The 110,333-nt window shown below is 63.3% G+C and carries 121 protein-coding genes (2 of these 121 running past the window's edge); 56 read left to right on the top strand and 65 right to left on the bottom strand.

Going from position 1 to position 110,333, the window contains the following annotated elements; all coding sequences use genetic code 11:
* The 8 genes from JQ600_RS05850 to JQ600_RS05815 all read right to left on the bottom strand — a co-directional run.
* Positions 1-342 carry the 5' end (the start) of a succinylglutamate desuccinylase/aspartoacylase family protein gene (locus JQ600_RS05850; protein WP_212388727.1) on the bottom strand. It extends 687 nt beyond the left edge of the window, so the window shows 342 of its 1,029 coding nt (coding positions 1-342); its start codon is at positions 340-342; its stop codon lies off the left edge, out of view.
* 66 nt (positions 343-408) lie between these two features.
* On the bottom strand, positions 409-753 hold the full coding sequence (locus JQ600_RS05845; RefSeq protein WP_212388725.1) for a RidA family protein: 345 nt from the start codon (positions 751-753) through the stop codon (positions 409-411).
* A gap of 38 nt (positions 754-791) precedes the next feature.
* Complete coding sequence (locus tag JQ600_RS05840) at positions 792-1,589, bottom strand: transporter substrate-binding domain-containing protein (RefSeq protein ID WP_212264903.1); 798 nt, start codon at positions 1,587-1,589, stop codon at positions 792-794.
* Between the two features lie 47 nt (positions 1,590-1,636).
* Positions 1,637-2,365: an amino acid ABC transporter ATP-binding protein gene (locus tag JQ600_RS05835; protein ID WP_212264902.1), complete on the bottom strand. Its 729-nt coding sequence runs from the start codon at positions 2,363-2,365 to the stop codon at positions 1,637-1,639.
* Complete coding sequence (locus JQ600_RS05830) at positions 2,352-3,002, bottom strand: amino acid ABC transporter permease (protein WP_212264901.1); 651 nt, start codon at positions 3,000-3,002, stop codon at positions 2,352-2,354. Before JQ600_RS05830 ends, JQ600_RS05835 begins: the two co-directional genes overlap by 14 nt.
* 13 nt (positions 3,003-3,015) lie before the next feature.
* Positions 3,016-3,675, bottom strand: coding sequence for an amino acid ABC transporter permease (locus JQ600_RS05825; protein ID WP_212388724.1), 660 nt, complete (start codon positions 3,673-3,675; stop codon positions 3,016-3,018).
* Positions 3,676-4,032: 357 nt separating this feature from the next.
* A complete protein-coding gene (locus tag JQ600_RS05820) occupies positions 4,033-4,872 on the bottom strand; it encodes a metallophosphoesterase (protein WP_212388722.1) in 840 nt (279 codons plus the stop codon).
* 185 nt (positions 4,873-5,057) lie between these two features.
* Positions 5,058-5,765 carry an acriflavin resistance protein gene (locus JQ600_RS05815; protein WP_312010968.1) on the bottom strand — a complete coding sequence of 236 codons (708 nt, stop codon included), beginning with the start codon at positions 5,763-5,765 and terminating at the stop codon, positions 5,058-5,060.
* Between the two features lie 189 nt (positions 5,766-5,954).
* Between JQ600_RS05815 and JQ600_RS05810 the strand changes: the two genes are divergently transcribed.
* Both JQ600_RS05810 and JQ600_RS05805 read left to right on the top strand, forming a co-directional pair.
* Positions 5,955-6,377: an MAPEG family protein gene (locus JQ600_RS05810; RefSeq protein ID WP_192739738.1), complete on the top strand. Its 423-nt coding sequence runs from the start codon at positions 5,955-5,957 to the stop codon at positions 6,375-6,377.
* 91 nt (positions 6,378-6,468) lie between these two features.
* Positions 6,469-7,767: an RsmB/NOP family class I SAM-dependent RNA methyltransferase gene (locus tag JQ600_RS05805; protein WP_212388720.1), complete on the top strand. Its 1,299-nt coding sequence runs from the start codon at positions 6,469-6,471 to the stop codon at positions 7,765-7,767.
* A gap of 97 nt (positions 7,768-7,864) precedes the next feature.
* Here JQ600_RS05805 and JQ600_RS05800 read toward each other — a convergent pair whose 3' ends face one another.
* Positions 7,865-8,197, bottom strand: coding sequence for a DHCW motif cupin fold protein (locus JQ600_RS05800; RefSeq protein ID WP_212264897.1), 333 nt, complete (start codon positions 8,195-8,197; stop codon positions 7,865-7,867).
* A 217-nt stretch (positions 8,198-8,414) separates the two neighbouring features.
* Positions 8,415-8,789 (bottom strand): nuclear transport factor 2 family protein, encoded by a 375-nt coding sequence (locus tag JQ600_RS05795; protein WP_212388719.1) that lies wholly within the window; start codon positions 8,787-8,789, stop codon positions 8,415-8,417.
* A gap of 127 nt (positions 8,790-8,916) precedes the next feature.
* On the opposite strand from JQ600_RS05795, the gene guaA reads away from it, so the two are divergent.
* The 5 genes from guaA to JQ600_RS05770 all read left to right on the top strand — a co-directional run bounded on the left by guaA (position 8,917) and on the right by JQ600_RS05770 (position 15,150).
* The gene (guaA, locus tag JQ600_RS05790) at positions 8,917-10,512 is read left to right on the top strand and encodes a glutamine-hydrolyzing GMP synthase (protein ID WP_212489740.1); all 1,596 of its coding nucleotides are present in this window, start codon (positions 8,917-8,919) and stop codon (positions 10,510-10,512) included.
* Between the two features lie 166 nt (positions 10,513-10,678).
* Positions 10,679-11,500: a hypothetical protein gene (locus JQ600_RS05785; protein WP_212489739.1), complete on the top strand. Its 822-nt coding sequence runs from the start codon at positions 10,679-10,681 to the stop codon at positions 11,498-11,500.
* 402 nt (positions 11,501-11,902) lie between these two features.
* On the top strand, positions 11,903-12,547 hold the full coding sequence (locus JQ600_RS05780) for a class I SAM-dependent methyltransferase (RefSeq protein WP_212388713.1): 645 nt from the start codon (positions 11,903-11,905) through the stop codon (positions 12,545-12,547).
* A gap of 749 nt (positions 12,548-13,296) precedes the next feature.
* The gene (locus JQ600_RS05775; RefSeq protein WP_212388711.1) at positions 13,297-13,740 is read left to right on the top strand and encodes an SRPBCC family protein; all 444 of its coding nucleotides are present in this window, start codon (positions 13,297-13,299) and stop codon (positions 13,738-13,740) included.
* 156 nt (positions 13,741-13,896) lie between these two features.
* Positions 13,897-15,150, top strand: coding sequence for a serine hydrolase (locus JQ600_RS05770; protein WP_212388710.1), 1,254 nt, complete (start codon positions 13,897-13,899; stop codon positions 15,148-15,150).
* A gap of 316 nt (positions 15,151-15,466) precedes the next feature.
* Here the strand turns inward: JQ600_RS05770 and JQ600_RS05765 are convergent, their stop codons facing one another.
* Positions 15,467-16,201, bottom strand: coding sequence for an SDR family oxidoreductase (locus JQ600_RS05765; protein WP_212388708.1), 735 nt, complete (start codon positions 16,199-16,201; stop codon positions 15,467-15,469).
* A gap of 24 nt (positions 16,202-16,225) precedes the next feature.
* Between JQ600_RS05765 and JQ600_RS05760 the strand changes: the two genes are divergently transcribed.
* Positions 16,226-17,188 (top strand): AraC family transcriptional regulator, encoded by a 963-nt coding sequence (locus JQ600_RS05760; protein WP_312017242.1) that lies wholly within the window; start codon positions 16,226-16,228, stop codon positions 17,186-17,188.
* 89 nt (positions 17,189-17,277) lie between these two features.
* Here the strand turns inward: JQ600_RS05760 and JQ600_RS05755 are convergent, their stop codons facing one another.
* From JQ600_RS05755 to JQ600_RS05740, 4 genes are all read right to left on the bottom strand, one after another.
* Positions 17,278-17,430 (bottom strand): hypothetical protein, encoded by a 153-nt coding sequence (locus tag JQ600_RS05755; protein WP_212388704.1) that lies wholly within the window; start codon positions 17,428-17,430, stop codon positions 17,278-17,280.
* A gap of 153 nt (positions 17,431-17,583) precedes the next feature.
* Positions 17,584-18,231 carry a glutathione S-transferase family protein gene (locus tag JQ600_RS05750; protein WP_212388828.1) on the bottom strand — a complete coding sequence of 216 codons (648 nt, stop codon included), beginning with the start codon at positions 18,229-18,231 and terminating at the stop codon, positions 17,584-17,586.
* Positions 18,228-18,680, bottom strand: coding sequence for an SRPBCC domain-containing protein (locus JQ600_RS05745; protein WP_212388703.1), 453 nt, complete (start codon positions 18,678-18,680; stop codon positions 18,228-18,230). Before JQ600_RS05745 ends, JQ600_RS05750 begins: the two co-directional genes overlap by 4 nt.
* Positions 18,677-18,991, bottom strand: a complete 315-nt coding sequence (locus JQ600_RS05740) for an ArsR/SmtB family transcription factor (RefSeq protein ID WP_249119179.1) — start codon at positions 18,989-18,991, stop codon at positions 18,677-18,679. The genes JQ600_RS05745 and JQ600_RS05740 overlap by 4 nt, the downstream gene beginning before the upstream one ends.
* A gap of 118 nt (positions 18,992-19,109) precedes the next feature.
* Between JQ600_RS05740 and JQ600_RS05735 the strand changes: the two genes are divergently transcribed.
* On the top strand, positions 19,110-19,589 hold the full coding sequence (locus JQ600_RS05735; protein ID WP_212388698.1) for a GNAT family N-acetyltransferase: 480 nt from the start codon (positions 19,110-19,112) through the stop codon (positions 19,587-19,589).
* Positions 19,590-19,611: 22 nt separating this feature from the next.
* Here the strand turns inward: JQ600_RS05735 and JQ600_RS05730 are convergent, their stop codons facing one another.
* Positions 19,612-20,208 carry a TetR/AcrR family transcriptional regulator gene (locus JQ600_RS05730; protein WP_249135721.1) on the bottom strand — a complete coding sequence of 199 codons (597 nt, stop codon included), beginning with the start codon at positions 20,206-20,208 and terminating at the stop codon, positions 19,612-19,614.
* 149 nt (positions 20,209-20,357) lie between these two features.
* Between JQ600_RS05730 and JQ600_RS05725 the strand changes: the two genes are divergently transcribed.
* A complete protein-coding gene (locus JQ600_RS05725) occupies positions 20,358-20,756 on the top strand; it encodes a RidA family protein (RefSeq protein WP_212264885.1) in 399 nt (132 codons plus the stop codon).
* Between the two features lie 91 nt (positions 20,757-20,847).
* Here JQ600_RS05725 and JQ600_RS05720 read toward each other — a convergent pair whose 3' ends face one another.
* Positions 20,848-21,504: an NAD(P)-dependent oxidoreductase gene (locus JQ600_RS05720; protein ID WP_249135743.1), complete on the bottom strand. Its 657-nt coding sequence runs from the start codon at positions 21,502-21,504 to the stop codon at positions 20,848-20,850.
* 115 nt (positions 21,505-21,619) lie between these two features.
* On the bottom strand, positions 21,620-22,117 hold the full coding sequence (locus JQ600_RS05715) for a peptide deformylase (RefSeq protein ID WP_212264883.1): 498 nt from the start codon (positions 22,115-22,117) through the stop codon (positions 21,620-21,622).
* A 937-nt stretch (positions 22,118-23,054) separates the two neighbouring features.
* On the opposite strand from JQ600_RS05715, the gene JQ600_RS05710 reads away from it, so the two are divergent.
* A complete protein-coding gene (locus JQ600_RS05710) occupies positions 23,055-23,606 on the top strand; it encodes a carboxymuconolactone decarboxylase family protein (protein WP_212388696.1) in 552 nt (183 codons plus the stop codon).
* Between the two features lie 8 nt (positions 23,607-23,614).
* Entirely contained in the window at positions 23,615-25,027 is a 1,413-nt protein-coding gene (locus JQ600_RS05705) for an amidase (protein WP_212264881.1), read from the top strand.
* Here JQ600_RS05705 and JQ600_RS05700 read toward each other — a convergent pair.
* The 4 genes from JQ600_RS05700 to JQ600_RS05685 form a co-directional block, all read right to left on the bottom strand.
* Entirely contained in the window at positions 25,006-25,986 is a 981-nt protein-coding gene (locus tag JQ600_RS05700) for a thioredoxin family protein (RefSeq protein ID WP_249135720.1), read from the bottom strand. The two genes, JQ600_RS05705 and JQ600_RS05700, sit on opposite strands and share 22 nt — an antisense overlap.
* Before the next feature lie 2 nt (positions 25,987-25,988).
* The gene (locus JQ600_RS05695) at positions 25,989-26,690 is read right to left on the bottom strand and encodes a cytochrome c biogenesis CcdA family protein (RefSeq protein WP_212264879.1); all 702 of its coding nucleotides are present in this window, start codon (positions 26,688-26,690) and stop codon (positions 25,989-25,991) included.
* Positions 26,691-26,720: 30 nt separating this feature from the next.
* Positions 26,721-27,122 carry a cupin domain-containing protein gene (locus JQ600_RS05690; protein WP_212264970.1) on the bottom strand — a complete coding sequence of 134 codons (402 nt, stop codon included), beginning with the start codon at positions 27,120-27,122 and terminating at the stop codon, positions 26,721-26,723.
* Positions 27,123-27,221: 99 nt separating this feature from the next.
* Complete coding sequence (locus tag JQ600_RS05685; RefSeq protein ID WP_212388694.1) at positions 27,222-27,881, bottom strand: VOC family protein; 660 nt, start codon at positions 27,879-27,881, stop codon at positions 27,222-27,224.
* A 380-nt stretch (positions 27,882-28,261) separates the two neighbouring features.
* Between JQ600_RS05685 and JQ600_RS05680 the strand changes: the two genes are divergently transcribed.
* Entirely contained in the window at positions 28,262-28,858 is a 597-nt protein-coding gene (locus JQ600_RS05680) for a YdeI family protein (protein WP_212264877.1), read from the top strand.
* A 24-nt stretch (positions 28,859-28,882) separates the two neighbouring features.
* On the opposite strand, the gene JQ600_RS05675 is transcribed toward JQ600_RS05680, so the two are convergent.
* Genes JQ600_RS05675 through JQ600_RS05665 form a run of 3 tightly spaced genes read right to left on the bottom strand, consistent with a single transcriptional unit; the run spans position 28,883 to position 31,857 of the window.
* Positions 28,883-30,382, bottom strand: coding sequence for a tripartite tricarboxylate transporter permease (locus tag JQ600_RS05675; protein ID WP_212264876.1), 1,500 nt, complete (start codon positions 30,380-30,382; stop codon positions 28,883-28,885).
* Between the two features lies 1 nt (position 30,383).
* Complete coding sequence (locus tag JQ600_RS05670) at positions 30,384-30,842, bottom strand: tripartite tricarboxylate transporter TctB family protein (protein ID WP_211994526.1); 459 nt, start codon at positions 30,840-30,842, stop codon at positions 30,384-30,386.
* Between the two features lie 31 nt (positions 30,843-30,873).
* Positions 30,874-31,857: a tripartite tricarboxylate transporter substrate binding protein gene (locus JQ600_RS05665; RefSeq protein ID WP_212388693.1), complete on the bottom strand. Its 984-nt coding sequence runs from the start codon at positions 31,855-31,857 to the stop codon at positions 30,874-30,876.
* Positions 31,858-32,061: 204 nt separating this feature from the next.
* Between JQ600_RS05665 and JQ600_RS05660 the strand changes: the two genes are divergently transcribed.
* The 3 genes from JQ600_RS05660 (at position 32,062) to JQ600_RS05650 (ending at position 35,238) form a co-directional block, all read left to right on the top strand.
* On the top strand, positions 32,062-32,952 hold the full coding sequence (locus JQ600_RS05660; protein WP_212388692.1) for a LysR substrate-binding domain-containing protein: 891 nt from the start codon (positions 32,062-32,064) through the stop codon (positions 32,950-32,952).
* Between the two features lie 95 nt (positions 32,953-33,047).
* Entirely contained in the window at positions 33,048-33,998 is a 951-nt protein-coding gene (gene kdgD / locus JQ600_RS05655; RefSeq protein ID WP_212489738.1) for a 5-dehydro-4-deoxyglucarate dehydratase, read from the top strand.
* Positions 33,999-34,074: 76 nt separating this feature from the next.
* Complete coding sequence (locus JQ600_RS05650; protein WP_212489737.1) at positions 34,075-35,238, top strand: substrate-binding protein; 1,164 nt, start codon at positions 34,075-34,077, stop codon at positions 35,236-35,238.
* Positions 35,239-35,283: 45 nt separating this feature from the next.
* Here JQ600_RS05650 and JQ600_RS05645 read toward each other — a convergent pair whose 3' ends face one another.
* From JQ600_RS05645 to JQ600_RS05630, 4 genes are all read right to left on the bottom strand, one after another.
* Positions 35,284-36,576, bottom strand: a complete 1,293-nt coding sequence (locus JQ600_RS05645; RefSeq protein ID WP_212388687.1) for a TRAP transporter large permease — start codon at positions 36,574-36,576, stop codon at positions 35,284-35,286.
* Position 36,577: 1 nt separating this feature from the next.
* Complete coding sequence (locus tag JQ600_RS05640) at positions 36,578-37,078, bottom strand: TRAP transporter small permease (protein ID WP_212388685.1); 501 nt, start codon at positions 37,076-37,078, stop codon at positions 36,578-36,580.
* A 105-nt stretch (positions 37,079-37,183) separates the two neighbouring features.
* Positions 37,184-38,179 (bottom strand): TRAP transporter substrate-binding protein, encoded by a 996-nt coding sequence (locus tag JQ600_RS05635; protein WP_212388683.1) that lies wholly within the window; start codon positions 38,177-38,179, stop codon positions 37,184-37,186.
* A gap of 86 nt (positions 38,180-38,265) precedes the next feature.
* A complete protein-coding gene (locus tag JQ600_RS05630; RefSeq protein ID WP_212388682.1) occupies positions 38,266-39,624 on the bottom strand; it encodes an NAD(P)H-dependent oxidoreductase in 1,359 nt (452 codons plus the stop codon).
* A 287-nt stretch (positions 39,625-39,911) separates the two neighbouring features.
* Here JQ600_RS05630 and JQ600_RS05625 point away from each other — a divergent pair, with 287 nt between their 5' ends.
* The gene (locus tag JQ600_RS05625) at positions 39,912-40,817 is read left to right on the top strand and encodes a LysR substrate-binding domain-containing protein (protein ID WP_212388681.1); all 906 of its coding nucleotides are present in this window, start codon (positions 39,912-39,914) and stop codon (positions 40,815-40,817) included.
* 99 nt (positions 40,818-40,916) lie between these two features.
* Here JQ600_RS05625 and JQ600_RS05620 read toward each other — a convergent pair whose 3' ends face one another.
* Complete coding sequence (locus JQ600_RS05620) at positions 40,917-41,375, bottom strand: SRPBCC family protein (protein WP_212388680.1); 459 nt, start codon at positions 41,373-41,375, stop codon at positions 40,917-40,919.
* 118 nt (positions 41,376-41,493) lie between these two features.
* On the opposite strand from JQ600_RS05620, the gene JQ600_RS05615 reads away from it, so the two are divergent.
* The 7 genes from JQ600_RS05615 (at position 41,494) to JQ600_RS05590 (ending at position 46,600) form a co-directional block, all read left to right on the top strand.
* Positions 41,494-42,579: an adenylate/guanylate cyclase domain-containing protein gene (locus tag JQ600_RS05615; protein WP_212388679.1), complete on the top strand. Its 1,086-nt coding sequence runs from the start codon at positions 41,494-41,496 to the stop codon at positions 42,577-42,579.
* A gap of 150 nt (positions 42,580-42,729) precedes the next feature.
* A complete protein-coding gene (locus JQ600_RS05610; RefSeq protein ID WP_212264863.1) occupies positions 42,730-43,083 on the top strand; it encodes a helix-turn-helix transcriptional regulator in 354 nt (117 codons plus the stop codon).
* 12 nt (positions 43,084-43,095) lie between these two features.
* Entirely contained in the window at positions 43,096-43,626 is a 531-nt protein-coding gene (locus JQ600_RS05605; RefSeq protein ID WP_212388678.1) for an SRPBCC family protein, read from the top strand.
* Between the two features lie 54 nt (positions 43,627-43,680).
* Positions 43,681-44,427, top strand: a complete 747-nt coding sequence (locus JQ600_RS05600) for a DUF899 domain-containing protein (RefSeq protein ID WP_212388677.1) — start codon at positions 43,681-43,683, stop codon at positions 44,425-44,427.
* 79 nt (positions 44,428-44,506) lie between these two features.
* Positions 44,507-44,794 (top strand): hypothetical protein, encoded by a 288-nt coding sequence (locus tag JQ600_RS36735; RefSeq protein WP_212388676.1) that lies wholly within the window; start codon positions 44,507-44,509, stop codon positions 44,792-44,794.
* A 53-nt stretch (positions 44,795-44,847) separates the two neighbouring features.
* Positions 44,848-45,273, top strand: a complete 426-nt coding sequence (locus JQ600_RS05595; protein ID WP_212388826.1) for a GFA family protein — start codon at positions 44,848-44,850, stop codon at positions 45,271-45,273.
* A gap of 94 nt (positions 45,274-45,367) precedes the next feature.
* Positions 45,368-46,600 carry an MFS transporter gene (locus JQ600_RS05590; RefSeq protein ID WP_212388674.1) on the top strand — a complete coding sequence of 411 codons (1,233 nt, stop codon included), beginning with the start codon at positions 45,368-45,370 and terminating at the stop codon, positions 46,598-46,600.
* A 44-nt stretch (positions 46,601-46,644) separates the two neighbouring features.
* On the opposite strand, the gene JQ600_RS05585 is transcribed toward JQ600_RS05590, so the two are convergent.
* The 5 genes from JQ600_RS05585 to JQ600_RS05565 all read right to left on the bottom strand — a co-directional run bounded on the left by JQ600_RS05585 (position 46,645) and on the right by JQ600_RS05565 (position 50,528).
* Positions 46,645-47,838 (bottom strand): amino acid ABC transporter substrate-binding protein, encoded by a 1,194-nt coding sequence (locus JQ600_RS05585; RefSeq protein WP_249135718.1) that lies wholly within the window; start codon positions 47,836-47,838, stop codon positions 46,645-46,647.
* Positions 47,839-47,849: 11 nt separating this feature from the next.
* Positions 47,850-48,500 (bottom strand): hydrolase, encoded by a 651-nt coding sequence (locus tag JQ600_RS05580; RefSeq protein ID WP_212264858.1) that lies wholly within the window; start codon positions 48,498-48,500, stop codon positions 47,850-47,852.
* Positions 48,501-48,526: 26 nt separating this feature from the next.
* Positions 48,527-48,907 (bottom strand): nuclear transport factor 2 family protein, encoded by a 381-nt coding sequence (locus JQ600_RS05575; protein ID WP_212388672.1) that lies wholly within the window; start codon positions 48,905-48,907, stop codon positions 48,527-48,529.
* 154 nt (positions 48,908-49,061) lie between these two features.
* A complete protein-coding gene (locus tag JQ600_RS05570; RefSeq protein WP_312010966.1) occupies positions 49,062-49,901 on the bottom strand; it encodes a helix-turn-helix domain-containing protein in 840 nt (279 codons plus the stop codon).
* A 189-nt stretch (positions 49,902-50,090) separates the two neighbouring features.
* Positions 50,091-50,528 carry a VOC family protein gene (locus JQ600_RS05565; protein WP_212388671.1) on the bottom strand — a complete coding sequence of 146 codons (438 nt, stop codon included), beginning with the start codon at positions 50,526-50,528 and terminating at the stop codon, positions 50,091-50,093.
* A gap of 191 nt (positions 50,529-50,719) precedes the next feature.
* Here JQ600_RS05565 and JQ600_RS05560 point away from each other — a divergent pair, with 191 nt between their 5' ends.
* From JQ600_RS05560 to JQ600_RS05540, 5 genes are all read left to right on the top strand, one after another.
* Complete coding sequence (locus JQ600_RS05560) at positions 50,720-51,904, top strand: aminotransferase class V-fold PLP-dependent enzyme (RefSeq protein WP_212388669.1); 1,185 nt, start codon at positions 50,720-50,722, stop codon at positions 51,902-51,904.
* A 140-nt stretch (positions 51,905-52,044) separates the two neighbouring features.
* Positions 52,045-52,395 (top strand): Lin0512 family protein, encoded by a 351-nt coding sequence (locus JQ600_RS05555; protein ID WP_192739734.1) that lies wholly within the window; start codon positions 52,045-52,047, stop codon positions 52,393-52,395.
* Positions 52,396-52,464: 69 nt separating this feature from the next.
* A complete protein-coding gene (locus tag JQ600_RS05550; RefSeq protein WP_212388667.1) occupies positions 52,465-53,799 on the top strand; it encodes an amidohydrolase in 1,335 nt (444 codons plus the stop codon).
* Between the two features lie 6 nt (positions 53,800-53,805).
* Entirely contained in the window at positions 53,806-55,521 is a 1,716-nt protein-coding gene (locus JQ600_RS05545) for a dihydroxy-acid dehydratase (RefSeq protein WP_212264852.1), read from the top strand.
* Between the two features lie 22 nt (positions 55,522-55,543).
* Positions 55,544-56,224: a GNAT family N-acetyltransferase gene (locus JQ600_RS05540; RefSeq protein WP_212388665.1), complete on the top strand. Its 681-nt coding sequence runs from the start codon at positions 55,544-55,546 to the stop codon at positions 56,222-56,224.
* Positions 56,225-56,232: 8 nt separating this feature from the next.
* Here the strand turns inward: JQ600_RS05540 and JQ600_RS05535 are convergent, their stop codons facing one another.
* Together JQ600_RS05535 and JQ600_RS05530 are read right to left on the bottom strand one after the other, a co-directional pair.
* Positions 56,233-56,865, bottom strand: a complete 633-nt coding sequence (locus JQ600_RS05535) for an HAD hydrolase-like protein (protein WP_212388663.1) — start codon at positions 56,863-56,865, stop codon at positions 56,233-56,235.
* Positions 56,866-56,883: 18 nt separating this feature from the next.
* On the bottom strand, positions 56,884-57,720 hold the full coding sequence (locus tag JQ600_RS05530) for an SDR family oxidoreductase (RefSeq protein WP_249135717.1): 837 nt from the start codon (positions 57,718-57,720) through the stop codon (positions 56,884-56,886).
* Positions 57,721-57,833: 113 nt separating this feature from the next.
* On the opposite strand from JQ600_RS05530, the gene JQ600_RS05525 reads away from it, so the two are divergent.
* Positions 57,834-58,538, top strand: a complete 705-nt coding sequence (locus tag JQ600_RS05525) for a glutathione S-transferase family protein (protein ID WP_212388661.1) — start codon at positions 57,834-57,836, stop codon at positions 58,536-58,538.
* On the opposite strand, the gene JQ600_RS05520 is transcribed toward JQ600_RS05525, so the two are convergent.
* Together JQ600_RS05520 and JQ600_RS05515 are read right to left on the bottom strand one after the other, a co-directional pair.
* Positions 58,535-59,092, bottom strand: a complete 558-nt coding sequence (locus JQ600_RS05520; protein ID WP_212388659.1) for a disulfide bond formation protein B — start codon at positions 59,090-59,092, stop codon at positions 58,535-58,537. The two genes, JQ600_RS05525 and JQ600_RS05520, sit on opposite strands and share 4 nt — an antisense overlap.
* A gap of 7 nt (positions 59,093-59,099) precedes the next feature.
* Positions 59,100-59,258, bottom strand: a complete 159-nt coding sequence (locus JQ600_RS05515; RefSeq protein ID WP_212207941.1) for a DUF5993 family protein — start codon at positions 59,256-59,258, stop codon at positions 59,100-59,102.
* 113 nt (positions 59,259-59,371) lie between these two features.
* Between JQ600_RS05515 and JQ600_RS05510 the strand changes: the two genes are divergently transcribed.
* The gene (locus JQ600_RS05510) at positions 59,372-59,740 is read left to right on the top strand and encodes an ArsC family reductase (protein WP_212388657.1); all 369 of its coding nucleotides are present in this window, start codon (positions 59,372-59,374) and stop codon (positions 59,738-59,740) included.
* A 13-nt stretch (positions 59,741-59,753) separates the two neighbouring features.
* Here JQ600_RS05510 and JQ600_RS05505 read toward each other — a convergent pair whose 3' ends face one another.
* Both JQ600_RS05505 and JQ600_RS05500 read right to left on the bottom strand, forming a co-directional pair.
* A complete protein-coding gene (locus JQ600_RS05505) occupies positions 59,754-60,377 on the bottom strand; it encodes a hypothetical protein (RefSeq protein WP_212388654.1) in 624 nt (207 codons plus the stop codon).
* A gap of 4 nt (positions 60,378-60,381) precedes the next feature.
* Positions 60,382-60,984, bottom strand: coding sequence for a PAS domain-containing protein (locus JQ600_RS05500; RefSeq protein WP_212388652.1), 603 nt, complete (start codon positions 60,982-60,984; stop codon positions 60,382-60,384).
* Between the two features lie 371 nt (positions 60,985-61,355).
* On the opposite strand from JQ600_RS05500, the gene JQ600_RS05495 reads away from it, so the two are divergent.
* The 7 genes from JQ600_RS05495 to JQ600_RS05465 all read left to right on the top strand — a co-directional run bounded on the left by JQ600_RS05495 (position 61,356) and on the right by JQ600_RS05465 (position 67,859).
* A complete protein-coding gene (locus JQ600_RS05495; protein ID WP_192739607.1) occupies positions 61,356-62,111 on the top strand; it encodes an ABC transporter ATP-binding protein in 756 nt (251 codons plus the stop codon).
* Positions 62,104-62,847 (top strand): ABC transporter ATP-binding protein, encoded by a 744-nt coding sequence (locus JQ600_RS05490; RefSeq protein WP_212264842.1) that lies wholly within the window; start codon positions 62,104-62,106, stop codon positions 62,845-62,847. The genes JQ600_RS05495 and JQ600_RS05490 overlap by 8 nt, the downstream gene beginning before the upstream one ends.
* A gap of 37 nt (positions 62,848-62,884) precedes the next feature.
* Positions 62,885-64,102, top strand: coding sequence for an ABC transporter substrate-binding protein (locus JQ600_RS05485; protein WP_212388650.1), 1,218 nt, complete (start codon positions 62,885-62,887; stop codon positions 64,100-64,102).
* 108 nt (positions 64,103-64,210) lie between these two features.
* Positions 64,211-65,074 (top strand): branched-chain amino acid ABC transporter permease, encoded by an 864-nt coding sequence (locus JQ600_RS05480; RefSeq protein ID WP_192739604.1) that lies wholly within the window; start codon positions 64,211-64,213, stop codon positions 65,072-65,074.
* Between the two features lies 1 nt (position 65,075).
* Positions 65,076-66,044 (top strand): branched-chain amino acid ABC transporter permease, encoded by a 969-nt coding sequence (locus JQ600_RS05475; RefSeq protein WP_212264839.1) that lies wholly within the window; start codon positions 65,076-65,078, stop codon positions 66,042-66,044.
* Positions 66,045-66,195: 151 nt separating this feature from the next.
* Positions 66,196-66,840 carry a DUF47 domain-containing protein gene (locus JQ600_RS05470; RefSeq protein ID WP_212264838.1) on the top strand — a complete coding sequence of 215 codons (645 nt, stop codon included), beginning with the start codon at positions 66,196-66,198 and terminating at the stop codon, positions 66,838-66,840.
* A gap of 14 nt (positions 66,841-66,854) precedes the next feature.
* Complete coding sequence (locus JQ600_RS05465) at positions 66,855-67,859, top strand: inorganic phosphate transporter (RefSeq protein WP_212264837.1); 1,005 nt, start codon at positions 66,855-66,857, stop codon at positions 67,857-67,859.
* On the opposite strand, the gene sugE is transcribed toward JQ600_RS05465, so the two are convergent.
* Entirely contained in the window at positions 67,860-68,174 is a 315-nt protein-coding gene (gene sugE, locus JQ600_RS05460; protein WP_212034055.1) for a quaternary ammonium compound efflux SMR transporter SugE, read from the bottom strand.
* 151 nt (positions 68,175-68,325) lie between these two features.
* Between sugE and JQ600_RS05455 the strand changes: the two genes are divergently transcribed.
* From JQ600_RS05455 to JQ600_RS05430, 6 genes are all read left to right on the top strand, one after another.
* Complete coding sequence (locus JQ600_RS05455; protein ID WP_212264836.1) at positions 68,326-69,945, top strand: peptide chain release factor 3; 1,620 nt, start codon at positions 68,326-68,328, stop codon at positions 69,943-69,945.
* Positions 69,946-70,382: 437 nt separating this feature from the next.
* Complete coding sequence (locus JQ600_RS05450) at positions 70,383-71,108, top strand: crotonase/enoyl-CoA hydratase family protein (protein ID WP_212489736.1); 726 nt, start codon at positions 70,383-70,385, stop codon at positions 71,106-71,108.
* Between the two features lie 60 nt (positions 71,109-71,168).
* On the top strand, positions 71,169-71,726 hold the full coding sequence (locus tag JQ600_RS05445; RefSeq protein ID WP_212388646.1) for a TetR/AcrR family transcriptional regulator: 558 nt from the start codon (positions 71,169-71,171) through the stop codon (positions 71,724-71,726).
* Between the two features lie 87 nt (positions 71,727-71,813).
* Complete coding sequence (locus JQ600_RS05440) at positions 71,814-72,416, top strand: hypothetical protein (protein ID WP_212388644.1); 603 nt, start codon at positions 71,814-71,816, stop codon at positions 72,414-72,416.
* Positions 72,417-72,502: 86 nt separating this feature from the next.
* Positions 72,503-73,087: an NnrU family protein gene (locus JQ600_RS05435; RefSeq protein ID WP_212388642.1), complete on the top strand. Its 585-nt coding sequence runs from the start codon at positions 72,503-72,505 to the stop codon at positions 73,085-73,087.
* A gap of 18 nt (positions 73,088-73,105) precedes the next feature.
* A complete protein-coding gene (locus JQ600_RS05430; protein ID WP_212388641.1) occupies positions 73,106-74,701 on the top strand; it encodes a class I adenylate-forming enzyme family protein in 1,596 nt (531 codons plus the stop codon).
* A 3-nt stretch (positions 74,702-74,704) separates the two neighbouring features.
* On the opposite strand, the gene JQ600_RS05425 is transcribed toward JQ600_RS05430, so the two are convergent.
* Positions 74,705-75,568: a hypothetical protein gene (locus JQ600_RS05425; protein WP_212388639.1), complete on the bottom strand. Its 864-nt coding sequence runs from the start codon at positions 75,566-75,568 to the stop codon at positions 74,705-74,707.
* A gap of 260 nt (positions 75,569-75,828) precedes the next feature.
* Here JQ600_RS05425 and JQ600_RS05420 point away from each other — a divergent pair, with 260 nt between their 5' ends.
* From JQ600_RS05420 to poxB, 5 genes are all read left to right on the top strand, one after another.
* Entirely contained in the window at positions 75,829-76,482 is a 654-nt protein-coding gene (locus tag JQ600_RS05420) for a tetratricopeptide repeat protein (RefSeq protein WP_212388637.1), read from the top strand.
* A gap of 29 nt (positions 76,483-76,511) precedes the next feature.
* Positions 76,512-77,066 (top strand): hypothetical protein, encoded by a 555-nt coding sequence (locus tag JQ600_RS05415; RefSeq protein WP_212264828.1) that lies wholly within the window; start codon positions 76,512-76,514, stop codon positions 77,064-77,066.
* A gap of 145 nt (positions 77,067-77,211) precedes the next feature.
* Positions 77,212-78,597 carry a ribosome biogenesis GTPase Der gene (gene der / locus JQ600_RS05410; RefSeq protein ID WP_212388635.1) on the top strand — a complete coding sequence of 462 codons (1,386 nt, stop codon included), beginning with the start codon at positions 77,212-77,214 and terminating at the stop codon, positions 78,595-78,597.
* Positions 78,598-78,626: 29 nt separating this feature from the next.
* On the top strand, positions 78,627-79,844 hold the full coding sequence (locus tag JQ600_RS05405) for a TCR/Tet family MFS transporter (protein ID WP_212388820.1): 1,218 nt from the start codon (positions 78,627-78,629) through the stop codon (positions 79,842-79,844).
* Between the two features lie 110 nt (positions 79,845-79,954).
* A complete protein-coding gene (poxB, locus tag JQ600_RS05400) occupies positions 79,955-81,691 on the top strand; it encodes a ubiquinone-dependent pyruvate dehydrogenase (protein WP_212388633.1) in 1,737 nt (578 codons plus the stop codon).
* 157 nt (positions 81,692-81,848) lie between these two features.
* On the opposite strand, the gene JQ600_RS05395 is transcribed toward poxB, so the two are convergent.
* The 13 genes from JQ600_RS05395 to JQ600_RS05335 all read right to left on the bottom strand — a co-directional run bounded on the left by JQ600_RS05395 (position 81,849) and on the right by JQ600_RS05335 (position 95,597).
* Entirely contained in the window at positions 81,849-83,075 is a 1,227-nt protein-coding gene (locus JQ600_RS05395; protein WP_212264825.1) for an ABC transporter substrate-binding protein, read from the bottom strand.
* A gap of 103 nt (positions 83,076-83,178) precedes the next feature.
* Positions 83,179-84,255 (bottom strand): hypothetical protein, encoded by a 1,077-nt coding sequence (locus tag JQ600_RS05390; RefSeq protein ID WP_249132903.1) that lies wholly within the window; start codon positions 84,253-84,255, stop codon positions 83,179-83,181.
* Positions 84,256-84,550: 295 nt separating this feature from the next.
* Complete coding sequence (locus JQ600_RS05385; protein WP_212264824.1) at positions 84,551-85,291, bottom strand: SDR family NAD(P)-dependent oxidoreductase; 741 nt, start codon at positions 85,289-85,291, stop codon at positions 84,551-84,553.
* Between the two features lie 167 nt (positions 85,292-85,458).
* The gene (gene purF / locus JQ600_RS05380) at positions 85,459-86,967 is read right to left on the bottom strand and encodes an amidophosphoribosyltransferase (protein ID WP_212388817.1); all 1,509 of its coding nucleotides are present in this window, start codon (positions 86,965-86,967) and stop codon (positions 85,459-85,461) included.
* A gap of 30 nt (positions 86,968-86,997) precedes the next feature.
* Complete coding sequence (locus JQ600_RS05375) at positions 86,998-87,627, bottom strand: CvpA family protein (protein WP_192740670.1); 630 nt, start codon at positions 87,625-87,627, stop codon at positions 86,998-87,000.
* 167 nt (positions 87,628-87,794) lie between these two features.
* On the bottom strand, positions 87,795-89,270 hold the full coding sequence (gene radA / locus JQ600_RS05370; protein ID WP_212388632.1) for a DNA repair protein RadA: 1,476 nt from the start codon (positions 89,268-89,270) through the stop codon (positions 87,795-87,797).
* A gap of 82 nt (positions 89,271-89,352) precedes the next feature.
* A complete protein-coding gene (locus JQ600_RS05365; RefSeq protein ID WP_212388629.1) occupies positions 89,353-90,498 on the bottom strand; it encodes a threonine synthase in 1,146 nt (381 codons plus the stop codon).
* A gap of 6 nt (positions 90,499-90,504) precedes the next feature.
* Positions 90,505-90,969: a hypothetical protein gene (locus JQ600_RS05360; protein WP_212489735.1), complete on the bottom strand. Its 465-nt coding sequence runs from the start codon at positions 90,967-90,969 to the stop codon at positions 90,505-90,507.
* 67 nt (positions 90,970-91,036) lie between these two features.
* Positions 91,037-92,440: an adenylate/guanylate cyclase domain-containing protein gene (locus JQ600_RS05355; RefSeq protein ID WP_212489734.1), complete on the bottom strand. Its 1,404-nt coding sequence runs from the start codon at positions 92,438-92,440 to the stop codon at positions 91,037-91,039.
* Positions 92,441-92,563: 123 nt separating this feature from the next.
* On the bottom strand, positions 92,564-93,229 hold the full coding sequence (locus tag JQ600_RS05350) for an HAD family phosphatase (RefSeq protein ID WP_212388624.1): 666 nt from the start codon (positions 93,227-93,229) through the stop codon (positions 92,564-92,566).
* A gap of 138 nt (positions 93,230-93,367) precedes the next feature.
* Positions 93,368-93,778, bottom strand: coding sequence for a hypothetical protein (locus tag JQ600_RS05345; RefSeq protein WP_212388622.1), 411 nt, complete (start codon positions 93,776-93,778; stop codon positions 93,368-93,370).
* A 74-nt stretch (positions 93,779-93,852) separates the two neighbouring features.
* The gene (locus JQ600_RS05340) at positions 93,853-94,737 is read right to left on the bottom strand and encodes a prohibitin family protein (RefSeq protein ID WP_212388620.1); all 885 of its coding nucleotides are present in this window, start codon (positions 94,735-94,737) and stop codon (positions 93,853-93,855) included.
* 134 nt (positions 94,738-94,871) lie between these two features.
* Positions 94,872-95,597 carry a sulfite exporter TauE/SafE family protein gene (locus tag JQ600_RS05335; protein WP_212388618.1) on the bottom strand — a complete coding sequence of 242 codons (726 nt, stop codon included), beginning with the start codon at positions 95,595-95,597 and terminating at the stop codon, positions 94,872-94,874.
* 212 nt (positions 95,598-95,809) lie between these two features.
* Between JQ600_RS05335 and JQ600_RS05330 the strand changes: the two genes are divergently transcribed.
* A complete protein-coding gene (locus JQ600_RS05330; RefSeq protein ID WP_212264817.1) occupies positions 95,810-96,178 on the top strand; it encodes a GFA family protein in 369 nt (122 codons plus the stop codon).
* A 28-nt stretch (positions 96,179-96,206) separates the two neighbouring features.
* On the opposite strand, the gene JQ600_RS05325 is transcribed toward JQ600_RS05330, so the two are convergent.
* Positions 96,207-96,935, bottom strand: coding sequence for an adenylate/guanylate cyclase domain-containing protein (locus JQ600_RS05325; protein ID WP_212388815.1), 729 nt, complete (start codon positions 96,933-96,935; stop codon positions 96,207-96,209).
* A gap of 167 nt (positions 96,936-97,102) precedes the next feature.
* Here JQ600_RS05325 and JQ600_RS05320 point away from each other — a divergent pair, with 167 nt between their 5' ends.
* Positions 97,103-97,552 (top strand): cupin domain-containing protein, encoded by a 450-nt coding sequence (locus JQ600_RS05320; protein WP_212388616.1) that lies wholly within the window; start codon positions 97,103-97,105, stop codon positions 97,550-97,552.
* Between the two features lie 222 nt (positions 97,553-97,774).
* Positions 97,775-100,039, top strand: a complete 2,265-nt coding sequence (locus tag JQ600_RS05315) for a fused MFS/spermidine synthase (protein ID WP_212489733.1) — start codon at positions 97,775-97,777, stop codon at positions 100,037-100,039.
* Between the two features lie 15 nt (positions 100,040-100,054).
* On the opposite strand, the gene JQ600_RS37370 is transcribed toward JQ600_RS05315, so the two are convergent.
* The 6 genes from JQ600_RS37370 to JQ600_RS37205 form a co-directional block, all read right to left on the bottom strand.
* The gene (locus JQ600_RS37370; protein WP_212388610.1) at positions 100,055-101,350 is read right to left on the bottom strand and encodes an isoprenylcysteine carboxylmethyltransferase family protein; all 1,296 of its coding nucleotides are present in this window, start codon (positions 101,348-101,350) and stop codon (positions 100,055-100,057) included.
* Positions 101,343-101,723, bottom strand: a complete 381-nt coding sequence (locus tag JQ600_RS05305) for a hypothetical protein (protein WP_212388607.1) — start codon at positions 101,721-101,723, stop codon at positions 101,343-101,345. Before JQ600_RS05305 ends, JQ600_RS37370 begins: the two co-directional genes overlap by 8 nt.
* Before the next feature lie 92 nt (positions 101,724-101,815).
* The gene (locus JQ600_RS05300) at positions 101,816-102,586 is read right to left on the bottom strand and encodes an exodeoxyribonuclease III (RefSeq protein WP_212388604.1); all 771 of its coding nucleotides are present in this window, start codon (positions 102,584-102,586) and stop codon (positions 101,816-101,818) included.
* Positions 102,587-102,601: 15 nt separating this feature from the next.
* A complete protein-coding gene (alr, locus tag JQ600_RS05295) occupies positions 102,602-103,894 on the bottom strand; it encodes an alanine racemase (RefSeq protein ID WP_212388601.1) in 1,293 nt (430 codons plus the stop codon).
* A gap of 175 nt (positions 103,895-104,069) precedes the next feature.
* Positions 104,070-105,572 carry a replicative DNA helicase gene (locus tag JQ600_RS05290; RefSeq protein ID WP_212264810.1) on the bottom strand — a complete coding sequence of 501 codons (1,503 nt, stop codon included), beginning with the start codon at positions 105,570-105,572 and terminating at the stop codon, positions 104,070-104,072.
* A 313-nt stretch (positions 105,573-105,885) separates the two neighbouring features.
* Positions 105,886-106,008: a hypothetical protein gene (locus JQ600_RS37205; protein WP_283813416.1), complete on the bottom strand. Its 123-nt coding sequence runs from the start codon at positions 106,006-106,008 to the stop codon at positions 105,886-105,888.
* Positions 106,009-106,152: 144 nt separating this feature from the next.
* Here JQ600_RS37205 and JQ600_RS05285 point away from each other — a divergent pair, with 144 nt between their 5' ends.
* The gene (locus JQ600_RS05285; RefSeq protein ID WP_212388598.1) at positions 106,153-106,359 is read left to right on the top strand and encodes a transcriptional regulator; all 207 of its coding nucleotides are present in this window, start codon (positions 106,153-106,155) and stop codon (positions 106,357-106,359) included.
* A 21-nt stretch (positions 106,360-106,380) separates the two neighbouring features.
* On the opposite strand, the gene JQ600_RS05280 is transcribed toward JQ600_RS05285, so the two are convergent.
* Entirely contained in the window at positions 106,381-107,631 is a 1,251-nt protein-coding gene (locus JQ600_RS05280) for a cyclopropane-fatty-acyl-phospholipid synthase family protein (protein WP_212388595.1), read from the bottom strand.
* 257 nt (positions 107,632-107,888) lie between these two features.
* Between JQ600_RS05280 and JQ600_RS05275 the strand changes: the two genes are divergently transcribed.
* The 3 genes from JQ600_RS05275 (at position 107,889) to JQ600_RS05265 (ending at position 110,110) form a co-directional block, all read left to right on the top strand.
* Entirely contained in the window at positions 107,889-108,923 is a 1,035-nt protein-coding gene (locus JQ600_RS05275) for a hypothetical protein (protein WP_212489732.1), read from the top strand.
* A gap of 120 nt (positions 108,924-109,043) precedes the next feature.
* Positions 109,044-109,649, top strand: a complete 606-nt coding sequence (locus tag JQ600_RS05270; protein WP_212388589.1) for a TetR/AcrR family transcriptional regulator — start codon at positions 109,044-109,046, stop codon at positions 109,647-109,649.
* A complete protein-coding gene (locus JQ600_RS05265; RefSeq protein ID WP_212388586.1) occupies positions 109,646-110,110 on the top strand; it encodes a PaaI family thioesterase in 465 nt (154 codons plus the stop codon). The genes JQ600_RS05270 and JQ600_RS05265 overlap by 4 nt, the downstream gene beginning before the upstream one ends.
* A gap of 53 nt (positions 110,111-110,163) precedes the next feature.
* Here the strand turns inward: JQ600_RS05265 and rplI are convergent, their stop codons facing one another.
* Positions 110,164-110,333, bottom strand: partial view of a 50S ribosomal protein L9 gene (gene rplI / locus JQ600_RS05260; RefSeq protein ID WP_212388584.1) — the 3' end only. Its footprint extends 430 nt past the window's final position; only the last 170 of its 600 coding nucleotides appear in the window; its start codon lies beyond the right edge, outside the window; the stop codon is at positions 110,164-110,166.

The following is a 110,333-nucleotide window of genomic DNA, read 5'->3' as shown; positions in this document are numbered from 1 at the left end:
GCCCGGGAAGGCGCGGTTGAGATTGCCCTCGTCAAGCGGTGAGCGTCGGCGGGCTGCCATCACCGCCGGGAGATTGGCGAAGGGCAGGATCGTCACCTCGCCCTTGATGATGGCAGGATCGAGCCGGCGAAACAGCCGCGCGAGCGTGATCTCACCCTCGTATTCGTCGCCGTGGTTACCTGCCATCAGCAGAACCCGCGGGCCCGCGCCGTTGCGGATCCGGAAGATCGGAATCTTGACCTGGAAATAGGGCGATCGATCGATCGAGAACGGGATGCTGAGGTGGCCGGACCATTTGTGGTCGGCGTCGAAGTCGATCTCGTGGAAAAGTCCGGTATGCATTGGATGCCTCGGGGCCGCGTCGTCACCGACGCCGGCCGAAGGTTGAAGGAGAGCACGAAGCGCGTCTCAGACGGCGGCGACGGCCGTCATCTCGACGCGCAAATCGGGGTCGGCGAGCCGCGCTTCGACGCAGGCGCGTGCAGGCGGATTGGTGGGATCGATCCAGGCGTCCCACACCGAGTTCATCGCCTCGAAGTCGGTGATGTGCGGCAGGAAGACGTTGACCGCGACCAGCCTGGAGCGATCGGATCCAGCCTGCTTCAGCAGCGCCTCGATCTTGCCGAGCACCTGGGTCGTCTGGGAAACGATCCCCGCCTTGCGGTCGTCGGCCACCTGGCCGGCGATATGCACCATGCCGGCGCAGACAACGGCCTGGCTCATGCGCGGGCCGACCAAATAACGTTCAATCATGTTTGCAGCTCCTCGAGAAAAAAGAAGTTCGCCTGAACTCACAAGGTCGGCAGTGACTGCTCTTCCTTGAACCACTTCAGCTGCAGTGCGCCGAGCTTGCCGTTCAGCTTGTTGGTGAAGAGGTCGGTGTTGATCCAGTTGAGCAGATTCTGCTCGCCCTGCCGCAAGCCGATATGCGCCGGCGACTGACGGATGAGGAACTTCAGCTCGACCTCCTTGGTTGGATTCTGCTCTTTCACCTTGAGCGCGATCGCGCTGTTCTCGGCGAAGGTATCGGCCTGGCCGGCGAGATAGGCGGCGATCGCCGCGGGAGTGTCCTCGAAGCGCACCAGCTTCACCTTTGGCGCGTTGTCGGTGAGCCAGACGTCGAGCGTCGTTCCCTTGGCCACAGCGACGGTGTGGCGTTCGAGGTTTTCGGCCTTCTTGCCGGTCGCTGTGGCAATCGACTTCGGACCATAAACGCCGAGATTCACCACCGCGTAGGGCTGGGAGAACATGACCTGCTGGGCGCGTTCCGGCGTTGCACCGAGACCTGCGATCAGGACATCGATCTTGTCGGACAGCAGGCTCGGGATGCGCGCCGCGCCCGTCACCGGGACGAGTTCGAGCTTCACGCCCATATCGGCCGCAATCAGCTTGGCGAGATCGGCGTCGAGGCCGGCGATTTCGCCCTTGTCGTCCTTGAAGCCCCAGGGTGCAGCGTCGGTGAGGATGCCGACGCGCAGACGTCCGGCACCGAGCACATCCTGCAGCTTGTCGGCCCTGGCAAGACCCGGCGCAGCGAGGACGGCGAGCGCCGTGGTGGCGATAGCGAAGAGGGATTTCAATCTTCTCATAACTCTCTCCTGGTGGCGGCACGATGGCCGGTTTGCTTGGAAGGTGCTCATTTCACCGAGGCGATGAAACTTGCGAGTTCGGGGGTCTCGGGTCGGACGAACAGTTTCGACGGCGGTCCCTGCTCCCAGACGCGGCCCTGATGCATGAAGACGATGCGGTCGGCGACGTTGCGGGCAAATCCCATCTCGTGCGTGACAAGGATCATCGTCATGCCCTGGCGCGCCATCGCCTCCATCACCTTCAAGACCTCGCCGACCAGTTCGGGGTCGAGCGCCGACGTCACCTCGTCGAACAGCATGAGGTGCGGGGCCATGGCGAGGCAGCGGGCAATCGCCACCCGCTGTTGTTGACCGCCGGAGAGCTGCTCCGGCCAGGCGTCGATCTTGTCGGCGAGGCCGACGCGGGCGAGGACATCCAGGGCAAGCGGGCGCGCTTCGGACTTGCCGATGCGGCCGGTGAGCAATGGGGCCAGCGTGATGTTGCGTTCGACCTTGAGGTGGGAAAACAGGTTGAAGGCCTGGAAGACGATGCCGACGCGCTGGCGAAACTGCCGCAAGTCCGGCATCCTGGCGTGGACCCTTTGTCCCTCGACGTGAATCTCGCCGGCATCGACCGTCTCGAGCGCGTTGATGCAACGGAGCAGCGTCGATTTTCCCGAGCCGGAGCGGCCGATGATCGTGACGATCTCGCCCTCTTCGACGTCGAGCGAAACGCCGTTGAGCACGTCGGTCCGGCCGAACTTCTTGTGGACGTCGCGGATTTCAACGAGAGCCATCGAGGCGAGCCTCCAGGGAACGGGACCACAGCGTGAGCGGCAGGCAGGTTGCGAAGTAGATCGCCGCGACCACGGCGTAGGTGAGGAGCGGCTGGAAGGTCGCGGCGCTCACCACCTGGCCGGCGCGCGCCAGCTCGACGAAGCCGATGATCGAAGCGAGCGAGGTGCCCTTCACGAGTTGGACGAGGAAGCCGACCGTCGGCGGCAGCGACAGGCGCAGCGCCTGCGGCCCCACGATGTGGCGGAATTGCTGCCAGCGCGACAGGCCGAGGCAGGCACCGGCTTCCCATTGCGCCTGTTTCACGGCCTCGAGCCCGCCGCGCCAGATCTCGCCCAGGAAGGCCGCGGTGTAGAGCGTGTAGGCCACCGTAACCGCGACGAGCGCCGGCACCTGGATGCCAAGGAACACCGGCATGCCGAAATAAAAGAAGAAGAGCAGGCCGAGCAGTGGCACGCCCTGGATCACCTGGATCGCTGCGGCCGAGATCCAGCGCAATGGGGCGAGGCGGCTGATCCGGCCCGTCGCCAGCCCAAGTCCGAGCGGCGCGCCGAAGCCTAGCGCGAGGACGACAAGCACCACCGTCCAGCGCAGCGCCGAGAGCAGCGAGACGAAATCGATGAAGGAGAAGGATCGCATGCGGCGGCCTGCCTCAACGCCGCCGGGGCCAGCGGAAGGCGAGGGCGCCTACCACCGCGAACAGGATCTTGAACGACATCGCCATCGCGAAATAGACCGCGCAGATGATCGCGTAGACTTCGAAGCTGCGATAGGTGCGGCTCTCGATGAAGCCTGCGACGTGGAACAGCTCGTCGGCGGCGACCTGCGAGGCGAGCGAAGTCCCGAGCAGCAGCAGCACGAATTGGCTGGTCACCGCCGGATAGGCGTTGCGCAGCGCCGGCGGCAGCAGGATATGGAAGAACACCTGCCAGCCGCTGAGACCGAGGCATTGGCCGGCCTCGATCTGGCTTCTCGGCACGGAGTCGAGGCCCGAGCGGATGATCTCAACCGAATAGGCGCCGAAGTAGAGCGACAGCGCCACCGCCGCCGCCTCAAACGCCGGCAGCTTCAAGCCGAAATTCGGCAGCACGAAGAACACGATGAAGAGCTGGATCAACGATGGCGTATTGCGGAACAGCTCGATGTAGCTGCGCACCAGCCAGCGCGTGGGCTTCACGCGCCCCTTGAGTGCGACGGCGCCGGCGGTGCCGATCAACAGGCCGAAGCAAGCGGCTATGACGGTCAGTTCGAGCGTGACGATCGTCCCATCGATCAACTGGTCGCGATAGCGCCACAGCGGCAGGAAGTTCATCGCCGTTCCCTCAGCCGAAACGGGTGTGCAGGACCGGCCTCAGGGTCCTGTCCGCATCGGGACCGAAGATCACGCGCCACCGATCCAGCTGGGTGCAGGAATGGGAGAGGCCGAGGGGGATGTGTCGCTCCATCTGTGGCGATCCAAGGTGCCGGATCACCGTATGATAGAATGACAACGTTGTCATTACCAGTTTTTAGCCAGATTTGGCCCAAGAAGGAGGCAAAGGCATATCCAGGGAGAGGGTGACAGCGAACGCGGGAGCCGGCCGGCGCCGAGGACCAGCCGGCCGAGCGAAACGGAACGGCGGCCAAAGCGGACGGCCGTCGACCATTCTGAATTCACGGGTTCACGGGGCTAACTGGCCGGCGCTTTTTGGAGCAACTCGTCCAGGTCGATATTGACCTGGCCGGGCGCTCTGATGTGGCGGACTTCAAAACTGTCGGGCGTGAACCGGTATTCGACCAGCCCGGTTTCCTTGATCGCGATCACTTCCTGGATGCGACCCGGAATGATGAAGCCCACAGAAGGCGCCCAGACATGGCGGACGCGGCCATAGGTGAAATCGCGGCGCTGGTGGACGTGGCCGGAGGCCACTAAACGCAGATCGACCGTGCCGAACATCTCGATCAGCCGCGCCCGCGCCGGCTGCGGCACGTAGCGGATCGCAGAAGACTCAAGCTCGGGATCGTCGGGCGCGTCGAGATAGAGCGGCTTGTGCAGGAACAGCGCGACCGGCTTGCCGTTCGTGCGCGCCAGCTCCGACGCCAGCCAGTCGAACTGCTCGGCCTCGCTGGCAAGCCCGGTGTTCATGATCAGCGAGTTCAATCCGACAAAACACCAGCCGGCTTCGTCGAACCGCCAGCGGTCTTCGCCGATCACAGCGCGAAAGTTTTGCAGGTGCTGTTCGCTCGCCGGATGCGACGGCACCGGTCCGACTGCGGTCGGGTTGTCGCCGATGTCGTGATTGCCGGGCAGATAGCGGCAGGCGACCGGAAGCTCGGCGTGCAGCGATTTGGCGAAGGTGAGATCGTCCGGGCTGGTCGGGGCACTGAATGCGAGATCGCCGCTGTTGATCACGAGATCAGGCCGCGTCGCGTCGATATGCGCAGCTACGCGATGAAAATTGTCGGTGAGCTTTGCGAGGCGGCGGGCGAGGTGGGTATCGGAAATCTGGGTCAGGCGGAATGAGCTCATGCGAAAATCCTTTCGTCGCCGATTATAGATTTGTCGGCGACGGAATGATGAAATTCCAATGGTAACCGCCCCGTCCGACGACAGGCAACCGAAGGTTGTTTGAAGGATTGTTTGAAAAGATGTTCGAATTGAGAACGCCGCGTCTTCCTCCCCTCTCACAAGGGGAGAAGGGAAAAGAGATCGGCTCACAGCACGCGGTAGCGGATCGCAAAAGCGTTGTGCGTCTCGGGTGTCACGGTGTCGCCCTTCGCAAGCGTGATGCCGTCGGCCAGATGCCACGGCCCGAACTTGTCGGAATGCGTCGGGCTGGCCGGCAGCCGCAGCTTGAACTGGGTTTGCGCTCTCCCGGGCAGATTGAGCACCACCATGCGTTCGGTGGTGCGGTAGTCGAGGGTGACGGTTCCCGTGAGCACGCTGCGGCCGTCCGATGTCGAGGCCAGCGCATCCAGCACTTTGGCCAGCTTCTGGTTCCGGTCGGTGAGCAGTTCCACCTGGGTATCGGCAATTGCGGTCAGCGCCGCCTTCGGCAGCCGGATTTCGAATTCCACGGCGGGTTTTGCCGGATTGATGCCGAGATAGGCCAGCGCGGCATGCCTGACGTCGTAGACCACGAAGGCGACGAGGGCGATCACGACAACAGTGGCGAGGCCGCGCTTGAAAAGGTCGCGCGGGCTGCGGTAGCCGCTGCGGAAATAGACCGACAGCACGATGGCCACCGCCAGCGCGGCGGCGACACCCGCCAGCGTCGACATCACAATGCCAAGCCCGCCATCGACGCTGTCGTCGAACCAGCCGGTTCCGGCGCCAACCATCCGGAGCAGGGAGGTCACGGAATCGCCGGGCACTTCGGCCACGCGGGCCGCGCCGGTCCAGAGCGGTGAGGTGATGTTCATGGCGCCATCTCGAAGGTCGCGTCGGAGCCGTCCGAAGCCGGAATGACCTGAACCCTCCAGCTTTTGGTCACGGCGGTGCCGATTGCGGTTCAAGCGGACGCGACTGCTGATTTGTCACAGGGCGGCACCCCCGCTATTGGTTGGCCGGGCGGCGAACGCCCTGCGGGGGAGATTCCCATGGGCGTCCTGATGTCGATTCAACTGGTCTTGCTGCCTGTCTTTGCCCAGGTCGGGCTCACCTTTGCGCTGCTGCTGTGGATGGCCACGGCGCGGACCGGTGCCCTGAAAGCGCGGGAAACCAGCCTGAAGGACATCGCGCTGCGGCAGCCGAACTGGCCGGAAAAGGCCACCAAGATCGGCAATTGCTACAGCAACCAGTTCGAAATCCCTGTTCTCTTCTACATCCTGATCGCGCTGGCGCTGCCGCTGCGCAAGGCCGATTTCTTCATCCTGCTGATGTCCTGGGTGTTCGTCGTGACGCGCTTTGCCCATGCCGGGATTTTCGTGACCTCCAACGATGTCCGGACCCGCTCGCTGGCCTGGTTCGCCGGCGTCCTTGTGCTGCTGGCGATGTGGATCTACTTCGCGCTGAAGATGCTGTTGCTGATTTGAGAGCATGATCCGGAAAAGTGGGAACCGGTTTTCCGAAGAAGATCATGCTCAAAGAGTAAGGCTTGCGCCCTTCTCGAACCGAAAGCTTTGAATGACCCCCGCCGCCCGGCTGTCCGCAGCCATCGAACTGATCGACACTATCGACGCCCAGCGTGTTCCCGCCGCCAAGGCGCTGAAGGAGTGGGGCACCGCGCACCGCTATGCCGGCTCCGGCGATCGTGCCGCGATCTCGGGCCTGATCTGGGACGTGCTGCGCCGCCGCGCCTCGAGCGCCTGGCTGATGGAGGCCGACACGTCGCGGGCCCGCGTGCTCGGCATGTTGAAGCTGGAGCGCAAGCTCGATGCCGACGCCATTTCGGCCCTCTGCGACGGCGGCCGCTTTGCCCCGGAACCGCTCAGCGACGGCGAACGCTCGGCGCTCACCTCGCGTTCCCTCGACGGCGCGCCGCCGCACATCGCCGGCGATTATCCGGAATGGCTGGATGCGCATCTGGCTGATGTGTTCGGCGACGACCGCGTGGCGGAAGCCACCGCGATGGCCAGCCGGGCGCCGCTCGACCTTCGCATTAACACCCTAAAAGCCAACCGCGAGAAGATGTTGCCGCGGCTTTCTCATCTCGGCGCACAGCCGACGCCATGGTCGGCGATCGGCCTGCGCATCGAACTCGGCGCCGATGCCCGCAACCCCGGCATCCATGCCGAGGAAGACTTTATCAAGGGCGCAGTTGAAGTGCAGGATGAAGGCTCGCAGCTTGCGGCATTGCTGTCGGCGGCAAAACCCGGCGAGCAGGTGATCGACCTCTGCGCCGGCGCCGGCGGCAAGACGCTTGCGCTGGCGGCAATGATGCAGGGCAAGGGCCGCCTGATCGCAACCGACCACGACAAGCGCCAGCTCGCGCCGATCCACGAGCGGCTGTCGCGCGCCGGCATCCACAACGCCGATGTCCGTACGCCGAAGGGCGACGCCGACCCGCTGGCCGACATCCACGCCTCAGCCGATCTGGTCGTGATCGACGCGCCGTGCACCGGCACCGGCACCTGGCGCCGCAACCCCGACGCCAAATGGCGGATGCGCCCCGGCGCGCTCGAGGTGCGCTTGAAGGACCAGGCTGAAGTGCTTGATCGCGCGGCGGCTCTGGTAAAGCCGGGCGGCCGGATCGCTTACATCACGTGCTCCGTGCTGCCACCGGAAAACGGCGCGCAGGTTCGCAGTTTTGTCGCGCGCCATCCGGGGTTTGCGGTCGTACCGCCGGAACAGACGGCGAGCGTGCTGTGGGACAAGGCGGAGGACTTTGCCAAGGCCGCGCTGGAAACGCCGGAGGGTTGGCTGATGACCCCGCGGCGCACGGGAACGGACGGGTTTTTCGTGTCGGTGTTGAAGAAGGGGTGAGGCTCTCTGGCCGTCATTCCGGGCGATGCGAAGCATCGAACCCGGAATCTCGAGATTCCGGGTCTGCGCTTCGCGCATCCCGGAATGACGGAGAACATCAATCCACAATAAACAGCTTCACTCCCGTCGTCGTCGACGACCGGTGTGCCGCATCACCAAAATCCGACACCTGGTAACTCATCCCCGGCGTGAGCTTGAACTTCCGCCCATCCCGCAGCTCGCTATCGAGCTCACCCTCCAGCACATAAAGCACATGCCCGCGGTCGCACCAGTGATCGGCGAGGTAGCCCGGCGTGTACTCGACCATCCGCACCCGCAAGTCGCCGATGTTCAACGTCCGCCACGTCGCCTGACCGGTCTCACCCGTGTGCGTCGTTGGCTCGACCTTGCTCCAGTCGGTGACGGTGAAGGGGAGTGTCGGGATTTTCATGGGGTGAGCGTCCTCAACGATGAATTCACAACTGCCGGCGTCTTGGTCACCTCGCCCCGCTTGCGGGGAGAGGTCGGATTGCGAAGCAATCCGGGTGAGGGGGTACAGGTCTATCGTTAGACCACCATGGCGGAGGGAGCCCCTCACCCCAACCCTCTAAGAGCGAGCTTCGCTCGTCTCGACCCCGCGAAGTGCGGGGCGAGGGAGAAGTCACCCTCTAATGCACCAGATGATTGGCCGAACCCTGCCTGATCCTGCCCTCATCGTTCAGCCGCAGATACTCGCAAATTCTCGCGCCGCGATCGTTCTGATACAACACGATCACGCTGTCCGGGCTCACAAAGGTATCGATCAGCTCAAAACGCAAACCGGGCAGCCGCTGCAGAGCCAAGCCCCAATAGGCGCGAAGGGAATCCTTGCCGCGCAGCGTGCCCGAAGCTTCAAAGCCGAGCGCCGGAATCCGGTCGGACGTCATCTCGCTGTCCTCGGCATACATCGCCAGCACGCGTTCCAGATCGTGCGAATTCCAGGCGGAAATCCATTCCCGCCCCAGCGCGGTGAGATCAGCGGCATCGTGGGGCAGGCTTGCCATGGCTTCCTCCGTTTCCCAAATTAGGTCAATAATACTGACATAATGGCGCCTGTCCATCCCCGCAGAAGAATGTGAGTCCCCCGTTTGTGCGGTTGCGAGCGCGGCCCCCGTCGCGTAATTCCTGTCCATGACAGCAGCACAGCCCGCAGCAGAGTCGACGCCTTCGGTGGCCTCGGCGCACGACAAGATTCTGATCGTCGATTTCGGCAGTCAGGTGACGCAACTGATCGCCCGCCGCGTGCGCGAGGAGGGCGTTTATTCCGAGATCGTGCCGTTCCAGAAGGCGGAGCAAGCCTTCAAGGAGATGAAGCCGAAAGCGGTGATCCTCTCCGGCGGCCCGGAATCGGTGCATGAGGCCGGCTCGCCCCGCGCGCCGCAGCTGATCTTCGATTCCGGCGTTCCCGTGCTCGGCATCTGCTACGGCCAGATGACCATGGCCGCCCAGCTCGGCGGCGAGGTCGAGGGCGGCCATCACCGCGAATTCGGCCGCGCCGATGTCGAGGTCAAGGCGGCGAGCCAGCTGTTCGAATCCACCTGGGGCATGGGCGAAAAGCACCAGGTCTGGATGAGCCATGGCGACCGCATCACCAAGATGCCGCCGGGCTTTTCGGTCGCGGGCGTCAGCGCCAATGCGCCGTTCGCGGTCATCCAGGACGAGAAGCGCAAATATTACGGCCTGATGTTCCACCCCGAAGTGGTGCACACGCCCGACGGCGCCAAACTGATCCGCAATTTCGTCAGGAAAGTTTCCGGCCTCACCGGCGACTGGACCATGCGCGCCTTCCGCGAGGAGGCGATCGAAAAGATCCGCGCTCAGGTCGGCAAGGGCAGGGTGATCTGCGGCCTCTCCGGCGGCGTCGATTCCGCCGTCGCCGCGGTGCTGATCCACGAGGCGGTCGGCGACCAGCTCACCTGCGTGTTCGTCGATCACGGCATGCTGCGGCTCGATGAAGCCAAGACCGTCGTCGACCTGTTCCGGCACCACTACAACATTCCGCTGGTGCACGTGGATGCGTCAAAACAGTTCCTCGGCGAACTCGCTGGCGTCACCGATCCCGAAGTAAAACGCAAAACCATCGGCCGCCTGTTCATCGACGTGTTCGATGCCGAGGCGAAAAAAATCGGCGGCGCGGATTTCCTGGCGCAGGGCACGCTCTACCCCGACGTGATCGAGAGCGTCTCCTTCACCGGCGGCCCGTCCGTGACGATCAAGAGCCACCACAATGTCGGCGGCCTTCCAGCGCGCATGAACATGAAGCTGGTCGAACCCTTGCGCGAATTGTTCAAGGACGAAGTCCGCGTGCTCGGGCGCGAACTGGGCCTCCCCGAAATCTTCGTCGGCCGCCATCCATTCCCCGGGCCGGGCCTCGCCATCCGCTGCCCCGGCGACATCACAAAAGAAAAGCTCGACATCCTCCGCAACGCCGACGCCGTCTATATCGATCAAATCAGAAAACACGGCCTCTACGATGCGATCTGGCAGGCTTTTGCGGTGCTGCTGCCGGTGAAAACCGTCGGCGTGATGGGCGACGGCCGCACCTACGAATACGTCGTCGGCCTCCGCGCCGTCACCTCCACCGACGGCATGACCGCCGACTTCTATCCCTTCGAGATGAAATTCCTCGGCGAGACCGCGACGCGGATCATCAACGAGGTGAAGGGCGTGAACCGGGTGGTGTATGACGTGACGTCTAAGCCGCCGGGGACGATTGAGTGGGAGTAGGGGGACGTTTGTCACCCCACAAGGCTTCGCGACTCCATGTCCTATCTGTCTCCAGGTGCCGAGTTGTCACCCGACTTTTTGTTGAATGCTGCTACAATTTCAGATTTATCTAGGCAAGAATACAACTAAACAGGTTAGCTTTTGCTGTTGAGGATGAGAACGCCCGATGAAAATTCAGGATGAGAGGAAAGTACGGGGTCACCTGAGCAGTACAAACGCCGCTCTATTTGCGCGCTTTAAGACTTTCGAGCTGCAGGCCGAAAAGCTTTTGGAGTGGGCGCAGGCCGGTGCTCATCTTTCATACACGACGCACGGATTATCGCACGTGCAGAGAGTTGAGCGGAACTATGACTGGCTACTGGGAGAAGATGACATAAGCGATTTTTCGCCAAGTGAAGCCTTTTGCTTGCTTTGCGCTACATACTGTCACGACATTTGTATGATCCCCAAGTTCGTTGGAGATGAACCTCGAGCCCGAGCAGAGCATGCAACTCGTGCTGCATCGGAGCTACGTAAATTACAAGGTCAATTGGGCCTGACAGCATCCGAAGCAACTTATATCGGCGAAGTAATTCGAGGTCATCACGTTGAGAGTGTCTCCGAATTGCAGGCAGATGCTGTTCTGGGCAGTGATTCGATTCGAATTCAGATGCTCGGGGCGTGCCTATCGATGGCCGATGTTTGTCACGCAGACGAAAGCCGAGCGCCGCAGATAGTCTTCAGCTATCTCTCTTTAGAGGAGGAGAGCGCCAGCCATTGGAAGCGGCACATGCAGATTTCGGGCATCAATCGAACGTCCAACAAGATTCTCCTCTCTGCCATTACCTTTTCGGACGAGGGGAGGCTCGCAGTCGAAAAGTACGCGGCCGAAATTGAGACGCAGCTTCAGCGAGTTTCGCCTTTTTTTCACTCGAAGTTGTTGCCGCTATCCGAGCATCGATCAGACGACGGTTCATCTTCGAGAGCGTTACCGTCAACCTCATGGTGATGACCTAGCGTAATCCACCGTATTGTTGTGTCGCGACGAAGCTCGTGGGGTGGATTCGTAATCCACCGCAGTGTTTTGTCGCAACGCACTAGCGGGGCGGCGGGTTACGGTTCGCTAACGCGCCCTACGGACTTCTTGATAGCGGCTTCCTTTAGCTCGTAGGGTGGATTAGCCGAAGGCGTAATCCACCGCATTGTCTAGACGTACAAATGGAGCGGCGGGTTACGCTTCCGCTAACCCGCCCTGCAGGCTGCACTGCCACCCAGCGTGGCGATCGCGGAGCTCGACAACGGGGGAGCAGGCAGGGATCTTGTTGCGCTTCGCTAATCCCCGCCCTGCGGGCTGCCAACCGCAGTTTCCAATTCCTCCGTATATGCTAGAAGCCTCCGCACAGGGGGCGCCATGTTTCGTACCGCAAATGATGCGCAGTTCTGGGACCGCATCGCGCGCAAATATGCCGCCGATCCGATCGCCGATATGCCGGGCTATGAGCGCACGCTGGAGCGAACGCGACATTATCTCAACGGCAATGAGGCGGCTTTCGAGTTCGGATGCGGGACGGGAACGACGGCGCTTAGACTTGCGCCATCGGTCGGGCGCATCATGGCGACCGACCTGTCCGGCGAAATGATCGCGATCGCGCGTGAGAAGGCTCACGCCGAAGGCTGCGCCAATATCACGTTCGAGGTGGCGCGGCCCGAGGTGGCGCAGTGGCCCGACGGAAGTTTTGACGTCGCGTTCGGCTTCAATGTCCTGCATCTGGTGGCCGACCGCGCCGCGGTCTTGCGAGGCATCCATCGGCTGCTGCGGCCTGGCGGGCTGTTCCTTTCGAAGACGCCATGCCTGAAGGAAATGAATCCGCTGCTGCGGATCGCAGTGCCCTTGGCGCAGTTCATCGGCAAGGCACCCCATGTGACGTTCCTGTCCGCGGAGGATCTGGAGCGCGAGATCGCGTCGGCGGGATTTGAAATCATCGAACTTGCGCGCCACGCCTCGCGCGGTAAGGACGCGCGGCCGTTCGTTGTGGCGCGAAAGGCGATGATTTGAGCACCCGATGAACTCGTTGATGTCGGGGTTACGCTTTCGCTAACCCGCCCCACGAACTGCGTCGCTTCGCACGCAACAACGAAGTTGAGTTGCGTCTTCCCCTGCGACAAAACAACCCGACGGGCAAATCAGTTCGGATTAGCGGAATTCATGTCGAGTACAAAAGTTCTGTAAATCAAAAATATTCTTCTTTCCACGTACCCCAAATCACCGGCACATATCTGCCCATCCCGTCCTGCCATGAGGGGCGTCGGCCATCGTCACGAACGTTGGGCGGGTTGCGATGGACGCCGATGTTGCGCTTGACGGGCGCGGCAGAGGCGTACGGCAAAAGCGTGTGGTCCTGGCGCCCGTAACGGCGTCAAGCTTTTGGGAGGCTAACGCTGACCAGAGGCGACGGTGGCAATAGAGGCCGTCTCACCGGGGAGAGCGCGTCATAAGCCGTAAAGCCATTGCGCAGGGAAGGCTGGGTGTTCCCCGCTGCCCTGTATGCTCGTGTGCAGCATTCTTATGCACAATCGCACACGAGACCGCGGGTGCAGCGCGCACCCGGCCTTCCCTGCGCCCTCTGTCATCAGAGGGCGAAACCAAAGCAATAGCTTGGGCATGTCGTGCCGCGAGAATGCGGACCCACGCCACCGTATTGTTTCAATGCGACGGTTCTTTAAATAATCCCAGGCCCCATGTCGGCTCGATCAAGTCTCGTTCGTCCTCGGGGCACCAACCTGCAATCCAAGAGGTCCATCAGCATGCCCAGCACCATCCGTTTGCACCGTGTCCTGACAACCAGCCCGCAAAAAGTCTATCGCGCGTTCCTCGAAGCGGATGCGCTTGCGAAATGGCTTCCGCCGAACGGCTTTGCCTGCACCGTGCACCATCAAGAGCCGAAGGTCGGCGGTACGTTCAAGATGTCCTTCCGGAACTTCACGACGGAAAAAAGCCACTCGTTCGGCGGCAAATATGACGAGCTCGTTCCGGGCGAACGTCTGCGCTACACCAATACATTCGACGATCCGGGCCTGCCCGGCGAGATGCAGGTGACCGTGACGCTGAAGAAGGTGTTGGTCGGCACCGAGGTGAATATCGAGCAGGCCGGTGTGCCGGACGTCATTCCAGTCGAGGCTTGCTATCTCGGTTGGCAGGAGTCGCTGCGAAACCTGGCGAAGTTGGTCGAGCCCGAGATCAACGAGTAGCCTCCGCCATTCCCCGATGTGCAACTGCGCATCGGGGGAACGACGGAGAGGGGTGCCGCGAGCATGCGAACGCATGACCCTCAGCCTCAAACGCAGGCTGCCTCCCGTGCGGCCCCATGCTACGAATCCTCTATCGCCCCTCCGGAGCCAGCCTTCATGTCCGTCGCAGCCGCCCAACCAACTCCAACAGCCGCCGAAACCGACCCCCAATCCCTCGGCTGGATGCAGGGCTTCCCGCCGCCGCCGGACAAAACCATCGCCTTCCACAACGGCTCCTTCCGCAGCTTCCCCGAACTGCGTTGGGCCTGGAGCAATATCCGCCAACTGGTGCCGACCGTAAACGTCTGGCGCGGGGCTGGGCCCGCGTCCGTGCTGCCGCGTGCGGACCACGATATCGGCGCGTCCAAGTCGGTCACGATGGATGGCCGGCCGATGACCTTTGAGCGCATGCTCGAGGAGACCTATGCCGATGGCATCGCCGTCCTGCATCGGGGCAAGCTGATCTACGAGCGCTATTTCGGCGCGCTGAAGCCGCACAAGCCGCATATCGCGATGTCGGTCACAAAATCGTTCACCGGCACGCTCGCCGGCATTTTGATCGCGGAGGGCAAGATCGATCCGCAAGCGCCGGTCACGGAGTACGTGCCGGAGCTGAAGGCCAGCGCGTTTGGCGACGCGCGGGTGCGCGAGGCGATGGATATGACCACGGGACTCGAATACACCGAAGTTTATACCGACAAGAATTCCGGCGTGTTCGCCCTGCGGCGCGCCAACGGTATGGCGCCGATCGAGCCGGGCCATGAGGGCGCCACCAGTATTTTCGATTTCCTGTGCACGCAGCGGAAGCAGGGTGAGCACGGCAAGGCTTTTGCCTACAAGACCGTCAATTCCGACGTGCTCGCCTGGATTGTCAGGCGCGCGAGCGGGATGACGCTGTCCGATCTGCTCTCCGAGCGCATCTGGGCGCCGATGGGTGCGGAGGAGGACGCGCATTATCACGTCGACCGCATCGGCACCGAAAGCGGCGGTGGCGGACTTTCGACCACGCTGCGCGATCTTGCCCGCTTCGGCGAAACCATCCGCAATCACGGCCGCTTCAACGGCCGCCAGATCGTGCCGTCAGAAGTGGTCGAGGACATCGCGCACGGCGGCGATCCCGAAAAATTCAAGCCGGCCGGCTACACCACGCTGCCGGGCGCGTCCTACCGGAACCAGTGGTGGGTGACGCACAACGCCCACGGCGCCTACATGGCGCGCGGCGTTCACGGCCAGGGCATCTATATCGATCCGAAAGCCGAAATGGTGATCGCGCGCTACGCCTCGCACCCCGCCGCCGGCAACGCCGCCAACGACCCCGTCACGCTGCCGGCCTACATGGCGCTGGCGAAGGATTTGATGGCGGGAGGGTGAGGGGCGGTGAGGGCTGGCGCGTGCATTGACGGCATACCACGTCGTCATTCCGGGGCGCGCGCAGCGCGAGCCCGGAATCCATCAGCCCGCATGTGCTGCCGCCCGATGGCTTCCGGGCTCTCGCTTCGCGAGCCCCGGAATGACAACTCGATTTGGGCGCCGTTCTCTCCCCTTCATTGCGAGCGAAGCGAAGCAATCCATGTCGCCACGCAAAAGAAAGAATGGATTGCTTCGTCGCTTCGCTCCTCGCAATGACGTGGGAATAGCTATGAAATCAAAATCATCGCGTCCGGAGAAGCACACACCTCTCGCGCCATTAGTCCTGTGCCGTCGGCCGGATGACGATGCTTCCGACATCGACCTCGTCCGGCTGCTCGATCGCGTAGGCAATGCCGCGCGCAATCGACTCCGGCGGGATCGCAATGTCGGCGCTGCGCGCTGCGATCGCTGCCTTGACGGCGGGGTCGGTCATCGAGTTTGCGAAGTCGGTCGATATCATGCCGGGGGATATTTCGGTCACTCTCAGATGCGGTCCCGCCTCCTGACGCAGCGCTTCGCTGATGGTCCGCACGGCGTTCTTGGTCGCCGCATAGACGCCCATGGTCGGGAGAATCTTGAGGCCAGCGGTCGAGACCACGTTGATGACGTGGCCGGATCGCTGACGCCCGAAGATCGGCAAGGCGGCAGCGATTCCGTAGAGCGTGCCGCGCAGGTTGACATCGATCATGGCATCCCAATCCTCGACGCGCAGCGCATCGAAGCGCGAAATCGGCCCGATCCCGGCGTTGTTCACCAAGACGTCCAGCTTGCCGCCGCGCTCGACCGCCAGTGCGACAAGGGCTTCGAGGTCGGCACGATGCCGGACGTCAGTGACCTTGAACGTCGCCTGGCCTCCCGCTGCGAGAATCTCATCAGCAACCCGTACCAGGACATCCTCGCGCCGGGCTCCCAGCACGACCAGGGCGCCGTGCGCTGCAAGCAGCCTCGCCGTTGCGCGCCCGATGCCGCTGCTGGCCCCGGTGATGACCACAACCTTACCCGTGATTCCCATCGTTTTGCTCCTTCGCAAACGCAGGTGGGTATCGGCGGCAGGATCAGCTATGCTCGTGCGTCCATGAATGTATCGCAATCGTCCAGGCCTATGATCGGCGCGCTATCGGATGTTTTGGCGGCGCTGGACGCGCACGTCACCCGCCTGACACGTCTGGAAGCTGCGGGCGATTGGGCGCTGGCGTTCCCGGCGCTTGACCGGCTGAAGTTCGTGGCGGTGCTGCGCGGAACGTGCTGGTTGATGCTTCCCGACCGCGATCCGCAGCCCATGAGCAAAGGGGATGTCTGCCTGATCGGGCGAACCGGCTACGCGGTCGCCAGCAATCCGACGCTGCCGCCGGTCGACGGCGCGCGGTTGTTCGACGAGCTCGGCAGCGATGTGCTCCGCCTTGGTGGCAATGACACCGTCATGCTGGGCGGCGGCGTCACCTTCGCGCCCGGGAACCCGGTGTTCCTGCTTGATATGCTGCCGGCCTTTCTGCTCGTTCCAGGGCGATCGGATGGGGCCGGCGCGGTCGCGAACATCCTCGCGCTGCTGAATGATGAAGCCGAGCGGGCCGATCTTGGCAACGAACTCGTCTCCGCCCGCCTCGCTGATGTGCTTTTGATCGAGGCGATCCGCGTTCATGCCGGCAACGCCGACGCAACCGGGGTTGGGTGGCTTGGCGCCTTGACCGACCGGCGCATCGGCCGCGCGCTGCAATCAATCCATGCCGACATCGCGCAACCATGGACGACGGCGCGCCTCGCGGGGATCGCTGGTATGTCGCGCGCGGCCTTCTGCGCGGAGTTCGCCCGCCGCGTGGGAAAGGCGCCGCTCAGCTATGTGCGGGCATGGCGCTTGACGCTTGCGCGCGCAGCACTGGCGCGCGGTGGATCGGACGTCGCACGCGTAGCGGCCGAGGTCGGTTACACCTCCCAGAGCGCGTTCGGGCACGCGTTTCGCCGCGCCTTCGGCACCTCGCCAAAATCGAGCACGCGGCCATGACGAACGGCCGTCGGGGATTGGCAGCAAAAGCCCACAGCCTGACCCCCGCGATTGCGGCTCCCGCCGCGGGGGTCAGTCTGGAAGATGATTTAGTTCGGGCGGTCGGTCGCACGGCGAAGGTCGCCGTCTCCTTTCAAACGGCGAACGATCCAGCGCCCGATGTCGCCGAAGATGTTACCGCCGCTGATCGCCTCGAGCTCTGCATCGGTCAATTCGCGGATTTCCGAGGTCTTCTGTTCCATGTTCTGCATTGTCGTCCACTCCTTGTCAGGTCGGGCGGACCATTCCGCCGTCGATGGGCAGATCAATGCCGCAGGACGCCTCCCGTCGCTGTGACGGATGTCACACGGCGTCGCTTGGGTGCCGACGAGGTTCGAAAACGCGGTGAAGAAATCTCAAGCTGCATCTGCCGCAGCAAAATGCGCCAACTGGTCTGCGTGCGCCTTCACGAAAGACGCTCGGGCCGTGGCGCGCGCGACATAGTCGTGACAGGCGGGATATTTTGCGAGGCCGTCGAACCGGGCGACGAGGCGCAGCACATCCGCCATGAGTATGTCGGCGACGGAAAATGTCCCGGCGAGCCATTCGCGTCCTGCCAGCACGGCCTCCATGTGTTTGAGCCGGTGCTGATGGAGGAACCCGTCAAAGAGTTTCCAGGCCGGCGTGTCGCCGGTGTTGCCGGAAAAGATGAGCAGGGACCAGGGCAGGCTGGCCATCTCGACGGAGTTGAGCGCCGCGAACAGCCATTGCTTCGTATCGCTGCGAGCGCGCGGATCACTGGGCATCAGCGCGTTGCTGCGCTCGCCGAGATGCAGCAGCATCGCGCCGCTCTCGAAAATCGAGATGTCGCCATCGGTCAACCACGGCACCTGGCCGAAGGGCTGGTGGGCGAAATGTTCGGCGCTCCGATCGCGAAACGGCACGCTCTCGACCCGGTAGGGCAGGCCTGCCTCTTCCAGCGCCCAACGCACCCGGATGTCACGCACATAGCCGCGCGGCGGTTCGGGAACCCAATCGAAGGTGGTGAGGATCAGGTCGCTCATTCGGCTTCTCCAGAAAAAACCTCGAGAAAGACGGGTAGTTTGTCGAGCAGGCCGCTCCAGCCTTGCTCGTGACTCTTGCGCGCCTCTTCGTCGGGAAGATGCTCGTGTCGCAATGTCAGCCTGGTGCCGCCGTCGTCAGGCTCAAGCAGAAACGTGACCAGCGACTCGCGTTCCCTCGTTCCCGGCAAGTCCCAGGTGAACACCAGCTTCCTTTCGGGAATCACCTCCTGATAAATTCCGGTGGGATTGTGCTCCTCGCCGTTCAGCAACCGGAAGACGACGCTGAAGCGGCCTCCCGGCCGCACGTCCGCCTCGGCGCGCAGTGTCGGCCCGGCATCAGGACCCCACCACTGCATCATCAGTTTGGGCTGCGTGATCGCCGCCCAAACCCTGGCGGGCGAGGCCTTTATTCTGCGCACGATGGTCACGCTCGGCAGGCTCCACGTCATCGCTCGCCGTCCTCTTCCACGAGCGCAACAAGGCGATCGAGGCTGACCGTCCAGAGCCGCTCATACCGTTTGAGCCACTCCATGGCCTCCCGCATCGGCCGGACCGAAAGATGGACCGACACGGTGCGACCGGTTTTGGTGCGCTTGATCAATCCCGCATCGGACAGCACATCCAGATGCTTCATCATTCCAGGCAGTTTCAGCGAAAACGGCCGGGCGAGCTCGCTCACCGAAAGCCCGGGTTTTTCCTTCAGCCGTAGCAGGACGGCCCGCCGGGTAGGATCGGCGAGCGCGGAAAACGTGCGGTCCATACGGGACGTTTGATACTTCACCATGTAGCGAAGTATTGCTTTTGTCGCCGGCGGAGTCAACTTCGCCGTCGGATTGATGAGGTTTCCAACCGATATGACTGAGGATAATGTTGACGCGATGAAGCCAAGACCCGCCGACCCCTCCGAAACCAGCGTGCTGACACGCCTGTGGTCTGACGGCTGGCAGGATGCCCACGCGGCGATCCTGCCGCCGGCGCTGGCGCGTGCCCGCACGTTTGAAGATTTTGCCGAACGGATGTCCGCCGCGCTTGCCGATGTGCGGGTGGTCGGCCCGCTGGGCGCGCCATTGGGCTTTGCGATGCTGAAGGGCGATGAACTCAATCAGTTCTACGTCACATCGGCATCGCGCGGCACGGGTGTCGCGGCCACGCTGATCGCGGATGCGGAGGTGCAGATGTCGCAGCGCGGCGTCGAGACGGCCTGGCTCGCCTGTGCGATCGGCAATTCGCGCGCCGCAAAATTTTACGAGAAGAGCGGATGGTATCTCGCCCGGACGATGGTCAACCGCCTCGATACCGTTGACGGCCCGTTCGATCTCGAAATCTGGCGTTATGAGAAGCGCCTGGCGCAGCGGTGAAGTTGCTGTGACTATTGCGACGTCATTGCTCGATTTGCAGCAATCCGACCGCAAGATGCCGGAACGCCGCGACTGCCTTGGCAAGAACGGCGCGGGGATCGTCGGCCGCGGCAATCCACAGCGCGGCGCTGAGCGCGGCGCCATTGAGCAGCCGGGCGGCCGCTTCCGCATCCACCGGCCTGACGGTTTTCGCATCGATCAGCGCCTGGATGGTTTGCGTCGTGGTGCGCAGGCACTCGTTCTGGTTCGGCCATCGCGAGGGATCGCCGAGCACGGCCGGCCCGTCCAGCAGCATGATGCGCTGGATCTCCGGCTCCAGCGCCATCTCGATAAAGGCGATGTTGGCGTCGAGAAATCCGAGCCACGCGGTCTTGGCCCGGTCCTGGACGGCGCGCATCCGCGCCACCATTTCCGCGTCGATCTGGTCGATCACCGCCTGCAGCAGGCCCTTCTTGTCGCCGAAATTGTGGTAGAGCGCGCCGCGCGTCAGGCCGGCCTTGGCGGTCAGATCGTCCATCGACGCCGCCGCGTAGCCCTCCGCCGCAAACGCCTTGCGGGCGGCCCTGATGAGCTTGGCCCGGGTCTTCTCCACCATCTGCGCCCGTCGCTTTGCGACCAAAGCCAACTCCCATCAAAAAACATACGCCGCGTATGCCATTGACATACGGCGCGTATGAACAGATATAGCGGCATACGGGGCGTATATCAATGCTCCCGCCGGCCGCGACCGTTGCGGCCGGGTCTTGCCTGTTCGAATGGAGTGAACCGATGGCCAAGCGCGACGCGATCTTCCCTGCCGGCCGGCAGGCGCTATACGAAATCAACCGCTATTCGGCGGCGATCCGCTCCGGCGACCTGCTGTTCGTCTCCGGCCAGGTCGGCAGCCGCGATGACGGCTCGCCCGAGCCGGTGTTCGAAAAGCAGGTCCAGCTCGCCTTCGACAATCTCGCCGCCGTGCTGAAGGCCGCCGGCTGTACCTTCGACGACGTCGTCGACGTCACCACCTTCCACACCGACCCGGCCAGGCAGTGGGAGACGATTGGCCCGATCCGGCTGAAGGCGATCGGCGAGGCGCCTTATCCGAACTGGACCGCGGTGGGCGTGAACTGGCTGGCTGGCTTCGATTTCGAGATCAAGGTCATCGCGCGCGTTCCGCAGTCTGCCTGATTGGATGGCGGCGTATCGCAACGAGAAAAGCGCCGTGTCACCGCAATCAGCAATGCAGATCGGCGCAGCAAGCCAGCGACGCGCCAGCCTGTCAGCGCCATCCGCCCGGCACGGTCTGCAGCAGTTTCTGACCGGCCTGGGTCTGGTCGGAGGCCAAAGCGACCAGCACTTTCGCGACGGTGGCGAAGGCCAGTTTGGGAAGACCCGGAACGTTGCGCACCTTGTTCAGTGCCACGAGATCCCAGGCGGGATCGGGCGGTCCCTTCCACAGGCTCACTGGATAGACCGCGGTCCAGTTCGCTTCGCAACGGGAGAGCGCCTGCTCGGCAATGGATTTGTCGTCGAACAGCCTCTTGGCGATGAAGTAGTAGAACAGAATCCTGGGAAGCAGCGACGCCTTCGCCGCCGTTTCGCCAACACCGAAGGAGGACATAAGGACGAAGCGCTTCACTCCCGCCTGATTGATCGCCGAAATAACCTTGGGCAGCATTCGCCGTTGAAAATCGGTTCCCCGGAGCAGGGTACCGACCGTAACGCGGGCGCCGAGGCAGGAGATGACGGTATCCGCCCCCACGAAGGCCTTGCACATGGCGGCCTCGTCCTCGATCGAACCGCTGACGACCGTGAGCCGTTGACGCGGCGTGACCGCCCCGGCGTTGCGGACAAAGGCGGTCACGTCATGCCCGGCCGCCAGCGCCTCGTCCACGACGAGCCCGCCGGTCGTTCCCGTTGCTCCCAAGACCACCATTTTCACTGCAGGCACCTCGTTACATGTGGACATAGGAATATTGGTACAAATTTCAATTAATCCAGATTGGTCGGCGCAATACGTTCTGTCATTGCGGCCGGCGACTGATCGCTCCTCAACCCCGCGACACTTTCTCAAACCGCTTGATCAGCCGCTCGCGCTTCAGCCGGGACAGCCGCCTGATCCAGAAAATCCCGTTGAGCTGATCGATCTCATGCTGATGGCAGACCGCGCGGAGGCCTTGCGATTCTTCGGTTCGGGCATGGCCGTCGACGTCATGATAGCTGATCCGCAACCGGGCATGTCGCTCGATGTCGTCGTTGACGCCGGGCATCGAGACGCTGCCTTCCTGATGCATGATCATCTCGGGGGAGGCCCAGACGATCTCCGGATTGACATAGGTCCGTGCGCCGTCGACCGGGTCGAGATCGAGCACGACGACGCGAAGCGAGACGCCGATATGCGGCGCGGTGATGCCGATGCCGGGCGCGGCGTGCATGGTCTCGAGCATATCCGTCGCCAGCTCGCGCAGCGCGCCGTCGAACGCGGTCACTCGCTGCGCGGTGAGCGCAAGGCGCGGGTCGGGATAGCGGACGATGGGACGGATGGTCATGAGCTGTTGTAGCGCACACGATGGCGCGCGTGAACCTCGCGAGTGGCGCGATGGATTGCGTCGCGGAGCTTTCATCGGGCGCGCATTCGCGCGACCCGTCGCACTCGCAATGCCGAAAGTTGGGTCGCAGGGTGCGACAAAACAACCCGTCGGGCAAATCATTTCCGATTTTCGTAATTGACGTCAAGTCCCGAAATAAAAAATATTTCGCGTTTCCAGAAGGGCAAATCAGGGGCATATTTCTCGCCATCCCGTCCCACTCAGAGGGCGTCGGCCGTCGTCACGGACGTTGGACGGGTTGCGATGGACGCAACAGTTGCGGCTGACGAGCGCTCTGAAGCGTACGGTGAAGTCGTGTGGTCCCGACGCCCCGATGCTGGCGTCAAGTTGGTGGAAAGCTCAGGCTTCTGACTGATGACGGTGACAACGAGCTCGGCCCGACCGAGGAGAGCACGAAGTAAGCCGTAAAGCCATTGCGCAGGGAAGGCCGGATGCTCTCCGCTGGACCTGTATGCTCCTGTGCGCACTCTTGTTGCACAATTGCACACGAGACCGCGGGTGCAGCGCGCACCCGGTCTTCCCTGCGCCCTCGGATTGGAGAGGGGCGGAAACTCTTGAAAAACCTCGGGCGCAATGCGCCGCGAGAACGCGAATTCATGTCCTAGATATGCAGCAGGAATTCTCCTCATATCGTCCCGGCCTTTGAGCCGGGACCGATACTCCGCGGCCCATCGGCGGGAGCGCTGGCGTTAGCGGTCTTCTTCAACAACGGGCGCCACGCGGTATGGGTCCCGGCGTTCGCCGGGACGACGCATGGGTGGAGTCATGTTTGACAATACTCACCACGGACAGACCTGCTATTCCAGGCAGGCCGCGCCAAATCTGTCTGTCTGTGGCAACATCACCGCAATTCTCATCCTCGGCCAAGGATAAATCCATGTCACGCGTGTCGATCAAGACCAAGAACGATCTCCCGGCTGAGTTGCAGCCGCTGTGGGACAAGATGACGACCTATGGCGCGTTCGAGAACCAGGCGGGTGTGATGGCGCACCGGCCGCCGATCTTCAAGCATACGTGGTCGCTGCTGGTTGATCTCGCCGAGAGCGGCACCTTGTCGAAACGGCATCTGGAGATCGCGCTGGTCGCGGTGTCCCTGTTGAACAAGTGCGACTATTGCGTTTCGCACCACGCGCCGAAACTGGCGATCCAGGGCGTATCGGAAGCGGGCGCCGAACGGCTGCTCGACTACAACGACCATCCGGAACTCGACGCCGTCGACAAGCTCGTGGTCGAATATTCCGTTGCGGTGAACAATAACTGGAGCAAGACCCGCGACGAAATCTTTACCCGCCTTCGCGACCATTTCTCCGAAGCCCAGATTGTCGAACTGACCTGGCGCATCGCCCTGTGTGGCGCCTTCAACCGCTTCACCGATATCCTGCAATGCGATATCGAGCCGAGCGTCCCCGCGCGCGAAGCCGCCGAGTAGCCCGCGCGATGTCCGACGATATGAACTGGCTTTCCGCCCGCGAGATGACCCGGCGCTTCGCCAAGGGCGACCTGTCGCCGGTCGATGTGTTGGAAGCGACCCTGGCGCGACTGCATGCGGTCAATCCGGCTCTCAATGCCACGTGCCTGCTGGATGAGCCGCAGGGGAGACGATTAGCTGCAGAGTCGGCGGAACGCTGGCGTCGCGGTGAGCCAATGGGGCCGCTCGACGGCGTGCCGGTCGCGATCAAGGACACCGGACATGTCAAGGGGTGGCCGATGCGCATCGGCTCGCATTCGACCGCAACGGCGCCCAGCGCCGAAGATACGCCGGGTGTCGCGCGGCTGCGTGAGGCCGGCGCGGTGTTCTTCTGCAAGACAACGACTCCGGAATTCGGCTGGAAGGGGATTACGCACGGCCCGCTGACCGGCATCACGCGCAACCCCTGGGATACTTCCCGCACGCCCGGCGGCTCCAGCGGCGGCTCGGCCGCCCTGGTTGCGGCGGGCGTCGTGCCGCTGGCCACCGGCGGCGATGGCGGCGGCTCGATCCGCATCCCCGCCGCATTCAGCGGTGTGTTCGGATTGAAGCCGAGCTACGGCGTGGTGCCGAATTTGCTGGGGCCGATGGGAACGCTCGCGGTCTATGGCGGCCTGTCGCGCGACGTCGCCGACAGCGCGCTGCTGCTGAACGTGCTGACGCGCCCCGATGCGCGGGATTCCTTCGCCATTCCCTATCGCGGCATCGACTATCTCGACGGCCTCGACCAGGGGGTGGCGGGAATGAAAATCGCATGGTCGCCCGATCTCGGCTTCCCGGTCACCGAGCCTGCAGTCGTCGCCGGCATGCAGCCGGCCATCGACGCACTGGTGAAGGCCGGCGCCGACGTGAAGAGCATTGATCTGGATCTGTCAGCTGCGCAGCCTGCACTGGAAGTGATCTGGGGCGCATCGCATGCCGCTGTGGTGCGCGATTTCGACGGCGCGCAACTGGCGGCGCTCGATCCTGGCCTGCTGCGACTGGTCATCGCCGCCCAGGATATTTCGGCGAGCGAATTGCAGGCGGCCTATGCCGACATGCGCACGCTCAGCCAGCAGATGCATCACTTCCATCAGCACTACGATCTCTTGCTGACGCCGACCATTCCCATCACCGCCTTCGCCGCCGGCATCGACACGCCCGATTCGGCGCGCTTTCCCCAGTGGTTCGATTGGACGCCATTGACGTGGCCGTTCAATCTCACCCGCCAGCCCGCGGCCTCGGTGCCGTGTGGTTTTGTCGAAGGCTTGCCGATCGGCCTGCAGATCGTGGGGCCGATGTTCAGCGAGGAGAAAATCCTCCGCGCCAGCCGCTGCGTCGAACAGGCCTGCGCCAGCGGCGCGCGGCCGAACCTAACCGGTCAACCGAACGTGAAGGTGTAAGCGCTCAGGCCGGCCTTGGGCACTTTCAGGCGCAACACATGCTCGCCGCTGCTGCCGCTGTAGAGAGGATAAAGCCGGCTTCCATCGATGGTGACCGGCGGTTGCGCCGTGCCGTCCACGGTGACGGAGACCGCTTGCGGCAACGCGCTTCCCGCGACCAGATTGACCTTGGGCGCGTTGAAGCGGAGCACGATCTCGCTACCGTCTGCCGAGGCGGTGGCGCTGTCGCCAACCAGCTTCCAATCGCCACCGAGCGCGAAGCGACCTTGCGGCACGCTGTCCGGCAGCGCGTAGGATCGCTCTCCGGCTGCGGAATCCTGCGAGGCCACGATGGCGCCGTCGTTCTTCTCCGACCCGAGATAGAGTTCGGGCGTTTCGATGCCGGCGAGATCCGGATCGCTTGCCTGCGCGGACGGCGTGGCTTCGCCGACGAGGCGGGCGATCGTGTTCTCCATCTGCTGGTAGCCGCCTTCGCCGAACTGCGTCGCGACGATGGTGCCGGACCTGTCGATCAGATATCCGGCCGGCCAATACTGATTACCGAAGGCGCGCCAGGTGCGGTACTGATTGTCCTGAGCAACCGGGTATTTGATACCGAAGCGCTTGGTGGCGGTCTCGACATTCGCCGTCTCCCTCTCGAAGGCGAATTCAGGCGTGTGCATGCCGACCACGACGAAACCCTTGTCCTTGTAGGTGTCGTACCACTTCGTCACATAGGGCAGGGTGCGCACGCAGTTGATGCAGGAATAGGTCCAGAACTGCACCAGCACGACCTTGCCGCGCAGGCTTTCCAGCGTCAGCGGCGGAGAATTCAGCCAGGCCGAAATTCCGGCGAATTCCGGCGCGGTGCGGCGCTCGCTCGATGTGGTTTGCTCACCGCGGGTCAGCGACGGGCTGAACTGCACGACGACGAGGAAGCCGACGATCAGAAGCACAATGACGGTGAGAAGCTTGCGCATGGTCATAGTCCTGTTTGGTGGTTCGGGTAGAAGTCCGAGAGCCACACCGTGATGATGGTGTCGTATTGCGTGTAGAAAGCGAACGCGACGAGCAGTACTGCCGCGCCGAAGCTGCGCTGCAGGGCAGGCGTGTAGGGCACGAGCCTGCGCATCTGGGTGGTGGCGTATTGCCCGCCATAAGCGATCAGCAATATCGGGAGGGCCGCGCCGATTGCGTAAGTGACGAGCAATACGCTGGCGCGTGCGAGGTCTTCCGACGTCGCGATCAGCGTGAGTATGGAGCCGAGCACCGGCCCGGCGCAGGGCGTCCACAACACGCCGAGCGAGAGGCCGAGAACGAGGCCGCCGAAATTGCCCGGTCCGGCAGCCCGCACGGCGCCATCCGCGTGCGCGAGGAGACCGCTCAACCGCGCCACAAGCCACTCATAGGGTTGCGGCCAGAGCATCAGCACGCCGAATCCGCCGAGCAGCACGATGGAAATCTTGCGCAAGCTGTCATGCGACAGCCCCAACACCGTTGGGAACGCGCTGAACAGCAAGGCGAAGCCGGAGAAGGCGATGACGAAACCGCCCACGATGAACATTGGCCGCAACCGGCCGTGCTGGCCGATCGACGTGCCGAGCAGGATCGGAAGCAGCGGCAGGATGCACGGCGCTGCTGCCGTCAGCAGTCCTGCCGCCAGGGCGAGGGCTATGTCGATCATCGCAGTAATCCCCGTGGGAAGCCGTCGCCGTCACTTCTTCAACGTCAGAAGCGGCTTGCCCTTTTCGACGATGTAGGTGGCGAGCTCGCTGCCGGTGACGCTGCCGACATTCTTGGCCGCGTGAACGGTACCGGCCGGAATGAACAGAACATCGCCCGCCTTGAGTGTGACCGGTGGCTTGCCCTCGATTTCGTATTCGAGCGTGCCCTCCAGCACATTGACGATCTCTTCGCCGGGATGGCTATGCCTGCCGAACGCCGCACCCGGCGCGAAATCGACGCGCACCTGGACGGCCTCGCGTCCGGGAATGCTGAGATCATGCCGCTGCAGGTCGGTTCGCGTGATGCCGGACGGCTGTGCCTGCGCCGCAGGCAGCGCCAAAACGCTTGCCGTGATCAACGCCGCGCTCGCTACAACTCGCATCGCCTTCATCAGATGGTTGCTCATATCGATTCTCCTTGGGTTGAGGAATTTCACGAGCCCGCGTGGACCGGGCCGAGACCCGGCCGGTCCGCGTGGGATAAAAGCTGCTCACAGCGGCAGCGGCTCGCCGGCCTGTTCCTTGGCGATGTACTCGGCGTACCAGTCCGGCCAGTTCACATCGTGCTGGCCGCCGTTCCGCTTCTCGTGCTCGCCATGGGCTGCCGCCGCGCGGCGAAGCGCGCTGGCGATTTCGGCCGACGACGAGAAATTCGTGTCGCCTTCGACGCGTCCGGGGGCGCGGGCGGTGACTTCCTGGAACAGCCAGCCATTGCCATCAGGATCGCTAAAGGAAGCATACGACTGGTAGGTGCGACGCTCCGGATCCGGGCCGCTGGCGCGATCACGCCCGAGCAGGAAGGGTTCATGTTTGGCGGTGAACACGCCGTCGGCGGCATGGAACACTTCGCTCACCTCGACGCCGCGACCCTGCAATTCCTTGCGCGCGGCTTCGATGTCGGAGACGACCAGATAGAGTCCCTTTGCGGAGCCGGGGGCCGCCGCGGTGACGTTCTTGCCGAAGATGACAGAAGCGTCGGAGCCGGGCGGGGTGAACTGGATAACGCGATAGTCCTTGCCGTCGGCGAAGTCGGCATCGAGCCGCCAGCCGAGGCTGCCGTAGAACGCCTTGGCGCGATCGACGTCGGAAACCGGGATAACGACGACCTCGAGCTTCATGGCGGGGGTCGCGGTCTTGCTTGCATTTGTCATGGTCCTTCTCCCTTTGCGAGTTAGGTCGGATGCGATCTATTTGCGTACGCGCTATAAAGGCCCGAAAGCCCCGAAAGTCAACGTATCCGATTAAATCGTATACGATATATTATTCACGTGTTCGTGTCCGGCAGGCGGGCGCCGGCTACGGTGAAAGACGGGCCAGGACCGATTCCCCAGACAATTCAAACGAAAAGCGGCGCGGCATGCCGGAAATGCCGGGAGATGTGTAAGTTGGCGACGGCTGGCGCCAGTGCTGGCTGGAGCAATTTGGACGACATCGACGAGGGAAAGTAAGGCCGGCCGCGCGCTGCACCGTTCCTGAGGCGCGATGATAGAAGCGTTCAACTACGAATGATTCTGCGATCAAAGGTCCGCTGGTGGCACCCGTTAAAATCAATCCCGACAAGATCCGCGAATTCAAGGACGCCGTGAGTTTCTACAAATGGCTCGGCAGATACCACGACAAGGAAGACGAAATCTGGATCAAGATCCACAAGGTGGATTCAGGATTCAAATCGATCACGCCCAAGCAGGCCATCGACGTCGTGCTGTGCTGGGGATGGATCGATGGTCAGCGCAAGGGTTTTGACGACAAGAGCTATATGCAGCGCTATACGCCGCGCACGAGGAAAAGCATCTGGAGTCAGATCAACGTCGATAATGTCGCGCGGCTGATCGACGAAGGCCGGATGACCGATCACGGCTTAAAGGAAGTCGACGCGGCCAAGTCCGACGGACGCTGGGCGCGCGCCTATAACAGCAAGGACATGAAGATCCCCGATGATCTGCAGGCCGCGATCGATGCCGAGCCCAAGGCAAAGGCCATGCTGGCGAAACTCAGCGCGCAGAACCGCTTCGCGCTGGCGTTTCGGACCCACAACATGAAAACCGAAGCCGGACGGAAGAAGAAGGTCGAGACGTTCGTCGCGATGCTCAAGCGCGGCGAGACGATCTATCCGCAAGGCAAGAAATGAGGCGAGAAATGAGTGATGTTGCGGTCACTCCGCCAGCGCCTCCTGGCGGCTGCGCCGGATCGCGGGGAATATCATCAGCAGGAACAGCACCGCGACCAGGGCGAGCAGCGTGGCGCTGATCGGTCGGCGCAGGAAGACCGAAAAATCGCCGTCCGCCAGCAGCATCGCGCGCCGGAAATTTTCTTCAAGCTGCGGGCCGAGCACGAGCCCGAGCAGCAGCGGCGCGGGCTCGACGCCCACCTTGATGAAGAAGTAGCCGATCACCGCGCAGCCGAGCATCAGCCAGACGTTGAACAGATTGTTCGCGATGCCGAAGGTGCCGATGCAGCAGAACAGCACGATTGCCGGGAACAGCAGCCGGTAAGGAATTTTGAGCATCGAGACCCAAACGCCGATCAGGGGCAGGTTGATCACGAGCAGCATCAAATTGCCGACCCACATGCTGGCGATGACGCCCCAGACCAGTTGGGGTTGCTCGCGCATGATCTGCGGCCCGGGCTGGATGCCCTGCATCATCAGCGCGCCGATCATCAGCGCCATCAGGGCATTGGCGGGGATGCCGAGCGTCAATAGCGGGATGAAGCTGGTCTGCGCGCCGGCATTGTTGGCGGCCTCAGGCCCCGCGACGCCCTCGATCGCGCCCTTGCCGAAGCGCGAAGGATCGCGGGCGAGCTTTTTCTCCAGCGCATAGGATGAGAACGGCGGCAGCGCCGCCCCGCCGCCCGGCAACACGCCGAGGACGGAACCCAGCAGTGTGCCGCGGACCATCGCCGGGAAGGCGGCGCGAAGATCGGCGCCACTCGGGATCAGGCTGCGGATCGACTGGCTGACGACGCGCATCGTCGCCGGGCGCTCGAGGTTGGCGATGATCTCGCCAAGGCCGAACAACCCCATCGCGACCGGCACGAAGTCGAGTCCGTCGGAGATCTCGGGGATCCCGAAGGTCATCCGCGGCGCGCCAGAATTGACGTCGATGCCGACGAGGCCGAGCAGGATGCCGAGCAGCACCATCGCGAGCGACTTGGCGACGGAGCCGTGCGCGAGCACGACGGCGGCGATCAAACCGAGGACGAGCAGGCTGAAATATTCGACAGCAGTGAATTTCAGCGCCAGCGCCGCCAGCGGCAGGCTGAGCACGGCGATGACGACCGTAGCTACCGTGCCGGCAAAGAACGACGAGATCGCGGCGATGGCGAGCGCGGTCCCGGCCTTGCCCTGTTTGGCCATCTCGTGGCCGTCGAGGCAGGTGACGACCGAAGACGTTTCGCCGGGCACGTTGACGAGGATGGCCGTGGTCGAGCCGCCATATTGCGCGCCGTAGAAGATGCCGGCCAGCATGATCATGGCGGATGGTGGCGACAGGCCGAAGGTGAACGGCAGCAGCAGCGCGACCGCCGGGATCGGCCCGATGCCGGGCAGCACGCCGATCGCGGTGCCGATGACGACGCCGATCAGGCAGAACAGCAAATTGTTCAGCTGCAGGGCGGTAGAGAGCCCCATCAGCAGATTGTCGAAAAGCTCCATGTCAGAACCATGCTCCAGGCCAGATCGGCACCGGCAAGGCCAGCGCCTTGACGAAGAGCAGCACCGCGGCCGCCGAGAGCCCCAGCGCGAACAGCAGGGTTTCGATCGGCCGCGCTTCCCGCGTCGCCAGGCTTGCGATCAGGATCGCGGCAAAGGACGACAGCGCAAGGCCGAAGCGCGTGGCTGTCAGTGCGAACACGGCAACGGATGCCGTGATCGCGAGCAGCGGCTGCAGCCGGACCGGCGCGATCCCGACAAAGGGTCGGCGGAGCCCGCGGACGCTGAACCAGAGCCCGAAGCCCAGCAGCATGATGGCGATGGCGCGCGGCATGTAGCCCGGCCCCATGTCGGCGGCATTGCCGCCCGACAAGGTGCGCGTCGCCGCCAGCGCGATTGCAGCGACAGCGATCAGGAACAGGCCGAAGAGCAGGTCCTGCCAATCCGTTCGGCGGGCGTTCATCACAAGCCTCGCTTGGCCAGTATCGGTCGCGTCATTCGCCCTTGATGCCGGCTTCGCGAATGATGTCGCCCCAACGCTTTGTTGAATCCTTCAGCCAGGTCGCCATCGCATCCGTGCTGCCGGCGCGGACTTCGCCGCCCTGTTCGGCGATCTTGGCCTTGATCTCGGGTGTCTCCAGTATCTTGCCGATCTCGGCATTGAGTCGTGCAATCACTGCCGGCGGCGTACCGCTGGCCACGACGATGCCTTGCCAGGTGCCGAACTCGCCGCCGGGCAGCTTGGCTTCCTTGAACGTCGGCACGTCCGGCGCGGAGGGGACGCGGTTCTCGCCGGTGACCGCGAGGCCGATCAACTGCTTGTTATTCACGAAGGGAAGGGTGGCCGACGCGCCATTGATGAGGGCGCCGCTCTCGCCGGCAACGACGGCGCGGGTGGCCGCAGCACCGCCCTTGTAAGGTACGTGCTTGAACTGGATGCCGAGTTCCTTCTGCATCACCACGGCGGTGATGTGATTGGCGCCGCCGACGCCGGAGTTGGCGACGGCGAGTTTGCCGGGATTGGCCTTGGCATAGGCAATCAGTTCCGCCGCCGTCTTGACCGGGATCGATTCATGCACGGCCAGCACATAGGGGCCGAACATCACCATCGTGACGGGGGCGAGGTCCTTTTCGAGACTATAGGTCAGGTTCGAAAACAGGCTGGGCGCCGTCGTTAGCGATCCGAGATCCGTCAGCAGCAACGTCGTGCCGTCAGGCGTCGCCTTGGCGACGGTGTCGGCGCCGAGATTGCCGGACGCGCCGGGCTTGTTCTCGATCACCACGCTCTGGCCGATCGCCGCCGACAGTTTCGGGCTGATCAGCCGCGCCAGGATGTCGGAGGTTCCGCCGGGCGCGAACGGCACGATGATGCGCACCGGCCGGTCGAAGTTTTGGGCGTATGCAACGCCGGGCAGTTGGCTGAGCAGGATGGCTGCGGCGGCGGCGAGGGCGGCGCGGCGCCCGAAACGTGGAAGCATGTTTTTCCTCCGGTCGAATTCGCGCAAGCGCCTGCGGCGTCGCGCATAGCGGTCTTTGGCCGCGCTGATGGCACGATAGGCGATGACCGATCCAATAGCGAACTAGAATGAGGATGGTCCGATACCAATTTTGGATCAAATAGCAGGGATGCGCTAGGCTAGCGAACTGGGAGCCGGTATGCGGCAAACGATAAAGGGAGTGGGATGTTCGAATTGAGTCAGGTCCGCTGCTTCGTGGCCGTGGCGGAGGAACTGCATTTCGGCCGCGCCGCTGCCCGGCTGAACATGACGCAACCACCGCTGAGCCGGCAAATCCAGATTCTCGAACGGATTCTGAGTGTAAAGCTGCTTCAGCGCGGCAATCGCCTGGTCCGGCTGACACCGGCCGGACAAAGCTTCCTGACTGAGGCGCGGCTGATCCTGAAGCTCACCGAAAGCGCGGCCTTGTTGGCGAGGCGCGTGGCGGAAGGCAAGGCCGGCTCGGTCAATATCGGCTTCACCGCCGCGTCTTCCTACAGCTATGTCCCCGAGCTGGTCGCGGCCTGCCGTCAGCAATTGCCTGACGTCGAGCTGATCCTCAAGGAAATGGTCAGCGGCGACCAGCTCAAGCGTCTCGGTGCCGGCGAAATCGATATCGGCCTGTTGCGGCCGCCGATCCCGCGCACCGGCCTGCAGTTTTTCCGGGTCAAGGCCGAACGGATGATCGCGGCGGTGCCGGCCGGGCACAAGCTCGCCGGGGCGACGACGATTGATCTCAGAGATCTCGCGGCCGAACCGTTCATCACATATGCTCCGTATGAGGCCCGTTACTTCCATGATCTGCTGGTGGAGCTTTTCTCGCGCGCAGCATTGGCGCCGGTCTATGTCCAGCACCTCGCGCAGATCCATTCGATCCTGGCCATCGTGCAAGCCGGCGTCGGCGTCGCCCTGGTGCCGGAAGCAGCCGAGAAACTGCAGTTCAGGGGCGTCGCGCTGCGGCCGCTGGCGGACGACCAGCAACGGGCAGCCGAACTCTACTTCGTCTGGCGGGACGACAACGACAATCCGCTGTTGCCGGTGATCGCGGCGATCGCCCGCGATCTTGCCGGCGCCTGAACCATCCAATCAATGGATCATTCGATCCAGCAATTGGTCTGCGGCGGCATCAGTCCCGGTCTACTCCTGAGGTCTTCACAGCGAGGATCGCAGCGATGAGCAGAATGACCCCGAAGGAAATGGCACTGACGATCGGCAACGGGCTGCTGTCGTTTCCAGTCACGCCGTTCGACGCAGCCAACAAATTCGACGCCGCGCGCTATCGCTCGAATCTCGACTGGCTGTGCAGCTATGAGGTGGCCGGTCTGTTCGCGGCCGGCGGCACCGGCGAATTCTTCTCGCTGACGCCGGCGGAAGTCGTCGACGTCGTTACAACCGCGGTGCAGCAGACCGCCGGTCGGGTACCGGTGCTCGCCGGCATCGGTTATGGCACGGCGATGGCGACCGAACTCGCTGGCGCCGTAGAGCGTGCCGGCGCCGACGGCATCCTGCTGCTGCCGCCCTATCTGGTGTTCTCCGAGCAGGCCGGACTGGCGGCTCATGTCGAGGCGGTGTGCAAGGCGACCAGCCTCGGCGTCATCGTCTACAACCGCGACAACGCCATTCTGACCGAGGACACGATCGCAAGACTTTGCGAACGCTGCCCGAACCTCGTCGGGTTCAAGGACGGCGTCGGCGACATCGAACAGATGACGCGGATCTATCTGCGCATGGGCGACCGGCTGACCTATGTCGGCGGATTGCCCACTGCGGAAACCTTCGCGCTGCCTTATCTGGAAATGGGCGTCACGACCTATTCCTCCGCCGTGTTCAACTTCGTGCCTGAGTTCTCGACCAAATTCCACGCGGCGGTGCGGCGGCGCGACCGCGAGACCGTCCAAGCGGGCTTGCGCGATTTCATCATGCCGCTGCTCGCGATCCGCAACCGCAAGCGCGGGTATGCGGTCTCGATGATCAAGGCCGGGATGAAAGTGATCGGTCGCGATTCCGGCCCGGTGCGCTCGCCGCTGACCGACCTGACGTCGGGAGAGGTCGAGGAACTTTCGGCGCTGGTAAGCCGGTTGAAAGCAAGTGAATTCACGCGCCGGTCGCTCGCCGCCGCCTGAGTTCGTGCGGCTGCACGCCTAACAAATCCCTTGTAGGCTCGTCCGCAACCGATTCTCGGTTGCGGAGGGGACGCGTATGGCGTTGCGGTCGATCAAACGCATGGCGCTCGCGCTGCTGGTATGTGGCGTAGGCTTCAGCCCTTCAACAGGCGCCGATGCCGCCGAACCGATCCGCATCGGCGCGGTGCTGCCGTTTTCCGGCGGCGTTGAGCTTTACGGCCAGCAGGCCAAGCTCGGGCTCGACCTCGCGGCCAGGGAGATCAACGCGGCGGGAGGTGTTCTCGGCAGACCGATTGAAGTGATTTACGCCGACGACAAGACGGGGCCGCCCTCCGCCGAGGACGCGATGCGCAAGTTGATCGCCGATGGCGTTGTCGCGGTAGTCGGCCCCATCACCTCGGCGAACCTGAATGCGATCGTGCCAATCGCCGAGAACCTGAAGACACCGCTGCTCTACGCCACCAATTACGAGGGCGGCAAGTGCAGCCGCTATGTTTTCTCGTTCTCGACCGTGCCCAACCAGGACATGGGCCAATTACTGCCCTACATGAACCAGACCTTCGGCAATACTTATTTCCTCTTGGGCGCCGACCGGGTCTGGCCGCACCAGATGTTCGATATCGCAAAGCCGCTGATTGAGAAGCTCGGCGGCAAAATCGTCGGCACGCAATATACGCTGGGCACGGAGACGGATTTCACCCCGCTGATCGCGCAGGTGGCGGCGGCCAAACCGAAGGTGCTGCTGTTCGCGCTGAAAGGCGACGGCATCGATTTCATCCGGCAGGCCGACGAGCAGGGGTTGTTCAGGGAAACCACGGTCGCATTCCTCGGGTTGTCCGAAATCGATCTCGGCATTTTCCGCGGCAAAGGCCAGAACATGTATACGGCGGTGCCTTCGGTCGCCACCAGCGACGATCCCGCCATCAAGGCCTTCGTCGGCAAGGTTCGCTCTGAGGCCGGCGCCGACGTCCTGGTGTCGAACTATGTCATGACCCACTACAACACGCTGATCGCACTCAAGGCGGCGATCGAGAAGGCCGGCAAGGTCGACAAGGAGGCCATCATCGACGCGCTGGCGGGGCTCGTCTTTGCATCGCCGACCGGGCCGGTGACGATCGACCAGAACCATTACGCGACGATGAACATGTTTATCGCCAAGACGCAGGGGAGCGAACTCGTCACGGTCCGCGCGCTGGGCCAGATTGCGCCGCAGCCGGGATGCAAATTGGCGGATCGGTGAGTGCGGAGGCGCAGCATCGAACACCTCCGAAGGCTCCGCCGCGGTCTACTGGCCGTAGCCCACAAGCAGTTTCGGTAGCCACAATACCGTCGCGGGAAACAGCGAGATGATGATCAGCACCGCGACCCCGGCGCCCAGGAAGGGGCCGAGTTCACGGCTCTCCTCTTCCAGCTTCACGCCGGCGAAGTTGGCGCAGATGTAGAGCAGGATGCCGACCGGTGGCGTGATCAGCCCGAGGCAGAGGTTGAACACCATCACCAGTCCGAAATGGACGAGGTCGATGCCGACGGCCTGGACCACCGGCACCAGCACCGGGATCAGAATGAACATCGCCGGCAGCGGCTCCATGAAGATGCCGATGATGAGCAGGAAGACGTTGATCATCATGAGGATGATCGTCGGATCCGAGGAGAGGGAGCCGATCCAGACCGCGAGCGCGCGCGGCGTGCCGGAGACCGCGAGCAGCCAGCCGAAACCCGATGACAGCGCGATGATGAACATCACCAGCGCGGTGTCGAGGGCGGTCTGGATCAGGATCGGCCAGATCGTCCTGAGGCTGAGCTCCCGGTAGACGAAGAAGCCGATGAAGGCGGCGTAGACCACGGCGATGGTGGCGCTTTCGGTGACCGTGACGATGCCGCCGGTGACGCCGATCAGGATGATCACCGGCATCATGAGCGCCCAGCTTGCCGGCAGGAAGAGCCGAGGAATCTGCCGGATCGGCACGGCTTCCGAGACCGGGTAGTTGCGCTTCACCGAAATCCAGTAGGCCGCGACCATCAGCGACAGCGCAAGCAGGACGCCCGGCACGATGCCGCCGAGGAACAGCGCGATGATGGAGACGCCCTTTCCTGCGGATAGCCCGTAGATGACCAGCGGGATCGAGGGCGGGATGATCGGTCCGTTGACGCAGGCCGCCGCCATTAGCGCCGCGGCGAAACCGCCGCCATAGCCCTGTTTCTTCATAGCCGGGATCAGCACCTTGCCGAGCGCCGAGGCGTCGGCCGCCGCCGAGCCCGACAGGCCGGAGAAGATCATCGCCGCCGTCACCGAGGTCAGCGCCAGACCGCCGCGGAACCGGCCGACCATGGCGTTGGCGAGGCTGATGATCTGGTGGGTGATGCCGCCGCCATTCATCAGGTTTCCGGCCAGGATGAAGAAGGGGATTGCGAGCAGCGCGTAGGAATCGGCGCCGACCAGCGTGCGCTGCGCCAGGATCGACATCGGCAGCGAGCCATGGGTCAAGATCGCGCCGATAGTGGCGAGCCCCATCGCGAAGGCAATCGGCACCGACAGGGCGAGCAGCAGGAAGAAGCCGCCGATCAGAACGGTGCTCATCTCAGAAATCCCCCGCGAAGCCGTCAGGCTGCCGCTTGGAGGGATCGACGATCTTCTCGATGAAGTAGAGCATCATCATCGCGCAGGAGACCGGCGCCGAGAAATAGAAGAAGGCCGGGGTGATATCGAGCGCGCCATAGGTGTTGGGCAGGACGTCGATCGAGAGCTTCAGGCTGTAGACGAACAGCACCATGATGAAGGTCAGGTTGGCGAGTTCGATCACCCAGAACATCACCTGCTGGGCGCGTCCCTTGAGCATGCCGATGAACATGTCGACGCCGATATGCAGCTTTTGCCGGTAAAGCACGGCCGCGCCGATGAAGGTGATCCAGATGAACAGGATGTTGGAGACCTGCTCGACCCAGGCAATCGGTGCGTTGATGACATAGCGCCACCACACGGCGGCGAGCGTGATCAGCACGATCGCCGCGACGCAGAGCCCGAGCGCGAACTTGGCGATCTCGGTGATGCCGTCCGATAGCCTGCCGATGAGCGCCTTCACGCGGGATGCTCCGCTGTCAAACAACAATTGCCCGCCCCGGACGCGCTCACGCGCCGCCTCGGCCGTGGACCGAAGCGGTGCGCGTCCGCAGCGGGTCTGAACGCATCAGGCGATCTGGCCGATGCGGTCGGCCCATTTCTTGCCGGCCGGAAACTCGGTGGTCAGGCCCTTCACGGTCGCCGTGAAGGCCGCCTTGTCGACCTCGGAGATCACGATCTTCTTGGCCTTGATCAGTTCCAGGATGCGAACGTCGTCGCCGATCACCTTCGGCCGCATCTCGGCTTCCATGTCGCGCGCGGCCTGGTCGACGGCCTGGCGCAGCTCCGGGCTCAGTTTCTGGTAGGCCTGTTCGCTCATGACGACGCAGTTGTCCTGCATCATGTGCTCGGTCAGCGACAGATGGGTGTTGGCGTCGAAGATGCCGGAATTGTAGGTCAGGCCCATCGGGTTCTCCTGGCCGTCGATCACGCTCGACTTCAGGGCCTGGAAAACTTCGGGGAAGGGAAGCGGGGTAGGCGAGGCGCCGAACAGCTCGAAGGTGCGGCGCCAGAGCGCGGTTTCCGGCACCCGGATTTTGAGCCCCTTCATGTCGGCTGGCACTTTCACCACCCGGTTGCAGGAGAGCATGCGCGGCATGCGCGGGATCGCGCCGAGCGGCCGCAGCTTGGAGGTCTTGGCGATGTCATCCTGATATTCGGCGCGCATCGTGTCCCACACGCGATCCTTGTGGGCGACGTCCTTGAACAAATAGGGATGGGTCCAGACCTCTGCCGGGCGGTACCAGCCGGCGACCACACCCTGGCCCGGTGTTGCGATCTGGATCGCGCCCTGGAGGACGGCCTCGACATGCTCGCGTTCGCCGCCGAGCGCGCCGCCATGGTGGCCGGTGATTTCGATCTGGCCCTTGCTCAGTTCGGCGACGCGCTTGCTGAAGAAATCAAGGCTGATGCCGATGAAATCCTGCTGCGAGGCTGCGCTGGCGCCGATCCAACTGAGCTTCTGGGCCCTGAGCACGCCCGGCATGCCGATCAGCGCCGCGCCGGTCGCGAGCCCGCCGAGCATGGCGCGGCGGGATAGATAGCTTCGTCCCTTGGTCGTCATGGTTAGTCCTCCTCGGTTGTGGTTCGGCCCGTTGTTCGGGCTCTGGGGCGATGGCGGGGCGCAACGGCGCCCCGTCATGAAGTCGGTCAGGCGACGCGGGTGTTGGGGCGCGCGAAGGCCGCCTCCATCTCGCGCCGGACTATTACGGCGAGATTGGCGGGGTCGTAGGCGACGTCGCTCCATTTCAGGCGCTGGCCTTCGGCGATGTCGGTCTTGAGCTTGACGTTGTGGGCAAGCCCGAGCGGCAGATAACCTTCATCGAGCGAGGCCGAGGCGGGTGTCTGCTTGCCCCAGACGCAGAAGCCGCCTTCGCCGTCGAGCATCTCGCCGGCCTTGAGCGCGCGCTTGGCGGTGGCGACGACATCCGAGTTGAACATGATCGGCGCGCCCGTCGGCTCCTTGCGCAGCGCGGCCGATGCGACCGAGATGCCGAGTTCCAGTCCGATCATGTGGATCGGCCGGTACAGGCAGGAATATTTGCCGGTCTTGTCCGGCAGCATGCTGTACTCGCGGAAGCACTCCTCGCTATAGGCGCTGTCGCTCTCGAAGACGACATAGGTCCCCATGACGAGGCTGTTGGCGACATCGGTGCCGTCGCGATAGACGGAAGACGTGACCTCGGTAACGCCACTGCGCTCCAGAACGCCGCCGTCCGATTTCGGCTTGCATATCTCGGCATGCTCGAAACGTGTCGCCGGCGGGAAGGAGAGGCCGTCGGCCTGCGCATGAAGGCCGGTCGCGTTGCAGACGGCGGTCATCTCGATGCCCGACTTGGTGCCGTCGACGAAGCTGTTGAACATCTTCGGATTGATCGAATTGCGATCCTTGATCTTCATGTACTTGTCGAGAATGTCCCAGACCGTGTCGGGGGTCGACTGGTGGTAGGTCGGGTGGTAGCGCGTGCCCTTGCCGGCCGACACCACTTTGAAGCCTGCCGCGCGCGCCCAGTCGACATGGTCGGCGATCAGCGCCGGCTGGTCGCCCCAGGCGAGCGAATAGACCACGCCGGCCGCGGCCGCCTTGCGGGCCAGGATCGGGCCGGCGACGGCGTCGGCTTCGACGTTGACCATGATGATGTGTTTGCCGTGCTCGATTGCTTTCAGCGCGAAGCGGATGCCGGCGCCGGGATCGCCCGTCGCTTCGATGACGACCTCGACGCCGGGATGGGTGACCAGCTTGTCGCCATCGTCGGTGATATGCGTCGCGCCATTCTTGAGCGCGTCCTCGATCGAGGCGGCCGCATATTGCTCCTGCGGCCAGCAGGCGAGCTGCAACTGCGAGCGGGCGCGCGCGGTGTTGAGGTCGGCGACGCCGACGATGTGCATGCCGTCGGTGTTGCGGGCTTGCGAGAGGAACATCGTTCCGAATTTTCCGGCGCCGATGATGGCGACCGTGACCGGCCGTCCGGCCGCCTTCCGTTCCAGGAGCATGCGATGCAGGTTCATGTTGGTGCGCCTTCCGCCTTCGGCCGATCGACGATCGGGCCAGCCTCATCCAGTGAGGAATCGACGGAAACAGCGAGTGCCGTGCCGCGTACCAGGCGGCATACAGCGACCACCAGGGGCTTGCGCCGCCTGCCGGTCTTCGCCCCCCACGATGGCGGGTGACGTCTCTTCCCGAGCGCTAGCAGCTTCTTTTGATGAGCTGCATTCCTCATTTATGCGTGCTAGCATTGGCAAATGGGGCAACAAAAGCGAATAAGGATGCTCGAATCGATGAGCTATATTCGTCGATGATTGGCGAGTTGCCGCCCTTGCAGTGGCTGCTGACCTTCCGCGCCGTGATGGAGGCCGGCAGCTTTGTCGGCGCGGCCAAGCTGTTGAACCTGACGCCTTCTGCGATCAGCCATCAGATGCGTGCGCTGGAAGGCACGCTCGGGCGCCCGCTGTTCCTGCGCGTCAAGCGAACCGTCATCCCAACTGAGGAGGCGCTGACCTACAGCGCATCGATAGGGGAGAGCTTCGCCCGGCTCGTGACCGCAACCAGCCGCGTCGCCTCCGGCGCCGGCGTGCGCCGGCTCCCGATCCACGCCTCGCCAAGCTTCGCGACGCTTTGGCTGGTGCCACGGCTCGGCCAGTTCCTGCGCGAGCACCCGGCGATCGACGTTGCGCTCTACGCCAGTCACGAGCCGGCGCGGCTCGGCCAGGACGGCATCCTGGTCGATATCCAGTATGCGCGTCCGGTGCCGGAATCCTGCGAGGCGGTGCCGCTCGTCGAGGAGTTGATCGTGCCGCTGGCGAGCGCAGGCTTCGTCGCCGAGCATCGGTTGACGAGCCCTGCCGATATCGCCCGCGTGCCGCTGATCCACTCGCTGCGTTGCGTGGTGCCGTGGGACCAATGGTCGGCCAGGCACGCGCGGCTGGTGCCGCTCAATCCGCGCGGCCTGCAATTCGACCGGGCCCATCTTGCGCTTGCTGTCGCGGCAGACGGGCTTGGCCTCGCTCTCGAATCGACCTTGCAGGCGGGTGACCATCTGCGCCGGGGCGCATTGACGATGCCTTTCGGGCCGCTCGGCATTCCTGCCGTCGCTCACCGGCTGCTCTATCGCCGCGAGGACCGCGCCAACCCGGAAATCATCGCCTTTGTTGATTGGATCACCGGCATGCTGGCGCAGGAACGTCATTTCGAGTGGCGCTGACGACGAAACTCAGCGCTCGGAATCTCGGAATCGTTTCACGCTGGCGTGCCGCAATTTGAAATAAGCAGGAAATGAGATTGGCGTGCAGGGTAGGCGACATCAAGCAACGTCGCGCGTGCCGTTCGGGCCCCGATCGGGACCAGGATCTTGACCGGCGGCGGCTGAGGTCAGCCGGCCGAGATAATGCGCCCAACCCTTGTCATGGCTTGCGCGGGTCGCCTCGTTGGGAAGGCCGCTATGGGTCATGCGCAGCAGCGTGCCGCCATCCTGTTCGATCAGATCGATTTCGATCAGGCTTGATCCCGGCGGCACCTCGTCATTGGTTTCCCAGCCAAAACTGTAGGCGAGGCGGTGCACCGGCACGACTTCACGAAAGGCGCCGCGCGCCGTGGCGCTGCCAACGCCTTTCAGGAGATAGAGCCCGCCCGGGTGCATCTGTGTCGTCGCCTCGGTCCCCATCCATTGCACGATCTTGTCGGGATCGGTGAGGAAGGCGAACACGCTGGCGCGTGGTGCCGCAATGTGGGTCTCGCGCTGGACGACGAACGCTTCAGTCATCGAAAACCTCGTTGCTCGTTGGCATGAAGAAGGTGCAACCGATGCGAAGATATGCCCGCGCGCGGATTTACCAAGGGCGGTTGATGACAATGACGCGCCGCTGCCACATGATCGGCCCATGCAACTCAATTCGACGCTGACATGGTTGGTCGATGCGGCGAGCGCTTCACCGGGTTCGGAGCGGTTCCTTGCCGAACTCGGTGCGCATTTGATCGCTGATAATCTGCCGCTCGCCGGCGGCGCCCTGACGCTCGCGGTTCCGCATCCGATCATTGCCCGCCGCACCTGGTTGTGGCGGGCGGAGAACGGCGAGGTGATCGAGGCGGTGGGTTTTGCGCCGGCGGATGCAGCACAGAATCGTTCCGCTGGCGATGCCGGCTGGCGTTGGCTGGCCGGGCTCGCGGGCGGAATGGTGCATGAAGACGTCGTGGGGCCGGGATCGGATGGACCGGTGCTCTCATGGATCGGGCCGCGTCAGTTCACGGCAACAGAGATTGCCCGGTTGCGTGAGGTCGCCCGTTTTGCCGCGGCACCACTTGCAGCCCTTTCAGCGCGCGCGACGCTGACCGCAACGCTCGAGGCCTATCTTGGCCGGCGCAGTGCGGCACGCGTTATGGCGGGACCGCTACGGCGCGATGTCGGCGAAACCATCCGTGCCGCGTTGCTCTATGCGGATCTGCGCAGCTTCACCGCGCTGTCCGAGACTTCGCCGCCGGCTTCCGTCATCACCGCGCTCGATGCCTGGTTCGATTGCATGGCCGGCACCGTTCACGCCTTCGGCGGCGAGGTGCTGAAATTCATCGGCGACGGCATGCTGGCGATCTTTCCAGTCGCTGGGGAAAATCTCGGCGATGCCTGCAACGCGGCGCTTCGTGCCGTCACATCCGCGCAAGCCGGGATGGCGCATCTTGATGGGATCAGGCGAGAGCAGGGGTTGCCATCGCTGGCGTTTGGCGCCGCGCTGCATCTCGGCGAGATCCTTTGGGGCAATGTCGGTGCGGCGGACCGGCTCGATTTCACCGCGATCGGTCCCGCCGTCAATCTGGTCAGCCGGCTCGAGGGACTTTGCCGGCCGCTCGGCCGAACGGTTTTGATTTCCGGCGCAGTCGCTCGTGAAACCACCGCAAAACTGATCCCGCTGGGAACGCATCCTCTGCGCGGCATCGCCGCTCCCTGCGACGTCTACACCGTGCCGGACGGCTAGTCGGCGACCTGACAAAGGCTGCACAACACAAAATCGCGAAAACAACCCCATGCAAAGTAAGAATGGGCCACCGGAACCCCCGCGGAACCCATCACGAAGAAGTTAAACCGATCGGTTGACAATCCGTTTCAGGCGACTATGTTAAACCACATGGTTGAACAACACGCTCATCTGGACGCCGTCTTTCATGCCCTTGCTGACCCGACGCGGCGGGCCATGCTCGGCCAGCTCGCGGAACGCGAACTCACGATCGGGGAGCTGGCGACCCCGTTCAGCATGAGTTTTGCGGGCGCCTCGAAACACGTGCGGGTGCTGGAGAACGCTGGCCTCGTGACGCGCACGATCCAGGGCCGCACCCATCTCTGCCGCCTGCAAGCGGCGCGGCTTGCGGAGGCCAATGAGTGGCTGCGGCGTTATGAGCGCTTCTGGAATGAAAAACTCGACACGCTGGAATCCCTGTTGCGCGCCGAAGACGAAGCGGCGGCAAAGAAAAGCAAGACGTGAAGGAATAGAACGATGGATGCGAAGACACCCGATGCGTACGGCGCGCTGATCGAACCGACGACGCTGAAAATCCAGCGGCTGTTGCCCGGTCCGATCGAGCGCATCTGGGCCTATCTCATCGACAGCGACCTGCGCCGCAAATGGCTGGCGGCAGGCGCGATGGAGATGAAGGTTGGCGCGCCCGTCGAATTCGTCTGGCGCAACGGCGAGCTCAACGATCCGCCAAGCCCGCGGCCGGCCGATTTTCCCGAAGAGCACCGCATGCAAAGCCGGATCACCGAACTCGATCCGATGCGCAAGCTTTCCATCGCCTGGAACAACAGCGGCGACGTGACGTTTGAATTGGAGCCAAGGGGGCAGGGCGTGCTGCTGACGGTGATCCATCGCCGTCTGCCCGATCGCTCGACCATGCTCAAGGTCAGCGCCGGCTGGCATATGCATCTCGATGTCCTGGTCGCACGCGCATCCGGCAAGGAGCCGGCGCCGTTCTGGGAAGGCTGGAGCAGGCTGCGAGACGAATACGACCGGCGGCTTCCGGCCTGACACTGCAGCACGACGCGTAACGCAACAAGCATCGCAACCAACAGGAGGCTAGCTATGACTCTAGCAATGGAGACTCATGTCGTTTCGGCAAAGGAGTGGGAAGCTGCGCGCCAGCAGATGCTCGTGAAGGAAAAAGCCAATACCCGCGCCCGTGACGCGTTGGCGGCCGAGCGCCGGCGGATGCCGTGGATGGCCGTGGAGAAGAGTTACGCGTTCGAAGGACCCGGCGGCAGAGTGAGCCTGGTCGACCTGTTCGATGGCCGCCGCCAGCTGATCGTCTACCGCGCGTTCTACGAGCCCGGCGTGCATGGCTGGCCCGAGCAAGCCTGCCGCGGTTGCTCCATGGTGGCCGACCAGGTCGCCCACGTCGCCCATCTGAACGCCCGCGACACCACGCTCGTCTTCGTTTCGCGCGCGCCGCAGGCGGACATCGCGCGGCTGAAAAAGCGGATGGAATGGGATATGCCCTGGTACACCGTCACCGACAGCTTCGACAAGGACTTCGGCGTCGACGAATGGCACGGCACCAACGTGTTCATCCGCGATAGCAACAAGGTCTTCCGGACCTACTTCATCAACAACCGCGGCGATGAGCAGATGGGCGGCACCTGGAACTACCTCGACATCACGCCGTTCGGCCGCCAGGAGGTCTGGGAGGATTCTCCGGAAGGCACGCCGCAGACGCCAACCTACAAATGGTGGAACTGGCACGACAGCTACGTCCCGAACGCCGCGCCCGACAAAAAGTGGGCCGAGGTGTCGGACGCCGGCGAGGCCGCCATGCGCAAGCAAAGCGGCTAATCCGGCGAGGTCAGCCACCGCTAGCGCAGGTGCTGTGCGAGCGGAAGCAGCCAGGTAGCAGTAACGCAGGAGAAGGACCATGAGTGAGACGCATGCCGTCGCACGCAGCACCGGCGCGATTCCTCGTAACAACGGCAACGCGGCCGCGACCGGCGCCGCCGAATTTCTATACCTCGCCGCCGCGCCGACCTTCGCGATCATGGCGTTGCTGACGTCCGTTCTTGGCGGCGGAGTGGGGGAGGCGTTGTGTTCGCCGGCGTCGCCGCTGAGCGGAATGGTCCCGATGTATTTGCTGATGAGCGCCTTCCATTTGGCGCCTTGGCTGAAGCTGATTTCGCGCCGGCGAAACGCCATCCGCCGGTGCTGATCCCGCCTTCGCAACTCAGATTCCCCCGCATCACCCCCACTGAAAGGAATAACATGAGCAAAGCTTTTTCCGGCGGCTGCGCCTGCGCCGCGATCCGTTATGAAACTTCCGGCGAACCCGTCTTTATGAACCACTGCCAGTGCCAGGATTGTCAGCGCAGGAGCGGCACCGGGCACGGCTCCTATCTCACCTTCGCGGGCAGGAACAGCGTGAAACTCGAAGGCAAAGCGGCGCATTGCGACGTCGTCGGCGACAGCGGCAATGTGAAGACGCACAGTTTTTGCCCGGCCTGCGGGTCGCCGGTGTATCTCACTTTTGCTGCCATGCCGGATCTCTTCACCGTGCACGCGGCAAGCCTCGACGATCCCGGCCGCTTCAAGCCGCAGGCCGTCACCTACGGAATACGTGGCCACGCCTGGGACGATCTCGATCCGGCATTGCCGAAATTCGACAAGATGCCACCTGCTGCCAGTTCCTGAACCGGCCATATGCTCTAAAATATTATCCTGATCATGTCGCCTTTGGCGCTTCTCAAACGTCTTGAACCGAGAAGCGCCAAAACGGAGATTTGTAATGGACCATTCTCGCTATCGTTGGGTGATCGTCGTGGCAGGCGGCACACTGGGCTGCGTCGCGGCCGGGGCGATGTTTTCCCTGCCGGTGCTGCTGCAATCGATCACGCGGGATACCGGCTGGTCGGTCGCAGGCGTATCGAGCGCGATGACGATCGGTTTCCTGGCCATGGCGTGCTGCAGCATGCTCTGGGGCAGCCTGTCCGACCGCTTCGGACCGCTGCCGGTGGTGCTGACGGGATCATTGGTGCTGGCCGGAAGCCTCTTGCTCGCCAGCGTGGCGACTTCGCTGCTCGCGTTCCAGTTCATCTTCGGCGTTCTGGTCGGCGGCGCCATTGCCGCGATCTTTGCGCCGATGATGGCCTGCGTCACCGGCTGGTTCGATACAAATCGCAGTCTCGCGGTCTCATTGGTGTCGGCCGGCATGGGAATAGCGCCCATGACCATGGCGCCGCTGGTGGCCTGGCTGGTCTCGGTCCACGACTGGCGAACGACGCTGCAGATCGTGGCTGGTATCGTTGCCGTGATCATGATTCCGGTATCGCTGTTGGTGCGGCGCCCGCCGGCGCTCGCGGCGGCCAACGCCCCAGCTCTGGCAAACGGCGAGCAGCAAACCGAGATGTCGGTAGGCGAGGCGGTGCGTTCGCCGCAGTTCGCGATCCTGCTGCTGACGAATTTCTTCTGCTGCGCCACCCATTCGGGTCCGATCATCCACACCGTCAGCTATGCCGTCAGCTGTGGCATCCCGCTGATCGCGGCGGTTTCGATCTACAGCCTCGAGGGGCTCACAGGGCTCGGCGGCCGTGTCGCGTTCGGCATCCTCGGCGACAAATTAGGCGCCAAGCGCGTTCTGGTCACGGGATTGCTGGTGCAGGCCTTCGGCGCGCTGGCCTATGTGTTCGTCCGCGACCTTGCCGGCTTCTATGCTGTCGCGGCGGTGTTCGGATTCATCTATGCCGGCACGATGCCACTCTATGCTGCAATCGCGCGCGAGAATTTTCCGCTGAAGATGATGGGCACCGTGATCGGCGGCACCGCGATGGCCGGCAGCCTCGGCATGGCCATGGGCCCGGTGGCCGGCGGTCTGATCTACGATACCCTTGGCAGCTACACGTGGCTCTATGTCGGCTCCTGGGCCATGGGACTTGGCGCGTTCCTGATCGCGATGACCTTCAAGCCGTTCCCCAAGGCGAACGCCAACGCGCAAGCGGCGCAGGTGCCGGCTTCGGCATAATCGGATAAGCAAACCCCGGGCGCTGTTGGCGCGCCCGGGCCTGGCTAGGCGAAAGCGAGTGCGGCGGCGTAGGGAAAGCGAAGATCACCGGAAGCGAAGCCCGGTGGTGAAACCACGATTTGCCGCGACCCGTTGCGGAATTGGCTGACATCGTGGCCGGATATTCCCTGGAATTGGACCTGCAGAACCCGTGGTTCTGCCCATTCGCCTTTTGCGCCGAACTTGATATCGCCCATCACGGTGTGAAACGTCGCGGCGCGGGTGTATGCCGCAAGGCTTGAATCGTCGAAGCCACCGGTCGCTTCGACCGCCTGCGTCACCACCTGCATCTGGGCATAAGCGAGCGGTGCCATGTAATGTCCGAGGAGATCGACGCCAGCTTCGCCAGCGCGCGCCTGGTAGGTGTTCAGCATTTCCTGAACGCCGGGAAGCATCCGCTTCGGGATCGGCACCCAATATTCGTAGTTCACGAAGCCGTTGAGCAATGGTCCGAGCGTGGTTTTCACCGCCGTGTTCTGCGGACCGATCATGGCGCCGCCGACCATTTTGGGGCGAAAGCGATGTCCGTGGACGGTTCGCACGAGGCCGATCGAGTCGGCGAGGTAGGAGCAGAGAAACAGCAGATCGCAATCGGTTGCGGCGACCGCGTCGATCACAGGTGTGAAATCGTCAGTGGTCAGCGGATAGGTGGCCTCGTGGACGATCCGGAAACCGTACTTTTCGGAATTCGCCTTCGCACCGAGGACAGGATTGCGCGAGAACTCGGCGTCCGCAGAAACCAGCGCCACCGTGGCAGGCTTGGGCTTCTGCTCTGCGGCGAGCGCAAAGAACCCTTCGGTGAGGGCGGCGTTCGGATCAGGCCCGGTCGGAATCATCGCGAAGTAGTTCGGATAGAGCAGCGCGTGGTTGACGCCGAGACCCATCAACCCGACGAAAAAGCGCTGCCGCTCCATGATGGCAGGCATCGCTGGCAATATGGTGTTGGTGCCGTAGCCGCCGATGACGAGATCGACGCGATCATCGTCCAACAGACGTCGGTAGATGCCGGGGACGCGCGAAGCGTCCGCGCCATCGTCGTAGCAGATCAGTTCGACGGGACGGCCGAGCAGCCCACCCCGTCGGTTGATGTCCTCGCGCCATATCTCGTGGGCGAGCCGGGCCGATTTGCTGTTGTCGGCGACCGGACCGGTCAATGACAGGGCGTAGCCGATACGGATTGGCGCTGGCGTGATGGGCATGACGTCGCTCTTCAGACGCCGGCCCCGGCGCGCCCGGCGAGAAGTTGCAGTTCCCAGGCCAGCGCGACAGCGCTGGCGCCGCCATGTTCGAGAACGACGGCCGCGACGCCGGCCGCGGTCTTCTCGCGCGCCCAGTCGCGCTGCCATTCGCCCAGCACCGCAAGCCAGGTGATCGGCACCGCGCCGGCGGCGACCATGCGGCGCACCGCCATGTCGTGGGCCTCCAGCGAGACGCCGCCCGAAGCATCGGTGACGATGAAGACGTCATACCCTTCGGCAAGCGCCTGGATCGCCGGCATCGCAAGGCAGATCTCGGTGTAGAGCGCGGCCAGCACCAGCTGCTTGCGCCCGCTCTTCTTGACGATGTCGGTAACCTTTGGGTCTTCCCAGGTGTTGATGAAGGTGCGGTCGATCGGTTTCTGCTCGGGGAACACATCCTGCAGACCCTTGATGATATAGCCGCCGCGCTCTTCGATCACTGTGGTCAGGATCGTCGGCACGTCGAACACTTTCGCCGTCTTGGCGAGACCGATGACGTTGTTGATGATCATCGTCGGCTCGTGGCTGTTCAGATTGGTGAACTGGTACGGCTGATGGTCGATCAGCACCAGGATGCTGTCTTCCGGGCGAAGCAGTGCGTCGAGGCCGGTCTTGGCGGGCATGAATACTCCTTGGAATGTGCAGGCGCTCAGGCGCCGGTGGGATCGAGAAAGACGTGCAGGGATAGGATTCGGCCGCCTTCGATCTTGGCGACATCGGTTCCGGTTACTGCGGCGGGACCATCCGGAGGACCGGACCGCCAGCGCAGCCGTCCCATGCCGTGATGACCGACAGCGGGACCAACCGAAGTGAAGACGAAATTGGGCGGCAGGTTCGCCAGCAATGCTTCCACCGCCTGACTGATGGCGGCATGGCCGGTCGCCGCGGCATCCGGTGGTTCATACAATGTCGCGTTGTCGGCATAGAGTTCGGTGACGGCTTTGAGCCGGCGCGAGGCGTCGCGCTCGCCGAACACCCGCGCGAGGTTCGCCTGCATCAGGCTGTCATAGTCGATGGATTGAGCGGTCATCTGCTGCGTTCCGGGGGTGAGAAATTCCGGAAGGCGGGTGTCGTCACGCACTCAAGGCAGCTCGCCCGCCTGTCCGGTCGGGCGACTATTTATTCTGCCGTGTGGGAAAGGCACTGTTCGATTCTGCTGCCGGCAGTTCAAAACTGCTATGGGCTCAGTTTTTTCGGTCGTATCGCCACGCCGCCGGTGTCGCGCCGGTGAGTTTCCGGAACGTGCGCCCGAAATGTACCGCGTCGGCAAAACCGGTGGCTTCAGCCACGTCGTCGAGCGAAGCGCTGGTATCGATTAGCAGCGCCTGCGCGCGCCGGATGCGGGCGTCGAGCTGCCAGCGGTAGGGCGCCATCCCGGTCGAAGCCTTGAACGCCCGGCTGAACTGCGACTGCGACAGGCCCGCCAGCTCTGCCAGACGCGCAAGTTCAACACGCCCCGGCAAATGCGCGTTAAGATATTCGATGACGCGCTGAAGCTGGTGGGGTGCCAACCCCTTGGCATCCGCGCCCGGTGCAGGTGGATCGGCGAACAGCCGCGCCGCGATCGCCGCGACCAACCCATCGCCATAGAGTTGCGCCGACGGATCGGGATCGTTCACCGCGTCGGACAGCAGCCTGACCAGGTTCCATATTCGATCGTCAGCAAAGCGCAACCGCGGCGCAGTACTCGCATCGGCGTTGAAGCCGGTGGCCAGCCGCTCACCCAATACCGCAAGGTCGAAGCTCAGGGTGGCGTCTTTCACAATGCGCGCGTCGGCGTTGTAGCCCCACATCTCTAGACCCGCCGGCGCGAAGTGCATGTGCCGGGGCATATAGTCGATCGGGCAGGGCTGATCTTCGCGCAGGCGTGGTTCGCAGTGGCCTCCGACCTCTTCCAGCACCACGCTGAGGCGGGTTTCGGTCTGGTGGCGGAGCGGATGAACCACCCGGCCGGCGCAATGATACTCGCTGACGTCGACGCTCACGCCGTTCCACGCGCGCTGCGCGACCGCCAGGCTCAGCACGTTCTCCGGCAACGAGGTCAGGTGGTCGGCACGGGTAAGCAGGTCGATATCCTCCGATATGCGGCTGATATCATATCACACCCCCTCCGCCGCGGCAGCATTCAACCCGCCCGCATCTATGGATGGGCCCGGGCACGTATTAGCGCGCCCGGGCTCGTTGTCACCTTGATCACCTTGCGGTGTCAGGGATCAGCCGGCAAATGCCTTTTCCAGATCGGCAATAACGATCTTTCGCATCTTCATCATGGCCTGCATGGCGCGATCGGCCTTGTTGCGATCGGGATCGCCGAGGTATCGGCCCAGCGCCGTGGGCACAACCTGCCAGGACAGGCCGAATTTGTCCTTCAGCCATCCGCATTGCGATTCCTCGCCGCCATCGGCGGTCAGCCTGCTCCAGAAATAGTCCACCTCTTCCTGGGTCTCGACGCTGATGAAGAAGGAGACCGCCTCGTTGAACCTGTACTTGGGGCCGCCATTGAGGGCGTTGAACTTCTGCCCCTCGAGTTCGAAACTCGCCATGAAGTCATTGACCACCTCGACCTTGGCATTGGGAAACACCGATTTGTAGAACGCAACGGCCGCGGGGACGTTGTTGTCGAACCAGAGGAACGGCGTGATGGAAGTCATGACGGATGTCCTTGTCGGTTGGGGGGAATCGGCAGGCTTGGGGCTATGGAGGGAGTGGGCTCATCGGGAGGACGAACGGAGGGACGGGATTCCGACAGGGTCTGTTTCTTTTTTCGTAATGCCCAATCCACCCCTCCGGGGGCAGGGCTGGTCTGCTAGGCTTCCTCGGTTCGTCTGAATCCGGATTGCTCATGTCCATTGATCTTGAACGCCTTCGCGCTGAGACGCCCGGTGTCGTCAGCCGTGTCCACCTCAACAATGCCGGCGCCGGCCTGATGCCCTTGCCGGTGCTGCAGGTGATGACAGACTACCTCAGGCGAGAGGCCGAGATCGGAGGCTACGAGACGGCCGCCGAGGCTGCAGCACGCCTTGACGGCGTTTACGACAGTGTTGCCGGTCTGATCGGCGCCGCCAGGGATGAAATTGCGCTGACCGAAAATGCCACTGTGGCGTGGCAAATGGCCTTTTACGCCCTGCCACTGCGCGCGGGCGATCGCATCCTGACCGCGCGCGCCGAATATGCGGCAAACTACGTTGCGTTTCTGCAGGTCGCCAAGCGCACGGGGGCGGTGATCGAGATCATCCCTGATGACGCAAATGGCGTGCTGGATGCGGAAGCGCTGGAGCGGATGCTTGACGATCGCGTGCGTCTGATCGCGATCACCTGGGTGCCCACCAATGGCGGCCTGGTGAATCCTGCGGCCGCCGTCGGCCGCATCGCAAGGGCGCACGGGATTCCCTATCTGCTCGACGCGTGTCAGTCCGTCGGACAGATGCCAGTCAACGTCGCGGCGCTTGGCTGCGACATGCTTTCAGCGACGGGACGCAAGTTCTTGCGCGGTCCGCGCGGGACCGGATTCCTTTATGTGCGTCGCGAGCTGCTGGGCAAGCTCGAGCCACCGATGATCGACCATTTCGGCGCGCCGTGGGTGGCGCCCGATCGCTACCAGCTGCGGGCCGACGCCCGTCGTTTCGAGACCTGGGAGAACAACTACGCCGCAAGATTAGGGCTCGGTGTCGCGGTGGACTACGCGCGGGCGATCGGAATCGAGCCGATTGCCGCGCGTTGTCGGACCCTGGCCGGCCGGCTGCGCAATGGGCTTGGCCAGATTCCGGATGTAACGATCCATGACCTCGGACCGCATCCGGCGGCGATCGTGACATTCTCCGTCCCTGGCTTTGGGGCCGATGCGGTGAAGACGCATCTGGCCGGCGCGGGGATCAATGTCAGCACGTCGGACCCTGCGAGCACGCTGCTCGACGCGAAGCGGCGCGCATTACCTTCGATCGTGCGCGCCTCGCCTCACTATTATAATACGGAGGACGAAATCGATCGTCTGACGACGGCTGTTCGGAAGCTCAGGGATCGCCAGTGATCAGTTTGCGCATCCCGCCGCGTCAAGAAGGAGCGGATTGCTTGGTCGCTTTCGGTCGGCCGCTTGCGTTCGGACCGCCATGGCGCGAAACTCTGCGCCAAGACTGATATCCCCCGCACTCCAACGAAAGCAAAAACCTGATGGCACGCGTGCGCTGTATTACCGAAATGGGCATGGGCGTTGATGTTCATGGCCGCGACGCCACCAAGGCCGCGAAGCGCGCGGTCTCGGACGCGATCCGCCATTCCAGCCTCGGCTTCTTCCGGATGCTGGGCAAGACCGCCAACGATATGTACGTCGATGTCACCATCGCCGTGCCGAACCCCGAAGCGGTGGATACCGCGGCGGTCGCCAAGGAATTGCCATATGGCACCAAGACCGTGAAGGCGATCGCGGGCGGGCTCGAGATCCCGTCCGATCTGGGCAACGATCCTATCCTGATCGCCAACGCTGCCGTGATCGTGAGCTTTGACGACGGTAAAACCGGCTAGACACCCAACAAGCCGTCGTCCAAGCTGCCGATAAGAACAACACCGGGGAAACAAGGGAGCGTCACCGCCATGAAGCACTCTGTCAAATCCTTGCTCGTGTCCGCGGCGCTCTGCGCCCTCCCGCTCTGGCCCGCACATGCCGAGTTGGACGTTCCCGCGCTCAAGGCCGCAATCGAAAAATCGTTCGAGGCGGACTATCCAAAACTCGATGCGCTCTACAAGGACCTCCATGCCCATCCTGAGCTCGCCTTTCAGGAGGTAAAGACCGCGGCAAAACTCGCCGCCGAGATGCGCGCGCTTGGTTTTGAGGTCACCGAGAAGGTCGGCAGGACCGGGCTGGTTGCGATCTACAAGAACGGTGACGGCCCCACCATTCTGGTGCGCACCGAGCTCGATGCGCTGCCGATGGAGGAGAAGACCGGCCTCGACTATGCGAGCCGCGAAAAGACCACCTGGAACGGCCGGGAGACGTTCGTCGCGCATAGCTGCGGCCACGACATCCACATGGCGAACTGGGTCGGAACGGCCAAGACACTGGTAGGCCTGAAGGACCAGTGGAAGGGCACGCTGATGTTCATCGCGCAGCCGGCCGAGGAAATCGTGCAAGGCGCGAAGGCCATGCTGGATGACGGCCTGTTCACGCGTTTTCAGAAGCCCGATTTCGCCTTTGCCCTGCATGCCGGCGGCGTTCCCTACGGCAATGTCAACTATCGCGTCGGTGTCGGCTCATCCACTGTCGACGGCCTCTATATCAAGTTCCGTGGCCGCGGCGGTCACGGTGCGATGCCGCAGCTGACGATCGATCCCGTGATGATGGCGGCGCGCTTCATCGTCGATGTGCAGAGCGTGATCAGCCGCGAAAAGGATCCGACCGAATTCGCAATTGTCACCATTGGGTCGATCCATAGCGGCACGGTCGGGAATATCATCCCGGATGAGGCAACGCTGCTGGGGACGATTCGTACCTTCAAGCCCGCGGTGCGCAACAAGTTAGTGGCGGGTATCGAACGGGTGGCGAAGGCCGCCGCTGCGATGTCGGATGCGCCGCCACCGGAGATCAATATCGCGGAGGGCACCAAGGCCGTGATCAACGATCCTGGCGTGGTCGCGACCGCCGAGAAAGTGCTCAAGGCGGCGTTCGGCGAAAAATTGAGGCAGACGCCGGCGAACACGACAAGCGAGGATTTTTCCGAGTTCGCCGGAGCCGGGGTGCCGTCGATGATGTTCAATATCGGCGTCTACGAGCCTGAACGATGGATGGCGGCAAACAAGGCCGGTACGCCGCTGGCGGGCAATCATTCACCGCTGTTCGCGCCGGTGCCGAAGCCGACTATCCAGACCGGCATCACGGCGTTGACGCTCGCCGTGCTCAGCGCGTTCGATCAGCATGCAAGGGGCAAATAAACAATAATGGTTGAAGACAGCAGCACCTACTGGAAGAAAGCCCGCGTCGAATTGCGTGCCGCCGGCTTCGAACCGGACCGCGCCGCGAAGACCAGCGCCGTCGTGACGATTGCGAGCGCCTATACCAACGCGCATCGCTGCAACAATCGCGTGCGTACCATTACGGATTTGCTCGTCGAACTTCTCGCCGAACGAGGCGGGCAGGGGCTGATCGTGGGGGCGCCTGCGGTGTCGGACGCGCTGACGCAGGGCACGCCGACGGCGGGCTACAGCCTGGCATCGCGTGACGTCGTCGCCGATTGCTTCGAGATCGGCCACTACGCGCACCATGGCGACGCCATGATCGTGATCTCCGGCTGCGACAAAACAGGAGCTGCCGCCCTGATGCCGCTCGCGCGGACCAATGCCTTCGGTCTCGTGCTCTATCCTGGCACCAGTTCGCCGGGCCGGGTGTCGTTCGGGGCGTGGGCCGCCAAGGGCAACAATCTGACGGTGATGGATTACGCCGAGGCGCGCGCGGCCAACGATTCCGGTCGCATCTCGTCGGAAGAGTTCCTTGAAATTGAACGCAACGTGATGCCCGGCAGCGGGACCTGCGGTGCGATGTTCACCGCCAACACGATGAGCACGATAGCGGAAGCGATCGGCATGATGCTGCCGCGCGGCGCCTCGCATCCCGCCGACTACCATGCCGGCAGCGATATCCATGCCGACGTCCGCGCGCAGGCCCGTGCTTCGGTCGACGCGCTGTACCGGCTGATCGAGGCCGGCATCCGGCCGCGCGACATCATGACCGAGCGTGCCTTCGAGAACGCGATCACGACCGTCTACGCGATGGGCGGTTCGACCAACATGTATCTCCACCTGCTCGCGGTCGCGCGCGAGGCGCAGGTGCCGGTTGGGATCGAACGCATCCAGCAGGTCGGCGAGCGGGTGCCGCTGCTGGCCAATCTGCAGCCGCACGGACCGTTCGCGATGGGAAGCCTGCATGCGATCGGCGGCGTGCCTGTCGTGATGAAGGAACTGCTGCGCAACGGCCTGCTGCATGGCGACGTCATGACCGTGACCGGCAAGACGCTGGCGGAAAACCTCGCTGATGTGCCGACACTGGAGCAGATCGGCCCGCAGGAAATTGTTTCCCCGGTGTCCAATCCGGTCGCGCCACCGAACAACCATATCAGTGTCCTGAAGGGTAATCTCGCGCCCGAAAGCTGCCTGCTCAAGCTGTCGGGCAAGACGCTCGACAACGGACAATTTCGCGGCACGGCCCGCGTGTTCGAGTCCGAGGCTGCCACGATGGCTGCGATCCGCGCCGGCGAGATCGTGGCCGGCAATGTGATCGTGGTGCGCAATGTCGGTCCGGTCGGCGGGCCGGGCATGCCCGAAATGGTAATGCTGACGATCCAGTTGCAGGGGCAGGGCCTCGGTGAGGATGTCGCGCTCATCACCGACGGGCGCTTCTCCGGCGTCTCGCACGGCATCCTGATCGGCCATGTCTCGCCGGAAGCGGCGCGTGGTGGGCCGATCGCGGCGGTCCGCGACGGCGATATCATCGTGATCGATCCCGGCGCTCGCACCGTCACCCTCGACGTGTCGCCCGAGGAGATCGCCCGGCGCATGGCCGACTGGCGCGCGCCTGACGCGGCACGGGTGCGGCGCGGCTCGGTGCACGACAAATATATCCGGCTGGTGTCGTCGGCGCATTATGGCTGCGTGCTTTGAGCGGACTTGCGCCAGCAAAACCATGACCCATCCGCTCGATCAGCCCATCTGGAGCGCTCTAACGACCCGGCAGCAGGCGCTGGCGGAGGGCGGTGCCGTGGCGCGGCGCTTTCCGCTCACGATCGCGCCATTCGCTGACATGGTGGACATGTCACCCGAAAGCTTTGCAGCCCTTGGCGCGTTGATGTCCGGAACCGAGATCGCTGTGCTGTTTACGTCAGAAGCGGTCAGCGTGCCGGATGACTTCAAAACCCTGCTTGCCGAGACCGGAGAGCAGATGGTCGGCACACCAGCGCAAAGTTCGCTTCCCGGCGTGGACATCGTCACGCTCGGCGCCGCCGATGTGCCCGAGATGATCGCGCTGGTCGAGCTGACAAAACCCGGTCCCTTCAGTACGCGAACCCATGAACTGGGAACGTTTCTCGGCATCCGGGTCGATGGCCAGCTCGTCGCGATGACCGGCGAGCGCATGAAGCCCGGCAATTACACCGAGATGACCGCCGTCTGCGTACATCCCTCGTATCGCGGCCGCGGCTACGCGCAGGCGTTGCTCGGTGCAGTGGCCAGTCAGATTGTGGCACGGGGAGAAATTCCGTTTCTGCATGTGTTTACCAGCAATGAATCCGCCATCGCGCTGTATCGGCGGCAGGGAATGGAAATCCGCCGCCGCCTGCATGTGACGGTGCTGCAGAAAAAGGCGTGACGGTTCAATCAGGCGATCGTGAGCCCTTGTTTGATCTCTTCGAACGTTTGGAAGAAATGCGTCGGCCCGGCGGCCTGCAGCGCGGCGGGCAGGGCGTAGCCCCACGCCACCGCGCCTGAATCCATCCCGGCGGTCTTGGCGGCTTCGATATCGCGGAGTTCGTCGCCAATGCAGAGGACTTCGGAAGCACTTGTTCCGAGCTGCCGCGCAACGCGCTTGAATTTGTGATGCTTGCCGAAGAGCGAGGCGCCGCAGTCGAAGCGCTCGATCAGCGCCGCGGAAGGACCGAGGACCTGGCGTACCGATGCTTCGCTGTCGGAGCTGACGATCGCGGTGTGGATGCCGAGGCTCTGCAGGTCGGCCAGCAGTTGCGAGGCGCCGTTGAACAGCGATATCTGGTTTGCGGCCGCAAGCTTGCGCCTCCGTATGTCGCGCGAGATGGCTGGAAGCTTCCACATCGGCATGTTGAGGCGGGCGATGATTTCGCGGCCCGAGCGTCCGCGCAATCCCTCCAGTTCCTCGGCGCTGACGGGCGCGAGGTCGAACTTCGTGATCAGGTCGTGAAAAACGGTTCGAAACCAGGGAAGCGAGTCGGCGAGCGTGCCGTCGAAATCGAAAATGGCGAGGCGATAGCGGGGCATGCGGGATCGACTAGCACATCACCTGTCGCCGCCGAAATAGTCCGGCTTGCCGGTGGTCCAGGTCTCACCCCAGAGCTGACCGCCGCCGTCGACCGTCAGCGTTTCGCCGGTGACGAATTTGCCGGATGGGGCGGCGAGGTAGACGCTGGCTTCCGCGATGTCCCAGGGCGACCCCGCGCGCATCATCGGGTTCGAGCGCGGATAGGCGGCGCGGGCTTCCGGCGTGTAGACGTTCCAGCCCTCGGTTTCGATCGCGCCGGGCGCCACGCAATTGACGCGGATGTTCAGCGGCGCCCATTCGACGGCGACGGCGCGCGACAGCCCGATCACGCCGGCTCGCGCCGCGACCGAATGCGCGATGCCGTAGAGCCCGTGTGTCGTCACCACCACGATATTGACGATGCTGCCGGGATGCTTGCGGTCACGCCAGCGTTGCGCGGCGGCCTGCATCATGTACCAGGTGCCGTTTAGGTTGGTGTTGATGACCGTGTTCCAGCCCTTCACGGAAAAGTCGATCGCGGCTTGCGGAAACTGCCCGCCGGCGCTGTTGACGAGAATATCGAGCCTTCCATGGGCGTCCCAGACGGCGTCGAACAGGGCGTCGACTGCGTCGGGCTCCCTGATGTCGGCGGTGTGGGCCGATGCTTTCAGGCCGCGTCCGGCCATTTCGGCCACCAGCGCATCGAGCTTGCCCTGATCGCGCCCGACCACGGCGACATGCGCGCCGAGCCGCGCAAACAGCCAGGCGATCGCTCGCCCGATGCCGCCGGCGCCGCCCGACACCAGCACGACCTGACTTTTGAGAGCATCCGCCGCGAACACAGTCGGATGAACCGCGAGCTCCGCGTCTGTCATGCCCAGCTTCGGCGGCGACGGATGATCAGTCATTGGTGGCGCCAACCCTTGTTAAGCGCGGCAAGGTTCGTACATTACCCGCCTGACAACAACCAAGCAAAGAACGAGTGTCAATGTCCGACCTTTCCGGCTTTCCCATCACAAAACGCTGGCCCGCCAAACATCCCGAAAAACTTCAGCTTTATTCGCTCCCGACGCCGAATGGCGTCAAGATCTCGATCATGCTGGAAGAGATCGGGCTGCCTTACGAAGTGCATCTGGTCGACTTCAACAAGGACGACCAGAAGACGCCGGAATTCCTGTCGCTGAATCCGAACGGCAAGATACCCGCGATTCTCGATCCCGATGGACCCGGCGGCAAGCCGCTTGGTCTGTTCGAGTCCGGCGCGATCCTGCAATACCTCGCCGAGAAGACCGGCAAGCTGCTGCCGGCGGACGCCGCGCGCCGCTGGCAGACCATTCAATGGGTGCACTTCCAGATGGGCGGGATCGGACCGATGTTCGGCCAGGTCGGCTTCTTCCATAAATTCGCTGGCAAGGAATTTGCCGATAAGCGGCCGCTCGAGCGCTATGTCGCCGAGTCCAAGCGCCTGCTCGGGGTGCTGGAGATGCACCTCAATGACCGGCAGTGGGTGATGGACGATGAATATACCATTGCCGATATTTCGATGCTCGGCTGGGTGCGCAACCTGATCGGTTTCTATGGTGCGCGTGAACTCGTCGCGTTCGATAGTTTTAGACACGTGCCGGCATGGCTGGAGCGCGGCCTCGCGCGGCCTGCCGTGGAGCGCGGCCTGAATATTCCGAAGCGGCCTTAGGAGAAGCGCTTGAGCAGTTCGTAGACGGTCGGATTGTCGGCGCAGGCGCCGAAACCGCATTCAAGGAGGGTCGAAACCACATTGAGACCTGTCAGCCCGATCACGAGCCAGACGGCGGCCTGCGCAAACAGGCCGCCGGTCGGCGGCAATGCAGCGCCATCATCTTCGAACTGACGGTCGAACAGCAGCGCCGCCGCGAGCAGAACGATGGCAGCGATGAAGCCGATCAGGGCCCAGGTGTAATAGTGATAGCCGAGCAAGGCCGAACCATAGCCCGGATCTCCCGGCATGATGTGCAGCAGCACCTGCCGCGTCGAGGCGACCGCGCCGGCAACCGCTGCCAATAGCGACAACGCATAATGGCTGGGACGCGGGCCGAAACGGATGTTCAGGATCGGGCCGATGGCCAGCATCGCAAACAGGATGCGCTGCAGCAGGCAGAGCGGGCAGGGCAGTTCGTGCAGCAGGAGCTGCGCCGCGAACGCCGCCGCCAACACCAGCGCGACGGCGTAGAGGCTGAGCGCATTCAGGGTGATGGCGCGGGTCTGGGTCATGCGCGGCTCAGAACGACAGTTTCAACGTATCGGTTGCGTGATGCAGATAGGTTGCGACGCAGGCGATCATGGCGGCGGCGTAAAGGCCGAGCGCAAGGGCCCGAGAACCGCGCCAGGCAACCAGCATCACGATGCTTGCTGCCAGAAACAAAAGGGTGAATTCCATGCGGGGCCTCACCTGCGGGTGACACGTCAGTCTATGATGGATTCGCTGATCTGCATTGTATAAAAACCTGCGGACGCTCCGCCAACATGGCGCCAAATCTGGAATGCATTGAAATGCCCATCACCATCTACGGCATCAAGAACTGCGACACCATGAAGAAGGCCCGGGCCTGGCTCGACAGCCAAGGCGCCGCCTACGACTTCCACGACTACAAGACCGCGGGAATCGCCAAGGACAAGCTCAAGCAATGGTCCGATGAACTCGGCTGGGAAACCCTGCTCAACCGCGCCGGCACGACCTTCCGCAAACTGCCGGATAGCGACAAAGAAGGGCTGAACGAGCGCAAGGCGCTGGCGCTGATGCTGGCGCAGCCGTCGATGATCAAGCGGCCCGTGCTCGATCTCGGCGGCAAATTGCTGGTTGGCTTCAAGCCGGATATATACGCCAAGGAAGTGGTGTCGAAGGGCAAGCGCAAGGCTTAGTCGAGTTAGAGGCCTAGCCCAGTTCGATGACGTCGTCGGACAGCTGCCGGCTCGCGGTGCTCGGCACGAAATCACGATCGATGATGGCCCGGACCAGGATCACAGGAACGGCTCTGGGCCGGAGGCCCATCAGGTTGTTGATCTTGAAGCCGCCCTCGATGCTGATGCTCTTGTAGGAGCCCACGATCTGTTCGACCGCATCGCCCCGGCCGAACGGCATCAGCAGCCGCTCGTAGGACACGTCCTTGTTGTCGGCGTCCTGCACCGTTGAAATCGAATAGGCCGGCCGCCTGTGCTTCAGGCAAGCGCGATACAGGGCAATCACGCGGGCATACCGTTCAGGCCCGAGCGCGTCGTCAAGATAGCGATTGATGCGCTGAGCCGGGCTGAGATGGTCGCTGCCGTAAGTGGCGCTTAATCTGGCGCCTGCCTGGGTAATCAGGAAGCGCGCGCCGTCGCCGTCGCCTTCGACGTCAAATCCCATCATGTCGGGCAGTTCGTCGCCGACGCGGTTCGGATTGAAATCATCGACGAGGGGAAGAGGCCGGTGCCTGGTTGCGGCGCTCAGCCACGCATTCAGGAGCTCGCGCTGCTTGATCGACCTCACGACCGAAGGATCGGCACTTGCGAATTCCATTGCCCTAGCCGAATTCGAGCACGTCGCCGGACGGAATGCGGCCGGGCGCGCGATGGAAAAGATCGCGGTCGATGATGGTGCGAAGCTTGGGCACCGGCAGCTTGTCGCTTCCGCGCATCAGATTCCTGATCTCGAAACCGCCATCCTCGCTGATGGTCTTTAGCGATGCGATGATGCGGGTGACGTTGCCGTCGTCAGAGAACGGCAGCAGCAGCCGCTCATAGGCAACGATTCGCCCGTAGATGTCATCGATATTGGCGATGGTGTAGGCGGGCAGGCGGCGGGCGATGCATTCGTAATAGACCGGCATCACGATCGGTGCGAGCCTTGCGCCAAGATACTCGTCCAGATAGCGGCCCTTGCCGGTATTGCCATACGCGCTCGACATCCGCGTGCCGTCGCTCTGGATCACCAGGCGCGGCGGCTGAGCGCCGGTATCGACATCCAGAAAAACAAGGTCGGGAAGTTCATCCTCGATCCGCGCCGGTTGAAATTCGTTCATGCGCGGCACGGCCTGATCTCGGGCAAAAAGCCGCAGCCAGGTGTTCAGCAAATCGCGCTGCTTGATCGATTTGACGATTGATGGGTCGGCGCTTGCAAAATCCACGGCCGCGATCCCTGCCTGACTAAATCGCGAGATGATCTGCCCCGGGCGGTAATATTCTATGAAACGGCCCGATTGCAGCAAAACACCGTTAACGGCGGCTTTCCGGTGCACGGGTACGGCGGAAAAACGCTCCGGCCCCCTGCCATTCGCGCAGGCCGTGCAATTCGACTAAGGGCGGATTTGGAACCGGCACTAATGCTTTGGCCTAGCCAAGCTTTCCGCCTTGCCTAATCCGTGCCGTTGACGGCATATTCCGCCCGGAGGCGGCAGGTCCGGGACGGTTTCCAAGGCGTCCGGGAGAGCCTGCCCGACAAGGGAAAAATTGGCCGCGCGCGAGGGGACTTCGCAGCGGGCTGATGGGGGAAGTTTGTTTGGCCGATGAGATCATTCTCGAAACCCACGGATTGACCAAGGAATTCGCGGGTTTCTTCGCTGTTCGTGACGTTGCTCTCAAGGTGCGTCGCGGCAGTATTCATGCGTTGATCGGGCCGAACGGCGCCGGCAAGACGACATGCTTCAATCTCCTGACCAAGTTTCTGAAGCCCTCGGCGGGCCAGATTCTGTACAAGGGGCAGGACATCACTGCGATGGCGCCGGCCGATGTGGCCCGCCTCGGGCTGGTGCGCTCGTTCCAGATTTCGGCGGTGTTTCCGCACCTCACGGCGCTGGAGAATGTTCGGGTCGCGCTACAGCGCCAGCATGGTTCTTCATTCGATTTCTGGCGCTCCAAGAGCGTGCTCGATCGCTTCAACAATCGTGCCCATGAGCTGTTGAACGACGTCGGCCTGAGCGAATTCGCCACGACACCGGCGGTCGAGATGCCCTATGGGCGCAAGCGCGCGCTCGAAATCGCAACGACGCTGGCGCTCGATCCGGAGATGATGTTGCTCGACGAACCGATGGCCGGCATGGGCCACGAGGACATCGACAAGATCGCGGCGCTCATCAAGAGCATCTCGGCGAAACACACGATCCTGATGGTCGAGCATAATCTCTCCGTGGTGGCGAACCTTTCCGATATCATCACGGTACTGACGCGCGGTCAGGTGCTGGCGGAAGGCAACTATGCCGATCTGTCCAAGGACGAGCGCGTCAAGGAAGCCTATCTGGGGGCCGGTCATGGCTGAGGTAAAGATGGCGGAAGCCCCTGCAAAGACGACCGGCACGCCGGTTCTCTCGGTTCAGAACCTGGAGGCCTGGTACGGCGAATCCCACATCCTTCACGGCATCAACTTCAATGTGAATGCCGGCGAGGTGGTGACGCTGCTCGGACGCAACGGTGCCGGCAAGACCACCACGCTGAAATCGGTGATGGGGATCATCGGCAAGCGCACCGGTTCGATCCGCTTCAACGATCAGGACATTACCCGCGCCGCGTCCGACAAGATCGCGCGGATGGGCGTCGCTTTCTGCCCGGAGGAGCGCGGCATTTTCGCGAGCCTCGACGTGCGCGAAAACCTGCTGCTGCCGCCGATCGTGCGCCCCGGCGGCCTGTCGCTCGATCAGATCTTCGAGCTGTTTCCGAATCTGAAGGAGCGGCTCAACAGCCAGGGCACCAAGCTTTCGGGCGGTGAGCAGCAGATGCTCGCGATCGCCAGAATCCTGCGTACCGGTGCGCGGTTCCTGATGCTGGACGAGCCGACCGAAGGTCTGGCACCCGTTATCATCCAGCAGATCGGACACACCATCGCGCGGCTCAAGTCGGAAGGTTTCACCATCCTGCTGGTCGAGCAGAATTTCCGCTTCGCCGCGACGGTCGCGGATCGCTACTACATCGTCGAGCACGGCAAGGTCATCGACGGGTTCGCGAATTCGGAACTGCAGGCCAATATGGACAAGCTCCACACTTATCTTGGCGTCTGATCGGTATAGTTCGGCAAGCAAAATTCAGGGAGAAAATATGAAACAGAAAATTTCGGCACTTCTTTTCGGCACCGCGCTGACCCTCGCCGCGAGCGGCGCGCTGGCGCAGGACAAGAACATCAAGATCGGCGTCCTCACCGATAATTCCGGTCTTTATTCCGACCTCGGCGGCGCCGGCTCCACGCTCGCCGCCCAGATGGCGATCGAGGATTCCGGGCTTGCGGCCAAGGGTTGGAAGATCGATCTGGTCTCGGCCGACCACCAGAACAAGCCCGACATCGCCACGACCATCGCGCGCCAATGGATCGACGTCGAGAAGGTCGACATCTTCATGGACGTGCTGAACTCCGGCGTTGCGCTGGCGGTCAACAACCTGGTGAAGGAAAAGAACGCCATCATGATCAATACCGGCGCGGCGTCGTCGGACCTCACCAACGCCCAATGCTCGCCGAACACAATCCACTGGGTCTACGACACCTACATGCTGGCGAACAGCACCGGGCAGGCGCTGGTGAAGGCCGGCGGCGATACCTGGTACTTCCTGACCGCGGATTACGCCTTCGGCCACGCGCTGGAGCGCGACACCGCCGCGGTCGTGACTAAATCGGGCGGCAAGATTATCGGCACCGTCAGGCATCCGCTGAATTCGTCGGACTTCTCCTCGTTCCTGCTGCAGGCGCAGGCCTCCAAGGCCAAGATCGTCGGCATGGCCAATGCCGGCGGCGATACCACCAACACCATCAAGCAGGCGTCGGAATTCGGCATCGTCGCTGGCGGCCAGAAACTGGCCGGTCTCCTGCTGTTCATCACCGACGTTCACTCGCTCGGTCTGAAAGTAGCCCAAGGCCTGAGCTTCACCGAGACGTTCTACTGGGATCTCAACGACGACACCCGCGCGTTTTCCAAGCGCTTCTCCGAGCGCATGAAGAACAAGGCGATGCCGTCCATGGTGCAGGCCGGCGTCTATTCCGGTCTGATCCACTACTTCAAGACTGTCGACGCGATGGGCGGCAATCCGCATGACGGCATCAAGGTCGTCGAGAAAATGAAGGCGGCGCCGACCGACGACCCGCTGTTCGGCAAGGGCACGATCCGCGCCGACGGCCGCAAGCTTCATCCGGCCTACCTGTTTGAGGTCAAGAAGCCGGCCGAATCCAAGGGGCCGTGGGACTATTACAAGCTGATCGGGACCACCCCCGGCGACCAGGCTTTCCGGCCGCTTTCGGAAAGCGCCTGTCCGCTGGTAAAGAAGTAAGATGATCGCCCGCCGGCACCGTGCCGGCGGGCTTCACTTCGCGTCACTACGCGATACCTTCGCGTCACCGCGCGAAATAGCGTCACCACGAAATCGAGTGCGAAACCGATGCAAGCTCTCTACGCGCAGCTTTTGGTGGGATTGATCAACGGCTCGTTCTACGCGCTGCTCAGTCTCGGGCTGGCCGTCATCTTCGGCATGCTCAACATCATCAATTTCGCCCACGGCGCGCTCTATATGATGGGAGCGTTCTGCGCCTATTTCCTGCTCAACCTGGCGGGCATCGGATACTGGCCGGCGCTGATCATCGCGCCGATCGTGGTCGGCATCTTCGGCATGATCCTGGAACGGACCATGTTGCAATGGCTTTCAGGCCTCGACCATCTCTACGGGCTGCTGCTGACGTTCGGTATCGCGCTGATCGTGCAGGGCGTGTTCCAGAATTATTTCGGCTCCTCGGGCCTTCCTTATGCGATCCCTGATGAACTGAAGGGCGGCATGAACCTCGGCTTCATGTTCCTGCCGATTTACCGCGGCTGGGTGGTGGTCTTCTCGCTCATCGTTTGCCTCGCCACCTGGTACCTGATCGAAAAGACGCGGCTTGGTGCCAATCTGCGCGCCGCGACCGAAAACCCGACACTGGTGCGCGCGTTCGGCATCAACGTGCCCAGGATGATCACGCTGACCTATGGGCTCGGCGTGGGCCTCGCGGCGCTGGCCGGTGTCTTGTCCGCCCCGATCAACCAGGTCCGGCCGCTGATGGGCGCCGACCTGATCATCGTCGTGTTCGCGGTGGTGGTGATTGGCGGCATGGGCTCCATCATGGGATCGATCATCACCGGCTTTTCGCTCGGCGTGATCGAAGGACTAACCAAATACTTCTATCCCGAAGCTTCAAACACCGTGGTTTTCGTCCTGATGGTACTGGTGTTGCTGGTGAAGCCAACGGGTCTGACCGGACGGGCGGCCTGATATGAGCGCATTGACTGACGATACACTGCCGGCATCACCGCGCGCTGTGCGCGACGAGATGATCGTATTCGTCCTGATGGCGGCGCTGCTGGCGATCGTGCCGCTGACCGGGATCTATCCGTTCTTCGTGATGCAGGCGTTGTGCTTTGCGCTGCTGGCCTGCGCGTTCAACCTCCTGATCGGCTACGGCGGGCTGTTGTCGTTCGGCCACGCGATGTTTCTGGGCACGGCCGGTTACTTCACCGCGCATGCTCTGAAGGTCTGGGGGCTGTCGCCGGAGCTCGGAATTCTGGTCGGCACCCTGGGTGCCGCCGGGCTTGGCGTCATTACCGGCGTCGTCGCCATTCGCCGTCAGGGCATCTACTTCTCGATGATCACGCTGGCGCTGTCGCAGCTTCTGTATTTCATCTACCTGCAGACGCCGTTCACCCATGGTGAGGACGGCATCCAGGGCATCCCGCAGGGCTATCTGTTCGGCATCTTCAATCTCGCCAAGCCGACGGTGCTCTATTACGTCATCCTCGTCGGGTTCCTTGGCGGTTTCCTCTTGATCTATCGCACCATCAACTCGCCGTTCGGCGAGGTCTTGAAGGCGATCCGCGAAAACGAACCGCGCGCGATCTCGCTCGGTTACAAGACCGATCACTACAAATTGCTGGCCTTCATCCTTTCCGGAACGATCGCCGGTTTCGCAGGTTCGCTAAAGGTATTCGTGGCGCAGAACGCCTCGCTCACCGACGTGCACTGGACGATGTCGGGCGAAATCGTGCTGATGACGCTGGTCGGCGGTCTCGGAACCGTATTCGGTCCGGTGGTCGGCGCCTTCGTGATCATCGCCATGCAGCAATATCTGGCTGGTTTCGGCCAGTGGGTGACGGTGATCCAGGGCGTCATCTTCGTCGCCTGCGTGCTGACTTTCCGCCGCGGCGTGATTGGCGAGATCGCGCATTTCTTCCGCCGTTCGCTGTAAATTGCCCGTTCGGGTGCATTTTTACGGCCTACAAAGCGGTGGATGACCACTATTCCGGGGTCCGTCGTCGCGCGCTTTGCCTGTGAATGGTCTATGACAGTTTTGTGACAGGCTGCCTCGGGCAGCCGTTCCAGAACGATGGATAAGACCGATGTTGCGCTGGTTTCGCTATTTCCTGCCCAAGGAAGAGCGGTTTTTCGACCTCTTTGCCCGTCATTCCCAGACCGTCGTGCAGGGGGCGCTGGCCCTGCAGGACATGCTGCGCGGCGGCGACGAGACGCCGGTGTTCTGCCAGCGCGTCAATCAGTTCGAAAACGATGCCGACAATATCACCCGCGAGGTGCTGACTGCGGTCCGGCGCACCTTCATCACCCCGTTCGACCGCGGCGATATCAAAAACCTGATCACCTCGATGGACGATGCCATCGACCAGATGCAGCAGACCGCCAAGGCCGTCATTCTGTTCGAGGTCCGCGTATTCGAGCCGCCGATGCGCGAAATCGGAACGCTGATCGTCGAATGCGCCAATCTGGTCGGGCGCGCTTTGCCGTTGATGCAGGCGATCGGTGACAACGTCGCGATGCTGACCGCGATCACCGAGGAGATCGGCAAGCTTGAGGGTCGCATCGACGACCTCCACGATATCGGGCTGAAGGAACTGTTTCTCAAGCATCGCGACGCCAACACCATGGATTTCATCGTGGGCGCCGAGATCTACAAGCATCTTGAAAAGGTTTCAGACCGCTTCGACGACGTCGCCAATGAGATCAACAGCATCGTGATTGAACAGGTATAGGGCAGGGCCAACAAGTGGATGCTGCGCTTGGTCTTCCAATTCTGATCGCATTGATTGCGGTCGCGCTGCTGTTCGACTTCCTCAATGGATTGCACGACGCCGCCAATTCGATCGCCACGATCGTGTCGACCCGCGTATTGCGGCCGCAATATGCGGTGTTTTGGGCCGCCTTCTTCAACTTCATCGCCTTTCTGGTGTTCGGTCTTCACGTCGCCAACACCATCGGCACCGGCATCATCGAGCCCAGCATCGTCGATGCGACGGTGATCTTTGCCGCGCTTGTCGGCGCCATCGTCTGGAACCTGATCACCTGGGGGCTTGGCATTCCCTCGTCCAGTTCGCACGCGCTGATCGGCGGCTTGCTCGGCGGCGGGATCGCCAAGGCAGGCCTGTCCGCAGCGGTCTGGAGCGGGCTCTCCAAGACGCTGCTGGCAATCGTGCTGTCGCCGCTGGTCGGGTTCCTGCTGGCACTGGTGCTGGTCGCGATCGTGTCGTGGCTGTCGGTGCGATCGACCCCGTTCGCGGTCGACCGCGCCTTCCGCATCCTGCAGTTCGTCTCGGCCTCGCTGTATTCGCTCGGTCATGGCGGCAACGACGCGCAGAAGACCATGGGCATCATCGCGGTGCTGCTCTATTCGCAGGGCCATCTCGGCACTGAATTCTCGATCCCGTTCTGGGTGGTGATCTCGTGCCAGGCGGCGATGGGGCTCGGCACGCTGATGGGCGGCTGGCGGATCGTCCGTACCATGGGCCTGCGGATCACCAAACTGACGCCGATGCAGGGTTTTTGCGCGGAAACCGGCGGGGCCGCGACCCTGTTCATGGCGACCTGGCTCGGGGTTCCCGTTTCCACCACCCATACCATCACCGGCGCCATCGTTGGCGTCGGCGCGGCGCGCCGGGTCTCGGCGGTGCGCTGGAACGTGGCCAGTTCGATCGTCTATGCTTGGGTCATCACCATCCCGGCCTCGGGAATCGTGGCCGCAGCGACATATTGGGCGGTGGTGCTGCTGCGCTAATCAGGTGACCAGCTTCAGCCCGACAATGCCGGCTACGATCAGCCCGATGCTGGCCAGGCGGGCCGCGGTGGCGGGTTCGCCGAAGAGGGCGATGCCAAGGATAGCCGTGCCGACGGCGCCGATTCCGGTCCAGACGGCATAGGCCGTTCCGATCGGTAAGGTTTTCAGTGCCAGTCCGAGCAGGAGGATGCTTCCGGCCATGGCCGCCAGCGTCAGGGCCGACGGCACCAGCCGCGTAAAGCCTTCGGTGTATTTGAGACCGATGGCCCAGCCGATTTCCAGGAGACCCGCGGTGAACAACACAGCCCAGGCCATGACAAACCCTCCAGATAAGGCAGGGTCGTCCCCGCGGATGATGGTGATGGGAAGGTCGTCCTTCCCTGCTGGATATGGGGGTTGTATCCACGGTCGGCAATTGCCAAATCGCCCTTGATTGCGCCCGTTTTCCCTGCCAAACGCTCGATTCATGTCCGACATTGCCGTTTCAGCCGAATCGCCGTCCCGCTCGCCGCTTGCAGATGAAGTGGCGCGGCGGCGGACCTTTGCCATCATTTCCCACCCGGACGCCGGCAAGACCACGCTGACCGAAAAGCTGCTGCTGTTCGGCGGCGCCATCAACCTTGCCGGCCAGGTCAAGGCCAAGGGCGAACGCCGCAACACCCGATCCGACTGGATGAAGATCGAGCGCGAGCGCGGCATTTCGGTCGTGACCTCGGTGATGACCTTCGAGTTCGATGGCCTGGTCTTCAACCTCCTGGATACGCCGGGCCATGAAGACTTTTCGGAGGACACCTACCGCACGCTGACGGCGGTCGATTCCGCGGTCATGGTGATCGACGCCGCCAAGGGCATCGAGGCGCGCACCAGAAAGCTGTTCGAGGTATGCCGCCTGCGCGACATCCCGATCATCACCTTTATCAACAAGATGGACCGCGAGAGCCGCGACACGTTCGAGCTGCTCGACGAGATCGAGAAGACGCTGGCGCTCGACACCACGCCGATGACCTGGCCGGTCGGCCGCGGCCGTGACTTCCTCGGCACCTACGACATCGCCACCGGCGGCGTGCGCCTGCTCGAAGGCGGCGGCGCCAAGACCGGCGCCGCGCAGCAGATCGACATCGCCGATCTCGCCGGCCGGAGCGCCAATCTCGACGTCGCCGAGGTCAAGGACGAACTCGCGCTGGTCTCGGAAGCCTGCAAGCCGTTCGAACTCGAGGCGTTCCGCGAGGGCCATCTGACGCCGGTCTATTTCGGCAGCGCGCTGCGCAATTTCGGCGTCGGCGATTTGCTGGAAGGTCTGGGGCGCTTTGCGCCGCCGCCGCGCGCGCAGGAGAGCAACCTGCGCAAGGTCGAGGCATCAGAGCCGCGCATGAGCGCCTTCGTGTTCAAGATCCAGGCCAACATGGATCCGAACCACCGCGACCGCATCGCGTTCGCGCGGCTGTGCTCCGGCAAGCTCAGCCGCGGCATGAAGGCCAAGCTGGTGCGCACCGGCAAGAACATGTCGCTGTCCTCGCCGCAATTCTTCTTTGCCCAGGACCGCTCGGTGGCGGATGAAGCCTTTGCCGGCGATGTCGTCGGCATTCCCAACCACGGCACCTTGCGGATCGGCGACACGCTCACCGAAGGCGAAGATCTCACGTTCGTCGGCGTGCCGAGCTTTGCACCGGAAATCGTCCGCCGCGTGCGCCTGACCGACGCCATGAAGGCCAAGAAGCTGAAGGAAGCGCTGCAGCAGATGTCGGAGGAGGGCGTCGTGCAGGTGTTCCGCCCGCGCGACGGCGCGCCGGCGCTGGTCGGCGTGGTCGGTCCGCTGCAGCTCGACGTGCTCAAAGCGCGGCTCGATGCGGAATATTCGCTGCCGGTCGAATTCGAAGTCTCGGAATTCCAGCTGGCGCGCTGGATCTCGTCCGACGACCGCAAGAAGCTCGACGCGTTCATGTCGGCCAATGGTTCGGGTGTCGCCGATGACGTCGACGGTGACCCGGTGTTCCTCGCCAAGAACGAGTTCTATTTGGGCTATACCAAGGAACGCGCCGAGGGCATCGTGTTTTCTCACATCAAGGATGTGAAGAAGAAGGCGTGAGGGCGAGGGCTTTTAGACATCCGTAGCACCCCACTTCTGCCTTCTCGACTTAGCACAAATCCGATCAAGTTCGGACCTAAACGGCTCTTTCTCGAGGACCTGAAGCGCAAGCGGTTCGCCTTTGCTCCTAAGTTCGCAAGCCACATAGAACCAGCCGTTATGCCTTCCGCTGACGGCAATCTCCTTGGCCGTTTTGACCAAGCGGGCCTCATGATCTTTCTTCTTCACGCCTGCAATCCCTGCTGTTCCACCTATCATACCACAACGGCAGCGTGAGTACGAGCGACCTACGGGCCAAACCGGCGCGTTGGTTCGATCCGCCACCACTCATGCATCCAGTGGATGCCTCCATGCGAATCTGGTTCAGCAAAATCCCTTGCGCCGGCCAGTCGCGTTCTAAAGTATCCACTGGATGCTTACAAAACAGGGAGGCCAACATGACTGATCTTGCGACCTATTCCCGCACCGGCCCCGTCGGCACCATCGTGATGGACGAAGGCAAGGCCAATGTGATGTCGCTGGCGATGCTCAACGCGCTGCATGCGGCGTTCGACCAGGCGGAAAAGGACAAAACCGTCGTGATCCTGAAGGCGCGCGGGAGGCACTTTTCCGGCGGTTTCGACCTCAACGTCTTCGCCAAAGGGAGCGCCGAGGATCAGTACCTGATGCTGAAAGCGGGCGCCGAACTGGCGCTGCGCATCCTGTCGTTTCCGACCCCGGTGGTCGCGGTCTGCCAGGGCAACGCCTATCCGATGGGGGCCTTCCTGATCATGTCCAGCGACCACCGTCTCGCCGCCGAGGGCAATTACTTGATCGGGATGAATGAAGTTGCAATCGGGCTCACGGTGCCGCGGTTCGCCATAGAGATCGCCCGGCAGCGACTGACGCCGACCTATTTCAGCCGGGTCGTGATGACGGCCGAAATGTTCGGTCCGGCGGAAGCCGTCACGGCCGGCTTCTTCGACCGCGTAGTGCCGGCTGACGCCCTGGAGCGCAGTGCGGAGGAGGTGGCCGGGAAGCTGAGCACGCTCGACATGGCGGCGCATGCCGCCACCAAGGCGCGGGCGCGCGGTGCCGTGATCAAGATGATCCGCGGCATGATCGACGAGGACATCACCCCGCAATATGGCGAGGATCGCATCAGGAGCCGCGTTTCGGCTTAAGCTTCGGAAAATCGTGTCCGCGACAGTGGCGCTGCGGCCGGGGTCTTTGTATGAAGGGATATGACCGCATCGCCGCGCCGGGCGACTTACCGCCACGGCAATCTGAAATCAGCCGCGCTGAAGGCCGCCACCCGTCTGGTGGCCAAGGCCGGCCATGAGCAATTGAGTTTGCGCGAGGTGGCTGATGCCGTCGGTGTTGCGCATCGCTCGCTGTATAATCATTTCAGGGATCGCGAAGCGCTGCTCGATGCGGTCGCCACCGGCGCCTATGACCGGCTGGCCGCGATCCTCGTCAAGGCGACCACGCCGGAGGATTACACCGCGAAATATGTCCGCTTCGCGCTCGCCAACCGTGCGCTCTATGCGCTGATGACCAGCCGCCCGCACGCGACGATGAAGCACAATCCGCCGCTGCAGACCGCGGTCCACGGCGTCATCACCCAGGCGATGCGGATCTTTTGCCAGGACATCCCGACATCAGCCGCGCGGCGCCGGGCCGTGATGAAGATCTACATCACGCTCTATGGTGGTATTTCGCTCTATGCGGCCGGCGTGCTCGACCAGCCCAGCGAAAAGGCGCTGATTGCGGAACTATCGGCGATGAATGCCGGGAAATGAACGCGGGGATGTGAACGCCGGCCCGCTTGAACCCGACCAAGGCGCGGACCAACTTGATTGGATCGTCGACATCAAGGGAACCGGCGTATGCTCCGGCGCGTCATCATCTGCCTGATCGTCGCGGTTGCCGGTATCGGCGCCGCCGACGCCCAGTCGCGGCGTCAGATCGACGCCACGCCGTTTTCGCACGCGCCGTGCAGCGTGCTCGACGGCCAGCCCTGCACACCGTCATTCTGCAGCGTGTTCAACGATGGCCCCTGCATTCCCGAGATCGATTATCCCTACGGCCAGAACCTGCAACTGACGATCGAAAGCGTACCGCCAAAGGACCAGGCGGCGAAATACCGGAAGCCGGACCACGACCTCGACAGCATCGGCGACCTGTTTGCGGCGCTGCGATCCTGCTGGACCCCGCCGCCGGCCGATAGCGCGCGCGAGGGCATGCAGATGTCGGTGCGCTTCAGTTTCAAGCGGTCGGGCGAAATCATTGCCGCGCCCCGGCTGACCTTCGCCACCGCCGGCGTTCCAGCCGATACCCGTGCCACCTACCTGAAGGCGATCAACGCCTCGCTCGAGGCCTGCAAACCGCTGAAATTCACCGGCGAGCTCGGAGGCGCGCTGGCCGGGCGACCGATCGCCATTCGTTATGTCGACAACCGCGATCTGAAGAAGCAAGTGGAGAAGCCATGAGGCGGATGGCGGCGTAGCGCATTGCGCTCCAAGCCCCATCAATGATAGGCGAGGGTAGAAGCGAAGCCGCCCAGGGAGAGGACGTCATGGGACTGCTGGTGATGATCCTGGGCCTGGTCCTGTTTCTCGGCGTCCACACGCTGACCACGCAGCGCAAATTGCGTGCACGGGTCGTCGGCTCAATGGGCGAGGGCGGCTACAAGATCGGCTATACGCTGGCCTCGGGTGCGGGCCTGGCGCTGGTCATCTGGGGCTTTGCCAATTATCGCGCTACGGGCTGGATCGACGTCTGGAACCCGCCGACGGCGTTCAAGCACATCACCGTGGCCCTGATGCTGCCCGCGATCATTCTGGTGGTCGCCTCCTACATCCGCGGCCGGATCTACACGACGCTGAAGCATCCGATGCTGACCGGCGTCAAGCTGTGGGCGGCCGCGCATCTGCTCGCCAATGGCGATCTCGGCTCGATCATCCTGTTCGGCTCGTTCCTGGCGTGGGCGGTGTTCGACCGCATCTCGCTGAAACGCCGTGCGGACGCCGGCGGGCCGCCGATACCGGTCGGCGGTCCCGGCAACGACCTGATCGCGATCGCGGTCGGGATCATCGCCTATCTGGCGCTGGCATTTGCCTTCCATCCGGTCGTGATCGGCGTCCCCGTGGTTGGAGTCTAGCAAGGCAAGAGTTGAGCCATGGACTGGTCGCAACATCCTATTCCGGCGATGCGGCTCGAGACGCGCTTCGGCGACCGCGTCGTGTCGGCATTTAGCGAACGGCCGGGCTCCGTCTGGGCGATGATTGCCGAGGCTGCAGAGAGAAATCCGGATGGCGAAGCGTTGATCTGCGGTGATCGCCGGATGAGTTGGCGCGACGTGGCCTCTCAATCGGCACGGATTGCGGCCGGGTTTCAGCGGCTCGGATTGCAGCGCGGCGATCGTATCGCCGTGCTGCTCGGCAATCGCGTCGAGTTCGTGCTGACGATGTTCGCCGCCGCTCATGCCGGCCTTGTGACGGTGTTGCTGTCGATCCGCCAGCAAAAGCCTGAGATCGCCTATGTGCTGACCGATTCAGGCGCAACGCTCCTGGTCCACGAAGCGACACTGGCCGAGCGCGTGCCGGATGCGCGCGATGTGCCTGACCTCCTGCATCGCGTTGCCGTCGGTGACGGCAGCACCTCGCAGTTCTCCGATCTGTTGGATATCGAAGCGTCGGCGACGCCTGCCGAGGTCGGCGAAGAAGACACCGCGATGATCCTCTACACGTCGGGCACCACCGGCAAGCCAAAGGGCGCAATGCTGGCGCATTGCAACATCATCCATTCGTCGATGGTCTTCGTGTCCTGCCTGCAGTTGACCGCGGCGGACCGCTCGATCGCCGCGGTGCCACTCGGGCACGTCACCGGCGTGGTCGCCAATATCACGACCATGGCTCGCTGCGCGGGCGCGCTGATCGTGATGCCGGAGTTCAAGGCCGCGGAATATCTGAAGCTGGCGGCGCGAGAGCGCGTCACCTACACCGTGATGGTGCCGGCGATGTATAATCTCTGCCTGCTGCAGCCGGATTTCGACGGCTACGATCTGTCGAACTGGCGGATCGGCGGCTTTGGCGGGGCGCCGATGCCGATTGCGACGATCGAGCGGCTGGCCGCCAGGATTCCGGGCCTGAAGCTGGCAAATTGCTACGGCGCCACCGAGACGACGTCGCCGTCGACCATGATGCCCGGCGAATTGACCGCGCGGTACATCGACAGCGTTGGCTTGCCCTGTCCCGGCGCGCAGATCATCGTCGTCGATGCCGACGGCCACGAACTGCCGCGGGGCGCGATCGGTGAAATCTGGATCCACGGCGGCTCGGTCATCAAGGGCTACTGGAACAATCCAAAAGCAACGGCTGAGAGTTTCACCGCCGGCTTCTGGCATTCCGGCGATCTCGGCTCGATCGATGAGTCGAATTTCGTGCGCGTGTTCGATCGCCAGAAAGACATGATCAACCGCGGTGGCTTGAAGATTTATTCCGCCGAGGTCGAGTCTGTCCTGTCAGGCCACCCCGACGTGCTCGAAAGCGCGATCATCGCCAAACCGTGCCCGGTGCTCGGCGAGCGCGTCCACGCCGTGGTCGTGATCAGGGGCGGGGCCAGCGTTGAGACCTTGCGTGCGTGGTGCGCCGAGCGGCTGTCGGACTACAAGGTGCCGGAAACCATCGACCTGACCGCCGATCCGCTGCCGCGCAACGCCAACGGCAAGGTGCTGAAACGGCAGTTGCGTGAGGCTCGCAATTTAAGCGCCTGACGATCAGAGCTTCGGCGCGCTGCCTTTCGGCATCGCATTGCGTTCGTTCTGTTCCGCGGTAAGCGCATCGCTGTCGATCGCCGCCGCGCTGATGACGCGTTTGACGTCCAATAGCGAAAACTGCGCGATCCCGACACGGTCGGATGCTGTGCCGGGGATCAGCTGCACGCTCAGCACGCCGTCGCAATTGGCGCCCTTGGCTTCGCTGAGCATCGCGGCCAGCGCTTTCTCCTTTGCCTGCGCACGCTTGACGACCGCCACGCAGCTGCCCCGGATGGTTTCGCCGTTGAGCTTGAGCGCGGCCTTGGGATCGAGTGGCTTGCCGATGGCCTCGATCGCGGTTGCTTCCTTGTATTTCGTGCCGACCGATACGATCGAGCCGGCGCGATAGATGTAATAGAGGTGCTGATCGCCGACGATGGTGGGTGCGCCGTATTTGCCCATCACCTCCTTGACCATGTCGGCCTTCGCCGGCTGCTGGTCCTTCGCAAAGGTGAGGTTGCGGGCGAGGAAGTAAATGCGATTGCCGCTCGCCGGCGACGAGAAGCTGCTCGACAGCATCTCACCGTTCTGGCTGGGCCCGGGAGGAAGGCTGAAAGTCAGTGCCGAGGTGAAGCTGATCGCGGTGCTGCCGAACTTCTGCTGCTGGACGTCGGTCGTGGTGTTGGAGCGTCCCTTGAAGAACGAATCTAGCGTGGCACGCGTGGAATCAGCGGTGGAATCCGCTGAGATGCCCAAAATGTCCGGGCGCAGCTTGCCGGAAAATGCCGAGTCCGGCGTCCTCGCCTTGATGTCGTAGGCTTGGGTCGCGGCGGGCAGGGCGGCGGCCCCGATGGCAAGCGTGACGACCAGGGCGCGGCAAACCATGAAGCACCTGCAAAATCAGACGTATAACCGACAAAAATCGAACGGATTACGCCAAGCTTTGAACCGCGAAGTCAATATTCCCGGACGTTCGCGGCGTGGGACAACTCGCTTCCAACTGCCACGTCCAGCGTTAACGCTTTGATCCGGCTCGCTTTGCCTTGCCACCGCCATATCGTTAGGGTATCGCCGCCGCCATGCGGGGATCGGGCGCAGGGCGCCGCCGCGCGTCCAGCGGCTCAGCGGGGATGGGATAGCCTTAAGTGTCTGAATTATTTAATGAAGTCGATGAGGAGGTCCGTCGCGATCAGCTCAAGAAGCTGTGGGACCAATATTCCATCTATATCATTGCCGGAGCGCTCCTGATCATCGCCTCCGTGGGTGGCTGGCGTGGCTACCAATATCTGGAAGCCAAGAAGGCGGTTGAGGCCGGTGCGGCCTTCGACAAGGCGGCAGAGCTATCGGAAGCCAACAAGCACGCAGAGGCCGAGGCGGCGTTTGCCGAGCTGGCGGCGAAGGCGCCGGCCGGATACCGCGTGCTGGCGCGCCTGCGTACGGCCGCGGAGGTCGCAAGCCGCGACCAGCAGGCTGCCGCCAAGATGTTCGACGAGATTGCCGCCGACCGCAGCGTCGGCGTGGCGGAACAGGATCTGGCCCGGATTCGCGCCGCCCAGTTGCTGCTGGAGAGCGCCTCCTATCCTGACATGAAGTCTCGCCTCGAGGCGGCAGCCGGACCGGCTGCTACCTTTCGCCATACTGCGCGCGAATTGCTGGCGCTGTCGGCCTGGCGCGCCAACGATGCGACAGCGACACGGCAATGGCTGGACGTAATTGCCAATGACGGCGGCACGCCACCGAGCCTGCGCTCACGCGCCGAAGCGCTGCAGGCGTTGCTTCCGCCTGTCGCAAAGAGCTGAGCCGGCCAACGAGATAACGAGAACCGAGCATGCGCCGCCCGCACCGTCTGATCGCAGCCACCGTCCTCATCGCGTTTTCCAGCGCGCTGGCGGGCTGTAGCAGCATCGGCAATTTCGATCCGACCGACATGCTCGACTTCCTCGACACCAAAAAGAAGCTGCCCGGTGAACGCAAACCGGTTTTCCCCGACGGTGTGCCCGGTCTCGAGCAGGGCGTGCCGAAGGATCTCTACAGAGGCGCGCGCCAGCAGCAGATCGACGACCCGAATGCCCAGGCAGCGGTCGCACCGGCGCCGCAGGAGCCGAAATCGAAGGGATCCGCGAAATCCAGAGGCAGGCAGGCCCCGGTTGCAGCAGCGCCCGCGGCTGAGCCCGCCGCCGCAGAGCCCGATGCCGCGCCCGAGGAAGAGGGCGGCACCAACGCAGCGCCGCCGGCGCCGAAGCCGAAGAAGATCGTGCGCAAGCGCACCACCGCGCCGCCGCCCGACCAGCCGGCGGCCCAATCGGCGGCGCCCGCGCAGTCCACCCAACAATCCGCCGCGCCGTTCCCGGCGCCGATGCCGAGCGGCAGCTTCACGCGTTAATTGCATAGCGTTTTCGCGCGAAGTCGGCGCCGGTTCGCGTAAAGCAAACGCGTCAAAACAAAATCAGAGCGCGGTTCCGACGGAACCGTGCTCTATCGTTTCGTTCGATTGACACGTCCATCAAAAAGGGCGTTTGGATTTATTTATGCCCTTCACGATTGCCATCATCGGCCGGCCCAATGTCGGAAAGTCGACGCTGTTCAACCGGCTGGTCGGGCAGAAGCTCGCGCTGGTCGACGACGAACCCGGCGTCACCCGCGACCGCCGCGAGGGCAATGGGCGCCTCGGCGATCTCGAATTCACCGTGATCGATACCGCCGGCCTCGATGAAGGCGCCAGGGGCTCGCTCACCGCGCGGATGCAGGAACAGACCGAAACCGCGATTGCGCTTGCCGACGCGCTGATGTTCGTGCTCGACGCGCGGGCCGGGCTTACGCCGAACGACCGCGCCTTTGCCGATTTCGCCCGCCGCGCCAACAAGCCGGTGGTGCTGGTCGCCAACAAGAGCGAGGGCAGGCACGGCGAAGTCGGCGCGATGGAAGCCTATGCGCTCGGGCTCGGCGATCCCGTGCAGATTTCCGCCGAACATGGCGAAGGCCTCAGCGATCTCTACGACGCACTGCGCGTGCTGATGCCCGATCCCACCGAGGAGGGTGAGGAATTCGACGATGACGACATCATCGAATCCGATGAGGATTTCGCCAAGCGTCCGATTCGCGTCGCGATCGTCGGCCGTCCCAACGCCGGCAAATCGACGCTGATCAATCATCTGCTCGGCGAGGAGCGGCTGCTGACCAGCGCCGAGGCCGGCACCACCCGCGATTCCATTTCGGTCGAGGTGACCTGGCAGGGGCGCGACTTCCGGGTGTTCGATACCGCCGGCTTGCGGCGGCGGGCGCGGATCGATGAGAAGCTGGAGAAGCTATCGGTGGCGGACGCGCTGCGCGCAGTGCGCTTTGCCGAAGTCGTTGTCATGATGATGGACGCGCAGAACCGGTTCGAGGAACAGGATTTGCGCATCGCCGACCTGATCGAGCGCGAGGGACGCGCGGTCGTTCTGGCCGTCAACAAATGGGATTTGATGGAGAAGAAAGGCAGCCTCGTTTCGGGGCTGCGCACCGATGTCGATCATTTGCTGCCGCAGATGAAGGGCGCGCCGGTTGTTGCCGTGTCGGGCCTGATGGGTGAGGGCATCGATCGGCTGATGAGCGCGATCGAGCAAGCCTATGCGGTATGGAACAAGCGCGTGCCGACGGCAGCCCTCAATCGCTGGTTCGAACAGGCGGTCGACGCCAATCCGCCGCCCTCGGTGTCGGGCCGCCGGCTGAAGCTGAATTACATCACGCAAGCCAAGGCGCGGCCGCCGAGTTTCATCCTGTTCTGCTCGCGCGCCGACGCGGTGCCGACGTCTTATTTGCGCTATCTCACCAACAGCATGCGTGAGGCCTTTGATCTGCCGGGTACGCCGATCCGCATTATGCTGCGCGAGAAGGCCAATCCGTTCGCCCACAAGCGCAAACGGCCGTCGTGAACGAGGCGGCCTCGGAACACGCGACCGGGATGCCGCCGGTGCGCAGCGGCGCAGCCATCTTCATTTTCGTTACCATCCTGCTCGACATGTTCGCGCTCGGCTTGATCCTGCCGATCTTGCCCAAGCTGGTCGAAAGCTTCGTCGACAACGATACCGCGACCGCCGCGCGGATCTTTGGATTGTTCGGCACCGCCTGGGCGGTGATGCAGTTCATCTTCTCACCGATCCTCGGCGCCTTGTCCGACCGGTTCGGCCGCCGGCCGGTGGTGCTGTTGTCCAATTTTGGCCTGGCGCTGGACTATGTACTGATGGCGCTGGCGCCGTCGCTGCTGTGGCTGTTCATCGGCCGCGTCATCTCGGGCATCACCTCGGCCAGTATCTCGACGGCTTTCGCCTACATCGCCGACGTGACGCCGCCGGAACGGCGCGCTGCCGTGTTCGGCAAGATCGGCGCGGCGTTCGGCGCCGGATTTATTCTCGGCCCCGCCGTCGGCGGCCTGCTCGGTGACATGGATCCGCGGCTGCCGTTCTGGGTCGCGGCGGGCCTGAGTTTTGCCAATACGCTTTATGGCTGGCTGATTCTGCCGGAGTCGCTGCCGCCGGAGCGCCGGTCGCCGTTCCGCTGGAAGAGCGCCAACCCGCTCGGCGCGTTGCATCTGCTGCGCTCCGATCGGGTTCTCGCAGGTCTCTCGCTAGCCAATTTCTTTGGCCAGGTCGCGCATGTCGTGCTGCCCTCGACCTTCGTGCTCTATGCGACCTATCGCTATGGGTGGGACACCAAGACCGTCGGGCTGACGCTGGCGCTGGTCGGTGTCTGCGCCATGGTGGTGCAGGGCGCAGGCGTCGGACCGATCGTCACGCGCCTTGGCGAACGCCGCGCGCTGCTGCTCGGGCTCGGCTGTGGGGCGCTCGGTTTCCTGATCTATGGCGCTGCGCCGACCGGTCCGCTGTTCTGGGCCGGCATTCCCGTGATGGCGCTGTGGGGCATTGCCGGTGCGGCGATCCAGTCGCTGACCACGCAACTGGTCGCGCCCGATCAGCAGGGCCAGTTGCAGGGCGCCACCAACAGCGTCAACAGCGTTGCCCAGATGGTGGGACCGTTTTTGTTTACGCTGATCTTTGCCTATTTCATCAGCGAGTCTGCGCCGGTGAAAATGCCGGGCGCGCCGTTCCTCCTGGCCGCTGCGCTATTGGCGCTGGCGCTGGTGGTCGCGTGGCGGACCATGGCTGGCAAACCAGCCGCTTGAAGCCGCAGAGTTCCACGGACATCACGGTAGCCTGAATTGTTTGGATCCGGCCGGCCCGTTACATCTGATGGCCGACGTTCCGAAGCTCCCCCCAACCGAGCGAGGCCACCATGCCGATCGACACCGTCGCCGACCTCATCGCGGAAACGCTGATCCAGGCCGGCGTGAAGCGGATATTCGGCGTGGTCGGGGACAGCCTGAACGGCTTGACCGAAGCGCTGCGCAAACGCGAGGTGATCGACTGGGTTCATGTCCGGCATGAGGAAGTCGCCGCCTTCGCGGCTTCAGCTGAAGCGCAAATCACCGGCGGGCTCGCGGTATGCGCGGGATCGTGCGGGCCGGGCAATCTTCACCTCATCAACGGCTTGTTCGATGCACATCGCAGCCGAACGCCGGTACTGGCTATCGCCGCCCAGATTCCATCCGCGGAAATCGGCGGGGGCTATTTTCAGGAGACACATCCCCAGGAGTTGTTCCGCGAATGCAGTCATTATTGCGAGCTCGTTTCCGATCCGGCGCAGCTTCCTTATGTGCTGGAAAATGCGATCCGCGCTGCGGTCGGCCGCCGTGGCGTGGCCGTGCTGGTGATCCCCGGCGATATCGCGCTGCGACCGGCGCCCAGCCGTGGCATTTCACCGAATGCTGGGCTTCTGCCGAAAGCCCCGGTGGTTCGGCCGGATGAGACGGAATTGACGGCGCTGGCGGGGCTTTTGAACGGCGCCAAACGTATCACGCTGTTCTGCGGCCGCGGCTGCGCGGGCGCCCATCCCAGCCTGATGCGGCTGGCGGACAAGCTCAAGAGCCCGATGGTGCATGCGCTCGGCGGCAAGGAACACGTTGAATTCGACAACCCCTATGATGTCGGCATGACCGGCTTCATCGGCTTCTCGTCCGGCTACGCCGCCATGCATGCCTGCGACGTGTTGCTGATGCTGGGGACGGATTTTCCCTATAAGCAGTTTCTACCGTCGGGAGCGAAGATCGCGCAGGTCGATATCCGCCCCGAAAATCTCGGCCGCCGCTGCAAGCTCGATCTCGGTCTCGTCGGCGATGTCGGCGTCACGATCGAGGCGCTGCTGCCGAAACTGACAGCAAAGGATGATCGCCGCCATCTCGACGACAGTGCCGCCCACTACAAGAAAGCCCGCGCCGGACTGGACGAACTGGCGCGCGGGACGCCCGGGCACAAGCCGATTCACCCGCAATATCTGGCGCGCTTGCTCAGCGAGGCGGCTTCCGACGACGCTGTGTTCACGGCCGATGTGGGTACGCCGACGATCTGGGCGGCGCGCTATCTCGTCATGAATGGACGCCGTCGTCTGCTGGGATCCTGGGTGCACGGCTCGATGGCCAACGCGATGGCGCATGCGATCGGCGCCCAGGCGTCGCAACCGGGGCGGCAGGTGGTGTCGATGTCCGGCGATGGCGGGTTCGCGATGCTGATGGGTGACCTGATCACGCTGCGGCAGATGAAGCTGCCGGTGAAGGTCGTGATCTTCAACAACGGGGTGCTGGGATTCGTTGCGCTGGAAATGAAGGCGTCCGGCTTTATCGAAACCGGCGTCGATCTGGAAAACCCTGACTTCGCGGCGATGGCCCGTGCCATGGGCATTCATGCGCGGCGGGTCGAGGATCCCGGCGATCTGCCACAGGCGATCCGCGAAATACTGGCCCATGACGGACCGGCGGTGCTCGACGTCGTCACCGCGCGGCAGGAATTGTCGATGCCGCCCACGATCACCGCGGAACAGGTCAAGGGCTTCAGTCTGTGGGTGCTGCGGGCGGTGATGAGCGGGCGGGGCGACGAGGTACTTGACCTAGCCAAGACCAACCTGCTGCCGCGTTGAAGGTGCGGATGCGCATGTAATTCAAGTCATTCCGGGGCGCGCAAAGCGCGAACTCCGATGCGCAATTGCGCATCGGAGAATCTCGAGATTCCCCGGTGCGCAATTGCGCACCTGAGGTATGGTGCTTACGCACCATCCCGGAATGACCGCTACGCGGTCACTTCTTCACAAGCGGACAGTCGCTGGCCTCTAGCGGCTTGGCGGCGTCTTCCGGGGCGATCGTGGCGATCTGCTTGTAATAGTCCCACGGTCCCTTCGACTCTTCCGGCTTCTTCACTTCGAACAGGTAGGCCGGAATGAGACGGCGGCCGTCGGCGCGCAGCGGGCCCTTGCCGAACAAGGGGTCGTCGGTCGGCAGTTCCTTCATCTTGGCGATCACCTTGGCGCCGTCATGCGGATTGCCGCCGAGCGCTTCCATCGCCTTGAGATAATGCAGCACCATGGCGTAGTTGCCGGCTTGCGTCATCGACGGCATCGCATTCTTGCTCGCCAATGCGGCAAACCGCTTCGAGAAGGCGCGGGTCTGATCGTTCAGGTCCCAGTAGAAGGATTCCGTGAAAGTCAGGCCTTGCGCCGTCTTCAATCCCAGCGAATGCACGTCGTTGATGAACAGCAGCAGTGCGGCCAGCTTCTGGCCACCGGCGACGATGCCGAATTCGGAGGCCTGCTTGATCGCGTTGGTGGTGTCGCCGCCGGCGTTGGCGAGGCCGACGACCTTGGCCTTGGAGGCCTGCGCCTGCAGCAGGAACGAGGAGAAATCCGAGGTGTTGATCGGATGCTTGACGCCGCCGAGCACCTTGCCGCCATTGGCGGTGACGACCGCGGAAGTATCGCGCTCCAGTGCGTGGCCGAAGGCGTAATCGGCGGTCAGGAAGAACCAGGTGTCGCCGCCGGATTTGGTGAGCGCCTTACCGGTGCCGTTGGCCAGCATGTAAGTGTCGTAGGTGAAGGAGATCGTGTTCGGCGTGCAGGCCTTGCCGGTGAGATCGGCCGTCGCGGCGCCCGAATTGAGCAGCGCGATGTTCTTCTCCTTGACGAGGTTGCTGACGGCGAGAGCCACGCCGGAGTTCGGCGTATCGGCGATCGCATCGACCTTGTCGTTGTCGATCCATTGCCGCGCGATGTTGACGCCGACGTCGGGCTTGTTCTGATGATCGCCGCTGACGACGTCGATCTTCCAGCCCTTCTTGAGCAGCCCGGAATCCTCGATCGCCATCTTGACCGCGACCACTGAATTGGGGCCGCCGATATCGGCGTAAAGGCTCGACATGTCGTTCAACACGCCGATCTTGACGGTCTTGTCCTGGGCGTAGGCGGGCGCAGCAAAGCTGACGCCGGCAACGGTAATCAACGCGGCGAGTCGCCGCGCGGTGAATGCAGTCATGTATTTCCTCCATCTATGTCGCCGGGTGGCCTTCTTTGGGAGGTCCACGCCCGGCATATGACTGAGACGGTGGTAGTGGTTCCGGATGTCCTGGGCAATCCACCTATCGTAGCGCGTCCGATGTCAGCTTGAATTTCTGGATTCGCTTTCCGGTGTCGACTTCGGCGGTATAGACGTTGCCCTTGGAATCCACGGCCATGGCGTGAATCCAGTGGAACTGCCCGGCATTGCGGCCGCTGCGTCCAAAACTCCCGACCACGGTACCGTCGTCGCGCTTCAGCACCCGGATTTCGTTGTTTTCGCCATCGGCGCTCAACAGCCAGGTCTGTTTCGGATCGGGCCAGACGGCGATGTCCCACACCGCGCCATTGCCGAGCGTGTTCTTCTCGAAGAACCACTCCTTCACGAAAGTTCCATCCTTCTTGAACACCTGGATGCGGTTGTTGATGCGGTCGCAGACATAAACCATCCCGTCATTGGTGAGCTTCACGCAATGCACGGGATTGGCGAATTGCTGGGCAGCCGGCGCCTTGGGATCATAGGGCGGCTGCTTGTCGTCGTTCGGCGGCCTGCCATAGGCGCCCCAGTGCCGCTTGTAGGCGCCTGACGTGGCGTCGAACACGATGACGCGGCGGTTGCCGTAGCCATCGGCGATGTAGATCTCGTTGGCATCCTTGTCGACCGCGGTCTCGGCGGGTTTGCCGAGTTGCGTGGTGTCGTTGGAGCCCTTGCTCGGCGCGATCTTGCCGATCTGCATCACGAACTTGCCGTCGAGGGTGAACTTGAGAACCGCGTTGTCATTGTCGGCGTTGCCGCCGACCCAGACAAAACCCTTCTCGTCGACTTCGATGCCATGTTCGCGGCCGACCCATTCATAGCCTTCGCCCGCACCGCCCCAGGAGCGCAGCAGATTGCCCTCGGCGTCGAACTCCAGCACCGGCGGCGCCGAGACGCAGCATTTCGATCGGGGCGGGGTCAGCGTCGCGCCCTTTTCGTCGTCGGTCAGCGAGCGCGGACGATGGATGACCCAGATGTGGTCCTTGGAGTCGACGGCGATGCCGCCGACCTGGCCGAGAATCCAGTTGTTCGGCAGCGGCTTCGGCCAGGATGCATCGACCGCGAAGGTCGGAATGTCGCCGGCGAGCGCGGGAAGCGGCATCGCCGCAACTGACATCAGCATGGCGGTCGCGACGCCTGCGAAAATGGTTTTGGTGAGATGTTGGATGGCAGGTATCGAGCGCGCGCGATGATGCATCGGCATGATGCTTCCTCCCTTGATCTTCTTGGCGGGTTGCTCCCGCTCGCGTGGGCAGTCAATCGCGGGGAGGGGGAGGAGTCAACGGTATGACACTGTCATTGCGAGCGAAGCGAAGCAATCCATGGCGCCACGCAAAGGAAGAATGGATTGCTTCGCGGAGCCTGTCATCGGGCGCGCATTCGCGCGTCCCGTTGGCTCGCAATGACGTGGAGAGAGTTCAAGCCGGCGCGCGAAAGTCCATCAGCGTGCGCGTCTTGTAATCGTAGAGCTTGCCGGTTTCGGTCCAGTCGGGCGCGCACATCGGCACGATGAACTCCGCTGCCTGCTCCGGCGTGTCCAGCGTCGCGGGATCTTCGCCGGGGAATACCGTGGCGCGCATCTTCGTGCGGATCGGGCCGGGGCTGAAAAGGTTGACGCGGAGATTGGTGCTCGCGGTCTCCTGTGCCCAGGCGCGCGCCAGGGCTTCGAGGGCGGCCTTCGAGGCGGCGTAGGGACCGACATAGGCGCTGGCCTTGTTGGCGGCGCCGGAAGTGACGAACACGGCGCGGCCGGCGTCGGACTGCCTTAGCAGCGGTTCCATGCATCGGATCAATTGAAAGTTCGCGGTGACGTTGACCGCCATCACGTCGTTCCACGGCTTCAGCTCGATATGACCGAGCGGCGAGGAAGGGCCGGCGACGCCGGCATTGCCGACGAGAATGTCTATCTTGCCGTGACGCTCGTGCAGCGCCGCCCCAAGCCGGGCGATGCCGTCGGAGTCGGTGAGGTTGAGCGGCACCAGCGTGGCGCTGCCGCCGTCCTTGCGGATCTCGTCGTCGAGCTCTTCCAGCCCGCCTTGCGTGCGCGCCACCGCCACGACATGCGCGCCGGCCTTGGCAAGCGCGCGCGCGGTGGCATAGCCGATGCCGCGCGAGGCGCCGGTCACGAGAGCGATACGGGAGGCGAGGGATTGGGGCATAGAAGAAGCTCTAGCAAAAACGTCGTCCCGGCGAAGGCCGGGACCCATACGCCGTGACGGTTATGAGGCGATTGGTGGTTGTATCAAATGGCGTTCGAAAAACGAAGGCCGGTGGTTATGGGTCCCGGCCCCGGAGCGCAATTGCGCCCTAGGCCGGGACGACACAGTCAACTCGCCTCCGCCAGCAACGACAATTGACGGGGCGACGGCTCGGTTTCGCTCTGGTCGGTGAGGTGGGTCGGGTAGGCGCCCGTGAAGCAATGGTCCGAGAATTTCGGATTGGCGGGATCGCGGCCGGGTTCGCCCATCGCGCGGTACATGCCGTCGATCGACAGGAACGCCAGTGAATCGGCGCCGATGATCTCGCGCATCTCCTCGAGGGAATGCGTAGCGGCAAGGAGTCCGCCGCGGTCCGGCAGGTCGATGCCGTAATAATCGGGGTAGAGGATCGGCGGCGAGGCGAGGCGGAAATGCACTTCGCGCGCGCCGGCGTCGCGCATCATGCGCACGATCTTCTTTGAGGTGGTGCCGCGCACCAGCGAGTCGTCGATCAGGATGATGCGCTTGCCTTCGATCGCGGCGCGGTTGGCCGAATGCTTCATGCGCACGCCGAGTTCGCGCACGCTCTGGGTCGGCTGAATGAAGGTGCGGCCGACATAGTGGTTTCTGATAATGCCGAGTTCGAACGGCACGCCGGAATGCTGGGCGTAACCGATCGCAGCCGGCACGCCGGAATCCGGCACCGGCACCACGACGTCCACCTCGACACGGCTCTCGCGCGCGAGCTGCGCGCCGAAGGCTTTTCGAACCTCATAGACCGAACGGCCGCCGACGATGGAATCCGGCCGCGAGAAATAGATGTACTCGAAGATGCAGGGCCGCGGCGGTTTTGGCGGAAAAGGCTTGTGGCTGTGCGCGCCCTTGTCGTCGAACACGACGATTTCGCCGGGCTCGATGTCGCGGACATATTTGGCGCCGATCATGTCGAGCGCGCAGGTCTCAGAGGTCAGGATCGGGTGACCGTCGAGGTCGCCGAGCACCAGGGGACGGATGCCAAGCGGATCGCGGGCGCCGATCAGTTTCTTGTTGGTCAAGGCCGTCAGCGAATAGGCGCCCTCGATCGTGCGCAGCGCCTCGATAAACCGGTCGACGAAGCGGGTGCGCTTCGACTGCGCGACCAGATGCAGGATCACTTCGGTGTCGGTGGTCGACTGCATCATGGCGCCGTGGAGCACGAGTTCGCGGCGCAGCGTCAGACCGTTGGTGAGATTGCCGTTATGGCCGACGGCGAAACCGCCGGCATTGAGCTCGGCGAACAGCGGCTGCACATTGCGCAGGATGGTGGCGCCGGTGGTGGCATAGCGGACATGGCCGACGGCGGCGTTGCCGGGCAGGCGCTCGATCACTTCGCGGCGGGAGAAGGTGTCGCCGACGAGGCCGAGCCGGCGTTCGCTGTGGAAGCGGCTGCCGTCGAAGGAGACGATGCCGGCGGCTTCCTGGCCTCGGTGTTGAAGGGCGTGTAGTCCGAGTGCAGTGATGGCGGCGGCCTCGGGGTGGCCGAAGATGCCGAACACGCCGCATTCCTCGCGTAGCGTGTCGCCTTCGAGATCGTCCTGCAAATCGATCGGACCGGAGTTTCGGTCAAGTTGCTCGGCGGGATCGGAAGGGTTTTGCATCGCGTCCATCGCCTCTCTTTTGGCCAAGAGTTACTTGCTCGCAGGTTTCTCGATCAGCTTTTTAAGGCCGTCGCGGGCAGGTTTGCTGTAGCCATCGCCGGACGCCGGGGCTGCCGGCTCGGCGTCAGTTGAATCGTCGTCGGGTTTATTCTTCTTGAATCTCTTTAAGATGGTGTTCTCAGGGTCGTCAGGCAAGAGCGCCATTAACCAATCGCCGGTTCCCTGCAGCACCATCCGGGACTTCGCCCCGGTGATCCAGTCGGGTCGCTGCTTGTCCGGAACCAGCCAGCTGAAGAATAGGAAGGCGACAACCACGATCAGGAGGCCGCGGGCCAGACCGAACAGGAAGCCCAGCGTGCGATCCAGCGCGCCGATCCGGGAATCCAGGATCATGTCCGAAATCCGCACCGTAATGATGGACACCACGACCAGGGTCGCGATGAAGGTGCCGGCTACCACCACCACGGCCGCCACCGTGTCGTTATTGAAATAAGTTTTGGCGGTCGGCAGCAGCTTGGAGAAAGCATACAGCGTGACCAGAGCCGCCGCGCCCCAGGCCGCGATCGACAGAATCTCGCGCATGAAGCCGCGCACCATGGCGAGCAGCCCCGAAATCAGCATCACACCAAGCAGGACGAGATCGAGTATCGTTATCGGCATCGGCTGGTCAGGTCCGCTCGTAAATGCTCAAAGTCTTGCGAATCGGCGTGTCGGTGCCGTTCTAGGTGATGGTCATATGGCGTGTCCCGCAAGGCCGGATATCACGCCATCCCACGCGCCTTTCGCGCGCGTTGTATAGCGGCGAGGGGGCGTAACGTCACGCCGCTTTAGCCGTTCTCGCGACGGAATCGCGCCGGTGTGGCATTTTTCTCCGCTGGGTGCTCGCGATTGGCCTCCCGGTTACCCTCTCGATTGGCTCTGGGCGTGCCTCGCGCGGCAATTTCGGCGACCAGGCTGGTCAATCCGCCGACGCTGTTCAGCACAAGGCCCGCGTCGCCGCCGGCCTCGCCACGCGCCGATTCGGGCAGTATTGCGCGGCCAAAGCCGAGTTTTGCCGCCTCCTTCAGCCGTGCCGAGGTTTGCGCCACCGGCCGGACCGCGCCGGACAGCGAAATCTCGCCGAAATAGACCGCATCCGTTGGCAGCGGCGCGTTGACCAGCGACGACACCAGCGCGGCGGCGGCCGCGACGTCGGCTGCGGGCTCCTGGATCCGCAGGCCGCCGGCCACGTTCAGATAGACGTCGTAGCCGGATAGTTTGACCCCGCAATGGGCCTCCAGCACCGCCAGCACCATCGATAGCCGGCTTGGGTCCCAGCCGACCACGGCGCGCCGGGGCGTGCCGAGGGTGGTCGGCGCCACCAGCGCCTGCAATTCCACCAGCACCGGGCGGGTGCCCTCGATGCCGGCAAATACAGCGGTGCCGGGACTGCCGAGGTCACGCTCCGACAGGAACAATTCGGAGGGGTTCGAGACCTCACGCAGGCCGAGGCCGGTCATCTCGAACACGCCGATTTCATCGGTAGGGCCGAAACGGTTCTTCGCCGCGCGCAGGATGCGGAATTGCTGCGAGCCTTCGCCCTCGAACGACAGCACCGCATCGACCATGTGCTCGACCACGCGGGGGCCGGCGATCTGGCCGTCCTTGGTCACGTGCCCGACCAGGATGATGGTGGCGCCGGATTTCTTGGCAAACCGAATCAGCGCCTGCGCCGAAGCGCGGACCTGGGTGACCGTGCCGGGGGCTGATTCCACCGTATCGGTCCACATGGTCTGGATCGAATCGATCACGATCAGGCGCGGCACCGCGCCCTCGGACAGCGTCGAGACGATGTCTTCGACGGAGGTCTCAGCGGCGAGCTGCACCGGCGCGTCGGCAAGGCCGAGCCGCTCGGCGCGCAGCCGCACCTGGGCGACGGCTTCTTCGCCTGAAATGTAGACCGCGCGATGCCCCGCACGCGCCATCATGCTGGTGGCCTGCGTCAGCAGCGTCGATTTGCCGATGCCGGGATCGCCGCCGACCAGCAGCACCGAGCCGCGGACAAAGCCGCCGCCGGTGACGCGATCGAGTTCGACCATGCCGGAGGAGAGGCGGGGCGCGTCCTGGCTTTTGCCGGTCAGCGATTCCAGCGCGAAAGTTCTTCCCCTGCGTTTGGAGCGGATCGAGACCGGCATCGAGGTGGCGCCTGATGTGTCCTCCTCGGTCAGCGTGTTCCACTCGCCGCAGGACTCGCACTTGCCCTGCCAGCGATTAAACGCCGCGCCGCAGTTCTGGCAGACAAAGGAGAGGGTGGATTTGGCCATGAAGTCCCGGTGAGCAAATGTTCTTATTTTGTTCTATAGCGGTTCCAGCGCCAAGTCAAAGGCTGGAGGGCCCAAGCCGGAATCAAAACAGTTCGGCAATCGGAGACGCCGTCTTGATGCCGGTGCCTGAAATCAACACCACCGTGCTTTCGCGCTCCGCAATAACGCCTCGCGCCGTGAGGCTGGCAAATGCCGCCGCGACACTGGCTGAGGTGGGCTCGACGAACAGGCCGAGCCGCGCGAGCCGCCTCAGGGCTGTGATGATCTCGTCTTCGGAAACCGCGATCGATTGCCCGCCGCTGTCCTTCAAGGCGTGGATCATTTCCTTGAGCCGCAGCGGATGCGCGATCGCGGTGCCTTCCGCGATCGTCGTGCGGACGGCGCGGTCGACCGGCGTGTCGACGCCGGCCTGGAAGCTGGCGTCCAGCGGCGAGCAGTTGAGGGGCTGCGCGGCAAACAGTTTTGGAAGTTTCCTTATCTGACCGGCCGCGAGCAATTCGGAGAACCCGATGTGGCAGCCGAGCAGGTTGCTGCCCGCGCCGACCGGCATGATGATGTTGTCGGGCGCCGTGAAGTTGAAATCTTCCCAAAGCTCATAGGCGACCGACTTGGTCCCCTGCAGGAAGAACGGCTGCCAGTTGTGGCTCGAGTAGAAGATCTCGCTGGACTGCCGGATCGCCTCGCGTTGGGACTCCTCGCGCGGACCTTCGACTAGCTGCACCTCGGCGCCATAGGCGCGAACCTGCGCGACCTTGGCGGGCGACGTATAGGCGGGTGCGAGGATCTTCACCCGCATGCCGCCGGCCGCGCCATAGGCCGCAACCGACGCGCCGCCATTACCGGAGGAGTCTTCGAGCACCGCATCGATGCCGAGCTGCCGCACATAGGACAGCATGACCGTGGTGCCGCGGTCCTTGAAGCTGCAGGTCGGATTGAACCATTCCAGCTTGAAGAACGGCCGAAAATCGTCCCATTCCTTCTGCACCAGTGGGGTGCAGCCTTCACCGAGCGAAATCGGTCTTGCAATTTCGACCGGCAGCGAAGCCCGGTACCGCCACAGCGACCGCGTGCCGCGATCGATGTCTTCGCGGCCGATGCCGGGCTGCGGGTTGATCAGCAGCGGCTTTTGCCCGTCGGCGCACCAGCGCGGCACATCCAGGGAAAAGCGCTCGCCGCTGCGCGGTTCGACGTAGAAGGAGTCGTTTGGATTTGGTTTGGATCGGGGCATTTGGACCTATTTCAATCGCTGCTTCAGAATGTGAACGGCGGTCGAGGCGGCAGGCCAGAGCTGTAGCCTGTAGCGATCATCTCCGCTTAGCCCGTCTTCCGAAAGTGTATCAAGTGCCCCGTAGGAAACTCGGACCCGATAGACGCCCGGCGGAACCTCGACGCGTTTTGCATCCGGGAAGTAGTCGATGCAACCGGCGATTACGATCCGCCCAGACGTCACGTCCAAGCCCGCTTCAACCACGTGATCCCAATCAGAGAACTCATCCTCCGGCGCGTGCTCGAGAAAATCCACTGTGACCGGGACATCTATGTTTCGCACCGTGCCGATGCCAACCGTCCCCGGGGCCAGCGCCAGCAATCGGTCAGTTGCCTCTTCATTCCATGCCTGGGAAAGGTCGCCTTTTGCTGCCTCATCCTGGATGTAGAATTGGAAGTAGTCGGCGAATAGAACAAGCTCGAATGACTTCATGAAATGCCTTGCCCGACGGTTGGGTCCAATGAGCGCGGCGTCATAGCATGAATTGGCTTGGCATGAATCAGGTCGCCTCGTAATCCCGCGTCCATATCCCCACCGGTTGCTCGAGGCCGCGAATGGTCCGCGCGGGCTTTTTGACAAGATGCAAAAAGTCGTCGCTCGAGCTGCCGGTTTCTGCCCGCGCCCGCTGCACCAGCTCGTCGCTGGCAACCAGGGCGCAGCCGTATTCACGCGTCAGCGCTTCAAGGCGGCTTGCGGCGTTCACCGCCGAGCCGATCACGGCGAATTCGAGCCGGTTCAGGCCGATGTCGCCGAGCACGACCTGACCAAAATGCAATCCGATGCTGAGCTGGATCGGCGGCTCGTCGCGGGTTTTTCGTTCGCGGTTGAGTTCAGCGATCGACCCGATCATGGCCTGCGCGCAGCGCAGCGCGTTGCCGGCGTCGGAATCGCTGGTGAAGGGCGTGCCGAACGTCGCCATCAATCCGTCACCGAGATATTTGTCCAGCGTTCCCAAGTGCCGGAACACTTCCCGTTCCATCCGCTCGTGGAACTGCCGCAGCGTCCCGATCACTAGCATCGGGCTGCGGCCGTCCGCATAGGCGGTGAAATCGACGATGTCGGCGAACAATACCGCGACATTCTGCGTTCGCACCTGTTTGAGCGGATCGTCGTTTTTCGACAGCTGTTCGACGACATTGGGAGAGAAATAGCGCGCAAGGTTGGTGCGTTCGCGTTCGATGCCGGCGTGGCTGATCAGCAGGGCGTTCGAGCGTCGCGCCGCCAGCGCCAGCGTCATGGCGACGATCAGGAAGACGGTGATCTGCTGGAACCGCGCGCCAAAGCCGATCGACGAGGGGTCGATGATATCGAACAGCCTGACGTCGGAGCCGACAGCGGCCCGCACCCGTTCCGACAGCGCGGCGTGGGTTTGTGGCTGCAGGTAAACCCAGCCGACGCCGATCGCCCACAGCGCCGATGTCCAGAACCCCATCGCCACGACGGTGCGCCATGAATAGGCCAGCGTCGCGGTGCCCAGGAAAACAAAGAAGTAGATGAAGCTGTCGAATCTGTACTGCATCGCAAGCGGCCAATCGACCGTGCTCCAGGGATTTGGCACGACGGTCAGGAAGGTCATCAGCAGCAGGTCGCAAAATATCAGAATAAGCTCCGGCCACGACCGCTCGGCCTTGCCGACCTTGAGCTGGGCCCAGCCGATCAGGGCGAACAGGCCGAGCATCAGGACGTAATAGAGAACCTCCCATTCCGGATTGATGATCGGCAGGGTGGCGGCCGTCACCGCCAGTGCAACCCAACGGGCCCGAACGGCGAGCAGCAAGCCCTCGCGCTTGCTGTCGGTAAGCGCGGCCTCCGCGAATTTCAGGGTATCTTGCCGGGCGTCGCTCTGTTTGGCGGGCTGGCTCCCGGCGGTGGTGATATCAGCTACATCAGCTATTGCGCTCAAGACATCGCCCTCAAGGCCGAATTGATCGGATCATGCACTATGCCATGATACCGGGCATTGTTGGCGTCAGCATGATGTCATCCGGCCGCGTTTTTCAACGGTTCGCGATGCTCCGCAGGCATCCTAACTTTTGAAAAACTCAAGGGCGACGTGCTCGACGTCCGACCACGAATGCGCCAGGTGGACGGCGCCGGCGTCGCGCAGCCTGAGATCATGGCCTTCGCGAATATGGCTGGCCGCGCACAGCCCGACGGCCGTCATGCCAGCAGCAACCGCCGCCCTGATCCCGCCTGCGCTGTCCTCGATCACAAGACATTTCTCCGGGCCTACGCCCAATTTGCCTGCAGCGAACAGAAAGATGTCCGGATGCGGCTTTCCGCGCGCAACCATGTCGGCACTGAAAACATGACTGCCGAATTCCGTTTCCAGCGCCAATACCGAAAGGCACAGCTGCAGCCGATCCATCGAACTGGACGAGGCGATGCACCGGGGCAGGTAGGAAAAACGCCTGATGAAATTTGAAGCGCCACTCACTTCCTTCAAATCCGTCCGGAACCGCTCGAAGGTGGCAAGCTTGAGCTGGTTGGAGAAATCCGCAGGTAGCGGTTTTCCGATGGCCGTTTCGATCTCAGCCACGGCTTCATCCCACCTCCGGCCGGAATAGCGCGCAAGCGCCTGGTCGAGCGTTGTTGAATGACCGAGGCCGGTGACGGTTTCCGCCAGAACGGTATTGGCGATCGCCTCGCTGTCAGCGATGACGCCGTCGAAGTCGAAAATCAATGCGCCCACGATTATCAATTCCAGGAAGGGATCGAGGTTCGCACGTTAGCATGCGGTCCCGCATGAAATGGACCGACGTAACCGCAAGCAGTCGAACACTTTCTGTTGCGGTGTGTATCATCGGAGGCTCGGGCAAAGGGTTTGTGCCTAGCGCTTGGCGGCACCGCTCCCGGCCTTGCAGCGCAGATACGGCTTGCCGTTGATCTTGATGGTGCCGTTCGGGCCGGGCGCGAGCTTGACGGTCGCTTTCCTTGGCTCGACGCCCTTGTTGAAATAATCCCAGAATTCAAAGCAGGTGACCGAGAGATTGATGCCATCCCCGACGGCGGTCTTGCGGTCGATCCGGCAATGATTTTCATATTGGTCGACCATCGGCGCGGGCTTGCCGCCGATCGGCTTGCTCATGTCGATGAGCGTCTTGCTGTCGGGGCCTTCCTTGTTGCGGTAGTCCTTCGCCGTCCTGGCCCAGAGCCCGTCAAAACTCTCCGCGGCTTGCGACGCCGGCGTGACGAGGGTGAAAGCGAGCGCGATGCCCGCCATGGTGATGAAAATTCGCATGGGACCTGTTCCTCAAGACGATGATGCCCGAGATCTCGATCCCGGGCATCACCGCTTCCGGATGATTTCGAAGATTATTTGACCGAGACGAACGGCACGGCGGAGCCGGGCACCATGGTGGTCGGCAGCACGCCGTTCCAGCGCTCGGCCTGCACCAGCGTGACGAGGTTCGGGTTGGTGCCGAGTGCCTTGGCGCGGGCTTCGATCGCGGCGGCTTCGGCTTCACCGGTCAGCTTGATGTTGGTGGCGCGGGCTTCGCCGTTCAGCCGCAGCGCGTCGGCGGAGGCCTGCGCTTCGGCGCGGACGGCGTTGGCCTTGGCGTTGGCTTGCGTGACTGTGATCTGCGCTTGCACCTTCTCGCGCTCGGCGTTCTGCTGCAGCTTCTGCACCTCGACTTCGGCCAGCATGCGCTGCTCGATCGAATGCAGATAGGTCGAGCTGAACTCGATGTTCTCGAGCTGCACGCTCTCGACGATGATCATCGGATCATCCTTCAGCGAAGCGGTAATGGCGTCCCTGATCGCGTTGTTGAGGGCGCCGCGCTCCTGGATGGCTTTCACCGCGGTATAGCGGCCGAAGACGATCTTGACCTGCTGGTTGACGGCAGGGCTGACGACCTGATTGACCGCCGCCTGCAGCCGGCCGAATTTCGCATAGAGATCCGTTACTTTTTCCGGCGACGCCCGCAAGGTGACGCTGATCTTGAGGTCGGCGGGCTGCTGGTCGTAGGAATAGGAATTCATCTTGTCCCAGGAGAAGGTCGTGGTCTTGACGCTGACCTTCTCGACGCTGTCGATCAGCGGGATCTTGAAACCGAGGCCCGGCTGTGCGGTGCCGATAACAGCGCCATAGCGCAGCAGCACGCCGCGCTCGGTCTGATCGACGGTGTACCAGCTTCCGGCTGCAATCAGGCCGACGACGATGACGGCAGCGACGGCGCCGATAATGCCCCTGTTCATTTCTAAATCTCCTGTGGCTGAACATGAGTGTTCACGCCACGCAACGTCTAAGGCCTCATCCGGAATAGGATGTGATGCACGTCACTTCGTCTCCTGGACCGCCGAGTTGGTTCAGATCGGAACGAGCGGATTTTTCAAACAGTGAAGGCCGACCAAAGCAGGGAAAGTCCCGCCGCCAGCATGATGCCGTCCATCAGCAGGCTGAACATGTTGGGCTGCAGGTGCAGCACGAAGCGCTTGGCAATGAAGGCGCCGAACATCAGCGAGGAGCCTGCAACCAGGCCTTTCAGCGCCACATCTGATGTCAGCGCGCCGAAGCGTTCGAAGGTAACCGATTTGCTGAGATAGAGCCCGAGCGAGCTTGCGGCTTCGGTGGCGAGGAACGCGCCCTTGTTCAGCCCGTAAAACAGAAACAGCGGCACGCTGAGCGGGCCGGTCGACACCACGATGCCGGTGAGATAGCCGATAACAGCGCCACCGACCGCCAGATGCCAGAGCCGCGCTTTAAGCTGGTGGCGGTCAAGCCAGTGCCGCACCGGCACCATCGCGATCAGAAACAGCCCGATCGCTATATCGACGGCGTGCGACGGCAAGGCCAGCAGCGTCCGGGCGCCGAGCGCCGCAGCCGGAATTCCGGTGATCGAGTAGGCGAGGCAGGCACGCCAGTCGACCTCACGCCACCAGGCCAGGATACGCGACAGGTTCGCCATCACGGCCGCCACCGCCATGATCGGCACGGCTTCCTTCGGCCCGTATTGATAGATCAGCACCGGCATCAGCATGATCGACGAGCCGGTGCCGACGATGCCGCTGATGGTGCCGGCGAGAAGCCCGACCGTGAGGACGAAGAGGAAACCCAAGACTTGCTCCCAAGACTTACTCCGAAGACTTGCTCCGCGACTCGATCCGGCGGGACTGGAAAGCTAGCAACTTTCGCGACGCAGCGGCAATGCAACCCGATCACGTTTGGCGGCGTTATGGAGACACGACGTTGCTTGCTGCTGACAGCATGCTGGCAGCAGGCACCGTTTATGAACCTCGCCGTGTCGGATCAATCGGAAGGGAACAGATCGTGCCAATCAAGGGAAGCTGCCATTGCGGCCAGACGCAATTCGAGGTGAACGAGATGCCGGCCGACGTGACCCGCTGCACCTGTTCGCTATGTTCGAAGCGCGGCGCGCTATGGGCCTATTACACGCCCGCGCAATTTCGTCTGACCTCGCCGCCGGAAAATGTCGCCACTTATTTGTGGGGCAGCCGCACCATCAAGCATCATTTCTGCGCCAATTGCGGCTGCGGGACCTATGGGGAATCGCCCGATTGGTCGACGGGTAAACCGGATTTCGAGAATCCCAAGGTCGGCGTCAATGCGCGGCTGTTCGACGATGTCGATCTCGACACCGTGCCGGTGACGGTCATCGACGGCAAGAACCTCTGGTGAGCAAGGACCGCTGGAAAGCGAGGCAGGGCTATGCCGCGTAAAGCTCGATCGGGGCATCGAATCCCTTGAGCTGAAAGGTCTTCGAATGACTTTCCTGCAGATCCGGTCGGGCGCGCTGATAGACCTCCTGCGTCACGAGAATCTGGTCGGCTTCGGCGACCGACTGCGCGCGGGAGGCGGTGTTGACGACGGTGCCGATGGCGGTGAGGTCGCGGTGTGACCGGCCGAACTCGCCAAAACTGAGTTCGCCGGCGTGAATGCCGATGCCGATCCCGAGTTCGCTGGCGTTCAGGCCGAGGGCCACTGCAAGGCTGTCGCGCCGCTCGCGCCAGTTCCTCTGGATATCGCGTGCCGCGAGCAGGGCATTGCGGACATGGTCATCGCGCCGCAACGGAAAATTGAAGACGGCCATGACGGCATCGCCAATCGTCTTGTTGAGGAGCCCCTCATGCCGCCAGATCGCGTCGGCGCATTCATCGTAGAAGGCATCGAGCAGGCCCGAGACGGCCTCCGGTGATTTCGACTGGGACAGGCTGGTATAGCCGCGCAGATCGGCAAACATCACGGTCGCGTCGATGGTGATCTTGCGGGCTCGCATCACCTTCGTGAACATCAGCTCGCAGATGGTGCAGGTGTTGGGGTTCATTCGGCTCGGGCGAACGCCAAATGCCCGGAACGGCACCGAGATTACCCCGCGGAGCGGCACCGGCATGTGCATCTGCTCCCAGCAGCCCTTGCAGAAACGCGAATGTTGCAGCGCCGCCATCGTTCACCATGCGTCGCGGGAGTGGCAGGTCTGTTGATCCTACAATTGGGGGCGGACGCCAGCAAGGCAGGATGCGGGTTTCCCGCGCGCCGGACCCGGCTGGTGGTTGCGGGCAAAGCTGCTAGGATCGCCTCAAATCCAAAAAACGGAGGATCGCCATGGACGCCGTGACGCCGAAAGGCCCAGAGACCGCAGACACGCATTCGCATCTCGTTCGCCCGGCCGACATGGAGTGGCAGAAGACCCGTTTCCCCGGTTGCGAAGCCAAGACGCTGCTGTTCGATCGCAAGACCGGCCTGATGACCGCGCTGATGCGGTTTCAACCCGGCGCGGTGCTGCCCGACCATGAGCATGTCAACATCGAGCAGACCTACGTGCTCGAAGGCAGCCTGGTCGATAAGGAGGGGCCGGCAAAGGGCATCGAATGCAAGGCCGGCGAATACATCTGGCGCGAGCAGGGCAGCCGTCACGTCGCCTGGTGCCCCGAGGGCGGGCTGATGCTCGCGATCTTCCAGGTCCCGAACAAGTTCTTCGAGGCCGACGGCCGCGTCGTCGACGCCGCGGGCGAGGACTGGGACCAGATCTGGGGCCATACTAAGAAGGGCTGATCCGCGAGGCATTTGGCTTGCAGAGCCGTAGCTCGCGGGCCGAGCAGCCCGCCTGCGGCTTCGGCGCGGCAGCCTTCACGCGCTTCGCGAGCGAAGGCTGGAACCTGGCAAGGCGGCCTTTACCATGGCGCAGGTTAGCGGTTCCCGGCAGCCGGATTAAGACTTTGCTCAGGACTGATTGGCTACCGTGCAACCCTAAATTGCCGGTGCGCCAGGGGGACTATGTCGCTTTTTAATGCTTCCAATCGGATTTCGCCCGACTGCGATCGGCAGGCGATGGTGGTCCGGCTGACGCCGCTGCTGTATGTCGCGACGCTGTTCGTCTCGGCGCTGCTATTGTTCTCGATCCAGCCGATGTTCGCCAAGATGGTGTTGCCGAAGCTCGGCGGCGCTCCCGCGGTGTGGTCGGTGGCGATGGTGTTTTTCCAGACCGTGCTGCTCAGCGGCTATGCCTACGCGCATCTGCTGAACCGTGTGCTTCCGCCGCGTTGGGCCGCAGTGTTCCACCTTGCGCTGCTCGGCGCAACCGCGACGATGCTGCCGATCGTGATCGCACCTGGATGGGGTGTTCCGCCATCGGATGGGACGGCGCTCTGGCTGTTCGGCCTGTTCGCGGTCTCGATCGGCCTGCCATTCTTCACGCTGTCGGCCAGCGCGCCGCTGCTGCAAAGCTGGTTTGCAGGCAGCGGGCACAGCCGGGCCGGCAATCCCTACGTTCTCTACGCCGCGTCCAACCTTGGTTCGTTCGCGGCACTGTTCGCCTATCCCGTCGTCATCGAACCGTTTCTCACGTTGAAGACGCAGGCTGCGGCGTGGTCGATAGGCTTTGCGCTGCTCGCCATGCTCCTGAGCCTGGTCGCGGTGTTGACGTCGCGCGCGAAGCCTGTCGCCGCAAAGGTCGAGGTTTCTGACGATATGCGCGCGAGTACCGGCGAACGGATGCGGTGGATCGCTCTCGCCGCCGTGCCATCGGGGCTCGTCATCGCGGTCACTGCCTATCTGACGACCGATATCGCCGCCGCACCATTCCTGTGGGTGGTGCCGCTTGCGATTTATCTGCTGACTTTCGTCGCCGTGTTCCGCGAGCGGCCATGGATCGCCCACGCCAATGTGGTGCGCTTCGTTCCGTTCGCGGTGGCGCCGCTCGCGGTCAGCCTGATCGGCGGTGAGAAGGTGTTCTGGCTGACGACCATCGCCCTCAACCTCGTCGTCTTCGCGCTGCTGACGCTGATGTGCCACGGCGAACTTTACGCGCGACGGCCGAGCCCGCGGCGGTTGACGGAGTTCTATCTCTGCACGTCGCTTGGCGGGGTGATCGGTGGCGCCTTTGCGGGGCTGGTCGCGCCGCAGATCTTCAATGGCAACTACGAATATCCGATCCTGATCGCGCTCGCGCTGTTGTGCGCGCCTGGCATTTTTACCGGAGGCGTCCGCAAGGCGCTGACCGGAGCGTTCCCATGGCTTGCGATCAGCGCAGCGCTGGCGCTGGTCTGGTACGTCACGCGCTATCAGCCGCCGGCGACATTGGAACTGGCTTTCCAGGTGCTGCTGGCGCTGCTGGCAGCGGCGATGCTGTTTCAGCGGCAACGGCCGATGCGCTTCGTCGGGCTCGTGATCCTGAGTTTTGCGGTGACCGCCCTGTGGCGGCCCGGCATTGCGCCGATCGAAACCGCGCGCAGTTTCTTCGGCGTCCATAAGGTCGCAGAGATCAACGGCGGCAGTGCCCGTTTGCTCTACCACGGCACCACCATTCATGGCGCGCAGCGGTTGCGCAACGATGATGGCACGCCGGTCATCGGACCGCTCTTGCCGCAGACCTATTACTATCCGGGTGGTCCGTACGCGGAAGCCATTGGCGCCGCCCGTGCCGCGCGGGGCAGCCTCGACCATGTGGCCGTCGTAGGCCTCGGTACCGGCACGCTGGCCTGTCATCGCAAGGGCAGGGAGCGTTGGACCTTCTTCGAGATCGACCCCGAAGTGATCCGGATCGCGCGCGATCCGCGTCGTTTCGAGTTCCTGTCGAAATGCGCCCCCGATGCACCTATTGTCGCCGGCGACGCGCGCCTGACGCTGGAGGCATCAACCGACCGCTATGATCTGATCGTGCTCGATGCGTTCTCGTCGGATGCGATTCCGGTGCATCTGCTGACGCGCGAGGCGGTTGCGGGTTATCTTTCAAAGCTCACACCGCATGGTGTGATCGTGGTGCACATCTCCAACCGGTACTTCGATCTCGCGCCTGTTGTGGGTAACGTCGCGCAATCCCTTGGGCTTGTCGCCTACCTGCGGGAAGACACCAGCGCCGGCGATCTGCTGACCACGATGAAAGCCAATGCACGCCTCGTTGTCCTGGCGCGCGATGCGGCCGCCACCGGCAGCGTTGCAGCAAGCTGGACGCCGTTGCAGCCGGACCGGTCGAGCGCGCTGTGGACCGACGATTACTCCAATATTCTTGGCGTCATGCTGCACAAGAAATTCGGCGGGTAACGCCGCACGCAGCCGTCACGACCTGGACCAGAGCGCGAGCCGCGTGTTCAGGCGTCGCAATGGCACGAGGAAGGTGACGAGTTCGACGAAATGATTGGCGCCCGGCAGGCGAAACATCCAGCCGATGAAGGCCGGGATGCCGCCGAGATGCTCGAGCGCGCGCCCGAACGCGGCGATGCCGACGGCATCGAGATCGGGATCGCTGCTGACATAAACGATGCGCTGGCGCTCGAGGCTTGGACGCGCGGGTGCTACCTCGATGGTCAGCCCGTCGGCGGCGCGCCGCATCAGCCAGGCCCACGCCTTGGCGTCGCGACCGGAGTCAGGAAAATGCAGCGTCGCGGTGCGCGCGATATAGGGACGGCGCCGAAAGCGCCAGTCGCGGACCTCGGCACGATAACGCTCCCAGTCCTCCGGCATGGCGAGTGCGATGTGGGCGCGGTTGTACCAGGCGGCGAAAATGCCGTCGAACACTAGAAACATGATCGGCAGCGACCAGGCCGCGCGCGAAGCCACCAGGATCGCGAGCGCCGCCATCACCAATGCCGATGTCAGCTGCATCGGATTGGCAATCGATGCGTAGGGGCCACTGGTCACAACGCGTTTCGGCGGATCGTAGGGGATCGGCGTTCCCCGGCCGACCAATGCGAATTCGTGCGCGGCGGCCCAGCCGATCAGCAGCGAGGGCAGTCCGATCAGGAGCGCCACGATCCATCGCCACGGCGTGGCTTGCGCAAGCGCGTCGATGTAGTCGCGTCCCTCCCATGCCAGCACACACGCCGGGAGCACGAGCAGCATGTAGCCGCCCCAACCGAGCGCATGGAAACAGGTCCTGAGCACGGGAAAGCGGTCGGCTTCCGTCAAGCGGGCAAGCATCAGCGCCGGAAGCAGCGCGAAGGTGACCGCGACGATTTCGCCAATCAGCCAGTTGTCACCGAGCACCACCAGAGGCTTGAGAAGCGGCATGGATATGATGTCGGCGGCGACCAGACCGGCGATCACGAGTGGCATCGGCAATTTGCGTGAGGCGAGCACCGCGATCGGTCCCCACCAGATCGCCCACCCGATCCAGAGATCGACCGGCAGACCGAGGACGGATGCGGCATCAGGTTGAAACCGCCACCAGCCCGCTTGCTGGGCGAACCAATTGAGCAACAGGAGCGCCGGCAATTGCCAGAGGCCGCCCAGCATCGCCGCGGTCGCCTGCCGCGGCGAGCATCGGACCAACACCAGCATCAGCATGGCCGCGAGGGTCGGCCCGATCAGGAGGGCGGTCCTCGCCAGCGCGACGAATCCGGAGCTGTCAGCCACGGCGGCGTTCCCCGTAGAGCAAGCCGATCGCGACCGATGAGGCCAGCAAGGCCGGTACGGCGAGGATCATCGGCGCAAGCCACGGGCCCGACAAGGTGCCGATGGCGCAGCCGGCCACCGTCAATCGCTTGGCCAACCGCGAGATCACGGCGGGAGGGTCAGGCGCGAAGGCCAATGTAATGCCGAGCAGCGCTGGAAAGAGGACCGTCAGTGCCATCCGCTCAAGCGGCCAGACATGCTGATGGATCAGCAGTGAAGTGCCGGCACAGACCACCACCATGAATGAAAGGCCCTGCGCCCAGCGATTGCGCCACTGCGGCCGCAGCGGCATCGACCCATAGGGATAATCCGGACCGGTCTGGGCAGGCGGCATGGCAATCACGACCTCCGCGAGAGCCTAGCCGCAAAGCCCTAATGAAGTTTAGGAAACTTGGCTTCAAATGGAAGCAATGCGGCGTTGGCCGTCTACTTCAACACGATCCACGCCGGCGCGTGATCGCTGGCGCCTTCCTCGCCGCGAAGCTTGCGGTCGACGCCGGCTTTCATCAAGCGCGGTGCGAGCACGGGGCTCAGCAGGAGATGATCGAGCCGCAGCCCGGCGTCGCGTGGCCAGCGGTTGCGTTTGTAGTCCCAGAACGTGAACATCTGACTTGACGGGTGCAGGGTTCGGATCGCGTCGGTCCAGCCTTGCGCCGTCAGCGTCTTGAACGCCGCGCGGCTTTTCGGCTGGATCAGCGCGTCCTTGTCCCAGGACTTGGTCGGATAAATATCGAGCTCGGTCGGCGCGACGTTGTAGTCGCCGGCCAGCACCACAGGGATGTCCTGCTTGATGAATTTCGCGGCATGCGAGCGCAACCGTTTGAACCAGTCGAGCTTGTAGTCGAATTTTGGCCCGGGTTGCGGATTGCCGTTCGGCAGATAGAGACTGGTGACGATGATGCCGTTGACGGCGGCTTCGATGTAGCGCGCCTCGTTATCCCCGGGGGCGCCGGGCAGGGCGGTCCGCGTCAGCACTGGCTCGGCGTTGCGCGCCAGGATCGCGACGCCGTTCCAGGTCTTCTGGCCGCGCCACACCGCGCCATAGCCGGCCTTCTCCATTGCAGCCGCCGGAAAATCGGCGTCGGTCGATTTCAACTCCTGCAACGCCACGACATCGGGTTTTGCCGAACGCAGCCAGCGCAGCAGATTGGGCAGGCGGCGATTGACATTGTTGATGTTGAAGGTCGCGATCTTCATGCCTGACAGGAATTGTCAGGTCGGCAGTGGGGGCGGGGCCTGGGGAAGTGCGGCGGCCGGTTCAGCGGTTGCGGGCACCGGTTCGATTGCCGGTGGCGTTGACGCCGTTAGCGGCGGCTCGGCCTTTGCGTCGCCGCCCTTGTAGATCCGCGCGTAACGTTTGCCGAGGCTGGTCAGCACTTCATAGCCGATCGTGCCGAAATGATGGGCGAGTTCATCAACCGTGATGCCTTCGCCGATCAGCGTCACCATGTGGCCACGCCGCACCGCGTTCTTTTCCAGATCGGTGATATCTACCGCCATCAGGTCCATCGAGACGCGGCCCGCGATCGGGCAGCGCTTGCCGGCGACCACCACCTCGGCGCCACGGCTGCCGTCATTCGAACTGGCGGCGCGGAAATATCCGTCGGCATAGCCTGCGGAGACGATCGCGACCCGCGTCGGCCGCCGCGCGGTCCAGGTGCCGCCATAACCGACGGTCTCGCCCTTTTCCAGATTGCGGATCTGCACGATGCGCGCCTTCAATTCGACGACCGGCTGCATCGGATTGTCGGCCTCCGGTGTCGGGTTGATGCCGTAGACGGCGGCGCCCGGCCGCACCAGTTCGAACTGGAACTGGGGGCCTAAGAAAACGCCGGACGAATTCGCCAGCGACGCCGGCACGCCCGCGAACAGGCTCGCGATTTCGCGGAAGGTCGTGAGCTGCTTGGCGTTGAGCGGGTTGTTGAGGAGTTCGGCGGAGGCGAGGTGGCTCATCACAAGCGTGATGCCGTGATCGCCGGCATTGATGCGCGGAATGATACCTTGCGCCTCGGTCACGGTCAGGCCGAGCCGGTTCATGCCGGTGTCGATGTGGATGGCCGCACCGCCGGACCAGCCCGAGCGGCGGCAGAACACGTCCCATTCGGCGAGTTCGTTGAGATCGCCGATCACGGGCTTGCAGTCGAGCTTGGCGTAGGCGTCGCCGGTGTTCTGGAAGAAGCCGTCGAGCGTATAAATCGTGACGGTGGGCAGAGCCTCACGGACCACGCGGGCTTCCTCGAGCGTCGCAACGAAGAACGTCTTGCAGCCGGCGTTGGCCAGCGCGCGCGCGACCTGTTCGGCGCCGCAGCCATAGGCGTCTGCTTTCACCACGCCGGCGCATTCGGCCGGCACGGCGGTCTTTTCGAGCTTGCGCCAGTTGGCGACGATGGCGTCGAGATCGACGGTCAGCACGCCGGTGACGCTCGCCAGCGCGGCGGCCTGGTTCGCCTCGGGCGAGAGCAGGGTGCTGGTCGGGATGGATTTGGGGTCGGATGCGATGTTCATGCCGCATTTTACGCGGGCGAACGCCATGGTTCAACCGCGCAGAAGGCAGGACTGGGGCATGATCGGTCCTGATTGATCAGAACCGATCGCGCTCCAGATTATTGTTTTGACGTGTTTTCTTCACGCGAACCTAGCACCACCCCGGATCAAGTCCGACGCTTCGCTGGAAACCGCGCTAGGGCGCGCGGTAGGGTAGATTATCCCCTTCGGCGAAATCGCTAAACCGCGTGAACTGCCCCTCGAATTGCAGTTGGACCGTACCCGTCGGTCCGTGGCGCTGCTTGGCGATGATGACCTCGGCCTTGCCGTGAGCGAGCTCCATGTCGAGCTTCCATTTCTCGTGCTCGGGCGTACCGATTTTGGGTTCCTTGTTCTGCAAATAATATTCCTCGCGGTACACGAACAGCACCACGTCGGCGTCCTGTTCGATCGAGCCGGATTCGCGCAAGTCAGCCAATTGCGGGTGCTTGTCGTCGCGGCTTTCGACCTGTCGCGACAGCTGCGAGAGCGCGACCACGGGAATATTGAGTTCCTTGGCGAGCGCTTTCAGGCTGGTGGTGATTTCGGTGACTTCCTGCACGCGATTGTCGTTGCCGCGCTTGCCGGAGCCCTGCAGCAGCTGGATGTAGTCGACCACGATGATGTCGAGGCCCTTCTGCCGCTTCAGCCGCCGCGCGCGCGCCGTCAATTGCGAGATCGAAAGGCCGCCCGTTTCGTCGACGAACAGCGGCAAGTGCTCGAGCTTGATGGTGTAGTCGCGGATCCTGTCGAATTCGTCCTGTTTGATCCCGCCGCGCCGGATCATGCTGGACGCAATGCCGGTTTGCTCGGCCAGAATACGCGTGGCGAGTTGCTCGGCGGACATTTCGCAGGAGAAGAAGCCGACAACGCCGCCATTGACCGACTTCATGGTGCCGTCGGCCTGAACTTCCGCCTGGTGCGCTTCGGCGATGTTATAGGCGATATTGGTGGCAAGCGCGGTCTTGCCCATGCCGGGACGTCCGGCCACGATGATCAAGTCCGACCGCTGCAGGCCGCCCATCTTGGAGTCGAGATCGCGGAGGCCAGTTGAAATGCCGGACAATTTTCCGTCGCGCTGATAGGCGTTGGCCGCCATATCGAGCGCGGTCTTCATCGCCTGCGCGAAACGCTGGAAGCCGCCGTCGTAACGGCCGGACTCCGCCAGTTCGTAGAGCTGGCGTTCGGCGTCCTCGATCTGCGCGCGCGGGGCAAAATCCACCGGCGCGTCGAACGCAACGTTGACCATGTCCTCGCCGATCCGGATCAGATCGCGGCGCAACGCCATGTCGTAGATCGTCCGGCCGTAATCCTGCGCGTTGATGATGGTAGTGGCCTCGGCCGCGACACGGGCGAGGTACTGGCCAACCGTCATGCCGCCAATATCGGTCTCGGCGGGCAGGAAGGTTTTCAACGTGACGGGCGTCGCGACCTTGCCCATCCGGATCAGGCTGCCGGCGGTCTCGTAGATCGCCTGATGGATCGGTTCGAAGAAATGTTTTGGCTCGAGGAAGTCCGAAACCCGGTAGAACGCGTCGTTGTTCACCAGGATCGCGCCCAGCAGACTCTGTTCGGCTTCGATATTGTGCGGCGCACTCCGATAGGCCGGAGTTCCCGCGTCGGGGGCAAGCTTCAGAATGTTCGAATCAGTCAGCGCCATGCTCGGAATTGTTCTTCGGATTTGGGTCGGTATTTGGGATGCCGGATTTGGGGTGGCGATAAAGCGCTCCCCTCGTGCCGAGCGGAAGTACCTACATGCCTTATGCCCGATTCACACAAGCGAGATGTGAATCCCCGTCGGTCGTTGCGGCGTTGCACTTGACGGATTTTGGCCAACCCGTGCGACGGCCGCTCGGTACCGCCGCATTCACGAAAATGTTTGGAAAGCTGTTAGGGCCAGCTGAACCTTGTCGCCAGTTGGACAGACCTAATCAGGCTGCGGAGGTCATCCGGGCCGCGATGTTAGCGATTGATCAAGCCAGGATGAGAAAGATCAACGCGATCAGGGCCGAGCCGATGCCGGTCGCGATCAAGGCGTAATCGACGATGAGATCGGCGCGAGGGACGAGCGAGGTTGAGTAGGTTTTCTGGGCCATTCAGTAGTTTTACGGCAATCAGCCGGCGAACTCTGTGAACCAGATCACATCCGCGGGGCTTTCTGGCCGGCATCCTGGTCGAGGAATTCGGGAACGGGTTTTAGGCTTTCGGGTTGGTTAAGGGCAGGGATCAAGGACAAGACGATGGGTCAGCAGCTCGGTACATGGCGATCAGGAGGCGACCAGCGCGCTTGGTTGTCGATGCTGATCGACACCATGGAACTCGTCTCGCGCCCGGAATCGCGTGCCGTGCCCTGCGATACCGAGGTATTGGACGCGCTGCGCGCGCAACTCGCGCGCCCCGCAACTGCCGGAATAGCCTACGGCTCGGGCTACAGCTTCCGAAACTAAGACATTCAGCTCAAAATCGGCCTACTCGCCCGCGATTTGCAGCCGCGGCGGCTTGCCCGTTTCGATCGCGCGCAGCCGCGCCTCTTCACGCGTGATGTAGTCTCGCGTCATCGGCACCACGCCCTGGCGCTTGGTGAGCTGGATCTGGAAGTTCATCAGGTTCTGCTTCCGGAACGACATTTCCGACCCGGCCAGATAGAATTCCCACATCCGGGCGAAGCGTTCGTCGTAAAGGCGCACGGCCTCTTCGCGGCGCGCCATGAAGCGCTCGCGCCAGGCTTTCAGCGTCTCCGCATAATGCAGCCGCAGAATCTCGGTGTCGCAGACCAGAAGCCCGGCGCTCTCAATCGCCGGCGTCACTTCGGACATCGCGGGGATGTAGCCGCCCGGGAAAATATACTTGGTGGTCCAGGGGCTGGTCACGTCGGGGCCGGTGGAGCGGCCGATCGAGTGCAGCACCATGATCCCGTCGTCGCTGAGCAGCTCGGCGCACCGCTTGAAGAAGGTTTCATAAAACCCGACGCCGACATGCTCGAACATCCCGACCGACACGATCCGGTCGAAAGGACCGGGAATGTCGCGGTAGTCGCGAAGCAGGAATTTCGCCCGATGGCCCAGCTTTTTCTCCCCGGCGCGGGCGTTCGCGACCTGCAATTGCTCGGTCGAGAGCGTAACGCCGGTAACATCGGCGCCGGTCATCTCGGCTAGATAGAGCCCAAGTCCGCCCCAGCCCGAGCCGATGTCGAGCACGCGGTCGCCGCGCCCGATTCTGAGCTTGGCGGCGAGGTGGCGCTTCTTGGCCAACTGGGCATCATCGAGTGTGGCATCCGGCGTCTCGAAATAGGCGCAGCTATATTGCTTGTCGGCGTCCAGGAAGAGCGAATAGAGCCGCCCGTCGAGATCATAATGATGCGCGACGTTGTTCCGTGACCGGCCGCGCCAGTTGAACTGACTGATGTGCCGGGCGAGATAGCGCATCCACCATTGCAGCCGAGCCCATTGCGGCACCATGGCCGGCTGATCGAGCAGGATCGCCAGCGCGTCTGCGATCGAGCCATCTTCGACCACGAACGTGCCGTCCATATAGGCTTCGCCCAGCGCCAGTTCGGGATTGAGGAGGATCCGCCGCTCGGAGCGCGGGCTCAGGAACCGGGCCGATACCGGCCGCCCGGTGCCGTCGCCGCAGGTAAATGTGGTCCCGCTCGCGGCCGTGAATGTCATCGTGCCGCGGCGGATGAACTGTCCCAGGAAATAACGCAACAAACGATCCATCAAAGCACCAATGGAACGACCGGCCCGTTACAACCGACGCACGGCGGGAACGAATGTTCCAATGTGCGTCAACCAGATCATAATCGTGATCAGCCCGACGGGCTAGGGCGTTGTAGTCAAAGCGGATATTCCCAAATGTGGAGATCACGCAGTTGCGTCACAAGTGAGCTTCCATTCGTAGGATAATCGGCTAAAAGGTGACCGCCGTCGGCCGTGTTGCGCGACGCTGGAAGCGATTCCAATTGGAGAAGCAGGGAATGTTGAGCCGAGCGCTCAGTCTGGCGACGGTGATGCTTCTGGTTGGCTGTCTCGTGGCGCGGGCTGAAAACCTGGAGGCCGGCAAGACCCCTTCCCAGATCTTCGCGGGTACCTGCAACGCCTGCCACAAGAGCCCTCGCGGCCTGTTGAAGAACGTTTCGGCGTCTTCGCTGCCCGGCTTCCTGCGCCAGCACTACACCACCAGCAGCGAGATGGCCGGGGTGCTAGCCTCGTTCCTGATCTCGAACGGCGCGGCCGACGCACGATTTCAGAGCAAGGATCAGCCGAAGACCGATGCGGCAAAGGGCGCCAAGCAAGAGGCTGCCAGGCCGGATCAGCCCGACCGATTCGGCCGCCGGCAACATCCCGCCGCCATGCAAGAGGCGTCCCGGCCCGACGCCGACGGGCTCACGCCGCAAGGCCCCGGACGCGACGGCAAGCGACGGCCCGGCCAGCAACCGCCCGATGCCGCCAGGCCCGCCGATGGCCAGACGCCGCAGGCCGCGACCGACAGCAAAGCGGGCGCCAAGCAGAAGCTCGGCAAGCGCGGCAAGCCTGCCGAAGAGCCGCCGAAACCGGACGAGGCGGCCAAGGAAGAAGCCAAGCGCGAAACCGCCAAGGTGGATGCCGGCGAAAAGCCTGAAGCCGCCAAGCCGGCGGGCGAGGGCACCTCTGACTCGAGCAAGTCTGAAACAGGCAAACCTGAAACAGGCAAATCTGAAGCAGCGAAGCCTGAATCAGCCAAGTCAGAAACCGCCAAGGTCGATGCGCCCAGGGAAACCGGCGGCAGCGAACCAACGCCGCTGCGGCCTGATCCAGTCCCGCCGGTCACGCCCGCGCCGGCGGCCGCCGCACCAACTCCCAGCGGTACATCAGAACCGGCCGCGATCGCGAGAGAGCCCGCCGCGATTCCAAGTCCGTCGGCGCCCGCCGCAGCACCTGCGCCGGCCACTCCGCCCGAGGTGACGGCAGCTGCGCCGCCTCCACCGGCGGTTGCGCCGGCGGGGCCGCCCGCACCGCCCATTTCCCAGTAACGCCGCGTTCCAACAACGCACGCCAATAACGTTCGCGACGGAAAGCTCGCGAGCGGACTTGCTCAAACATCTCTAGAGTATTACTCTAGAGCAATGATCTAACCGGCGAGGTTTGGCGTGGTGACCACGGCGCGAGAGGATTTGCTGGCGGCGGGATTGGCGGTGTTCGACCGCGACGGCTTTGAGGGCGCAACCGTGGCCGCCATTCGAACCCGCGCGCGGGCGTCGAACGGCAGCTTCTTCCATTTCTTCGGATCAAAGAAGGAACTGGCCGGCACGCTGTTCCTCGAAATCCTCGGCCGCTATCACGCTGCGGTGCTCGCTGCGATCGACGAATCCTGCGGCGCCAGGCAAGGCGTGGCGCAGCTGATCCATGCGCATCTTGACTGGGTTGTGAACAACCGCCGCGAGGCGCGCTATCTGTTCGAGATTTCGCGCAGCGAATGGACCGAAGAGATGCGTGGCGCGCAGCGGGCGCAGAATTCGCGTCTCACCGAGGCCGTCGAGCGATGGCGCGCGCCGCTGATCGCGCGCGGCGAATTGCTGCCGATGACGGCGCCCTTGTTCTTCAGCCAGATCATCGGACCTGCGCAGATTTTCTGTCGCGCATGGTTGTCGGGCCGCGACCGCGCCGATCCCAGGGACCAAACCGACATCCTGATCGCCTGCGCCACCCGTGCGGTGGTTGCTCCCGAGGCGGGCCACAGCACTGGAGAAACCGCATGACCGCAAATACCGACCCCGACTTCGCGCCGATCGCCAGCCGCATCCGCGACAATGTCGGCCGCCAGGGCTTTATGAGCCATATCGGCGCGGAGCTGTCCGAACTGACGCGCGGGTCGTGCACGCTCGCGGTCGACCGGCGGCCGGAGCTGTTGCAACAGCACGGCCTGTTCCATGGCGGCGTCACCGCCTTTCTGGTCGACAATGCGACCACCATCGCGGCTGCGACCTCACGCGGCCAGGCGGCGCTCACGGCGGAATATAAATTGAATCTGTTGTCGCCGGCGGTGGGCGAGCGCCTGATCTGCCGGGCGCGGGTGATCAAGCCCGGACGTCAGGTCGCGGTGGTCGCGGCCGATGTCTATTGCCTCACCGACGGCGTCGAAAAGCACACCGCAACGGCGCTGGCCTCGATCGCGATGCTCGACGAGAAAGCGGCGGCACGAATCCCAAGCCCGGCCTGATCGGCCGGGCTTGGTTCTCACATAAACAGAGGCGCGATAAAGAGAAGCGCGCGTTACTTCTCGGTCGCAGCCGGTGCCGGCGCTTCGTCGTCGTGCTGGGCTTCCGGATCGAAGAACTCGCCGGCGGCGGCCAGCGCCTCGGCGGCGGCGTCCTGATCTTCCTGACGGCTCGAGATGTCCTCGCCGCGGTTGATGCGCTCGGCTTCATCGGCGCTGCGTGCAA

It is taken from the genome of Bradyrhizobium sp. AUGA SZCCT0176, assembly GCF_018130145.1.
GTDB lineage: Bacteria > Pseudomonadota > Alphaproteobacteria > Rhizobiales > Xanthobacteraceae > Bradyrhizobium.
This window is presented reverse-complemented; position numbering and strand designations above follow the sequence as displayed.

Bases quoted from the DNA above. Each gene is read 5' to 3' on its own strand.
- JQ600_RS05845 (WP_212388725.1), bottom strand. From the start codon at position 753: ATGATTGAACGTTATTTGGTCGGCCCGCGCATGAGCCAGGCCGTTGTC.
- JQ600_RS05520 (WP_212388659.1), bottom strand. From the start codon at position 59,092: ATGACCCAGACCCGCGCCATCACCCTGAATGCGCTCAGCCTCTACGCC.
- JQ600_RS05675 (WP_212264876.1), bottom strand. From the start codon at position 30,382: ATGGAGCTTTTCGACAATCTGCTGATGGGGCTCTCTACCGCCCTGCAG.
- JQ600_RS05575 (WP_212388672.1), bottom strand. From the start codon at position 48,907: ATGACCGCTCAATCCATCGACTATGACAGCCTGATGCAGGCGAACCTC.
- JQ600_RS05600 (WP_212388677.1), top strand. From the start codon at position 43,681: ATGACTCTAGCAATGGAGACTCATGTCGTTTCGGCAAAGGAGTGGGAA.
- JQ600_RS05505 (WP_212388654.1), bottom strand. From the start codon at position 60,377: ATGGAATTCGCAAGTGCCGATCCTTCGGTCGTGAGGTCGATCAAGCAG.
- JQ600_RS05365 (WP_212388629.1), bottom strand. From the start codon at position 90,498: ATGCCCCGATCCAAACCAAATCCAAACGACTCCTTCTACGTCGAACCG.
- sugE (WP_212034055.1), bottom strand. From the start codon at position 68,174: ATGGCCTGGGCTGTGTTGTTCACCGCGGGTCTCCTGGAAATCGGCTGG.
- JQ600_RS05740 (WP_249119179.1), bottom strand. From the start codon at position 18,991: ATGGACCGCACGTTTTCCGCGCTCGCCGATCCTACCCGGCGGGCCGTC.
- JQ600_RS05590 (WP_212388674.1), top strand. From the start codon at position 45,368: ATGGACCATTCTCGCTATCGTTGGGTGATCGTCGTGGCAGGCGGCACA.
- JQ600_RS05620 (WP_212388680.1), bottom strand. From the start codon at position 41,375: ATGACTGAAGCGTTCGTCGTCCAGCGCGAGACCCACATTGCGGCACCA.
- JQ600_RS05550 (WP_212388667.1), top strand. From the start codon at position 52,465: ATGAAGCACTCTGTCAAATCCTTGCTCGTGTCCGCGGCGCTCTGCGCC.
- JQ600_RS05320 (WP_212388616.1), top strand. From the start codon at position 97,103: ATGGACGCCGTGACGCCGAAAGGCCCAGAGACCGCAGACACGCATTCG.
- kdgD (WP_212489738.1), top strand. From the start codon at position 33,048: ATGAGCAGAATGACCCCGAAGGAAATGGCACTGACGATCGGCAACGGG.
- JQ600_RS05475 (WP_212264839.1), top strand. From the start codon at position 65,076: ATGAGCGCATTGACTGACGATACACTGCCGGCATCACCGCGCGCTGTG.
- der (WP_212388635.1), top strand. From the start codon at position 77,212: ATGCCCTTCACGATTGCCATCATCGGCCGGCCCAATGTCGGAAAGTCG.
- JQ600_RS05610 (WP_212264863.1), top strand. From the start codon at position 42,730: ATGGTTGAACAACACGCTCATCTGGACGCCGTCTTTCATGCCCTTGCT.
- JQ600_RS05660 (WP_212388692.1), top strand. From the start codon at position 32,062: ATGTTCGAATTGAGTCAGGTCCGCTGCTTCGTGGCCGTGGCGGAGGAA.
- JQ600_RS05720 (WP_249135743.1), bottom strand. From the start codon at position 21,504: ATGGTGGTCTTGGGAGCAACGGGAACGACCGGCGGGCTCGTCGTGGAC.
- JQ600_RS05825 (WP_212388724.1), bottom strand. From the start codon at position 3,675: ATGAACTTCCTGCCGCTGTGGCGCTATCGCGACCAGTTGATCGATGGG.
- JQ600_RS05485 (WP_212388650.1), top strand. From the start codon at position 62,885: ATGAAACAGAAAATTTCGGCACTTCTTTTCGGCACCGCGCTGACCCTC.
- JQ600_RS05580 (WP_212264858.1), bottom strand. From the start codon at position 48,500: ATGCCCGCCAAGACCGGCCTCGACGCACTGCTTCGCCCGGAAGACAGC.
- JQ600_RS05345 (WP_212388622.1), bottom strand. From the start codon at position 93,778: ATGCGAATTTTCATCACCATGGCGGGCATCGCGCTCGCTTTCACCCTC.
- JQ600_RS05385 (WP_212264824.1), bottom strand. From the start codon at position 85,291: ATGCCCCAATCCCTCGCCTCCCGTATCGCTCTCGTGACCGGCGCCTCG.
- JQ600_RS05690 (WP_212264970.1), bottom strand. From the start codon at position 27,122: ATGAAGGCGATGCGAGTTGTAGCGAGCGCGGCGTTGATCACGGCAAGC.
- JQ600_RS05735 (WP_212388698.1), top strand. From the start codon at position 19,110: ATGAAGCCAAGACCCGCCGACCCCTCCGAAACCAGCGTGCTGACACGC.
- JQ600_RS05560 (WP_212388669.1), top strand. From the start codon at position 50,720: ATGTCCATTGATCTTGAACGCCTTCGCGCTGAGACGCCCGGTGTCGTC.
- JQ600_RS05305 (WP_212388607.1), bottom strand. From the start codon at position 101,723: ATGCCGCCTGCCCAGACCGGTCCGGATTATCCCTATGGGTCGATGCCG.
- JQ600_RS05670 (WP_211994526.1), bottom strand. From the start codon at position 30,842: ATGAACGCCCGCCGAACGGATTGGCAGGACCTGCTCTTCGGCCTGTTC.
- JQ600_RS05275 (WP_212489732.1), top strand. From the start codon at position 107,889: ATGTTGAGCCGAGCGCTCAGTCTGGCGACGGTGATGCTTCTGGTTGGC.
- JQ600_RS05765 (WP_212388708.1), bottom strand. From the start codon at position 16,201: ATGGGAATCACGGGTAAGGTTGTGGTCATCACCGGGGCCAGCAGCGGC.
- JQ600_RS05585 (WP_249135718.1), bottom strand. From the start codon at position 47,838: ATGCCCATCACGCCAGCGCCAATCCGTATCGGCTACGCCCTGTCATTG.
- JQ600_RS05440 (WP_212388644.1), top strand. From the start codon at position 71,814: ATGCTCCGGCGCGTCATCATCTGCCTGATCGTCGCGGTTGCCGGTATC.
- JQ600_RS05625 (WP_212388681.1), top strand. From the start codon at position 39,912: ATGATTGGCGAGTTGCCGCCCTTGCAGTGGCTGCTGACCTTCCGCGCC.
- JQ600_RS05615 (WP_212388679.1), top strand. From the start codon at position 41,494: ATGCAACTCAATTCGACGCTGACATGGTTGGTCGATGCGGCGAGCGCT.
- JQ600_RS05450 (WP_212489736.1), top strand. From the start codon at position 70,383: ATGACTGATCTTGCGACCTATTCCCGCACCGGCCCCGTCGGCACCATC.
- JQ600_RS05565 (WP_212388671.1), bottom strand. From the start codon at position 50,528: ATGACTTCCATCACGCCGTTCCTCTGGTTCGACAACAACGTCCCCGCG.
- JQ600_RS37205 (WP_283813416.1), bottom strand. From the start codon at position 106,008: ATGGCCCAGAAAACCTACTCAACCTCGCTCGTCCCTCGCGCCGATCTC.
- JQ600_RS05525 (WP_212388661.1), top strand. From the start codon at position 57,834: ATGTCCGACCTTTCCGGCTTTCCCATCACAAAACGCTGGCCCGCCAAA.
- JQ600_RS05775 (WP_212388711.1), top strand. From the start codon at position 13,297: ATGCCCAGCACCATCCGTTTGCACCGTGTCCTGACAACCAGCCCGCAA.
- JQ600_RS05340 (WP_212388620.1), bottom strand. From the start codon at position 94,737: ATGAACAGGGGCATTATCGGCGCCGTCGCTGCCGTCATCGTCGTCGGC.
- JQ600_RS05545 (WP_212264852.1), top strand. From the start codon at position 53,806: ATGGTTGAAGACAGCAGCACCTACTGGAAGAAAGCCCGCGTCGAATTG.
- JQ600_RS05605 (WP_212388678.1), top strand. From the start codon at position 43,096: ATGGATGCGAAGACACCCGATGCGTACGGCGCGCTGATCGAACCGACG.
- radA (WP_212388632.1), bottom strand. From the start codon at position 89,270: ATGGCCAAATCCACCCTCTCCTTTGTCTGCCAGAACTGCGGCGCGGCG.
- JQ600_RS05530 (WP_249135717.1), bottom strand. From the start codon at position 57,720: ATGACAGACGCGGAGCTCGCGGTTCATCCGACTGTGTTCGCGGCGGAT.
- JQ600_RS05430 (WP_212388641.1), top strand. From the start codon at position 73,106: ATGGACTGGTCGCAACATCCTATTCCGGCGATGCGGCTCGAGACGCGC.
- JQ600_RS05470 (WP_212264838.1), top strand. From the start codon at position 66,196: ATGTTGCGCTGGTTTCGCTATTTCCTGCCCAAGGAAGAGCGGTTTTTC.
- JQ600_RS05755 (WP_212388704.1), bottom strand. From the start codon at position 17,430: ATGGAACAGAAGACCTCGGAAATCCGCGAATTGACCGATGCAGAGCTC.
- JQ600_RS05455 (WP_212264836.1), top strand. From the start codon at position 68,326: ATGTCCGACATTGCCGTTTCAGCCGAATCGCCGTCCCGCTCGCCGCTT.
- guaA (WP_212489740.1), top strand. From the start codon at position 8,917: ATGACAGCAGCACAGCCCGCAGCAGAGTCGACGCCTTCGGTGGCCTCG.
- JQ600_RS05265 (WP_212388586.1), top strand. From the start codon at position 109,646: ATGACCGCAAATACCGACCCCGACTTCGCGCCGATCGCCAGCCGCATC.
- JQ600_RS05835 (WP_212264902.1), bottom strand. From the start codon at position 2,365: ATGGCTCTCGTTGAAATCCGCGACGTCCACAAGAAGTTCGGCCGGACC.
- JQ600_RS05360 (WP_212489735.1), bottom strand. From the start codon at position 90,969: ATGAAGTCATTCGAGCTTGTTCTATTCGCCGACTACTTCCAATTCTAC.
- JQ600_RS05685 (WP_212388694.1), bottom strand. From the start codon at position 27,881: ATGACAAATGCAAGCAAGACCGCGACCCCCGCCATGAAGCTCGAGGTC.
- JQ600_RS05595 (WP_212388826.1), top strand. From the start codon at position 44,848: ATGAGCAAAGCTTTTTCCGGCGGCTGCGCCTGCGCCGCGATCCGTTAT.
- JQ600_RS05290 (WP_212264810.1), bottom strand. From the start codon at position 105,572: ATGGCGCTGACTGATTCGAACATTCTGAAGCTTGCCCCCGACGCGGGA.
- JQ600_RS05840 (WP_212264903.1), bottom strand. From the start codon at position 1,589: ATGAGAAGATTGAAATCCCTCTTCGCTATCGCCACCACGGCGCTCGCC.
- JQ600_RS05515 (WP_212207941.1), bottom strand. From the start codon at position 59,258: ATGGAATTCACCCTTTTGTTTCTGGCAGCAAGCATCGTGATGCTGGTT.
- JQ600_RS05635 (WP_212388683.1), bottom strand. From the start codon at position 38,179: ATGACGACCAAGGGACGAAGCTATCTATCCCGCCGCGCCATGCTCGGC.
- JQ600_RS05300 (WP_212388604.1), bottom strand. From the start codon at position 102,586: ATGAAGATCGCGACCTTCAACATCAACAATGTCAATCGCCGCCTGCCC.
- JQ600_RS05750 (WP_212388828.1), bottom strand. From the start codon at position 18,231: ATGAGCGACCTGATCCTCACCACCTTCGATTGGGTTCCCGAACCGCCG.
- JQ600_RS05810 (WP_192739738.1), top strand. From the start codon at position 5,955: ATGTCGATTCAACTGGTCTTGCTGCCTGTCTTTGCCCAGGTCGGGCTC.
- JQ600_RS05710 (WP_212388696.1), top strand. From the start codon at position 23,055: ATGTCACGCGTGTCGATCAAGACCAAGAACGATCTCCCGGCTGAGTTG.
- JQ600_RS05375 (WP_192740670.1), bottom strand. From the start codon at position 87,627: ATGCCGATAACGATACTCGATCTCGTCCTGCTTGGTGTGATGCTGATT.
- JQ600_RS05815 (WP_312010968.1), bottom strand. From the start codon at position 5,765: ATGAACATCACCTCACCGCTCTGGACCGGCGCGGCCCGCGTGGCCGAA.
- purF (WP_212388817.1), bottom strand. From the start codon at position 86,967: ATGCAAAACCCTTCCGATCCCGCCGAGCAACTTGACCGAAACTCCGGT.
- JQ600_RS05415 (WP_212264828.1), top strand. From the start codon at position 76,512: ATGCGCCGCCCGCACCGTCTGATCGCAGCCACCGTCCTCATCGCGTTT.
- JQ600_RS05480 (WP_192739604.1), top strand. From the start codon at position 64,211: ATGCAAGCTCTCTACGCGCAGCTTTTGGTGGGATTGATCAACGGCTCG.
- JQ600_RS05725 (WP_212264885.1), top strand. From the start codon at position 20,358: ATGGCCAAGCGCGACGCGATCTTCCCTGCCGGCCGGCAGGCGCTATAC.
- JQ600_RS05645 (WP_212388687.1), bottom strand. From the start codon at position 36,576: ATGAGCACCGTTCTGATCGGCGGCTTCTTCCTGCTGCTCGCCCTGTCG.
- JQ600_RS05715 (WP_212264883.1), bottom strand. From the start codon at position 22,117: ATGACCATCCGTCCCATCGTCCGCTATCCCGACCCGCGCCTTGCGCTC.
- JQ600_RS05745 (WP_212388703.1), bottom strand. From the start codon at position 18,680: ATGACGTGGAGCCTGCCGAGCGTGACCATCGTGCGCAGAATAAAGGCC.
- poxB (WP_212388633.1), top strand. From the start codon at position 79,955: ATGCCGATCGACACCGTCGCCGACCTCATCGCGGAAACGCTGATCCAG.
- JQ600_RS05445 (WP_212388646.1), top strand. From the start codon at position 71,169: ATGACCGCATCGCCGCGCCGGGCGACTTACCGCCACGGCAATCTGAAA.
- JQ600_RS05665 (WP_212388693.1), bottom strand. From the start codon at position 31,857: ATGCTTCCACGTTTCGGGCGCCGCGCCGCCCTCGCCGCCGCCGCAGCC.
- JQ600_RS05800 (WP_212264897.1), bottom strand. From the start codon at position 8,197: ATGAAAATCCCGACACTCCCCTTCACCGTCACCGACTGGAGCAAGGTC.
- JQ600_RS05280 (WP_212388595.1), bottom strand. From the start codon at position 107,631: ATGGATCGTTTGTTGCGTTATTTCCTGGGACAGTTCATCCGCCGCGGC.
- JQ600_RS05535 (WP_212388663.1), bottom strand. From the start codon at position 56,865: ATGCCCCGCTATCGCCTCGCCATTTTCGATTTCGACGGCACGCTCGCC.
- JQ600_RS36735 (WP_212388676.1), top strand. From the start codon at position 44,507: ATGAGTGAGACGCATGCCGTCGCACGCAGCACCGGCGCGATTCCTCGT.
- JQ600_RS05695 (WP_212264879.1), bottom strand. From the start codon at position 26,690: ATGATCGACATAGCCCTCGCCCTGGCGGCAGGACTGCTGACGGCAGCA.
- alr (WP_212388601.1), bottom strand. From the start codon at position 103,894: ATGAACATCGCATCCGACCCCAAATCCATCCCGACCAGCACCCTGCTC.
- JQ600_RS05820 (WP_212388722.1), bottom strand. From the start codon at position 4,872: ATGAGCTCATTCCGCCTGACCCAGATTTCCGATACCCACCTCGCCCGC.
- JQ600_RS05540 (WP_212388665.1), top strand. From the start codon at position 55,544: ATGACCCATCCGCTCGATCAGCCCATCTGGAGCGCTCTAACGACCCGG.
- JQ600_RS05425 (WP_212388639.1), bottom strand. From the start codon at position 75,568: ATGGTTTGCCGCGCCCTGGTCGTCACGCTTGCCATCGGGGCCGCCGCC.
- JQ600_RS05390 (WP_249132903.1), bottom strand. From the start codon at position 84,255: ATGCTGATGTCAGTTGCGGCGATGCCGCTTCCCGCGCTCGCCGGCGAC.
- JQ600_RS05510 (WP_212388657.1), top strand. From the start codon at position 59,372: ATGCCCATCACCATCTACGGCATCAAGAACTGCGACACCATGAAGAAG.
- JQ600_RS05630 (WP_212388682.1), bottom strand. From the start codon at position 39,624: ATGAACCTGCATCGCATGCTCCTGGAACGGAAGGCGGCCGGACGGCCG.
- JQ600_RS05650 (WP_212489737.1), top strand. From the start codon at position 34,075: ATGGCGTTGCGGTCGATCAAACGCATGGCGCTCGCGCTGCTGGTATGT.
- JQ600_RS05770 (WP_212388710.1), top strand. From the start codon at position 13,897: ATGTCCGTCGCAGCCGCCCAACCAACTCCAACAGCCGCCGAAACCGAC.
- JQ600_RS05795 (WP_212388719.1), bottom strand. From the start codon at position 8,789: ATGGCAAGCCTGCCCCACGATGCCGCTGATCTCACCGCGCTGGGGCGG.
- JQ600_RS05285 (WP_212388598.1), top strand. From the start codon at position 106,153: ATGGGTCAGCAGCTCGGTACATGGCGATCAGGAGGCGACCAGCGCGCT.
- JQ600_RS05555 (WP_192739734.1), top strand. From the start codon at position 52,045: ATGGCACGCGTGCGCTGTATTACCGAAATGGGCATGGGCGTTGATGTT.
- JQ600_RS05490 (WP_212264842.1), top strand. From the start codon at position 62,104: ATGGCTGAGGTAAAGATGGCGGAAGCCCCTGCAAAGACGACCGGCACG.
- JQ600_RS05405 (WP_212388820.1), top strand. From the start codon at position 78,627: ATGCCGCCGGTGCGCAGCGGCGCAGCCATCTTCATTTTCGTTACCATC.
- JQ600_RS05435 (WP_212388642.1), top strand. From the start codon at position 72,503: ATGGGACTGCTGGTGATGATCCTGGGCCTGGTCCTGTTTCTCGGCGTC.
- JQ600_RS05700 (WP_249135720.1), bottom strand. From the start codon at position 25,986: ATGCGCAAGCTTCTCACCGTCATTGTGCTTCTGATCGTCGGCTTCCTC.
- JQ600_RS05705 (WP_212264881.1), top strand. From the start codon at position 23,615: ATGTCCGACGATATGAACTGGCTTTCCGCCCGCGAGATGACCCGGCGC.
- JQ600_RS05805 (WP_212388720.1), top strand. From the start codon at position 6,469: ATGACCCCCGCCGCCCGGCTGTCCGCAGCCATCGAACTGATCGACACT.
- JQ600_RS05315 (WP_212489733.1), top strand. From the start codon at position 97,775: ATGTCGCTTTTTAATGCTTCCAATCGGATTTCGCCCGACTGCGATCGG.
- JQ600_RS05780 (WP_212388713.1), top strand. From the start codon at position 11,903: ATGTTTCGTACCGCAAATGATGCGCAGTTCTGGGACCGCATCGCGCGC.
- JQ600_RS05785 (WP_212489739.1), top strand. From the start codon at position 10,679: ATGAAAATTCAGGATGAGAGGAAAGTACGGGGTCACCTGAGCAGTACA.
- JQ600_RS05830 (WP_212264901.1), bottom strand. From the start codon at position 3,002: ATGCGATCCTTCTCCTTCATCGATTTCGTCTCGCTGCTCTCGGCGCTG.
- JQ600_RS05395 (WP_212264825.1), bottom strand. From the start codon at position 83,075: ATGACTGCATTCACCGCGCGGCGACTCGCCGCGTTGATTACCGTTGCC.